The organism is Ensifer sp. (genome assembly GCF_031989085.1).
Taxonomy (GTDB): Bacteria; Pseudomonadota; Alphaproteobacteria; order Rhizobiales; family Rhizobiaceae; genus Ensifer.
Genome location: NZ_DALZXU010000005.1, coordinates 1 through 112,936, shown reverse-complemented (window position 1 = coordinate 112,936; position 112,936 = coordinate 1). Strand labels below are relative to the sequence as shown.

Here is a 112,936-nt window from a genome sequence, read left to right as displayed (position 1 = left end):
CGCGTCAGGTCGCAACCGACATCATGATCATCGAAGACGAACCGCTGATCGCGATCGATATCGAGAACATGGTCGAGAGCCTCGGTCACCGCGTCACCGGCATTGCCCGCACCCGCGACGAGGCAATCGCGCTTTACAAGAAGACGCGCCCGAGCATGGTGCTTGCAGATATCCAGCTTGCCGACGGCAGCTCCGGCATCGACGCGGTCAACGAGATCCTCCAGACCAGCGCCATCCCGGTGATTTTCATCACCGCATTCCCCGAGAGACTGTTGACCGGCGAACGCCCCGAACCGACCTTCCTGGTCACCAAGCCCTTCAACCCCGATATGGTCAAGGCGCTGATCAGCCAGGCGCTGTTCTTCAACGAATCGACGAAGGCCGCGGCCTGATCAACTCCACAGTCTTTCCTCGCCGGCGGCCTCGGTCGCCGGCTTTCGTTTGTCTGCCTGGTGGTTGCGTCAACAGACAGCCTTGGCAATCGCGTGCCTGAAAACAAAACAGCCAGTGCCGAGGGAAGGCACTGGCTGACATTGTGCAACTCACCGGGGGAGTGTGAGTTGTAAAACCGGCGGATTACCTCCGGCGCCACATTGGGGGCGATGCGCGCCACCGTCGGTCTGCAGGTAAAATGCACGGCAAAGGCAAAGGTTCCCTGGCGTTTCGCGTGGTCGTCGATTTTTTATTGGAGTGCGTCGAGCTCATCGCGATGACGATAGAGCGCCAGGAAACGGCGATAGTCGCGATCGTAGATATCGCGCATGGCCGTGTTCGGCAGCCGCTCCCGCCCGCCGGACGCCATGGCATGGCCCGCCGTTGCGATATCCGCATAAACCTCGCCGGCAACCGCTGCCGCCATGGCCGTGCCGAGAAGAACGGCATCGGGCGCATCCGGCGCCACGACCCGGCATCCGGTGACGTCGCAGTAAAGCTCCATCAACAGTGCATTGCGCACATGGCCGCCGGTCACGTGCAGCGTGTCGAGTTCATAGCCGACCTCCCGCATCGTCTCGAGGATATGGCGAATGCCGAGCGCGATAGCGACGCAGGTCCGCCAGTAGAGCCGGCACAACGCGTCGAACGAGGAATCGAATGGCAGACCGCTGATCACGCCAAGCCCATGCGGGTCGGCGAGCGGCGAACGGTTGCCATGAAAGTCGGGCAGCACGTGCAGTCGCCCGGCGAACTCCGTGCCGTGCAAGGCGCGCAGTTCCTGCACGCGGTCAATGATGCGACCATGGGTTTCTGTCGACGGCTCCAGCCCGCCGCCGTGGATGCGCACGATATGGTCGAGCAGCGCGCCGGTTGCCGACTGGCCCGCCTCGATCAGCCAGGCGCCGGGCAGCACCGCCTCGAAATACGGCCCCCACATGCCGAAGCCGGGCTTCATCTGCCTTGAGAAGGCGACGATGCAGCTCGAGGTCCCGGCGATCAGCGCCAGCTGCCGCTCGAGCTTCTCCGGCTCTCCGGCAAAACCACCGAGCACGCCGAGCGCGCCGGCATAGGCATCGATCAGCCCGGGCGCCACCTGGCAATCGGTATCAAGACCGAGCTCTGCTGCGGCCTGTTGCGACAGGCTGCCAACCGAGCTTCCGAGCTGTAGCGTTTCCTCCGGCAACCCGCCCCGCGTCAGCAGATCGTCAAGGCCGATCTGCGCGAGATAATCCGCCTGCCAGCCGCGCTTTTCATGCGCGAGAAAGTTCCACTTCGCCGTCAGCGTGCAGCGCGACCGCGCCGCACTGCCGGTCGCCTTCCAGGAAAGATAGTCGGCCAGATCGAAGAAGTACCCTGCCTTCTCCCACTGCGCCGGCAGGTTCCGCTTCAGCCACATCAGCTTGGGCATCTCCATCTCCGGCGACATGACGCGACCGGAGAAATCAAGAACCGGGTGCTCGGTTGCCGTGCAGAAATCGGCTTCCTTCAGCGCCCGGTGATCGAGCCAGACGATCGTGTCCCAGCGCGCCTCGCCCTTGCGATTGACGGAAAGCGGCGCGCCATCCCGGTCGCGCACGACGAGCGAGCACGTCGCGTCAAAGCCGATGGCGGCAATATCCCGTGCGGCGACGCCCGCCTTTTGCCTGGCTGCCTTCACCGAGCCGCAGACGGCTTTCCAGATATCGTCCGAGTCGTGCTCGGCATGATTCTCCTCCGGCCTGTTCATGGCGATCGGCAGGTCGGCGCGCGCCAAAAGCCGGCCGGTCCGGTCGAAGATACCGGCGCGGGCGCTGCCGGTGCCGACATCGACCGCAACGACGAATTCACGCATCAATGGAGGTCCCCGTCCCTGTTAATGGCGGACAAACTGTAGCAATTCGCCCATGTCGTCAAACAGCACGTCCGGGCCGAGGTCGGCCAGCGTCTGGCGATGCCGGTCGTTGCGCGCATGTCCGCCACCGGCGAAAGCGAACGCCCGCATGCCGGCGGCATGCGCCGCCTCGATGCCGGCTGGACTGTCCTCGACGACGATGCAGTCTTCGGGCGCAACGCCCATCTCCCGGCAGGCCAGCAGGAACAGGTCGGGCGCCGGCTTGCCATGCTTGACCATCGTTGCGGAGAAGATGTTAGGCTCGAAGAGGTCGATCAGCCCGGTCACGGTCAAGGACAGCCGGATACGTTCGGGCTGGCTGGAGGACGCGACGCAGCAGGCGATACCGAGCGCTTCGACAGCCCGACGGATGCCGGCGATCGGCTGCAACTCCGTGCGAAAGCGCTGGTAGAGCCGCGTGCGCATATCCTCGAGAAAGGCGTCGTCGGTCGCAAGACCGTACTCGTCATGAAGAATGGCAGACATGCTTTTCAGGCTGCGACCGAGGAACCGTTCGGTCGCCTCTTCGGTCGTCATCGACACGCCCGCGGCGGAGAGTACGTCGACCAGGACTTCGAGCGAGATCGGTTCGCTGTCGACCAGCACACCGTCGCAATCGAAGATCACCAGCCTGGACGCGCCGTCCGCCATGATACCCTACTCCCCAAGCTTGCCATCCAGATAAAGCTGGAGCGTAGCGCGCGTACCCTTTTCCCAAAGGGTTTTCAATGCTCGGGCAAAACGCCTGGCGAAAAGCTCGGATCGCGCGACCTCGCCGAAGATATCCGCCAGCGCCAGGAAAGCCATCGGGTCGTCCTTGGCCGCACGGGCAGCCACCTGCAGCCGGTCGGCGTTCTGGTCGTTGAAGACGATCGCCTTGCCGCTATCGGACGTGCCGGCGAAGTAGCGGCACCAGAGCGCCGAGACCAGCGCCAGACCGACGACGTCTTCACCGCGCGCCAGCCGGTCTGCGGTCGACGGCAGGATGAATTTCGGCTGTCGGTTGGAGCCGTCCTGCGCCAGCCGCGGGATCGTGTCGCCGATCTTCGGATTGGCAAAACGCGTCTCGATCAGTTTGTAGTAATCGCCGAGGTCGGTGTTCGGCACCGGCGGAATGACTGGAATGATCTCGTCGTGTTCGAGCTTGGCGAGGAAGGCGCGGATCAGCGGCTCCTCCATCGCCTCGTGCACGAAATGGATGTCGAGCAGCGCGGCGGGATAGGCGATTGCCGCGTGGCCGCCATTGAGGATGCGGATCTTCATGTGCTCGTAGGGCGCGACATCGGGCACGAACTGCACACCCACCTTTTCGAGCGCCGGGCGACCTTGAGGAAAATGATCCTCCAGCACCCATTGCTTGAACTCTTCGCAGAATACCGGCCAGGCGTCCTCGATCTCGTAGTCGGTTGCGACGATGCCGATTTCGCGCGCACCGGTCGCCGGCGTGATGCGGTCGACCATGCCGTTCGGGAAGGCGACGTTGGCGTCGATCCAGTCGGCAAAGGCGGTATCGAACAATCGCGCAAGGCCAGAGACGGCTGCGTGCGTCACCTCGCCATTGCCTGGAATGTTGTCGCAGGACATGACCGTGAAGGGCGGGACCTTCCTGTCGCGACGGGCCTTCAGACCGGCGACGATGAGGCCGAAGACCGTCTTCGGCGCGGCCGGGTCCTGCGCATCGGCGACAATATCGGGGTGGGTCGGATTGAACACGCCGGAAGCCGGATCGATGAAGTAGCCGCCCTCGGTGATCGTCAACGAAACGATGCGGATTGCCGGATCGGCGAGCCTGTCGACGATGCTCTTGATATCGCCGGGCTTCAGATAGTCGATCATCACGCCTGTCACATGCGCGCCGGTGCGGTTGTTATCCTGCTCGACCACCGTCGTCAGGAAATCCTGCGCCGCAAGCTTTGCCCGCATCTGTTCGTCGGAGGGCAGGACACCCGCCCCGACGATCGCCCAGTCGTGATCGTGGCCGGCGTTGAAGAGATCGTCGAGATAGACGGCCTGATGGGCCCTGTGAAAATTGCCGACACCAAAATGCACGATGCCGGCCTTGAGATCGGCACGATCGTAGCGCGGCACGCCGGCCTTGGCCTTGACCGCGTCGAGCGCGGCAAGAGAGAGTTTGGTCGTCATGATCCCGTTCCTTTTGAAGGCGCCGTCTGAAGAGACGGGCCTCAGCTCATCCAGTTGCCGCCATCGACGTTGTAGGTCTGCGAAACGACGTAATCGCTCTCGGCCGAGGCAAGGAAAATCGCCATGCCGGTCAAGTCCTCGGCCGTTCCCATGCGCCCATAGGGCACTTCCGCTCCCACGAGCCGTTTCTTCTCGCCGCGCGGCCGGTTTTCATATTTGGCAAACAGCGCATCGACGCCGTCCCAGTGCTCGCCGTCGACCACGCCGGGCGCTATCGCGTTTACGTTGATGCGATGCTTGATCAGGTCGAGCCCGGCCGACTGGGTGAGGCTGATGACCGCCGCCTTGGTGGCGCAGTAGACGGCGACCAGCGCCTCGCCACGGCGGCCGGCCTGGCTTGCCATGTTGATGATCTTGCCGCCCCTGCCCTGGGTGATCATCTGCTTTGCAGCCGCCTGCATCGTGAACAGTGCGCCCGCGACATTGATCGAAAACAGCCGGTCATAGCTTTGCCGCGTGATCTCGACGATCGGCGCGAGGTCGAAGAGCGCTGCATTGTTGACGAGGATGTCGAGACCCCCCGCCTCCCTGACAACCGCCTCGATCGCCGCGTCGATCGAGGCCTGTTGCGTCACGTCCATTTCGACCGCGTAGGCATGCGGTCCGATTTGCAAAGCCGTTTCCTGCGCCCGCGCCAGATTGATGTCGGCAATTGCTACTTTGGCGCCTTCGCGCACATAGGCTTCGGCAAAGGCGCGACCGATACCGCGCGCCGATCCGGTGATCAGCGCGCTTTTTCCCTCCAGACGTTTCATCGAACTGCCAATCCCTTGTCGTCGAACCTGTGAACACGCTGGGCGTCGGGCGTCAGGAACACCCGGTCGCCATGGGTAACCGGGAAATCGCCGCTGACACGCGCGGTGACCGTCCCGATCGTGTCGACGTTGACGTGCAGGAAGGTGTCAGAGCCGAGGTGCTCGGCGACCCCGACCGTGCCAGCCCAGGTGCCGTTTTCCTTGGAAAGCACCAGATGCTCCGGCCGGATGCCCATGGTGTGCGCCTGGTAGGCTGCGGCCGGCTGACCGGAAACGAAGTTCATGCGCGGCGAGCCGATGAAGCCGGCAACGAAGAGATTGTCAGGCTTGTGATAGAGGTCGAGCGGCGAGCCGACCTGCTCGATGCGGCCACGATTGAGCACGACGATCTTGTCGGCCATGGTCATCGCCTCCACCTGGTCGTGGGTGACGTAGACCATCGTCGTCTTCAGATCCTGGTGCAGCTGGCTGATTTCCAGCCGCATGTTGACGCGCAACGCCGCATCGAGGTTCGACAGGGGCTCGTCGAACAGGAACGCCTTCGGCTGGCGCACGATGGCGCGGCCGATGGCAACACGCTGGCGCTGGCCGCCGGAGAGCTGACGCGGCTTGCGATCGAGATAGTCGGTGAGGTTCAAAACGCGGGCGGCGTCCGAGACCTTCCGGTCGATGACGGCCTTGTCCTCGTTGGCCATCTTCAGCGGAAAGGCGATGTTCGAGCGCACGCTCATATGCGGATAGAGCGCATAGGACTGGAACACCATCGACAGGCCGCGCTGGGCCGGCGGCAATTCCGTGGCGTTCTTGCCGTCGATGGCAATCTCGCCGCCGCTGACATCCTCGAGGCCGGCAATCAGCCTCAGAAGCGTCGATTTCCCGCAGCCCGACGGGCCGACGAAGACGACGAATTCGCCATCGTTGATGTTGAGGTCGATCGACGGGATGACGGCATGGGCGCCGAAGACCTTCGAGACGTTTCTGAGCGTTATGTTTCCCATTGTCGTTCCCTTATTTGACCGCGCCGAAGGTGAGGCCGCGCACGAGCTGTTTCTGCGAGAACCAGCCGAGTATGAGGATGGGGGCGATTGCCATGGTCGAGGCCGCCGAAAGCTTGGCGTAGAACAGGCCTTCGGGGCTGGAATAGGAGGCGATGAAGGCTGTCAGCGGCGCCGCCTTGGCGGCACTGAGGTTCAGCGTCCAGAATGCCTCGTTCCAGGCAAGGATGATGTTGAGCAGAAGCGTCGAGGCGATGCCGGGGATCGCCATCGGGGTCAGCACATAGATGATTTCCTTGGACAGCGACGCGCCGTCCATGCGCGCCGCTTCCAGGATCTCGCCGGGGATCTCCTTGAAGTAGGTGTAGAGCATCCAGATGATGATCGGCAGGTTGATCAGCGTCAGCACGATGACGAGGCCGGTGCGCGTATCGAGCAGCCCGGTGTTGCGGAACAGGAGATACATCGGCACCAGCACGCCCACCGACGGCATCATCTTCGTGGAGAGCATCCACATCAGCACGTCCTTGGTGCGCTTGGTCGGCGAGAACGCCATCGCCCAGGCGGACGGAATGGCGATGATCAGGCCGATCAGCGTCGAGCCGAAGGAGACGACGACCGAGTTCATGAAGTGCAGGAAGTAGTTCGAGCGGCTCTGCACCTCGTGATAGTTTTCCGTTGTCCAGTCGAAGAAGAACAGCGACGGCGGCGAGGCGATCGCCTCGGCTTCGGTCTTGAAGCTCGTCAGGAACGTCCACAGGATCGGGAAGAAGATCAGTATGCCGATCGTCCAGGCGACGACGGTAACGACGATCTTTCTTCGGGTGGAGACATTGCGTGCCATGGTCTCAAGCCTCCAGCGTCTTGCCGATCATGCGCATCAGGAAGAATGCGACGATGTTGGCGAGGATGACGGCGATGATGCCGCCGGCGGATGCGCCGCCCACGTCGAACTGCAGCAGGGCCTGCGCATAGACGAGGAAGGTCAGGTTAGTGCTCTGCGTGCCGGGGCCGCCATTGGTCGTCACCAGGATCTCCGCAAAGACCGAGAGCAGGAAGATCGTCTGGATCAGGATGACCACAGTGATGGCGCGGGAGAGATGCGGCAGCACCAGGTAGATGAAGCGGCTCCAGGCGCTCGCGCCGTCCATCTGGGCGGCTTCCTTCTGCTCCTCGTCGAGCGATTGCAGCGCCGTCAACAGGATCAGTGTCGCAAAGGGCAGCCACTGCCAGGCAACGATGATGATCACCGACATCAGCGGCGCATTGGCGAGAAAGTCGAAGGGCTGCAGCCCGAAAAGCTTGGCCACCCAGGCAAACAGCCCGTTCACCGGGTTCATGAACATGTTCTTCCAGACGAGTGCGGCGACCGTCGGCATGATCAGGAACGGCGCGATCACCAGGATGCGCACGATCCCCTGCCCGAACATCGGCTGATCCAGCAGCAGCGCCAGCGCGATGCCGCCGACGACGGTGATGAACAGCACGCCGAGCACGATCGCAAGCGTGTTGAACAGCGCCTGGAAGAAGGCGGGATCGGTGAGGAAGTAGCTGTAGTTGGAGAAGCCCGCGAACTCCTCCATTCCCGGCATCAGCAGATTGTAGCGCAGGAACGAGAAGTAGATCGTCATGGCCAAGGGAACGATCATCCAGGCCAGAAGCAGAAGCACCGAGGGCGCGATCATCAGACGCGCGGCGGAGCGGGTGTGCAAGGTCGCCATGGCGTCCCCCCAAATGACGGAATTCAACGCTGTTTCGAGATCGGGTCGGGCCGGCGCACGTCACTGCGCGGGCCCTTACCTCAGGGAGATTACCGGGGCGCCAGCCATTTGCGGCCGGCACCCCGGGCCCTTGGGAGCCTTACTTGATGTAACCGGCCTTGGTCATTTCGCGCTCGGTCAGCTTCTGGGCACTGGCCAGCGCATCGTCGACGCTCATCTGGCCGGCAAGTGCTGCCGAGAACTGTTGGCCTACCGCCGTGCCGAGACCCTGGAATTCAGGGATCGCCACGAACTGCACGCCGACATAGGGCACCGGCTTGACCGACGGGTTTTTCGGGTCGGCGGCATTGATCGAGTCAAGCGTCATCTTCGCGAACGGCGCCGCCTTCTGGTATTCGGGGTTGGCGTAGAGCGAGGTGCGCGTGCCCGGAGGAACGTTGGCCCAGCCTTCCTTGTCCGCCACCAGCTTCAGATAGTCCTTGCCGGTTGCCCAGGCGATGAACTTCTCGGCCGCCGCCACCTTCTGCGAACCGGCGGGGATGGCGAGGTTCCAGGCCCAGAGCCAGTTGCCGCGCTTGCCGAGACCGGTGTCGGGCGCAAGTGCAAAACCGACCTTGTCGGCGACCGTCGATTCCTTCGGATTGGTCACGAACGAGGCTGCAACCGTCGCGTCGATCCACATGCCGCACTTGCCGGTCTGGAACAGCGACAGGTTTTCGTTGAAGCCGTTCGAGGAGGCCCCGGGCGGTCCGGCGTCGTTCATCAGCTTGACGTAGAAGTCGAGCGCGTTCTTCCATTCCGGCTGGTCGAACTGCGGCTTCCAGTTCTCGTCGAACCAGCGGGCGCCGAAGGCGTTGGCGGTGGCGGTCAGGAAGGCCATGTTCTCGCCCCACCCGGCCTTGCCGCGCAGGCAGATGCCGTAGACTTCGGCGTTCTTGTCGGTGATCTTTCGCGCCGCGTCGGCGATGAAGTCCCAGGTCGGCGCGTCGGGCATGGTCAGCCCCGCCTTCTCGAACAGGTCCTTGCGGTACATCACCATCGAGCTTTCGCCGTAGAAGGGCGCTGCATAGAGCTTGTCATCAATGGTCAGGCCGGAGCGGATCGCCGGCAAGAGGTCGTCGACGTCGTAGCCGGCGCCGAGATTGTCGAGCGGCAGCAGCCAGCCCTGCTTGGCCCAGATCGGCACTTCATAGGTGCCGATGGTCATGATGTCGTACTGCCCGCCCTTGGTGGCGATATCCGTCGTCACGCGCTGGCGCAGCACGTTTTCCTCGAGCGTCACCCACTCGAGCGTAATGTCCGGGTTCTTGGACGTGAAATCATCCGTCAACTTCTGCATCCGGATCATGTCGCCGTTGTTCACGGTCGCAATGGTCAGCGTTTCTGCTTGGGCCAGACCTGACAATGCGACTGCCGAGCATGTGCCCAGCAGGAAAGTTCTCAAATTCATCGACTTCCTCCCAGAAGAAATGAGCATTTGCCTCGCTCATGGGCAATTACTCACTTCTTGCGGAAAAATGTCAATCCGCTTTCGTTGCTGCGCTGCAACGGAAACGGTACGGAACTGTTTTGATTGCGGATTTTTTATCAGCAGGCGTTCATATGAACGCGCAAAGGCCGGCGCATGGCCGGCCTTTGCGATGTGCATTCATTGCGATCAGGCGTTGAGCAGATAGGCGGCAGTCGCCTCATCGGTGATGATGCCGTTGATCACCCGGCCCTTGAGCGCAGCCCTGAGCGCCTCATGTTTGCGCCGCCCCTTGGCAATCCCGATCACCGACGTGGTGTCGCGCGACGGCAGGGGCACCGAGGCGACGCGATCGTTGAAACTGCCGGCAAGCAGCGCGCCGTCATGGTCGAACATCCAGCCGCAGATTTCGCCTGCCGCACCCGATCTGGTGAGTTGCCCCATTTCGTCCTGCGACAGAAACCCATCCTGGCAGAGCGGCGCGTCCGCGCCGAGCTCGCCGACGCCGACGAAGGCGACATTGGCTTCGGCTCCGAGTTTCAGCGCCACCTGGACGAGGCTCTGGCTGTGCAGCACCGCGCGCTCTTCCGGCGAGGCGGCAAGCACCGGCAGCGGCATCGGGAAATGCCGCGCCTTGACCGCATCGGCCATGCTGAAGATGACGTTGTAATAGGCGGCCGAGCCGTCGAGGCCGATATTGCCGGTCAGCGATACGATCCGGTGCTGCGGACATTCCATCGCCGGCAGCTGGTCGATCGCCGCCTTCAGCGTGCGGCCCGTGCCAATCGCCAGCACCTGGGGCTCGGGCAATTTGAGCCAGCGCTCGATTTCGGCAGCACCGGCCTCGGCGATGCCGACCGTTGTCGAACTCGACCCTGGGTCGCTCGGAACCACGTCCACATGTTTCAGTTCGTACTTGTCTCGAAGTCTTTCGGCTGCCTCCAGGCACGCGGCGATCGGATGATCGAGCCTGACCTTGATCAGGCGCTCGGCCATGGCGAGCGATACCAGCCGCTGGGCCGATTGCCGCGAGATGCCCATGACCGTGGCGATCTCATCCTGCGTGCGCCCGGCGACATAGTAGAGCCAGCCCGCGCGGGCAGCGTCATCAAGCCTGTTGTTCGCCTCGGCCCTGCGCGCCATGCCACTTCTCCGTTCCCCGGTGATTTCAGTATTTTCCGGTCGAATCAGCCCGAAAACACGGCAATCGCCTCCCCTGGAGCCAGATCGGGATGTCGGCGGAAAACCGCACATGCCCTTCCTCGTCCCGCTGCAATTTGCTGCCACTATTTGCCCTGCCCTGTCAAACTCCGGTCAAGAACAAGCACTTGGCAACGGCGCCGCAAAGCCCCGGTTCACAAGGCTTTCCGGTCTTTTCGGCGTCAAATTTTTACCGTTTGATAAAAAAATAAAGCGTGTTACCGTTCCATCATCCTGAGAAAACATTGGGAGCCAAGAATGGGAACGACGCAATCTGGGATCCTCGGCGGCCGCCTGCCGCTCGCGGACTACGAAACCAATTTCTCCGACCTTCATCCAGCGCTCGACAGGCACGAGGCGTTGGTCGCCTCCGACCGCTGTTACTTCTGTCACGACGCGCCGTGCATGACCGCCTGTCCCACCTCCATCGATATCCCGCTGTTCATTCGGCAGATATCGACGGGCAATCCGATCGGCTCGGCCAAGACGATCTTCGACCAGAACATTCTGGGCGGCATGTGCGCCCGCGTCTGTCCCACCGAAACGCTCTGCGAGCAGGCCTGTGTGCGCAACACGGCCGAGGAGCGTCCGGTCGAAATCGGCCGCCTGCAGCGCTACGCGACCGACATTGCGATGAAGGAGAACAAGCAGTTCTACACACGCGCAGCCTCATCCGGCCAAAGGGTTGCCGTTGTCGGCGCCGGCCCGGCCGGGCTTGCCTGCGCCCATCGCCTTGCGGTCAAGGGTCACGAGGTCGTCATCTATGACGCCCGGGAAAAATCCGGCGGCCTCAACGAATATGGCATCGCCGCCTATAAGTCCGTCGACGATTTCGCCCAGAGCGAGGTCGACTACGTGCTGTCGATCGGCGGCATCGAGGTGCGCAACGGCCAGGCGCTCGGCCGCGATTTCTCGCTTTCCGATCTCGCCGAACAATATGACGCCGTCTTCCTCGGCCTCGGTCTTGCCGGCGTCAACGCGCTGCGCATCGAGGGCGAAAACGCCGAAGGCGTCGACGACGCCGTCGACTTCATCTCAGCCCTTCGCCAGTCGAAGACCAAGGCCGACATCGCCGTCGGTCGCCGGGTCGTCGTACTCGGCGGCGGCATGACCGCCATCGACGCCGCCGTCCAGGCCAAGCTGCTGGGCGCGGAGGAAGTGACGATCTGCTACCGTCGCGGCAAGGAGCACATGAACGCATCGGAGTTCGAGCAGGATCTGGCCGCCTCCAAGGGCGTCACCATCCGCCACTGGCTGCAGCCCAAGCGCATTGCGCTGAAGGATGACAAGGTCGCTGGCATCGAGCTCGAATACACCACGCTCGTCGATGGAAAGCTGACCACGACAGGTGAAACGGGTATCATTGCCGCCGACCAGATCTTCAAGGCGATCGGCCAGACCTTCGAGGCATCGGGCCTCGGCTCGCTGGCGTTCGAAGGGGGCCGCATCGTCGTCGATGCCGAAGGCAAGACGTCGCTCCCGAATGTCTGGGCCGGTGGCGACTGCGTCGTCGGTGGCGAGGACCTGACGGTATCTGCCGTCGCCAATGGGCGCGATGCCGCCGAAGCGATCAACCGGGCTTTCGCCGCGGCCATGCCGCGCGCGAGCGCCGTTGCATAACGGATCGGGAGGATTGAACAATGGCTGATCTACGCAACAATTTTGTCGGCATCAAATCCCCGAATCCGTTCTGGCTGGCCTCTGCGCCACCGACGGACAAGGCCTATAACGTCGAGCGCGCCTTCAAGGCGGGCTGGGGCGGCGTCGTCTGGAAGACGCTCGGCGAGGAAGGTCCGCCGGTCGTCAACGTCAACGGCCCGCGCTACGGCGCGATCTGGGGCGCCGACCGACGGCTGCTCGGCCTCAACAACATCGAGCTCATCACCGACCGCGACCTCTATGTGAACCTGCGGGAAATGAAGCAGGTCAAGATGAACTGGCCGGACCGGGCGCTGATCGCCTCGATCATGGTGCCCTGCGAGGAGGAAGCCTGGAAGGCGATCCTGCCGCTGGTGGAAGAGACCAATGCCGACGGCATCGAACTCAACTTCGGCTGTCCGCACGGCATGTCCGAGCGCGGCATGGGTGCCGCGGTCGGGCAGGTGCCGGAATATATCGAGATGGTCGTTCGCTGGTGCAAGCAATACACGCGCATGCCCGTCATCACCAAGCTGACGCCCAACATCACCGACGTGCGCAAGCCGGCGCGCGCCGCCAAGGCCGGCGGCACCGATGCCGTGTCGCTGATCAACACGATCAATTCGATCGTATCGGTTGATCTCGACAACTTCGCCCCCAACCCGACGGTCGGCGGCAAGGGCACCCATGGCGGCTATTGCGGCCCGGCGGTCAAGCCGATCGCGCTCAACATGGTCGCCGAGATCGCCCGCGATCCCGAAACCTACGGCCTGCCGATCTCCGGCATCGGCGGCGTCACCACCTGGCGCGACGCGGCCGAGTTCCTGGTGCTCGGCGCCGGCAACGTGCAGGTCTGCACCGCGGCCATGACCTACGGCTTCAAGATCGTCCAGGAAATGATCTCGGGCCTCTCCGACTGGATGGATGCAAAGGGTCACCGCAACCTCGATGACATCACCGGCCGCGCCGTGCCGAACGTCACCGACTGGCAGTACCTCAACCTCAACTACATCGCCAAGGCCAAGATCGATCAGGATTCCTGCATCAAATGCGGCCGCTGTCACATCGCCTGCGAGGACACTTCGCATCAGGCGATCACCCAGTTCGTCAATGGCGTGCGCCATTTCGAGGTGATGGAAGACGAATGCGTCGGTTGCAATCTCTGCGTCAACGTCTGTCCTGTCGAAAACTGCATCACCATGGAAGAGCTGCCGGCAGGCGTGATGGATCAGCGCACCGGCAAGCCGGTCGATCCGAACTATGCCAACTGGACGACGCATCCGAACAACCCGATGGCCCGTCAGGCCGCGGAATAAGGAAACGGATCACACGATCCGCAGCCAGTTTGCGCAAACAACTTTGGCTCTCAGGAGCGCCGCCGGGTTTTCGATCCGGCGGCGGCTTTGTTCAATGCCCCTTAGACCTCGATGACCACCTTGCCGAAGGCGCCGCGATCGAGATGGGCCAGCGCCGCGCTGAGCTCCCCGAACGGGTAACGCGCATCGACCACGGGCTTCAGGCCGGTCCGGTCGACGGCCGCCACCAGATCCTCCAGTGCCCGGCGATGACCGACGCCAATGCCCTGAATGACCGGCGACTTCAAAAGCACCGGCGTCACCGGTGCCGAAATCTCCGCCCCCTCGAAAACGCCGATCACCGAGATCCGCCCCTGCACCGCCACCGCCTGCAAGGACCGACCGAGATTGGCGCCACCGGCAAGCTCGAGAATATGGTCGGCACCGCGGTCACCGGTAATCTCGAGCACACGCTCCACCCAGTCTTCGTTGGCGCGGTCGATACCGTGGTCGGCACCAAGTTCCAGCGCGCGATCGAGCTTGTCCCGGTTCGACGACGTGACAATGACTTCGGCGCCATGCGCCTTGGCGATCTGCAGTCCGAACAGCGAGACACCACCCGTCCCCTGCACCACGACGCGGTCGCCGGCCTTCGGCCGCCCCTTCTCCACAAGGGCGTACCAGGCGGTCACGCCGGCGCACGGCAAGGTGCAGGCCTCCCCGTCGTCGACGCTCTCAGGCGCCTGCACGAACCAGCCTTCCGGGAACGCGACATATTCCGAGGCGACGCCGGGGTTGAGACCGCCGAGCGCATAAGACGTCGGGTGACGCGCCGTGCCCGGCTTTTGCCCGTCGATCCAGGTGGGATCGAAGACGGAGATCACGCGATCCCCAGGCTGAAAGCGCGACACGCCACTGCCAACTGCTTCGACCACGCCGGCCATGTCGGATCCCGGCACGAAGGGGAAGGCGATCGGCATGCCCATACCGTTTTCGAGCACCAGCTTGTCGCGGAAATTGAGCGATATGGCGGTGGTGCGCACCAGCACGTCGCCCGGCCCCGCCTCCGGGATGGCCCGTTCCGTGAGCTTGAGGTTCTGAGCCCCAAGCGCATCGATCGTCCACTGTTTCATCAGTCCTGCCATGGTCTTGCCTTTCACCGTATCGAGTTGATGCACAAACCATAGCGTTGAATTTATCTCTCCAGTTGCGATATGATTTCGCCATATTGGTTCCCTGAAGGATACAAATATGAACGACCTGAACGGCGTCTCGGTGTTCGTGGAGGCAGCGGATGCGGGTGGATTTTCGGCAGCTGCGGAGCGCCTCAACCTGTCGCGCTCGGCGGTCGGCAAGACCGTAGCAAAGCTGGAACAAAGACTGGGCGTTCGCCTGTTTCACCGCACCACCCGTACCCAGAGCCTGACCGAAGAAGGCCTGCTGTTCTATGAGAACTGCCTGAGGGCGCTCAGCGAAATCCGGGCCGGCGAGGCCCTGCTGGAATCAGGCAAGCGCGAGATACAGGGGCGCCTGCGGCTGTCGATGCCTGTGCATTTCGGCCGGCTATGCGTCATGCCGTTGTTGTCGGAATTGCTCGGCCAGCATCCACGCCTGGAGTTCGATCTCAACTTCAGCGATCGCAATGTCGACCTGGTCGAGGATGGTTTCGATCTCGCCATCCGAACCGGCCCGCTTCGGGGCGACCCGGACCTCATGACGCGCAAGATCGCCGACCAGCGCATGACCGTCTGCGCTTCACCGGCCTACATCGCGGCGAATGGAGAGCCGAGGACCATCGACGACCTCTTGGCACGCCAGGCCATTCTCTATCGGCGCAGCGGTCAACCGCTCGCCTGGACGTTCCCGGTCAAATCGGGCCAGACCCGGACCGTGACGCCGCCGGCGCGGTTGCGGCTCGACGATCTGACGTCGATCGCCGACGCGGCGGCCGACGGTTTCGGCATCGCCTGGCTGCCCTGCTGGCTGGTGAACGAGCGCATCGCCTCCGGTTCGCTCGTGCGCGTGCTTTCCGAAGCGCCGGCGCTGTCCTACGGCACCTATGTCGTCTGGCCGAAGACCCAGTACATGCCGTCGAAATTGCGGTTGCTCATCGACACGCTTGCGGCGCGTCTGCCAGCCATGATGGAATGAGCGTGGTTGCCAGCGCGGCCACCGATGGAATGAACCCCCTCCGGCAGGTAAACCCGCCCGGATAGCGCCGGCGACCGATGACGCGCAAGACACGAAAACGAAACAGATTGTGTAGAAATGGTAAGTTGTCGGCGTATGCGATCTGGATAATAAAGGGGAAATAACCGAAGCCGGTGTTTCGCCGGCAGAGCTGGGCTCGCTATTTGACGATCATTTCCGCCAATAGACGCAAGCGCATACACCTCGTTTCCGGGGCAGTGCTTGGTACGTTCATCCTTGCCCATTTTCTCAATCATTCGCTCGGCCTGATTTCCATCGACGCGATGGAAGCTGGCCGCAAGGTATTCAGCGCCGTCTGGCACAGCGTGCCCGGCACGATCCTGCTCTATGGCGCGCTGCTCGCCCATTTCATCATGGCGCTCGACAGCATCTACCGCCGCCAGACCCTGCGCATGCCGATGCGCGAAGCGCTGAAGATCGTCTTCGGCCTCAGCCTGCCGTTCCTCCTGATCGGTCACGTGACCGCGACGCGGGTCGAGCCGCTCTTGACCGGCGTGGAAGCCGATTATCCCGGCATGCTGCGCGCACTCTGGTCGAGCTGGACCAATACCACCCGCCAGTCGCTCGCCCTGCTGCTCGCCTGGAGCCACGGCTGCCTCGGCGCCTGGTTCTGGATGCGCGGACGGACCTGGTTTCCGCGCTACGAAATCCTGCTCTATACCATCGCGATCCTCGTGCCGATCTTCGCGCTTCTCGGCTTCTTCAACGGAGCCCGCTCGCTGGAGCGAGACTATGAAGAGCATGGCGGTTATGGCGACAGGGCCGAAATCAGACCGGTCTACGACGTCGACCTGCTCGAACAGATAAGGCTCGGTCTCTATCTTGGCTTTGCAGGCCTGATCGGCGGCACTTTTCTCTTGCGGGTCGTGCCCAAGGGCGGGCGCATTCGCGTGCGTTATCCAGATGGCAGGATCGCCACCGTCAATCTCGGCTTCAGCGTGCTGGAGGCGAGCCGCGCCGCCGGCATTCCGCACGTCTCGGTCTGCGGCGGTCGTGGGCGCTGCTCCACCTGCCGCGTGCGCGTGATCCAGGGCCTCGAAGGAAATCCAGGCCCCGAGGACGCCGAGCGCACGACCCTGACGCGGATCGGCGCACCCGACAACGTCCGCCTGGCCTGCCAGTTCCGCCCGGTTCACAACGTCACCGTCGTGCCCATCCTCGATACCGACAGCATCGGCATCAAGAAGCAACTGGTGCGTCAGGATGGCGAAGGCCGCGAACGGCGCATCGCCGTACTCTTCTGCGACCTGCGCGGCTTTACCAGCATCGCGGAGCACAAGCTGCCGTTCGACACCGTCTTTCTACTCAACCGCTATTTCGAGATGGTCGGCGAGGCCGTCGAGGACTCCGGCGGCGTCATCGACAAGTTCATCGGCGACGGGGCGCTGGCGATCTTCGGGCTGAAGAGCTCCTTCACCGAGGCCTGCCAGCAATCGCTGGCGGCCGCCGTTCGCATCTCCAGGGGTATCGATGCCCTCAACCAGACCTTCGAAGGCGAACTCGACGAGCCGCTCCGGATCGCGATCGGCATGCATGCGGGGCCTGCCATCATCGGCGAGATCGGCTACGGCCAGGCAACGTCGCTGACCGCCGTCGGCGACACCATCAACACGGCAAGCCGGCTGGAAGGCCTTGCCAAGGAGCATGACGCCCAACTTGCCGTCTCCGCTGAACTCGTCAACCGCGCAGGCGTCGTCATGGACGCCCACAAGCGACTCGACATCAGCCTTCGCGGACGCCAGGCAACACTTGAAACCTGGATCGTCGGAAATGCCGGCGATCTTGAGAAGGCCTTGCAACCGTCACCGGCTCCGGCTTAGGTGCGCATGCGCGCGCGCCATCTGCATCGGATCCGGAAACCAGCATGAAACAGGACGTCTCGCCGAAAACGGCGCACCAGAGCCACGCCAAGGGCGTCGAAAAGCTCAAGGCGCATCTGGCGATGCTGACCTTTTCGGCGCTGATTGCCGGCTCCTTCTCCTTCGGCGGCCTGGCGGCCCAGCACATGGGCGCCGGTCCGCTGACGCTCTGGCGCTATCTCCTCACAGTCCTGGTGCTGGGCGCGCTCACCTTCGGTTATGCGCGGGTGCCGTTTCAGATCCCCAGGCAATTGTGGCGCTTCCTCATCCTCGGCGGGCTGATCGCCGTCTACATGCTGACGATGTTCAAGGCGCTGGAGTTCACCGATCCGGTATCGACCGGCGCCGTGTTCACGCTGATGCCGCTGCTCAGTGCCGGCTTTGCCTTCCTGCTGCTCGGTCAGCACACGCGGCCGGGCGTGCTTGCGGGCCTGATCATCGCCGCACTCGGCGCAGTCTGGGTAATCTTTCGCGCCGATGTCCAGGCAATCCTCGCCTTCGACATCGGCCAGGGCGAACTCATCTTTTTCGTCGGCGTCATCTGCCACGCGATCTATGTGCCGCTGATCCGCAAGTTCGACCGCAAGGAAAACCCTTTTGCCTTCGGGTTCTGGGTCGCCGCCTGCACCGTGCCGTGGCTGCTCGTGCCCGGCGCCGTCGGCCTTGCCACCACCGATTTTTCCAGCCTGCCGGCCATCGTCTGGATCGCCGTCGTTTACCTCGCGGTCGTGACGACCGCGATCACCTTCCTCCTGCTGCAGTTTGCCTCGATGCGGCTGCCATCGTCGAAGGTGCTGGGCTACGGCTATCTGACGCCGAGCTTCATCATTCTGCTTGAGGGCATTCTCGGCCATGGCTGGGTCAGCCTGCCGGTTCTCGCCGGCGCGCTCACGACGGCCTGCGGGTTGGCGCTGATGGCGCTACTGCCGGATTGAAAGCCGGCGTCTAGGATGCCGGCTGCTCGCTCACCTGCAGGCCGTCGACGAACAGACGCTCCAGGAAGCGAGCCGCATCCTCGAACCGTCCGTCGCCGGAATTGCCCTGCCCCAGCACCGCACGCACCTGCACGTCAAAGTCGGCATAATGCTGCGTCGTCGACCAGATCGCAAAGATCAGATGGTAGGGATCGCACTTGGCGATCTTGCCGGCCTTGGCCCAGGCACGGATGACCTCCGCCTTCTCGTCGACCAGTTCCTTCAGGGGTCCCTTGAGTTCGTCCTCGATATGCGGCGCGCCCTGCAACACTTCGTTGGCGAACAGTCGGCTTTCGCGCGGGAAATCGCGCGCCATCTCCAGTTTGCGCCTGATATAGCTGCGGATCTCCGAGACCGGGTTCCCCTCGGCGTCGAAGGCGCGCAGCGGATCGAGCCAGGTGTCGAGCACGCGGTCGATCAGCGCCCGGTGCATCGTTTCCTTGGTGCGGAAATAATAAAGTAGGTTCGGCTTCGACATGCCGGCGACATCGGCGATCTGGTCGACGGTCGCACCGCGAAAGCCGTGCGCCGAGAAAACCTCCAGCGCCGCCTCCAAAATGCGCTCTTCCTTCTCCCCCTGGATGCGTGTTCGCCTCTGGGTTCTGGCCGCTCTCGGAAGTACCATTTCGCCCCCTGCCGGTGCCCCGCACGCTGATCCGCTAAGGCCGTCTCTGCCCAAATTTCGGCGCCGCCATCTTTTCGGGCAACAACTTCGTTTTTTTGTTTTTCCGGCTTGAGTGCCGCAACGGAAGTTGTAATGTTTACCAACCGGTCAAATTATCAGCCAGTTCGCCAGCAAAGGCAACGACTGATCGAAGGGCACCAGAAAAAACCAAGCCTGGATTTGACCAAGGGAACATGAGGGGTATGCACCGCCTGAGGTGCCGCCTCAAAAGAATGAGGAGACCGCCGTGGCAGCACCTGGCGAGAACATGCGCGTCAATGCCGACCGCCTGTGGGATACGTTAATGGACATGGCCAAGATCGGCCCGGGTATCGCTGGCGGCAACAACCGCCAGACGCTGACGGACGAGGATGGCGAAGGCCGCAAGCTCTTCCAGTCCTGGTGCGATGAAGCGGGGCTCACCATGGGCGTCGACACCATGGGCAACATGTTCTTCACCCGCCCCGGTACCGACCCGGATGCGCTTCCCGTTTATGTCGGCTCCCACCTCGACACGCAGCCGACCGGCGGCAAGTTCGACGGCGTGCTCGGCGTCCTCGCTGGCCTCGAGGTCGTTCGCTCCATGAACGATCTCGGCATCAGGACCAAGCACCCGATCGTCGTCACCAACTGGACCAACGAGGAAGGCGCACGCTTTGCGCCTGCCATGCTCGCCTCCGGCGTCTTTGCCGGCGTGCACAGCCAGGACTTTGCCTATGGCCGCAAGGACCCCGAAGGCAAGACCTTCGGCGATGAACTGAAGCGCATCGGCTGGGTCGGCGACGAAGAGGTCGGCGCCCGCAAGATGCACGCCTATTTCGAGTACCACATCGAACAGGGGCCGATCCTCGAGGCGGAAAACAAGGACATCGGCGTCGTCACCCACTGTCAGGGCCTATGGTGGCTGGAATTCACGCTGACCGGGCGTGAGGCGCATACCGGCTCGACGCCGATGAACATGCGCGTCAATGCCGGCCTTGCCATGTCGCGCATCATAGAAATGGTTCAGGGCGTGGCGATGGAAAACCAGCCGGGCGCCGTCGGCGGCGTCGGCCAGGTGGTGTTCTCGCCCAATTCACGCAACGTGCTGCCGGGCAAGGTCGTCTTCACCGTCGACATCCGCTCGCCCGACAAGGCCAAGCTTGACCGGATGCGCGCCAAAATAGAGGCAGAGGCGCCGAAGATTGCCGATGCGCTCGGTGTTGGCTGTTCCGTCGAGGCCATCGGCCATTTCGAGCCGGTGACCTTCGATCCGAAGCTCGTCACCGCCGTGCGCAATGCCGCCGAAAGGCTGGGATACAGCCACATGAATTTGATCTCCGGCGCCGGACACGACGCCTGCTGGGCTGCCAAGGTCGCGCCGGCAACGATGATCATGTGCCCCTGCGTCGGTGGCCTCAGCCACAACGAGGCGGAGGATATCTCCAGGGAGTGGGCAGGCGCCGGTGCCGACGTCCTCTTCCACGCCGTCGTCGAAACGGCCGAAATCGTCGAATGAGTTTGCGGGCGGGACGAAAGTTCCGCCCTTTTTCGTGGCGGCCGCATGGCCACCGGAAGCACAATTGCGAGGATGAAAATCAATGAGCACTGTCATCAAGGGTGGAACCATCGTCACGGCCGACCTGACCTACAAGGCGGATGTGAAGATCGAAGGCGGCAGGATCGTCGAGATCGGGCCGAACCTTCAGGGCGACGAGACGCTCGACGCCGACGGCTGTTTCGTCATGCCCGGCGGCATCGACCCGCACACCCACCTCGAAATGCCGTTCATGGGCACCTATTCCTCGGATGATTTCGAAAGCGGCACACGGGCGGCGCTTGCCGGCGGCACCACCATGGTCGTGGATTTCGCCCTGCCCTCGCCCAACCAGTCGCTGCTCGAAGCGCTCACCATGTGGGACAACAAGTCGACCCGCGCCAACTGCGACTATTCCTTCCACATGGCGATCACCTGGTGGGGCGAAAAGGTCTTCAACGAGATGGAGACCATCGTCAAGGACAGGGGCATCAACACCTTCAAGCATTTCATGGCCTACAAGGGCGCCCTGATGGTGGATGACGACGAGATGTTCTCGTCCTTCCAGCGCTGCGCGGCACTTGGCGCGCTGCCACTCGTGCATGCGGAAAACGGCGACGTCGTCGCGCAATTGCAGGCAAAGCTGCTGGCCGAAGGCAACAACGGCCCGGAAGCGCACGCCTATTCGCGCCCCGCCGAAGTCGAAGGCGAGGCAACCAACCGCGCCATCATGATTGCCGACATGGCCGGCAGCCCCGTCTATATCGTTCACACCTCCTGCGAACAGGCGCATGAAGCGATCCGCCGAGCCCGTTCGAAGGGCATGCGGGTCTTCGGCGAGCCGCTGATCCAGCACCTGACGCTCGACGAGACCGAGTATTTCAACAAGGACTGGGACCATGCCGCCCGCCGCGTGATGTCGCCGCCGTTCCGCAACAAGCTGCATCAGGATAGTCTCTGGGCCGGCCTTGCTTCCGGTTCGCTGCAGGTGGTGGCGACCGACCACTGCGCCTTTACCTCCGAACAGAAGCGCTTTGGCGTCGGTGACTTCACCAAGATCCCCAACGGCACCGGCGGACTTGAAGACCGCATGCCGATGCTTTGGACCCACGGCGTCAACACCGGCCGCATCACAATGAACGAATTCGTGGCCGTCACCTCCACCAACATCGCCAAGATCCTCAACATCTACCCGAAGAAGGGTGCAGTGCTCGTCGGCGCCGATGCCGATCTCGTGGTCTGGGATCCCAAGCGCTCAAAGACGATCTCGGCCAAGAGCCAGCAGTCGGCGATCGACTACAACGTCTTCGAGGGCAAGGAGGTCAAGGGCCTGCCGCGCTACACGCTGACCCGCGGCGTCGTCGCCATCGAGGAAAGCACGATCAAGACGCGCGAGGGCCACGGCGAGTTCGTGCGCCGCGATCCGTTCCCGGCCGTCAGCGCGGCACTCACCACCTGGAAGGAAGTCACCGCGCCCCGTGCCGTCCAGCGCAGCGGCATCCCGGCGACCGGGGTGTGAGATTGGTGTATCGCGGCCTGCATGTCTTCACACCACTCTGTCCCACCGGACATGTTCCGCCGAACCGGCGGAACGCTTCGGTGCGGCGGCAGTCCGCGTCAGGCCGGCACGAGAACATCGAGCTCGGGCAAAAGCACGACGCTTTCCTGCTCGTTCGGATCCGTGCGGGCGATGACCGCCGAACAGGGCGCGTCCGAGAGGTTGGCCGGCAGATGCGGCACGCCGGCCGGAATGTAGAACATTTCGCCGGCCCGGACGACGACATGCTCCTCGAGCCTGTCGCCGAACCAGGTGTGCGCTTCTCCCGACAGCACATAGATCGCCGTCTCGTGGCTCTCATGCAGATGCGCCTTCGCACGCCCGCCGGGCGGGATCGTCAACAGGTGCATGCAGATGCCGGTCGCCCCGACGGTCTCCGCCGCGATGCCCTCGAAATAGCTGAGCCCCTGCTTTCCGGCATATCCGCTGCCGGGGCGAACCACGCGACAGCCAGGATTGGATGATCGAGACATGACTGTTCTCCAGAATTCCCTGAAAAACCAGCAGCAAACGGCTCCGCTTCCAAATCCGCGATTGCATGTTGCCGGTCCGGATAGCAGTCTGACACAGCCAAGCCAGAATGAGTATTCGCCGATGACGTCCAATACCGCATCCGTGGTTTCGGCCCGGGACCTCTGCCTGACCTTCGAGACCGCCGATGGCCCGGTCAACGCCCTGACAGGCGTCAATCTCGACGTGGCCAAGGGGGATTTCGTCTCCTTCATCGGCCCCTCCGGCTGCGGCAAGACCACGTTCCTGCGCGTGATCGCCGACCTCGAAAAGGCAACCGCCGGCATCATCACCGTCAACGGCATGACGCCCGAGGAAGCGCGAAAGCAGCGCGCCTACGGCTACGTGTTTCAGGCGGCCGCCCTTTATCCCTGGCGGACCATCGAAAACAACATCGCCCTGCCGCTGGAAATCATGGGCTACTCCAAGGCGGAGAGACAAGCACGCATCGACCGCACGCTCGATCTGGTCAACCTCACGGGCTTCGGCAAAAAATATCCCTGGCAGCTTTCGGGCGGGATGCAGCAACGCGCCTCGATCGCCCGCGCGCTCGCCTTCGATGCCGATCTCCTCTTGATGGACGAGCCATTCGGCGCGCTCGACGAGATCGTTCGCGACCACCTGAACGAGCAGCTTCTGAAACTCTGGGCCCGCACGAACAAAACCATCTGTTTCGTGACACACTCGATCCCCGAGGCCGTCTATCTCTCCACCAAGATCGTGGTGATGAGCCCCCGCCCCGGCCGCGTCACCGACGTGATCGAATCGCCCCTGCCGCGCGAGCGTCCGCTCGGCATCCGCGAAACGCCAGAGTTTCTCGAGATCGCCCATCGCGTCCGCGAGGGCCTGCGCGCGGGTCACAGCTATGAGGAATAGCGCGGCGCCTTCGACGATCTGCCGTGCTGCAACGCGAGGCGACATGAGCGCCTGCGCCGACATACTCAACCGATGGATCGATGCGACGCCCTGGATGCCGCGCATCCACGATCATGCCGACGTCGAGCGATATTATGTCGAGACAGTCTTTCCGGAGCGCACCGTGATCGTCGCCGAGCGGGACAACCGGGTCGCCGGCTTCATGGCGCTCTCCGGCGATCACTTCGTCACGGCGCTGTACATCGATACGCCTAATCGCGGCACGGGCGTCGGCAGCGACCTCATCGAGACGGCCAAGGCGCTGTCGCCGCAGGAATTGAACCTCTGGACCTTCGAGGCAAACGATAGGGCCCAGCGCTTTTACGAGAACCAAGGTTTCTCCGCCTTTCGCCGGACCGATGGCGACAACGAAGAAAGCCTGCCCGACATACTCTACCATTGGCGTGGAGCGGAGGGCCGGCGATGAACCTTGCCTATGTGCTCTGGCTGCTGCTGGCTACCACCATCTTTCTCGGCGGTGCGACGGCCTCGCGCGCCTACGTCTCCAACAGCCATGTCGGCGTGCTGATCCTGGCGCTGGGGCTCTACATGGTCGGCAACATCATCATGGTGAAGCTGATGCGCGACGGCGGCCTTGGCCTTGCGATCTCGTTGTCGGCCATCGTGCAACTGGTCCTCGTCAACATCATCGCCTTTGCCGTCTTCGGCGAAAGGCTGAGCCTCACCCAGGCGGCCGGCGTCATGCTCGGCATTGCCGCCATGGGCCTGATGCTGCTGCCCACAAGCGGAAAGGCGTGACGATGCGCGAGGAAAGCTTCCTTCGAGACAAACTCCTGCCCGTCGGCACCGTCGTCGCGCTGCTGATCGTCATCTGGTACGTCGCAGCCGTATTCCTGAATGCGCCGTTCGAGCGCGACACCGCTGCCCGTGCCGGCACCGAGATCGGTTTCTCTGAGATCGTCCACAACACCATGGCGCAGGAGCGGCCCGTGCTGCCGGCGCCGCATCAGGTGATCGCCGAGATCTGGGACACGACCTTCAACAAGCCGATCACCTCGAAACGCAGCCTGGTCTACCACGCCTGGATCACGCTTTCGGCCACGCTTCTCGGCTTCGGCATCGGCGCCGTGCTCGGCATTCTCCTTGCCATCGGCATCGTGCACAACCGCGCGATGGACCGGTCGCTGATGCCCTGGGTGATCGCCAGCCAGACGATCCCGATCCTTGCCGTGGCGCCGATGATCATCGTCGTCCTCAATGCCATCGGCATTTCGGGCCTGCTGCCCAAAGCGCTGATCTCGACCTATCTGTCGTTCTTCCCGGTCGTCGTCGGCATGGTCAAGGGCCTGCGCAGCCCGGAAGTGATCCAGCTCGACCTTATGCACACCTACAACGCCTCCAAGGCGCAGACCTTCTGGAAGCTGCGCTGGCCGTCGTCGATGCCCTATCTCTTCACGTCGCTGAAGGTTGCGGTCGCCATCTCGCTCGTGGGTGCCATCGTCGGTGAACTGCCGACCGGGGCCGTCGCCGGTCTCGGCGCCCGGTTGCTTGCCGGCTCCTACTACGGCCAGACGGTGCAGATCTGGTCGGCCCTGTTCATGGCGGCAGCGCTTGCCGCCGTCCTCGTCATGATCGTCGGCTTTGCGCACACCGCCGTCCTGAAGCGCATGGGGGCCAAGCCATGAACCTTCCGATCCTGATGGCCGCCATCGTCTTCTGGCTTGCGGCCTGGGCCTTCAACGAATGGCTGGTACGCCAGCGTTTCGAAAGCGACGCCGCCAACAGCGCGGCGCGCTTCGCAGTGCCGCTCCTCTTCGGCATCACCCTCCTGGTGCTTTGGGAGGGCATCGTGCGTGGCTTCTCAGTGCCCTCGGTCCTGCTGCCGGCACCCTCGATGATCTGGCAGCGCCTGATCAGTTCGGTGCCGACGCTCATGGCCGACTTCCGCCAGACCTTCCTGAAGGCGGTGCTGACGGGCTATGCGCTCGGTTGCGGCCTCGGTTTCGTCGTCGCCATTCTAATCGACCGCTCGCCCTTCCTGCAAAAAGGACTGCTGCCGCTCGGCAATTTCGTCTCTGCGCTACCGGTCATCGGCGTCGCGCCGATCATGGTCATGTGGTTCGGGTTCGATTGGCAGTCCAAGGTCGCCGTCGTCGTCATCATGACCTTCTTCCCGATGCTGGTGAACACCATCGCTGGGCTGGCGGCGTCCAGCCACATGGAGCGCGACCTGATGCAGACCTATGCCGCGTCCTGGTGGCAGACGCTGATCAAGCTGCGCCTGCCCGCTGCCTGGCCGTTCATCTTCAACGCGCTGAAAATCAACTCCACCCTGGCGCTGATCGGTGCCATCGTCGCCGAATTCTTCGGGACACCCATTGTCGGCATGGGGTTCCGGATCTCCACGGAAGTGGGCCGCATGAACGTCGACATGGTCTGGGCCGAAATCGCCGTCGCGGCGGTGGCAGGTTCGGCTTTTTATGGGGTGGTGGCGCTCATCGAGCGCGCCGTCACCTTCTGGCATCCCTCCATCCGCGGAGGGCGCGCCTGAAAACGACGCAGTGATCCAAAGAAAATGAAGCAAAAACAAGAGGGAACTGACATGAACAAGAGACTTGCATCGCTTCTCGCCGCAGGCGTCTTTTCGCTTACAGCGTTCCACGCCCAAGCCGCCGACAAGGTGACACTGCAGCTGAAATGGGTCACGCAGGCCCAGTTCGCCGGCTACTACGTCGCCAAGGACAAGGGCTTCTACGATGAAGAAGGCCTCGACGTCGACATCAAGCCGGGCGGCCCGGATATCGCTCCGGCCCAGGTGATTGCCGGCGGCGGCGCCGACGTGGTCGTCGACTGGATGCCGTCAGCCCTTGCCACGCGCGAAAAGGGCGTGCCGCTCGTCAACATCGCCCAGCCGTTCAAAAAGTCGGGCATGATGCTGACCTGCCTCAAGGAAAGCGGTGTCACCAGCCCGGACAAGTTCAAGGGCCATACGCTCGGCGTCTGGTTCTTCGGCAACGAGTATCCGTTCCTGTCCTGGATGTCGCATCTGAAGATCCCGACCGACGGCGGGCCGGAAGGCGTGACGGTTCTGAAGCAGGGCTTCAACGTCGATCCGCTGATCCAGAAGCAGGCGGCTTGCATCTCGACCATGACCTACAACGAATATTGGCAGGTCATCGACGCGGGCATCAAGCCGGACGATCTCGTCACCTTCCAGTACGAGGACCAGGGCGTGGCGACGCTCGAAGACGGTCTCTACGTACTCGAAGACAAGCTCAAGGACCCGGCCTTCAAGGAGAAGATGGTCAAGTTCGTGCGCGCCTCGATGAAGGGCTGGAAATACGCCGAGCAGAACCCGGATGAAGCGGCCGACATCGTTCTCGAAAACGACTCGACCGGCGCCCAGACCGAAAAGCACCAGAAGCGCATGATGGGCGAAGTCGCCAAGCTGACCGCCGGCTCGAACGGCGCGCTCGACGAAGCCGACTACAAGCGCACCGTGCAGTCGCTGCTTTCGGGCGGGTCCGATCCGGTCATTTCCAAGGAGCCGGCCGGTGCATGGACGCACGAGATCACTGACGCCGCGCTGAAGTAAAACGAAATAAAACGAAACAAACGACAGAAGAGGGTCGTGCGACAGTTGTCGCGCGGCCCTCTTCCGTTTCAAAGGGGGCTGTTCAAGGCCCGCCAGGGTTGCCGCGAATTTCCGGGCGTGGGGGTGGCAATTCGGCGGTAACGGGGCGTTGATGCGCCCGGAATGTCAAGATCGTGTCGAGATTGCAACCAAGACTGCAGAACGACAGAAATATTGAGGAACCATCACTTCACCGCACTTGTAAGCATCTGATGTGAAGATTACATAGGCGCGGATGTTTGTTGGAGGCAAGCACACGGGAGGAGTTCATTTTTCCGATCTGTTTGCCTGCGGGAGCCTCTCCCGTCCGGCCCGCGCTCACGGTCTGATACCGTGTCTGCGGCGCAGGAAAATACCATGGCCGTGCGCCCATGCCTTGCTTCGCCTGGTCCGCGGCAGCAAGCGTCGGCGAGACTGAAAATCGCTTGATTGCATAGGGATCCGGCCCAAAAAGCCGAGATCCAACTTTATGTCGTTTCCGTTGCCAGGATTGTAAAGCCGATGGCTCACAAAGTATTACCTCTTCTCAGCGTTTGCGCTGCGATGATCATTGCTCCCATTTCCAGTGCATTCGCCGAGGAAGCAGCCAAGGCCCAGCCGGCGCAGAACCTGCCCTCGATCATCGTCACCGAGGCGGTCGATCAGCAGATCACCGACCGGGTCGTTGCAACCGGGACGATACAGGCGGTGGAGCAGGTCTATGTGGCGCCGCTGGTCGAGGGACTGTCGATCCGATCGCTCAATGTCGACATCGGCGACAAGGTTGAGGAAGGCAGCGTTCTCGTGGTCCTCAACGACGACGCGTTGCGGCTCGAAAAGAGCCAGCTCGAAGCCTCGCTTGCCAAGGCTGAGGCCGGGCTCGCGCAGCTCAACGCCCAGCTTGTTGAAGCGAAATCCAACTCCGACGAAGCCACGCGCGTCAGCGATCGCAACGCCGAGCTTGCCAAGAACGGCACCGTGTCGACGGCCGAAGCCGATCGCGTCCGCGCGCTTGCGGCGGCCACCCGCGCCCGTGTCCGCTCCGCCGAGCAGGCCGTCGCCGTCTCCAACGCCGATATCAAGGTGGCTCAAGCCCAGATCGACGACATCGACCTTCGGCTCATGCGAACCGAAGTCAAGGCACCGGTGGCCGGCGTGATCTCGGCCAAGAATGCCAAGATCGGCGCGATCGCCAACGGCAGCGGCGAACCGTTGTTCGCGATGATCCGCGATGGCGCCATTGAGATGAAGGCCGACGTCGCCGAAGCCGACATTATCAAGCTTGCTATTGGCCAGCCGGCAACGATCACCCTTGCCGGCGGAAACACCAGGGTCGAGGGCACTATCCGCCTGATCGCACCGACGGTCGATCCCGTTTCACGCCTTGGCACCGTGTTCATCAGCCTCAAGGACACCGCCAAGGCGCGGTCCGGCATGTATGCCAGCGCCATCATCACCGCCGAAGAGAAGAAGGCTATCGTTCTGCCGCAAACGGCGGTGACCATCGAGGATGGCAAGACCATCGTGCGCAAGGTCGATGGCGGCGTGGTGAACATCATCCCGGTGACGACCGGCATCTCCGATGGCAAGTTCGTCGAGGTGGTCGAAGGATTGAAGGCGGGTGAACAGGTCGTGGCCAGGGCCGGCGCCTATGTGCGCGACGGTGACCACATCAATCCCGTCAAATCCGCCCAGCCAGCGACCAACTGACAGGAACCGTGACCATGAATTTCTCAGCCTGGTCCATCCGCAATCCGATCGCTCCGATCCTCGCCTTCTTCGTGCTTCTGGTGCTCGGCTATCAGTCGTTCAACAGCCTGCCGATCACCCGCTTCCCCAACATCGACGTGCCGATCGTCTCGATCAGCGTGGCGCAGAGCGGTGCCTCGCCGGCCGAACTCGAAACCCAGGTCACCAAGGAAATCGAGGACGCGGTCGCCAGCGTCACCGGCGTCGACCATATTCAGTCGACGATCAACGACGGTACATCGACGACCGCCGTGATCTTCCGCATGGAAGTGCCGACGACGCAAGCCGTCCAGGACGTCAAGGACGCCATCGACCGTATCCGCGGCGACCTGCCGACCTCGATCGAGGAGCCGATCGTCTCCAAGGTCGACGTCGAGGGCCAGGCTATCCAGACCTTCTCCGTCTCGGCGCCGGGCATGTCGCTGGAAGAACTCTCCTGGTTCGTCGACGACGTCATCAAGCGCGAAATTCAGGGCAAGAGCGGCATCGGCCGCGTCGACCGCTACGGCGGCGCCGACCGCGAGGTTCGCGTCGAGCTCAATGAGGACAAGCTGAACTCGCTCGGCATCACCGCCGCCGACGTCAACGGCCAGCTTCGCCGCATGAACATGGATCTGGGCTCCGGTCGCGGTCAGGTGGGTGGCAGCGAGCAGGCGATCCGCACGCTCGGCGATGCCCGCAACGTCGACCAGCTCGCCAACACCATGATCTCGGTACCGAGCGGTCGCTTCGTTCGTCTTTCCGAACTCGGCACCGTCACCGACACCTATGAGGAGCCCCGCTCCTTCTCGCGCTTCAACGGCAATCCCGGCGTGACCTTCGCGGTTTTCCGCGCCAAGGGCGCAAGCGAGGTGAGCGTCGCCGAAACCGTTGCCAAGTCGCTGGAAAAGGTCCGCGCCACGAACCCCGACGTCACCATCGAGATGGTCGACGATTCCGTCTACTTCACCTACGGAAACTATGAAGCCGCCCTGCACACGCTGATGGAAGGCGCATTGCTCGCCGTCATCGTCGTCATGCTGTTCCTGCGCAACTGGCGCGCGACGCTGATTTGCGCCGTCGCCCTGCCGCTCTCAGCGATCCCGACCTTCTGGGTCATGGAGATACTCGGCTTCTCGCTCAATCTCGTCAGCTTCCTGGCGCTGACGCTGGCAACGGGCATTCTCGTCGACGACGCGATCGTCGAGATCGAGAACATCGAGCGGCATATCCATATGGGCAAATCGCCCTACAAGGCGGCGATCGAGGCGGCGGACGAAATCGGCCTGGCCGTGATTGCCACCACGTTCACCATCATCGCGGTGTTCATACCGGTGTCGTTCATGCCGGGCATCGTCGGGCAGTACTTCATCCAGTTCGGCCTGACCGTTGCCGTGTCGGTGTTCTTCTCGCTGCTCGTCGCGCGCCTGATCACGCCCGTCATGGCCGCCTATCTGATGCGCCCGTCGAAACTCGATGGCCACCACGCCGAAGACGGCGCTCTGATGCGTCGCTACACGCGTCTGGTTCAAGCGACGACGAAGCGCTGGTACATGCGTTACCTGACGGTGCTCGTCGCGATCGGCGTCACCGTCGCCTCCGTGGCTGCGCTGTTCATGTTCGTGCCTGGTGGCTTCCTGCCCCCTGATGACACGTCACGCGTCAGCCTGTCGGTCGAACTTGCGCCGGACGCCATGCTCGAGGACACGGACCGCACGACTGCGCAGATCTACGACAGGGTCAAGGACCTCGAAGGCGTGGAGAGCGTCTTCGTGCTCGGTGGCGCCTCGCCCAAGGGCGACCTGGAATTGCGCCGTGCCACGGTTACGGTGCTGCTCGAAAAGCGCGATCACTCGCTGGTCAACAAGGTCGTCAACGATGTGCTCGGCCGCCTGCCCGTCATTGGTCAGTACCTGCCGAAGCTTGAGCCGGAAGGCCGCATCATTCCCCAGGCACAGATCGAGAAGGAGATATTCGCCCGCGTCCGCGACTTGCCGGACGTGCGGGTCATCAAGCTCAACGACCGCGGCGAGCGAGAACTGTCGTTCAATCTGCTGTCCAACAACGAGAAGGACCTGGACAAGGCCGTCGCTGTTCTCGAAGGCAAGCTGCGCAGCGATCCGCTGCTCGCCAATGTCAGCCCCGACGGCGCCCTGCCCCGTCCGGAACTGCAGATCCGTCCGCGCGACGAGCAGATGTCGCGCCTCGGCATCACCACCGCCCAGATTTCGGAAGTCATCCGGGTCGCCACCATCGGCGACATCGACGCGGCCCTGACAAAAATCGCGCTCGATGGCCGGCTCATCCCGATCCGTGTCCAGGTCAACCGCGATTTCCGCACGGATATCGCTGCCATCCGCAGCCTGAAGATCCAGACGGCGTCGGGTTCGACGGTGCCGTTGTCCAGCGTTGCCGACATCAACTACTCCGAGGGCCCGAGTTCGATCAAACGCTACGATCGCAACCGCGTCGTCGCACTTGGCGCGGATCTTCCGATCGGCGTCGCGCTCAACACGGCCTCGGCACGCTTCGAGCAGATTGCCGCCGAAGCGAAGATGCCGAGCACCGTGCAACTGCTCAAGAGCGGCGATGCCGAAGTCGAGGAGGAGATGCAGGTCAGCTTCGTCAACGCCATGCTGCTTGGCCTGATGCTGGTGCTCGTGGTGTTGATCCTGCTGTTCAAGGATGTGATCCAGCCCTTCACCATCCTGTTCTCGCTGCCGCTTGCCATGGGCGGTGTCGCGGCCGGCCTGATCCTGACGCAGAACTCGCTGTCGATGCCGGTTCTGATCGGCATCCTGATGCTGATGGGCATCGTCACGAAGAACGCGATCCTGCTGGTCGATTTCGGCATCGAGATGATGCACCACGGCATGGACCGCACGCAGGCGATGATCGAGGCAGGCCGCAAGCGCGCCCGTCCGATCATCATGACCTCGATCGCCATGTCGGCGGGCATGCTGCCCTCCGCGCTTGGCGTCGGCGAAGGCGGCTCGTTCCGTGCACCGATGGCGATCGCCGTCATTGGCGGCATCATCGTCTCGACGATCCTCAGCCTCGTCGTCGTGCCTTCCTTCTTCCTGATCATGGATGACCTGTCGCGCCTGCTCGCCTGGGCCTTCGGCCGCTTCGTCGGCAAGAAGGATGACGAAAACCTGCCGCTCGACCGCGAAGCCCTGACCGAACGGGTCAACGACCAGAGCAAGTCGATCGAAGGACTGGAAGAGCGCCTCAAGACGATCGAAGACGGTCAGCCGAAAGCCAAGTCCACGGGCAAGGTGATCAACCACCCGGCACTTGCTGCCGAATAGCCTGGACAAATCGCCCGACAACAAGGCCCGCGCTGATAGGCGCGGGCTTTTTTGTGCCGGCTATTTGATCGAGGTCAATTCGCGTTTCAAAAGCACGGCTACCCTGACGCGACTTTGATTTAGGGCCGGTGCGATGAAGACCTTGCGATTGAACTCGAGTGACAGAGCGGTGCTTTTGGGCTCCCGCTTCTTCGAGAAGCTGTCAGCGGCGGCTTCCAATGCCGTTCTCGAAGGCGCGGTGGTTACCAACCACGAGGAGCACGATGTCCTGTTTCACCAGGACGAAACGGTCGACAGCGTCTTCTGCGTTCTGTCCGGTCTGGTGCGTCTCTATCGCCTCGGCAAGGATGGCCGCGAGGCCGACATCGCCGTTTTCCCCAAAGGCGAGCTTTTCGGCGAAAGCGCCATGTTCCTCGGTAACCGTGCGACCGCAAGCGCCCGGGCAATCGGATCCTCGACAATCGCGCGCCTCGACAGCCGCAACTTGCGTAGCCTTGCCGAAACGCATCCCGATATTGCCCAGGCACTGATGGAATTGCTCTGCAGGCACGGCCAGATGGCCGAGGACTGCCTGGCGGAAGACCGTCTGCTGACGGCGCCGCAGCGTGTCGCCAACTACATTCTCGGCCATTGCCCGGACGGGTCGACGACGTTTTCGTTCCGGCTGCCGTTCCAGAAGAATGTACTGGCGGGCAAGCTCGGGCTCGCGCCAGAAGCGCTCTCGCGCGCCTTCTCGGCGCTGCGCCGCTCCGGCGTCACCGTCAAGGGACGCATGATCGAGATCCACGATCGCAACGCTCTCGAGCGTTTCTAGGCCTTTCCGGCTGAAACGGCATCGGGGAAGCGCACCATCTCCCCCTCTTCCGTTCTACGCATCTCCCGACGGACAGCCGCTTCCAACGTCTGCTGGCGTTCGCCTGCGAGACACGCTGAGCGTCACGACCGCTTCAGATCCGGCAAAACGGAGCGCCCGGCATTGCTCAAAGGCCGCCATGCAGCGTCAGGAAGTCGACGATCCGGCTGACACCCTCACCGCGTTTCATGTCGGTAAAAACGAAAGGCTTTTCCGCCCGCATCCGGGTGGCGTCGCGGTTCATCACCTCGAGATCAGCGCCGACATAGGGGGCGAGATCCTGCTTGTTGATGACAAGCAGGTCGGACTTGGTGATCCCGGGCCCGCCCTTGCGCGGGATTTCCTCACCCTGGCAGACGGAGATGACATAGATCGTCAGATCGGCGAGGTCGGGAGAGAAGGTGGCCGCCAGATTGTCGCCACCGGATTCGATGAACACGACATCAAGATCGGGAAAGCGACGGTTGAGGTCGGCGATCGCCTGCAGGTTGATCGTCGCGTCTTCGCGGATAGCGGTGTGCGGACAACCGCCAGTCTCGACGCCGACGATGCGATCGGAAGGCAATGCCTGCATGCGCACCAGCGCCTCGGCGTCTTCCTTGGTGTAGATATCGTTGGTGACGACGGCGACAGAGTACTTCTCCCGCATCGCCTTGCAGAGCTTGTCCGTCAGCGCCGTCTTTCCGGAGCCGACGGGGCCGCCGATGCCGATGCGCAGTGGACCATTCTTCGATGTCATGTACGTTCCTTTCGAAGGCGATGCTCAGTGTCCGAGACGGTCCAAACCTGTGGCGCCAATCCTATGCGCAAAGACCTTATTTCGCTTAGACTTTCACATTTCTCGCGCCGTGCTGCACAGCGCTTCTCCTCGGAAAAGCCCTAGGAGCGGAAGAGCCGGGAATGCAGGGTTTCGTGTCTCAAAGACGAGATATCGGCCGTGATCGCGGCCGAACCAAGATCGTCCAGCGAGGCAGCACACGCCTTTTCCGCGATCGCCGCGATTGTCGGCTCCAGTGACGCGATCACGCCGACGCCATCGCGCTGGCCGGTCACGCCGCAGCGGATGGCGACCGAGACCGCGTTCGAAATCGAGGCATGCAGATAGGCGGCAATCGCCGGCTCAAGCCCGGTTGCATGGGCACCGGCAATCGCGCCAACTGCGACAGGATAGGCGACGCCATCACCCAGCCTCTCCATCACCGGATGCGGCCAATGCCGCGCAGCAGCCAGAAAGGCATCGCCCTGCAGCATGGTTTCCATATGTCGCTCGCGGCTGGTCGCCATCGCCACGGCCAGTTCGATCACGCAATGGAGCCGGGCCGGTTCCTCGAACGCCCGATAGGCTTCGCCAAGCAGCACCGCATCGTTCCACCCGGATCCATGGCAAAGCATTGTCTCAAGCCACGACCGCAGGCTCCCGGCGTCAGACACATGGCCATCGTGAACGGCCTGCTCCAACCCGTTCGAGTAGGAGAAGGCACCGACCGGAAAGGCCGGTGACAGCCAGGCCACGAGGCGGAGCAGCGCCTGCGTGTCGACCCGTTCAGCCATGGTGATGATGGTTGTGACCGTGGTCGTGCCCACCGGCCGCGTGATAGGCGCCACGCACCGGATGAAACGGCTCGGAAACCTCGGTGACAACAGCCCCCAGCCCTTCGAGCATCGCCCGGATGACCGGATCGCGGGCAATCAGGATGCGGCCCGTCTCGATCTGCGCCGGCAGGTGGCGGTTGCCCAGATGCCAGGCGAGTTCGATGAGGTGCAGCGGATCGCGCGGGCGGATCGCGTAGAGCGCTTCGGGCGCCGCAAGAACCTGGATATAGCCGCCGCCATCGAGCACCAGCAGATCGCCATCCGCCAGCATCACCGCTTCCTTCAGATCCAGCATGACGACATCGTCGTTTTCGAGGTGCAGCAGCTTGCGGCGCAGATGCCGCGCATCATGGGAAAGCGTCACGCTGTGCAGCGGCGCCTTGTCCCTGTCGCCAGGCGAAAGCACCTCGGTGGAGCGATAGGGCATCTCAGAGCACCTCGACCTTTTCCGGATGCACGAGTTCGATACGCGCCTCGATGAGCAGATCAGCCATCGCGGCCTGAAAAGCCTTCAGATGCGGTTCGGCGAAATGCGCATCGACGGCCGCCCTGTCCTTCCAGGTTTCGACGAACACCAGCGTGTCCGGGTCGGCCGGCTTTTGGTAGAGTTCGTAGCTGATGCAGCCCGCCTCGCGCCGTGTGGCCTCGATCAGCGGTGCAGCCAGCGGCAGGACGTCCACCCCCTTGCCCTTGTGTGCGGTCAGATAAGCGATAATGTAAACCATTGAACCCTCGACATCTTTTTCATCTTGCAATGTAGCAAGAAAAAACCCCGGCGCCAGCACCGGGGTTTCGAAAATCCATCCGTTCGCAGAGCCGATCAGGCTGCGAGCTTCTGCGACTTCAGCGTCTCGAGGATGTTCTGCGGCGAGGAAACGCCATAGGGATCGCTGTCGCAATTGTCGGAGTAGCCTTCTTCCTCGAACCACTGCACGACGACGCCGTTATCGACGACGGCGGCGTAGCGCCAGGAGCGCATGCCGAAACCAAGGTTGTCCTTGGCAACGAGCATGCCCATCTTGCGGGTGAATTCGCCCGAGCCGTCGGGGATCAGCTTGACGTTTTCGAGGTTCTGGGACTTGCCCCAGGCGTTCATCACGAACGCGTCGTTGACCGAGATGCAGTAGATTTCGTCAACGCCTTCAGCGTTGAACTCGGCCGTCAGCTTCTCGAAATCGGGCAGCTGGAACGTCGAGCAGGTGGGCGTGAAAGCGCCCGGCAGCGAAAACAGCACGACGCGCTTTCCGGCGAAGTAATCGTCGGAAGAAACATCCTGCCAACGGAACGGGTTGGAGCCGCCGACGGCTTCATCGCGAATGCGGGTGCGGAACGTTACGGACGGTACTTTTCTGCCGAGCATGGTCATCTCCTTCGGTGCGGGCACTCGATTGCGAGCGGCCTTTGGAGAACAGTCGCAGTCGAGGAAAATTTCAGCCCGCTTCCTACCGGAGATTCCGCTGCGGCGCACGGCGAAAGGCTGCATTTCACAGCCCTGCATGGCAGGCATGCGACGGGCGCATGCCTCTTCCAGCCCATCTCGAGCACGGCAATGCGTCAGTTGTGCAGCCGCAACGACAGGCCGAGGGTCGATGGCACAGGATTCCAGAGCCCCGTCTGCAATCCCGCTTCGCGCAGCGCCCGCGCGGTCCAGGTGTTGCAGCCAAACAGTGCGTTGAACGTTCCCTCTGCCTCGAAGAAGCGGTCGGCGTAACCATAGGAAAAGCCTTCGACCGGTACGACGGCGCCGTCTTTCCTGGCAAAACTTTGCGAGATGAACGTCATCAGCCTTTCGAACGCGGCGCGGTCCAGGTCCACGCTTGCGACCGACGGCTGGGGCTCAACGATCGCCCCGGCGATATCCACGTGCATCACCGAGCGGTCGACCGTCAGCGCCCTGAAGACCGGCATCGGCTTCAGGTCGGACCATGTCGGCGTTTCCAGATAAAACGACCGGCCGCCCCAGCCGAAGATCAGCCATCTCGCCTCCGGATGATCGAGCGGTACGCCCGCCTCGCCGGTGAAACCAAACCGCGCGCGCGTCTCGTCATTCAGCGGAATGGCGATATCGGTGTGGATCGGGCTCGAGAGAATCAGGATGCGTTCGCCGACTGCGGTCGTTGCTGCTGCTGTCGCCGTCGTCGGTAGCAGCGGCCGCGGCACGACCGTTCCAAGCACGACAGCCAAGATCAGCCCGAGTAGGCCGAACGCGATCCATTTGAGCGCTCGCCCGATACCGCTTTTTCGCGACAAGACCGCCTGCCACTCAGAACAGGAAATAGCGCTGCGCCATCGGCAGCACCGTTGCCGGCTCGCAGGTGAGCAACTCGCCGTCGGCACGCACCTCGTATGTCTCCGGATCGACCTCGATATGCGGCGTCAGGTTGTTGTGGATCATCGACGCCTTGCCGATGCCGCCGCGGGTGTTTTTGACCGCGACCAGTTGCTTGGCAACGCCGAGCCGACCGGTAAGCCCGGCATCGAGCGAGGCCTGCGAGACGAAGGTAACGGAGGAATTGGTGCGGCTCTTGCCATAGGCGCCGAACATCGGCCGGTAATGCACCGGCTGCGGCGTGGGGATCGAGGCATTGGGGTCGCCCATCGGGGCGGCCGCGATCGTGCCGCCGATCAGCACCAGGTCGGGCTTCACCCCGAAGAAGGCCGGGTTCCAGAGCACGATATCGGCACGCTTGCCGACCTCGAGCGAACCGAGCTCATGGCTGAGGCCATGGGCGATCGCCGGGTTGATGGTGTATTTGGCAATGTAGCGCTTGACCCTGACATTGTCGTTGTCGCCGGTCTCTTGCGGCAGCGGCCCACGCTGGCGCTTCATCTTGTCGGCGGTCTGCCAGGTGCGGATCGCCACCTCGCCGACACGGCCCATCGCCTGGCTGTCGGACGAGATAATCGAGAAGGCGCCGATATCGTGCAGGATGTCTTCGGCGGCGATCGTTTCCTTGCGGATCCGGCTTTCGGCAAAGGCGATGTCCTCGGGGATCGACGGCGACAGGTGATGGCAGACCATCAGCATGTCCAAATGCTCGGCGAGCGTGTTCTTCGTGTAGGGCCGTGTCGGATTGGTCGAGGACGGGATGACGTTCGGCTGGCCGCAGATCTTGATGATATCGGGCGCATGGCCGCCGCCCGCGCCTTCCGTATGGTAGGCATGGATGGTGCGGCCCCGGATCGCCGCGATCGTATCCTCGACGAAGCCGCTCTCGTTCAGCGTGTCGGTATGGACCATCACCTGAACGTCGTATTCGTCGGCAACGCCGAGGCAGCAGTCGATAGCTGCCGGTGTCGAGCCCCAGTCCTCGTGCAGCTTCAGCGACGTCGCGCCTGCAAGCACCATCTCGACCAGGGCGCCGGGAAGCGAAGCATTGCCCTTGCCGGCAAAGGCAAGGTTCATCGGAAAGGCGTCCGCCGCCTCGATCATGCGGGCAAGATGCCACGGGCCCGGCGTGCAGGTGGTGGCAAGCGTGCCATGCGCGGGTCCCGTGCCGCCGCCGAGCATGCAGGTCAGCCCGCTCATCAGCGCTTCCTCGATCTGCTGCGGGCAGATGAAGTGGATGTGGCTGTCCATGCCGCCTGCCGTGACGATCTTGCCCTCGCCGGCGATCACCTCGGTTCCAGGCCCGACGATGATCGTCACGCCGGGCTGCATGTCGGGATTTCCGGCCTTGCCGATCGCCGCGATGCGCCCGTCCTTCAAGCCGATGTCGGCCTTGACGATGCCCCAGTGGTCGACGATCAGCGCATTGGTGATGACGGTATCGACAGCACCGGCCGCCCGCGTCACCTGGCTCTGGCCCATGCCGTCGCGGATGACCTTGCCGCCGCCGAACTTCACTTCCTCGCCATAGGTGGTGAAGTCCTTCTCCACTTCGATGAACAGCTCGGTGTCGGCGAGCCGGACCTTGTCGCCGACCGTCGGGCCGAACATGTTGGCATAGGCGGCGCGCGACATCTTGTAGGGCATGGGTTCAGGCTCCTTGGGACAAGTCTGAAAAAGATGAGGGAAGACGACGAAGACGGCCCTCGGCCACAAGGGCCTCGACGTAGCGACGCTCGGCACCGAAGGGATGCAGCCCCCAGCCGGCATGACCGAAGCCGGCGAGAACGATATCGTCACCAGGCATGGCAAAGTCGGAAAGCACGTCGGCGATCAGCACCATTCCGCTCGACGGAACGACGTATGGCGTGGGCGCGTACCGTGCCAGGTCCCGATCCAGCTGTTCATGCACGGTCACCGGAATGACGCGATGTTTGCGACCCGTCGCAGCGGTGAAGCTGACGAAACCGGCTGTGTAGTCGTCGCAGAAATCGTCGAGGTCCGGGTGCGTTTCGGCCAGGGCTGCCCGCATTCCGGTGAATTTCTCGGCCGCGCGCACGCTCCAGATTTCGCGGGATTGCCGGACAGCGGCGCTGTTCTTCCAGCGTCCGCCGCCGAGCATGGCAAGTGCGGGCCGGCCGGTATTGCAAACGGCAATGATATCGGTCTTCGTCCCGCCCGCGCCGACGGAGCGGCAATCGTTGAAACGAATGACGACATGGGCAGCATCAATCGTTGCGGCGGGGCCCGTCGGCACCTCCCCGTTTCCGACAATCACGATGGTGCGGCCCTCCATCGCGCTAGTTCTCCGACGGCTCGAGCAGCACCTTCAGCTCCTCGGTGCGCGCCCTGGTCAACTCGGCCAGGCACACGGAGACGAGCATCGGCTCCAGAGATCCGCCACGCGCCGCGAAACCGGCAAGCTCGCACTGCCCATCGCGATAGCCGATCCAGGCGCGTTGGGCTTTTTTCAACGCCTCCTCGGCCCCGACATAGTCCGCGCTCATGTCGGCGAGCTCCTCGTCCTTGGCGCGCATCGCGGTAACGGTCTGCTTGTAGACGACATTGAGTTCGGTATCGGCCGCCCCATAGTCTTCGTTGGCGCAGATGTTCATGTCCGCCTGCGTTGTCGCATTGGCGCAGTCGACATCCTCCTCCTGCGCAAAGGCCGGCATGGCGGCGAGCAGCAAGGCGCTCGCGATCAGCATTGTTCGCATTGTCATCCCTAAAGCTTTCCCATGACCTTCTGGCGGAAGCCGAATACCTCGCGCTTTCCCGAAAGCGGGATCAGCGTCACCTGCCGTTTCTGTCCCGGCTCGAAGCGCACGGCCGTGCCGGCGGGAATGTCGAGGCGTTTGCCGTGGGCGGCGCTGCGGTCGAAGTCGAGCCCGGCATTGGTTTCGGCAAAATGATAGTGGCTTCCGACCTGCACCGGCCGGTCACCGGTGTTGGAAACCTCGATCGTCACCGTCTCGTGGCCGTGGTTGAGTTCGATGTCGCCGCTCGCGGCGATGATTTCCCCTGGGATCATGTCTCGCTCGCCCCCCTCTCAGGCCGCGTTGGCATCGGTGCAGCCCCGAGGCTTCAAGACCCGCTCGGTCGACGCAGGATATTTTGCAAGCAGCGCGACAGGGCGCACGGGGCGTGGCGTAAACTGACCGGCGCAATTTGGGCAGGCGCCGCCAAGCACGCCCTCGACACAGTCGACGCAGAAGGTGCACTCGAAGGTGCAGATCATCGCCTCGCGGCTTTCGGGTGGCAGGTCCTTGTCGCAGCATTCGCAGTTCGGGCGCAGTGCCAGCATGTGCTTGCCTCCTCAGCGGATCGGTTCATGGACGGTGACGAGCTTGGTGCCGTCAGGGAACGTCGCCTCGACCTGGATATCGTGGATCATCTCCGCGATCCCTTCCATCACCTGTGCGCGGGTGATCACATGGGCGCCCGCCTCCATCAATTCGGCGACCGACCGGCCGTCACGCGCACCTTCGACGACGAAGTCGGTAATCAGCGCGATCGCTTCGGGATGGTTGAGCTTGACGCCGCGCTCCAGGCGGCGACGGGCAACCATCGCGGCCATGGAAATCAACAGCTTGTCCTTTTCGCGCGGGGTCAGGTTCATGCGTCGCCACCGGTTTCATTGTGCATTAGAGAACCCAGACTTTCGGCACTGTCTTTTGCTTGCGCAAGTGCGAAATGACCGGGATGAGGATTTTTCTGAGCGCGAACCCGTCGGCCGCCGCAAAGCGTCCAATAAGCTTGTCGCGACCGCCGAGTTTGATGTGGCTGACACCTGCTCCCGCTTGCGCCTCGACGAGCGCGCGCAACCGCGGCAGCAACATCTCGCTATCAGGGCCGGTGTAGAACAGCGTCGCAAACGCCACGCTGCCGGCAAGAACGGCGGTCCGGGCAACAAGCGCGGCGATGTCATCGGCAAATGTCAGGTTTTCAGCATGCAGCAGCCTGCTATCGACGCGAATGCGCCAGCGGTCGCGAAAGAGGCCAGCCTGCATCGCTTCACCCATGGCCTTGCGACCGAGGAGCACGGCCTCGACGGCCAGAAATGTCGCGTCACCATCGAGCTCGACGTCGAGCGCGCGTGTCAGCGAGGCGCGGTCGAACAGGATCGTTTCCTGCGGCAGCCAGTCCACCCGCGCCCCTGCTGCAACCTTGATGCGTGTCGTGACCTCGACCGTGCCGGCACTCGCCTTGTAGATCTTCTCGCAGGCCTGCGTGCTGACGGCCAGTTCGGTTGCCGGGCCGGCTTCGATCTCCCAGGCCATGCGATCGCCGCCGGTCAGCCCCCCCGACGAATTGATCAGCACCGCTTCCATCGAATTGTCGAAAGTGCTGGGCAGCCGGATCTTGGCGCAGCCTTCCTGGTAGAGCGCATCGATACGCGTGCGACCGGCGGCCACTTTCGCGACCAGCCGCCCCTTTCCGAACGCCCGCTGCGGGGCGATGATGGCCGCATTGCTCATGTTCATCGGCTGCCATCGTCGGCATCTCGCGACGCCAAGTCAAGTTATTGTTTTGCAAAGAAAATCGGCAAGATGATCGCTTTATGAGCAGCAGGTGCCCATCAAACAGCCAGCCTGTCAGGCGACCCTATCCGGCGGCTCACGCCCGTCGAAGAAGGCGGTGATATTGTCGACCACCTTCATGCCCATGGCGACCCGCGTTTCCTCCGTCGCGCTGCCAAGATGCGGTAGCAGAACGACGTTTTCGAGCACCCGCAAGCCTTCCGGAACGTTCGGTTCCGCCTCGAAGACGTCGAGACCGGCGCCCCTGATTACGCCATTCTTCAGCGCATCGGTCAAAGCTGGCTCGTCGACCACATCGCCACGCGCCGTGTTGACGAGGTACGCACCCGGTTTCATCCTAGCCAGCCGCTCTGCGTTGATCAGATGCCGGTTCTCGCCACCACCGGGGCAATGCAGCGACACGAAGTCGGCGATCTCCAGCACCTCGTCGACCGTATCGAGCTGGCGGGCGCCATAACGTGCCGCTTCCGCCGCATCGACGCGCGAGCGGTTGTAGAACACCACCTCCATGTCGAAACCGAAGTGACAGCGTTTTGCCATCGCCTTGCCGATGCGGCCAAAACCGATGATCCCAAGCGTCTTGCCGGTCACTTTGCTCCCGATCATGTGCGTCGGTCGCCAGCCGGTCCATTCGCCGGCCCTGACCTGACGCTCGCCCTCGCCCGCACGCCGCGCGACCGCCAGAAGCAGCGTCATGGCGATATCGGCGGTGCAATCGGTCAGGACGCCGGGCGTGTTGGTGACGGCAATGCCGGCGGCCTTGGCGGCGGCAACGTCGATATGATTGTAACCCACACCATAGTTGCCGAGGATCCTTGCCGTCACGCCGCCACCGTCGAAAAGCTGCGACGGCAGGCGGTCGGAAACGGTCGGCAACACCGCATCGTATTCGCGCAAGGACCGCGCCAGTTGTTCGGCGGACATCGGCGCATCGGTCTCGTTCAACGCGACATCGAACCGCTCGGCCAGCACGCGCTCCACCGCTTGCGGCCAACGGCGGGTGACGAGAATACGCGGCTTGGAACTCATGGGGAAACCTCTGCAGATAGAATCGTAGCAGCGATTGTGCACGAAATGGCAGCCGGCGACAGCCCGCTTGCCCGGCCGAGGAGACTCTGTGACGTCCTGGCGGCGGCCATCAAGGCCCAGCCCGCCTGGACGCATAGGCTCCCGAAACAAAAAAGCCCGGCGATCGCTCGCCGGGCCTTTGAAGTTCTGACGTGGTTCAGCGAACCTCGAAGCGAGTTTTACTCGTTTTCGAAGTAGCTGTACTTGCCGTCTTCACCCTTCTTCCAGGTGTACATGACGTAGTCCGGGCGGGTGATGTCGCCCTTTTCGTCATAGCCGAGTTCGCCGATGGCGGTCTTGAACGGACCCTTGCCCTTGATCGCTTCAGCAACGGCCTGCGGGTCGGTGGTGCCGCCAGCCTTGGCAGCTTCAGCGACAACCTGCAGAGCAGCGTAGGCGTAAAGCGTGTAGGCTTCCGGTTCGAAGCCGGCAGCGCGGAACTTCTCGACGAGTTCCTTGGCAGCCGGGTTCTTGCGCGGATCCGGAGCGAACGTCATCAGCGTGCCGTCAACGGCGTCGCCTGCGATCGAGGCCAGTTCGTTCGAAACGATACCGTCGCCCGACATCAGGGTAGCCTTCAGGCCCTGGTCCTTCATCTGACGCATGATCAGGCCGGCTTCGGTGTGCAGACCGCCGTAGTAGACGATCGAGACGCCGGCTTCCTTCATCTTGGCGATGAGGGCCGAGAAGTCCTTGTCACCGGTGTTGATGCCTTCGTAGAGGGCTTCGTTGAGACCGGCTTCGTTCATCGCCTTCTTGGTTTCATCGGCAAGGCCCTGACCATAGGGGGTCTTGTCGTGAATGACGGCGATCTTGGCATCCTTGTGGTTGGCAGCAAGGAAGGCACCGGCAACAGCGCCCTGCTGGTCGTCACGACCGCAAGTACGGAAGGTGTTCCAGAGGCCGCGCTCGGTGAACTGTGGATTGGTGGAAGCCGGCGTGACCTGAAGAATGCCGTTTTCGGCATAGACTTCCGAAGCCGGGATCGACACGCCCGAGTTGAAGTGGCCGACGACGAACTTCACGCCATCAGCAACGAACTTGTTGGCGACGGATACGCCCTGCTTGGCGTCAGAGACGTCGTCGCCGAGCACAACCTTGATCTGTTCCCCGTTGATACCACCGGCAGCATTGATGTCGGCAGCAGCCTGTTCGGCGCCTTTCTGCAGCTGTGCACCGAAGGCAGCGTTCGGGCCGGTCAGCGGGCCAGCAACACCAACGAGAATATCAGCCCATGCGGTGCCGCTGAAAGCGACCATTGCCGACAGGGCAACGGCCGACAGAAGAGACTTTTTCATTCTTGTTACTCCCAATTATCCGAGCGGGTCTCGTTACCAACCTGCGCAATGCCCACCGTAATTTGCGCCGGTGTTTCTTTCGCACCGGCCGCGGCGGCCGACGCGCGCTGTTCCCTTTATTTGGCTTTCCACGAGAATGGCGAAGCCTTCTCATAGAGCCAATAGTAGTTATTGGTCATTTGCTTGGTCCGGTAGTACCGGAAACCTGCGGTAGCAAACAACAAAAGCACGATCGTGTCCACGATATAGTAATGCAGACTGAACATCGTGCCTTCGAAGAGGGCATGGTGCACAAAGCGGATGCCAACCCCCAGCAACGCCACGTAGAGAAAGAGGCGCGGTAGCTCCTCCCAGCCCTCAGCGACGCTCTTTCCCGTTCTCCAGGCGGTCCAGCCGCCCAGAACACAGGTGATGAAAAGAAACTGCCAGACCGACACTTCTTCGTAGAGAATACCCTGCATGTCACAAACTCCAGATGCGGCGCATCAGTGGCGGCCGCCTTCGAGATAGGCCGCGCGGACTTCCGGATTGGCGAGCAGTTCCTTGCCCGAGCCGCTCATCGTCACGCGGCCGTTGACCATGACGTAACCGCGGTCGGAAAGCTTCAAGGCGCCGAATGCGTTCTGCTCGACGAGGAACACGGTCAGCCCCTCCTCCTTGTTCAGCTTCTTGATGGCTTCGAAGATGCCCTTGACGATCAGCGGTGCGAGGCCGAGAGACGGTTCGTCCAGCAGCAGCAGCTTCGGACGCGCCATCAGCGCGCGACCGATCGACAGCATCTGCTGCTCGCCGCCCGAAAGCGTACCGCCACGCTGCGCCTGCCGCTCTTTCAGCCGCGGGAACATCCTGAACACCTTCTCCACGTCCTCGTCGAAGTGTTTGAGGTTGTCGAGGCTCGCGCCCATCTGCAGGTTTTCGAACACGGTCATGCGCGGGAAGATGCGACGGCCTTCCGGCGACTGCGCGATGCGCAGCCGGGCAATCTCGTGCGTCGGCATGCGGGTAATGTCCTGGCCCTCGAAGATGACAGAGCCGGTGCGGGCCTGCGGGCTGCCGCAGATCGTCATCATCAGGGTCGACTTGCCGGCGCCGTTGGCGCCGATCAGGCAGACGATTTCACCACGATGCACTTCCACATCGACGCCACTCAGCGCCCGGATATTCCCGTAGTAGGTCTCGACGGCTTTGACTTGAAGAAGGGGCGCGCTCATGGCTTGGAGCCCCCCTTCCCGCCTTCGATTTCCTCGATCTCTTCAATCACCTCGTCAACCTCTTCGTCCTCGACACCCAGATAGGCCGCAATGACCCGCGGATCGTTCTTCACGAAATCCGGGTTGCCGTCGGAAATCTTCTGGCCGTATTCCAGAACGACCACGTGGTCGGAAATCTCCATCACCACTGACATGTCGTGCTCGATCAACAGGATCGAGGTGCCCGTCTCGCCACGGATACCCTGCAGCAGCTCGTTGAGCGCCAGCGATTCACGCGGGTTCAGACCGGCCGCCGGCTCGTCGAGGCACAGAAGCTCGGGCCCCGTGCACATGGCGCGGGCAATCTCGAGCCGGCGCTGGGCGCCATAGGGCAGATCGCCGGCCGGATCGTCGGCGCGGTCGACGAGCGACGCCTTCTCCAGCCAGTGGCGGGCAAGCTCGATCGATTCCTTCGAGGCCTGCTTGTAGGCAGGAAAGCCGAGCAGCCCGAGGAATGTATAGCCGGACGCCTGCATCAGCTTGTTGTGCTGGGCGACGAGCAGGTTCTCAAGAACGGTCAGACCGGAGAACATCCGGATGTTCTGGAAGGTGCGCGCGACCTTGGCCTGCTTGGTGATCTCGAAATCCGGCAGGCGTTCCAGCAGATATTCCTTACCGGACTTCTGCTTCATGGTGATCATGCCCATCGTCGGCTTGTAGAAGCCGGTGATGCAGTTGAACACCGTGGTCTTGCCGGCCCCGTTGGGACCGATCAGCGCGGTGATGTCGCCGCGATAGGCCTCGAAGGAGAAGTCGTTGATGGCCATCAGACCACCGAAGCGCATCGACAGGTGTTCAACCGAGAGAATGGGGTCTTTTTTCATTGTCGTTGTCTCAAGGGCCATCAGCCATGCCCCTCCTTGGTGAAGCTGCCGGAGATCGCCTTGCGTTCGCGCAGGAACGCTGTCGGTTCACGCGAGCCGACGAAACCACGCGGTTTCCAGACCATGACCACGACCATCGCCAGACCGAAGATCAGCATGCGGTAGAGTTCGGGCGTAAAGTCCGGTCCGAAGACCGCCTTGAGGAATGACAGTTCGCGCAGGATTTCCGTGCCGCCGATCATCACGGCCGCCGCGATGGCGATGCCGGTGAGCGATCCCATGCCGCCGAGAACCACGATCGCCAGGATGACTGCGGATTCGAGGAAGACGAAGGATTCAGGCGAAACGAAGCCCTGGCGCACGGCGAAGAAGGCGCCGGCGAAACCGCCGAACATCGCACCCGTCGCAAACGCCGTCAGCTTGGTCGTTACCGTGTTGATGCCGAGCGACCGGCAGGCGATCTCGTCCTCGCGCAATGCCTCCCAGGCGCGACCGATCGGCATGCGACGCAGGCGGATGGTGACGTAGGCGGTCAGAAGGGCGAGCGCCAGGATCAAGTAGAACAGGAAGATCTTGTAGTAGGCCGACGACATCGACAGGCCCATCATCGCCGCAAAGCCATCCTTGGACGCATCGAACTTGATGCCGAACAGCGTTGCCTTGGCGATACCGGACACGCCGAACGTTCCCTTGGTCACCTCGGTCCAGTTTATCAGCACAAGCCGGATGATTTCACCGAAGGCCAATGTAACGATCGCGAGATAGTCCCCCCGCAGCCTCAGAACCGGGAAACCGAGGATCATGCCCCAGAAGGCAGCAAGAATGCCGGCAACCGGCAGCAGGATCCAGAAGGACAGCCCGAAGTAGCTGGACAGCAGCGCGTAGGAATAGGCACCGACCGCATAGAAGGCGACATAGCCAAGGTCGAGCAGGCCCGCGAGCCCGACGACGATGTTGAGGCCCCAGGCGAGCATCACGTAGATCAGGATCTGAACACCGAAGTTATCGACCCATTTCAGCGAGCCTTGTACGCCGACGAGGGCGAGGATCACGGGCGGATAGAGGATAAGTGCTACGATGGCGATCTTGGAGAAGTGACGCTTGAAGAAGGTCTCTTCCTTGACGACATCCTCCTGCGCCGCCTTGGCTGCCTTGCGGCGCGCCATGGCCGGCTGGACATAGGCGACCATCAGGAACCGACCGACGGCGGCGACGATCACAAAGATCGCAAGCAGGCCCCAGCGTTGCGTCAGGATCAACTCGTTGCGGATGTTCTGGTCGGACTTCAGGCCGACGAACAGCACGAAGAGGCCGAGAGAGATCAGGCCCGCGAAGACAGCCTCGCGCAGGGCCCGCGCCGTCAGGTCACTGCCGGCGCTTGCAGATGTAGAAGCAATGTTTGCCATTGATTTATACCTTCTCGACTTCCGGTCGTCCGAGTATGCCAGACGGCTTGAAGATCAGGACGATTGCGAGAATGGAGAACGTCGCAACATCCTTGTAGTCGATGGTGAAATAAGCGGACCAGAGGGACTCGATGAGGCCGATCAACAGGCCGCCAAGAACAGCACCCGGCAGAGAGCCGATGCCGCCAAGAACAGCTGCAGTAAAGGCCTTGACGCCCGGAACAAATCCGTCGGTAAAGACGACCACACCATAATACATCAGGTACATGGTGCCGGCGACGGCGGCGAGTGCCGCGCCCATGATGAAGGTCACCGAGATGGTGCGATCGACGTCGACGCCCAGCAGTGCCGCCATCTTGCGGTCCTGTTCGGTCGCACGCTGCGCCCGACCAAGCGGCGTCTTGTTGACGATGTACCAGAACACGGACAACAGAACCGCCGTGACGACGATGATGATGATCTGCTTCAGCGAAATGGTGATGCCGAACACCTCGTAAACCGAGGAAACCAGCGGCGGGATCGGCTTGTTGCGCGGACCCTGCGTGACCTGGATGAAGTTCGACAGCGCGATCGACATGCCGATGGCGGTGATCAGCGGGGCGAGCCGGAACGAACCGCGCAGCGGCCGGTAGGCCACCCGCTCGATGGTCCAGTTCCACAGCGCCGCCGTCAGCATGCCGACGACCATCATCAGCAACAGGGCAAGTACAACCGGAACGCCGGCCATGAATGTCGTGAGAAGTAGAAAGACAATCAATGCGGCGAAACCGCCGAGCATGAAAATATCGCCGTGGGCGAAGTTGATCATGCCAATGATGCCGTAGACCATGGTATAACCAATTGCGATCATACCATAAATAGACCCAAGAGTCAGCCCGTTGACGAGCTGCTGGACGAAATACTCCATCAATCTTCCCCTGGACCAGATCCATAAGGTCCGGTCTCTTGTTTTTTTGAGCTCATTGTTGAGCGTTCTGTTTGATCGATTCCATACCTCTTTCAAACGAAAAGAAAAGCTAAAAAACGTGGGAGCGGCAAAATCTTCGCCGATAAAATCGATTTGGCGCTTTTGAAGTCATAAAAAACAAAAAAAATGCACGTCTTGCCTGCGCAATAGTCGACTTTAGTCTAAAATGGCGTGTGATCCCGCCTGGGCATGAATCGCCAAACAACAAGACCAGCGCGCCGAATCCGTCGCCGTCAGGCACGCATTCGCTCGCCGTTGGCGTCAAACAGCGGGTAGGATTGTAACCGCGCCGGCAGGATTTCGCCAAGCAACTCGATCGACCAGCCCGTCTCGCGATCGGCGATCTCCTTCGGCACGTAGCCGAGCGCCACCGACACGCCGCTCGCGTGAGCGTAACCGCCCGAGGTCACCCAGCCGCGCACGGCGCCTTCGAAATAGATCGGTTCGTCGCCGATAACGTCGGCATCGCGTGCCTCAAGCACGAAAGTGCGCAGGCGAAGCTGCCCGCCCCCGGCCTTCTCGGCGATTGCCGCCGCCTTTCCGATGAAGTCCGCCGGTTTGCCCAGCGCCACGAACCGGCCAAGACCCGCCTCCAGCGGCCCATAGAGCGGCCGATATTCGCGCGACCAGCTGCCGAAGGATTTTTCGAGCCGCAGCGCATTGAGGGCCCGAAGGCCGAACAGCCGGATGCCGAAGGCAGCGCCCTTGTCCAGGATCAGCTCGAACAGATAGCGCTGATATTCCGGCCTCATCCAGATCTCGTAGCCGAGATCGCCCGTGTAGCTGACGCGTCCGACGAGGGCGGGCGCCATGCCGAGATCCATGCGGCGAACATCCATGAAGGCAAAGGCCGGATCGCCGACATCGAGATGGGTCAGCGTTGCCAGCAGGTCGCGCGCCTTCGGCCCGGCGATCGACAGGCCGACCAGCTCCAGCTTCAGCGCACGGACGCTGACCGAACCGTCATCGGGCAGGTGCGCCTCGAACCAGCGCATGTGGTAATCCTCGGCGATGCCGGAGCCGATGAGGAGGAAGTCCTGCTCGCCGAGCCTGGCAAGCGTGAAGTCGCCGATCAGTTTGCCGTCGTCCTTCAGCATCGGCGCCAAGGCCATGCGACCGATTGCCGGAATGCGGCACGTGAGCATCCGGTCGAGCCAGGCCTCGGCCCCTGCCCCCCTGATCTCGTACTTGGCAAAGCCGGATGTCTCCATTAGCCCGACAGCGGTGCGCACCGCTCGGGCCTCCTCGCCGACGGTGTCGAAGTCGGTCGAGCGGCGCCAGGAGAAATGATCCTCCACGCCCGCAGGCGCAAACCAGAGCGGCGTTTCCAGACCGTAGGACGCGCCGAACACGGCCCCTTCCGCCTTCAGCCGGTCGTAGATCGGCGTCGTCAGCAAGGGCCGGCCGGCCGGCAGTTCCTCGTTGGGATAGCGGATCGAGAAGCGCCGCGAGTAGTTCTCGCGCACCTTGGCATTCGTATAGGCAAGCGTGGCGTAGTCGCCGTAGCGCGCCAGATCCATGGCGAAAACGTCGAAGCCCGGATCGCCCTCGATGATCCAGTTGGCAAGCGCCAGCCCGACGCCGCCGCCCTGGCTGAAGCCGGCCATGACGGCGCAGGCAGACCAGAAATTGCGCAAGCCCCTGACCGGCCCGACCAGCGGGTTGCCATCCGGCGAGAAGGTGAAGGGCCCATTGATGACCTTCTTGATGCCGGCCCTGTTGAAGGCCGGGAAATGCCGGAAGCCGACTTCAAGCTCGGGCGAAATACGGTCGATGTCCTCGGCCAGCAGCTCATGGCCGAAATCCCAGGGCGTCGTCACCGGCGACCATGGTCGGCACGCCTTCTCATAGGTGCCCATCAGCATGCCCTGACGTTCCTGGCGCAGGTAGATCTCGCCGTCGAAATCGACGCAGTGCATCAGCTCCTTGCCGCGCGTCTGGTTGAATTCGATGACTTCGGGCATATCCTCGGTGATGAGATACATGTGCTCCATCGCGAGCACCGGCAGCTCCAGCCCGACCATCCGGCCGACCTCGCGCGCCCAGAGACCCGCGGCATTGACCACATGCTCGGCGATGATCTCGCCCTGGTTGGTGATCACGCGCCAGGACCCGTCCTCGCGCTGCACCAGGTCCTCGACCTTTGTGTGGAGATAGATCTCGGCGCCATTCTTCTTGGCCGACTTCGCATAGGCATGAGTCGTGCCATAGGGATCGAGATGCCCCTCGACCGGGTCGAACACCGCGCCGACGAACTGGTCGGGATCAAGCAGCGGCATCAGGTCATGGGCTTCCTTCGGCGTCAAAAGCTCGGCGTCGAGGCCCATGTAGCGCCCCTTGGCGAGGATCGACTTCATCCAGTCGAAGCGCTCCTTGGTCGCCGCCAGCATCATGCCCGAGGTCATGTGCAGGCCGATGTCCTGGCCGGAATAGTCCTGGATCTCCTTGTAGAGCTCGACCGTATACTTCTGCAGCTTGGCGACGTTGGGGTCGCCGTTGATCGTGTGCATGCCGCCGGCCGCATGCCAGGTCGAGCCGGAGGTCAGTTCCGATCGCTCGAGAAGCACCACGTCGGTCCAGCCGAACTTCGTCAGGTGATAGAGGATCGAGCAACCGACAACGCCGCCACCGATCACGACGACTCTGGCATGGCTTTTCATGCGCACACTCCGCTTCCCGCGCGTCCGGGCGAGGCGCGGCTCGATTTCCAGGGAAAGGCATCAGGCACGGCTGCCGTCCGCAACGCCCGGTTCCGGCTCAAGAACGGCGATTGGCGAACGGGTAAAAGCCTAGTCAGAAAGCCGGCGTCGATAAAGACGTGCCTGCGAAGGACGCTTGTCCGTTTCCGCCATTCACTGGCGGATCGGCGACCCAAAAGCGGCATGCGATGCCGCTTTTGATTTCACTCGGAAAAAGCCGAGGAAATGTCGAACTGGCGGCCCATTGTCATCAGGTCATCGAACAGCGATTCGGCGAAGCTGCGCGCGACGATCAGTTCAAAGACATCCGCGCCGCTTGCCATCAGATTGACGGCGATATGGCCGCACAGGACGTTGGTGCTGCCGCCGGGGGCAAAGGCCGCAGGATGGAGGTCAACGCCGATGCCCTTGGCAAGGATCGGCCGCGCGGACGGCCCGGAAAGGCGAAGGAGCACACGCCCGTCGCTCTGGTCGACGACGTGCGCCTGTGTCCCGCAGAGCATGTCGAGACGCCGCATGAGGCCGACAGGCGTATCGACGTGCGACACCACCAGCCACTCGCCGGGACCGCAATAGCGCAGCGACAGATCGGGCGTCGACGAGAGCGCCCGCTCCACCGCCGCATCGAGACCGGCATAGGCGAGCACGGTCGCGATCGCCTGCCAATGGCTGACCTCGAGGTGATCCGCATTGGCGGGCTTCGGCGTGCCGCGCAGCTTCTGGTCGAGCGCGTGGCGGTTGTTGTAGTCGCGAACCATCGCCGCCTCCTCAGGCTTTCAGCTTCGTGTTTTCGGAACCGACGAACACCGGGTCGCAAACCTCGGCGGTCACCTCGTGATCGCGCAGCCTGTCCCAGACGACGATCTTCTCGCCATAGCGCTCACGCCCGGATTTGAGGAAGGCGAGCGCGATATGCTGTCCCAGCACCGGCGAATAACCGGCGGAACTGACCCAGCCCTGATCGTTGAGCGTCGACGGCTTCATGCCTTCCTTCAGCAGGTGGGCGCCGGCGCGCATGTCTTTTTCCTTGTCCTTGTCGACCGGCTTCAGCCCGACAAGCTGCATGCGATCGGCCGCGGTCAGGCCATAGCGCGCCGACAGGTGCTTGCCGATGAAGTCTGGCTTCTGCGCCGAGAACATGCGCCCGAGCCCGGCATCGTCGGGCGTTACGCGGCCGTCGAATTCGGCATGGGTGAGCAGGCCCTTTTCCAGTCTGAGCACGTTCAGCGCCTCGACGCCGTACGCGCAGATGTCGTGTGCCCTGCCCGCCTCCATGATCTGGTCTGCCACCGCCTCGCCGTAACCGGCGGGAACGGCAAGCTCGAAGGCAAGCTCACCCGAAAAGGAGATGCGGAATAACCGGGCATTGATGCCGCCGCGAAGCGCCGTCGCCCGCGCCGACAGAAACGGGAACGCGGTTTCCGAAATGTCTTCGTCGAGCAACTGCTGCAGCACGTCCCGCGCCTTCGGGCCGGCAATCGCCATCTGCGCCCATTGATCGCTTACAGAGCAGAACCGCACCTTGAGATCGGGCCACAGCGCCTGCGCGCAATACTCCATGTGGGACATGACGGCACCGGCCATGGCTGTGGTGGTCGTCACGAAGAAGTGGTCGTCGGCCAAACGGCTGACCGTGCCGTCGTCGAAGACGAAACCGTCCTCGCGCAGCATCAGGCCGTAACGGGCCTTGCCGACGGGCAACTTGAGCATAGGATTGCAGTAGAGCCGATTGAGAAACTCGGCCGCGTCCACGCCGAAAACCTCGATCTTGCCGAGCGTCGAGACATCGCAGATCCCGACATTGGCACGGACGTTGAGGACCTCGCGGTCGACACTTTCGCGCCAGGTCTTTTCGCCACCGCGCGGGAACCAGGCCGAGCGGAACCAGAGGCCGGAATCAACGAAGGTCGCGCCATTCTTCTTCGCCCATTCGTGCAGCGGCGATTTGCGCGTCGGCGTCGCATGGGTATCGCGAGACGTGCCCGCCAGGGCGCCGAACGAGACGGGCGTATAGAACGGCCGGAAGGTGGTGGTGCCGACTTCGGCCGGACTCACCCCGCGCATGCCGGCGAGAATGCCGACCGCATTGATGTTGGACAGCTTGCCCTGGTCGGTCGCCATGCCGCTGGTGGTATAGCGCTTGGCATGCTCCACATGGCCGAAGCCCTCGCGCAGCGCCAGGCCGAGATCCTTGGCATGCACGTCGTTCTGGAAATCCACGAAGGCCTTGGACTTGGCCCCCGGCACATACCAGAGGGCTGCAAACGAAGGCTCGACCTCGGCGTCGATCACCGGCAAAGGCGCCTCAGCCGCGTGGAAACCAAGCTCTTCGGCAATCGCCGCAGCCTTGCCGGCACCATCGCGCAGGCAGCCTGAAAGCGTGTAGACGCCATTGGCCGCGCCGATGACCCGAAGGCCGCCTCCGACATCGGGAGGCGCGAACGCCTTCAGATCCTCCGACCAGACCGGCCGGCCGCCGCGCTGGCAGGCAAGGTGAATGACCGGGCTCCAGCCGCCGGACATGCCGAGTGCGTCGCAGGCAATCAGCTCCTCGTACCCCGAGCGTTCGACGACGATGCCTGACAGGCGCTTGCTGCCTTTTGTATCGATGATCGAACCGGAGCGGATGACGCGCACGCCATCGGGCGCCGCATCAACGGCGTCAGGCCGGCTGTCGACGATGGTCGAAACCGAGATGCCCCTGGCCGCAAGCCCGCGTGCCGTGCGATAGCCGCTGCTGCCGCTGGTGAAGATCGCCACCGACTTGCCGGCCGAAACGCCATAGCGCTCGGCATAGGTGCCGATCGCGCCGGCCATCATCACGCCGGGTCGGTCGTTGCCACCGAATACCAGCGGCCGCTCTTCCGCGCCGGTCGCGAGCAGCGCGCGCTTGGCGGCAATGCGCCAGACGCGCTCGGTCGGCAATTTGGCTGAGGGTTCCGCCACGTGTTTCTGGACCCGCTCGACCGCGCCGAAAACGTTGTCGTCGTACCAGCCGAAGACGGTTGTACGCGACAGCAGCGTGACGTTGTCGAGCGAGCGCAGCTCGGCTGCGACCCGATCGGCAAAGGCCGATGCCGGCGAACCGTCGATCGTTTCCGTTTCCGACAGCAGCGATCCGCCAAGACGAAAATCCTCGTCCGCCAGGATCACCCGAAGACCGGCGCGGCCGGCCGTCAAGGCCGCCATCAAGCCGGCGGGACCGCCACCGACGACGAGCAGGTCGCAGAAGGCCCAGGATTTTTCGTAGCTTTCCGGATCACGTTCGAGCACCGCCCGCCCGAGACCTGCCGCCCGCCGGATCACCGGCTCATAGAGCTTTTCCCAGAGCTGGCGCGGCCACATGAATGTCTTGTAGTAGAAGCCCGCCCCGAGAAACGGCGAGAGCAGCCCGTTGACGGCACCGACATCGAAGCCGAGCGAGGGCCAGCGGTTCTGGCTCTTGGCGGTCAGGCCGGAATAGAGTTCGGCCACCGTCGCCTTGGTGTTCGGATCGCTGCGGGCGCCCGAGCCGAGCGTCACGAGCGCGTTCGGCTCCGACGGCCCGGCGCTGACGATGCCCCGCGGCCGGTGGTACTTGAAGCTGCGGCCGACCAGCAGTTGGTCATTGGCAAGAAGCGCGGAGGCAAGCGTATCGCCGGCAAGGCCACGCAGCGGACGACCGTCGAAGGTGAAGCTTAAGACCTTGCTGCGATCGACGAGGCCACCGGAGGAAAGGCGATAGGCACTCATCGCTCTGCCCCCCGCACTGCTGCGGCAGCGTCGACGACGGAATAAACCTCATGCGTGACGGTGTCGCGCTCGACGACGAGAAAGCGGCGGCAACCGGCGACATGATGCCAATGCTCGACCGTGCGGCCACGCGGATTGGCGCGGACGTAGACATAGTCGTGCCAGGCTTCATCCGAGGCGGAAGGGGCCGGGCGAACGAGCGAGGCATCGCCACGGATTGTGAATTCTTCCTTCGGGCGGACCCCGCAGTGGGGACAGGTAATCAGGCTTGCCATTGTCTTCCGTATCCTGGAGCCTCAACGCGGCTCGCTCAATTCCCGGACTGCCGGATGGTCGCCACCCGACAGACGCCGCTCTAATGAAGGTTCGGCTGAGGGCCGGCACCGGCCTCGTCGACCGCATAGCCGCGCGCGAAACGATCGAGCCTGAGGGCGCGTGCCACCGGGTGGGTATCGTTCCTGGCGATCAGATGCGCGAAACAGTAGCCGGACGCGGGTGTCGCCTTGAAGCCGCCATAGCACCAGCCGCAGTTGAGGTAGAGATTATCGATCGAGGTGCGGTCGATGATCGGCGAGCCGTCCATGCTCATGTCCATGACGCCACCCCAGGCGCGCAGCACCCGGACGCGCGACAGGCCGGGGATCATCGATACCCCCTCCTCCATCACATGTTCGGCCGTCGCCAGATTGCCGCGTTGGGCATAGGAAGAATAGCCGTCGATCTCCGCGCCGAAGACCAGCCCGCCCTTGTCCGACTGCGAGATGTAGAAATGGCCGCCGCCATAGACGATGACGTGATCGATGCAGGGCTTCAGCCCCTCGGTCACGAAGGCCTGCAGCACATGGCTTTCAAGCGGCAGCTTCAGGTCCGCCATTTCGCCGACCCGCGAGGAGTTGCCGGCGGCCGCCAGCGCCAGCTTGCCGCAGCCGATGAACCCCCTCGATGTCTCCACCCCGGTGACGACGCCGTTTTCGCGGCGGATGCCGGTCACTTCGCAATGCTCGATGATGTCGACGCCGTGCTGGTCGGCGCCGCGGGCATAACCCCAGGCAACGGCATCGTGGCGCGCAGTTCCCGCGCGCCGCTGCAGCAGCCCGCCGAGGATCGGATAGCGCGCGTGGTCATAATTGAGAAAGGGGATCATCTTCTTCAGCTGTTCGCGCTCGATCAGCTCGGCCGACACCCCTTCCATCCACATCGCATTGCCGCGCCTGACATAGGCGTCGCGCTGGCCGTCGCTGTGGTAGAGCATGATCACGCCGCGCTGCGACAGCATGACGTTGTAGTTCAGGTCCTGCTCGAGCCCCTCCCAGAGCTTCATCGAAAATTCGTAGAACGGCTCATTGCCGGGCAGCATGTAATTGGAGCGCACGATCGTGGTGTTGCGGCCCACGTTGCCCGAGCCGAGATAGCCCTTCTCGAGCACCGCGACGTTCTTCACGCCGAATTCCTTGGCAAGGTAATAGGCGGTCGCAAGACCGTGGCCACCCCCGCCGACAATGATCACGTCATAGTGGGATTTCGGCTGCGGCTGTCGCCATTGCGGTTTCCAGTTCAGGTTTCCGGAAAGGGCGTTCCTGACGATCGAGAATGCGGAATAACGCATGAAGGCATCCAGTTCAGTTGCGCCGGCACATTTGCACAGCCGGCGCGAGGAGCAAAGATGCTAGCCTCTCGCAGGTGCAAAAAACAAATCGGCCATTTGCCGCAAGGCACCGAAACTTGACGCGCGGGCGGCGGCAACGCCACATTTCGCCCGAACCCTTGAAAACGATGGGCAACTTCGCCGTCGAGTGTGCTATGGCGCGACAAATGCCTGAAAGACGATAAACAATGCTCGACATCCTGCAGAAATCCGCGATCGCCGCCGGCCGCGCCATCCTCGACATCTACCATGCCGGTCCGGAGGTGATCTACAAGCCCGACTGTTCGCCGGTGACGGATGCCGACGAGTGCGCGGAACGCATTATCCTGGCCGATCTCGCCGCCGCCTTCCCGGATATTCCTGTCGTTGCCGAGGAATCGGTCGCCGCCGGCTCAATCCCGGAAATCGCCGGCAAGTCGTTCTTCCTCGTCGACCCGCTCGACGGCACCAAGGAATTCATCGGCCGCCACAACGACTTCACCGTCAATATCGCGCTGATCGAAGACGGCGCGCCTGTCGCCGGCGTCGTCTACGCACCGGCTCTCGGCATCCTCTATGCCGCGAGCGGCGGCAAGGCGCTTAAATCGGTCGTATCCGAAACCTTTGCCGTCGAGCCGGAGACCGTGATCGGCTGTCGCAGCCGCGGCGACCGGCTGGTGGCGCTGGCGAGCCGCTCGCACAACAGCGCCGAGACCGTCGCCTATCTCGCCGAGCACGGGATCACCGATTATGAGGCCGTCGGCTCGTCGCTGAAATTCTGCCTGCTGGCGGAAGGGCTTGCCGACGTCTATCCGCGCTTCAGCCGGACGATGGAGTGGGACACAGCTGCCGGCGACGCCATCCTGCGGGCGGCCGGCGGCGAGACGCTGACGATGGAAGGCACGCCGCTCACCTATGGCAAGCGCAACCAGAAGACCGACAGCGATTTCGCCAATCCCTGGTTCGTCTCGCGCGGCAAGGTCTGAGGTCGCCGGAGCAGGCTAGACCGGCACCGCCTCGTCATCGCTTCGCGTCGCCTCGCCTTCAGCACCGGCATTCTCGCTCGGCGGCCTGATCCGGAACCAGGCGAGATAGAGCGCCGGCAGGAACAGCAGCGTCAGCACCGTTCCGACGATGATGCCGCCCATCATCGCATAGGCCATCGGCCCCCAGAAAATTTCCCGCGCGATCGGGATCAGCCCGAGGCTTGCGGCCGCCGCCGTCAGCATGATCGGTCGCATGCGATGCTCGGTCGCCTCGCGCACCGCATCCCAGGCGGCAATCCCCTCCTTGCGCAGATCCTCGATCTGCACGACGAGGATGACCGAGTTGCGGATGAGAATGCCGATCAGCGCCAGCACGCCGAGGATCGCGACGAAGCCGAGCGGCGCGCCGCTCGGCAGCAGCGCCGCCACCACCCCGATCAGCGCCAGGGGCGCCACGGCAAAGACCAGGAACAGCCGCGAGAAGCTCTGCAGCTGGATCATCAGGATGGTCGCCATGGCAAACAGCATCAGCGGCACCACGGCGACGATCGGCGCCTGGCTCTTGGCGCTTTCCTCGATCGTACCGCCGATCTCGACCCTGTAACCGTCCGGAAGGCCGGCGCCAAACGCCGCCACGTCCTTTTCCAGCTGCGCCGACACCGTCGAGGGCTGCGCCGTGCCGTTGATGGCCGCCTTGACCGTGATCGTCGACAGCCGCGAACGGCGCCAGACCACCGGCTGTTCCATTTCGTAGCGGAAGTTGGCGACGGCGGCCAGGGGCACGGAATTGCCGCTGGCGCCGGGAAGCTGCAGATCGCGCAACGTCTCGATCGACTGCCGTTCGGATTCGCGCGCCCGGCCGACGACGTCGATCAGGTAGATGTCGTCGCGCACTTGCGTGACGGTCGTGCCACCGACGATACCGTTGAGCGCCGTTGCGATATCCTGCGAGGTGACGCCGAGCTGGCGCGCCTTGTCCTGCAGCACGTCGACCTTGATCATGCGGGCCGGCTCGTTCCAGTCGTAGACGATCTCGCCAAGCTGCGGGTTACGGCCAAGCACCGTGCTCAGATCGAGCGCATGTTTGCGCACCTCATCGATATCGGGCCCGCTGACCCTGTACTGGATCGGCCGCCCGACCGGCGGGCCGATGTCGAGCAGCTTCACATAGGCATCCGTGCCCGGGAATGTTTGCTTGAGATAGGCCTGCAGGTCGGCGCGCACCTTGTCGCGCACGTCGAGCCCCTTGGTGACGATGATCATCTGGCCGAAGGAGGGATGCGGCGGCTGCACGTCGAAGGACAGGACGAAGCGCACCGCGCCCTCGCCGACATAGCTCGACCAGCGCAGCACGTCCGGGTTGCCGGCGAGCTTCTCCTTCTCGAACTTCGCCATCTGCTGATTGGTCTCCTCGATCGAGGCGTTCTGCGGCAGCGACCAGTCCACGATGATCTCGGGCCGGTCCGAGGACGGGAAGAACTGCTGTTGCACGAAGCCCATGCCGAAGACCGAGAGACAGAAGACCGCGGCCGTGGCCATGATCGTCGTCCAGCGCCAATGCATGCAGAGGTCGAGCAATTTCGAAAACAGCCGCCCGACCCGGCCCTTTTCGCCGGCATGCTGCTTCATCGTCTTCGGCAGGATCGTGACGCCGAGCAGCGGCGCGAAAATCACCGCGACGATCCATGAGACCAACAGCGAAATGGCGATGACAACGAACAGCGTGAAGGTGAATTCGCCGGCCGCACTGTTGTTGAGGCCGATCGGAATGAAGCCGGCGACGGTGACGAGCGTACCGGTCAGCATCGGAAAGGCAGTCGAGGTGTAGACATAGGTCGCCGCCTTGCGCAACGAATCGCCCACCTCCAGCCGCGCCACCATCATTTCCACCGCGATCATCGCGTCGTCGACGAGGAGGCCGAGCGCGATGATCAGCGCACCCAGCGAAACGCGCTGCAACGAGATGCCCCAATAGGACATGAAGACGAAGGTGATCGCCAGTGTCAGCGGAATGGAAAGGGCCACGACCAGTCCGGCGCGCATGCCAAGGCTGACGAAGCTGACAGCAAGCACGATGATCACCGCCTCGAACAGCGCCTGGGTGAAGCCGGAGACGGCCTCCTCGACCACAAGCGGCTGGTCGGACACCAGATGAACGTCGACGCCGACGGGCAGCCGCTGCTCCAGGCGCTCGATCTTTTCCTCCACCGCCTTGCCGAAATCGAGCAGGTTCGAACCCTGCTTCATGCCGATCGCCAGGCCGATCGCCGGCTTGCCCTCGAAACGGAACAGCGAAGATGGCGGATCGACATAGCCGCGGCTGATCGTGGCGATATCGCTTAGGCGGAAGAAGCGGTCGTTGACCTGCAGGTTGACCGAACGGATGCTGTCTTCCGATGAAAACTGGCCGCCGACGCGGATGCTGACGCGCTCGCCTTCCGTCTGGATGACGCCGGACGGTGAGACCGCGTTCTGCGCCTGCAGCGTCTCGATCACCTGCTGCTGGTTGATGCCCAGCGCCGCAAGCTGGCGCGGTGAGAACTCGAGATAGATCACTTCATCCTGCGCGCCGATCAGGTCGACCTTGCCGATGTTGGGCACCGTCAGGATATCGCGCCGCGCATCCTCGACATAATCGCGCAGTTGCCGTGGAGTCAGGCCGTCGCCGGTAAAGGCATAAATGTTGCCGAAGACGTCGCCGAAACGATCGTTGAAGGCGGGGCCGACGACACCGGACGGGAATTCCCCGCGAATGTCGTTGATCATGTTGCGAACCGTCACCCAGGTCGCCGCCACGTTGCGCGCCTTCGTCTCCTGTTTCAAGTTGACGAAGACCAGCGTCTGGCCCGGCGTCGTCATGCTCTTGGTGTAGTCGAGCGATTCCAGCTCCTCGAGCTTGCGCTCGATGCGCTCGGTCACCTGCAGCGTCGTCTCCTCGACGGAGGCGCCGGGCCAGGCGGCAGAGATCGTCATCGTCTTGATGGTGAAGGACGGATCTTCTTCGCGGCCGAGTTCGATGTAGGAAGTGATGCCGAGCAGGACGAAGACGATCATGAAGTACCAGACCATGGAGGCGTGATCGAGCGCCCAGTCGGAAAGGTTGAACTTCTTCATGAACGCGCTCCGTCGGAAATCTTCACCTTCTGGCCTTCCTCGAGGCTGTGTACGCCGGCCGTCGCAATGCGCTCTCCGGGTTTCAGCCCCGCGGTGACCGCCCTCAGACCACCGGCATCGGCACCGACCTCGATTTCGCGCGCAGTGACATCGCCGCCTTTTTCATTGACGATCCAGACGAACGTCTTGCCGTCGCGCTCGAACACCGCGGTCGAAGGCACGAGCATGAGTTCATGCTCGGCCCCCTGCCTTGTGGCGGTGATCGTCGTTCCGAGCCTGAAGCCAACAGGCGGATTATCGAGCGCGATCTTCACCCGCCGCGTCCGGGTGACCGGGTCCGCCGCCGGCGCGACCTCGCGCACCGTGCCATTGACCTTGAGATTTGGGTTGATCTGCAATGAAACCGAAAACGGGGTGCCGATCGGAAACAGCGCTATGCCGTCGGGCACGTCGACGACCGCATCGCGTTCGCCGGGCCTGGCAACCGTCACGACCATCTCTCCTGCCGACACCACCTGCCCGACCTCGGCCCCGGTCGCCGTCACGATGCCGTCGAAATTGGATTTCAGCTTCGTGTAGGAGAGTTGCTCTTCCGACTTCGACAACCCCGCCGTGGCGCGGATGAGCGATGCCTGGGCCGCCTCGCGGGCTTGTTGGGCACTGTCGACCGTGGCCTGGGATTCCGTATCAGTCTTCAGAAGGGCGGTGAGGCGCTCCTCGGCGGCGGCCGCATTGGCAAGGGTCGCCTCGGCGCTTGCCTGGTCCGCCCTAGCCGATCGCAACGCCAGTTCGAAGGCGGTCGGATCGAGCGCCGCGAGCTCGGCGCCCGCAACCACTGCGTCGCCCACCGTCACATCCCGCGCGACCAGCCGGCCGATCACGCGGAAACCAAGCTCCGTCTGCACCTTCGGCTGCACCGTTCCGGCAAAGCTCGCAGCCGCATCGACCCGTTCACTGACCACCATCGACAGAACGGGGCGAACGACATCGGTCGGCTCTTCCTCTTCCTTCTGGCATCCCGCCAGCAACAGGGCGGCAACCGGCACGATCAGGCGCGGAAATCTCGACCAGCTCATTTTGCCTGCTCCTCCGTCACCGCATGCACCGCCAGGCCCGGACGCAGAAACTTGGCTCCCTCCGCCACGACCTTCTCCCCGACTGAGAGCCCGGAGGCGACCAGCACCCGACCGCTCTCGTAGGATTTCACCTCGACCGGCTTGAGACTGACGGTGTTGTCCTTGGGATCGACGATCCAGACCGCCGGCTTGCCGTCGGCGGCGGTCAGCGCCGTCCAAGGCAGCGCGATGACCTGGGCCGGCTCGAAACGCGCGACGCCCGTCACCGAAGAACCGAGCGTCATGCGCTCCGGCGTCTCCTGCATGGAAAGCTTCACCCGCACCGTGCCGGCCTTGGCGTCGATGGTCGGTGAAATTTCGCTGACGCGGGCGGTCGCCGTGACCGAGGGGTCGCTGACCAGCGCCAGCGTCACGTCCTCGCTTGCCGGCCGCATGAACAACAGGCCCTCGTGCACGTTGAAGATGGCGTCGCGCGGTCCGTCCTTGGCAACGGAAAACATCGTCTGCGCCGCCTGTACCACCTGCCCAACCTCCGCATGGCGGACGGTAACGATGCCGGCGGCGCTCGAGCGCAACTCGGTATAGGAAAGGGCGGTTCTGGCGCTTTCCAGTTCCGCATTGGCGGCGTCGACGGCGCTGGCCGCGGTGCGCGCGGCGGTCTCGGCCTGATCGAGGTCACGCCGCGTCGTAAAGCCTTGGCTCATCAGCGTTTTCTGCCGGGTCAATGTCGCCTGCGCCTGCCGCAGCTGTGCTTCGGCCGCCTTCACCGCCGCCTCGGACGCCTGAACGTCGGCTTCCTGCTCGCGCGGATCGAGCTTTGCCAGAAGCGCGCCTTCCTCGACATGGGCACCGACATCGGCAAACCATTGCGTCACCTGGCCGCTGACGCGAAAGGCAAGGTTCGCCTGCACATGCGCGACGATTTCGCCGGTCAGTGTGACGGTCTGCTGGTAGTCGCTGAGCTGCGCCTCGACGATCCGCACGGTCGTCTCTGGCTTGGCGGCTTCCGCCTCCTGCTTCTGGCACGAAGCCAGCGCGAGCGTGGAGGCAAGCATCAGCCCCCAAGCACAGTGCCGCAGCCTGCATGTGAATGGCTTCATGGGCGTCACCCGGCTCCAGCATTGATCGGGGACGTTTGCCTCACCCCCGCAATCGACAAGATGCACCTCGCTTGTCGCGAGGATGTAAGCAAAGTCGCATACTTGGCCGGTGTCTGGAAGTCCTGCGCATGTAAAGGGCACTGCGACCGATGGTGGCAGTGCCGCTCAACACACGCGAAGAATGGATGGCGGCCTCGGGGCTACGCCCGATCCCGCCGGATGGCGGTCGCGATCAGGTTGCCGATCGAGCTCTCGTTGAATGGCTTGTCGATCCTCGGCACCCCGCGCAGGTGCGCGGGGAAGATTTCGGCGTCGCCGTAGCCGCTGGTAAAGCCGAAGCACATGCCGCGCGCCAGAATGGCATCGGCGACGGCAAAGCTTGTCTCATCCTCGAGATTGACGTCGAGCATGATGAAATCGAAAGTCTTGTGGGCGATCAGCTTCAGCGCCTGATCGGCATTGGTCGCGATCTGGACATCGCCGATACCCATCGATTTCAGGATTTCTTCGGCATCCATCGCGATGATGAAATTGTCTTCCAGAACGAGCACAGTTCTGATCGACGGTGGAATCTCGATCGTCGTCATTCGGTCCACCTTTCGCGAGAACCATGCGCCGGCCGCTATGGCGATCGGCGCAATCAACCTTGATCTATAAGCTCCGCGGCCTCCCCCGGCATTTAAAAAAGACATGTCGGGCACGCCTTGTGACCTACCGAATCCTCCACGGCCGACGAAAGGAACAAGCCGCCGTCCGGCACGTTGAGTGGGAAGCGGCACAATCACGGGCCGCGTCTCGACACCCCGCATGAACTTGCGAAACGGATTGGAGAAAAATCATGGCACAGGCAGCCTCCGTGCTGAAACCGAAGGTCAAGGACGAGGAATTCGACATCGGGCTGAAGAAGGCCTATCGCCAGCAGATGGCGGCCGCGCTCTCCGACATTCTCGCCGACACGTACAAGCTCGTCATCAAGAGCCACATCTATCACTGGAACGTCGTGGGCCCGCTGTTCAAGCCGCTGCATGAACTGACCGAAGAGCACTACAACACGCTGTTCAAGGCGACCGACATCATCGCCGAGCGCATCCGTGCACTCGGACACCTGGCGCCGGCAAAGCTCGGCGAAGCCAACCAGTTCGCGCCCACCAGCGCGTCCGTCAACCATACGACGGCGGCTGAGATGGTCGCAGATCTGATCGCCGACCACGAGGCTGCCGTGCGGCGCATGCGCGAAGCCGGGGTAAAGGCTGACGAAAACAACGACCTCGTGACGACGGACATGCTGACCGATCGCCTCACCTTCCACGAGAAGGCGCTATGGATGCTGAGAGCGGTCGTCGCCGCCTGACGTCGATCCCTTCGCACGTATCGTCGAACCCCGCCATTCGGCGGGGTTTTCCGTATCCGGCACCCGCCGGACGAAGCATCAGATCAGCGGTCGTTTCGTCTCGCTGAACCCCTCCCAGCCGGCGATCGCCAGCAGGCCGTCGATATCGCGAACATTGCAGCCCTTGTCCGCCCAGCGGATCATGCCGCGCTCGGCCAGCTTCTTCAGGGTCTTGTTTGTATGGACGATCGACAGCCCGAGCGTATCGGCCACATGCTGCTGGGTGATCGGGATCGCGACGCGGCTGCCGTTGAAGAGATCGAGCGCCTCGGCGCGCTGGTAGAGGAAGGCGATGAGATAGGCGGCCCGCTCCAGTGCCGACCGGCGGCCGATGCTCAACAGGTTTTCGTCGAGGATGCGCTCTTCGCGTGCGGCGATCCAGGTGAGGTCATAGGCCAGATCGGGATAACTCTCATAAAGCCGATTGAGCTTGCCGCGCTCGAAGACGCAGAGCGTAACGGGCGAAAGCGCCTCGATCGAGTGCTGCATTTCGCCCATCAGGCTGCCCTGCAGCCCGACGAGGTCGCCGGGCATGATGTAGTTGAGGATCTGCCGGCGCCCGTCGTCGAGCATCTTGTAGCGAAACCCCCAGCCGGTCAGCACGGTGAAGAGATGGGCGCTGTGCGAGCCTTCCACCAGGATCGTCGCCCCGCTATCGACCGCCAGCTCGCCGGTCTTGAACTCCGACACGAAAGCCAGCTCTTCCGAGGCAAATTCCCGGAAATGATCGAGCTTGCGCAGGGGACAGCTTTCACAAGGGGTACGCTTGTCATTACGGTGTGCCGTTGCTGCCATCAATCCATCCGATACATGTCGCGGCGGCCCATCGCTGCCACCCTGGTTCTGATCGGAACTAGTGTGGCAGCTCGGAGCGGCAAGGTTTGCGGCGCCAAAAACGGATAGATTTCAGGCGCTTCATTACTTTGCGATTATCCTGCGACGATGGACAGCCGTCCTGCCGCGCCCTATCTCTTGCGACAGACCCTGCCCGCTGGAGCTTCCGACATGCCTCATCCCGCCTTTGCCCCCGACCATCTTGCCGTCGTCACCGGTGCCGCCTCCGGCATCGGACTTGCAAGCGCCCGGCATTTCGCGCGCCTTGGCATGCGCGTTGTGCTCGCCGATCTCGAAGGCGAGCGCCTGACACAGGCTGCAGCCGAGGTCGCGGAGCTTTCGCCGCATGGCACGAAGTACATCGCAGCCGTTCCGACCGACGTCTCTCGCCTCGAAAGCATCGAGGCGCTGCAGCACGCCGCGCGCGAGCGCTTCGGCCCCGTGCATGTGCTGATGAACAATGCCGGTATCCAGCCGGGCAGCGCCATGTTCGGCCCGCAGGCAAATTGGGAGGCGGTGCTCGCCGTCAACCTCTGGGGCGTCATCAACGGTTCGCGCGTGTTTGCGCCGCACATGACCGCCCATGGCGAGCCGGGCGTGATCATCAATACCGGCTCGAAACAGGGCATCACCACGCCACCGGGCGACCCGGCCTACAATGTGTCGAAGGCCGGCGTGAAAGCCTTCACCGAGGCGCTGGAGCACGACCTGCGCAACATTGCCGGCGGACAGGTCCACGCCCATCTGCTGATCCCGGGCTTTGTCTATACGTCGCTGACGGCAAACGGCCGCACGGAAAAGCCGGCAGGCGCCTGGACATCGGATGAAACCGTCGACTTCATGATGGATAGCCTTGCGCGTGGCGACTTCTATATCCTCTGCCCGGACAACGACGTGGCGAGATCGACCGACGAGCGGCGCATCCTGTGGGCAGCCGGCGACATCGTCGAGAACCGGCCGCCGCTGTCGCGCTGGCATCCTGATTATGCCGATGCCTTCAAGGCCTTCCTCGCCAAAGACCGGAGCTGACTTTGCGCCACATTGAACACTGCGTTCTCCGCCGGGGTTCTGGCGCGGATGCCCGGCATGTGGTTTGTGGGCGCATCATATCGGGAGACACAACATGACGAGCGGCATCCACCACATCACGCTGATTGCCCGCAAGGTGCAGGCCAATGTCGATTTCTATGTCGGCTTCCTCGGCCTGCGGCTCGTCAAGCGGACCGGCGGCTATGAGGACGCGACGCAGCTCCATCTTTTCTACGGCGATGCCGAGGGGTCTCCAGGGTCGCTGGTCACGTTCCTGATGTGGGAGGACGGCGCTCCCGGCCGCGTCGGCCATGGCCAGCCGAGCGAAATCGCCTTTGCGATTGCGCCTGAGAGCATCGGCTTCTGGCTGACGAGGGCGCTGCAGTACAACATCAAGATCTCCGGCCCGGCCCAGGAATTTGGCGAACCGGTGCTGCGGCTGAAGGACCCCGATGGCATCATCGTCAAACTCGTGGGAACCGACGCGGTTGCGGCAGCCTCGCCTTGGAGCACACGCGACATTCCCGAAGCGGACGCGATCAGGCGGCTGCGCGGCGCGACGATCCTGACGGAGCAGCCGGCCGAATCCGCCCGCTTTCTCGCCGCGCATTTCGGCTACAGCGAAACCGGCGCCACCGACACAATCCGCCGCTTCACCTCGCAGTCCGGCGACATCATAGACGTGCGCGACGCCACCGGCTTCTGGACCGCAGCGCCCGGCACCGGCACGATCGATCACATCGCCTTTCGCGCCCCCGACAAGGATACCGTGCTGAAGCTGCGCGACGACCTGAAGCGCGACGATGCCACGGTCAACGCCCATGATCGCAAGTACTTCTATTCGCTCTACGCCCGCGAACCCGGCGGCTCGCTTTACGAATTTGCCACCGACGCGCCCGGCTTCACTCTCGACGAGCCGAAGGAAACGCTCGGCACGCAGTTGTTCATCCCGCCGCATTTTGCCGATCGCACGGCGGAAACACTAGTCAGCCTGCCGCAGTTTGCGCTGCCCGGCGAGCCCAGGCTGACGGAACGCGACCTGCCCTTCGTTCACCGCTTCTACCATCCCGAGACGCTTGACGACCGGACCCTCGTTCTTCTGCACGGCAGCGGCGGCAACGAGACGCAGTTGCTGCACCTCGGCCATCAGGTCGACAACCAGGCGACGTTGCTCGGCGTTCGCGGCCGCTCGACGGAAGAAGGCTCGCCGCGCTGGTTCCGGCGCTACTCCTCCACGACCTTCGACCAGAAGGACGCGCGCGCCGAAGCCGACGCCTTCGCCGCCTTTCTCGAGGGCGCCCGCGACGGCTACGGAATCGATCTCGCAAAGGCGGTGTTCATCGGCTATTCCAATGGCGCCAACCTGCTGGTCGCGCTGATGACACTGCATCCGGGCCTGATCCGCAACGTGGTGCTGATGCGCTCGATGCTCGTGCTCGACGAAACGCCGACCCCGGACCTTGCAGGCACGAACATCCTGCTTTTGACCGGCAAGAACGACGGCTACGGCCAGTTTGCCCCGCGACTGAAAGACGAGCTTGCGAAAACCGGCGCAAACCTCACGGCGCTCGATCTCGACATGGGCCACGAGATCGGCGCCCCCGATATCGCCGCCATCCAGCAGTGGCAGGAAGAAACGGGCGTCTGAGGGACCTAGGGCGCACCGACTAGGCGTGACCCGGGGTCATCGACCAGGGGTGATTGCGGCATTTTAAGGCAACCCTCCCCTCAATCATGCTCGGGCTCGACCCGAGCATCCACATGCTGGCGTTTCACGCGAAGACCGGTTAGGCGCGCAACTGTTATGGATCCTCGGGTCAAGCCCGAGGATGACAAACGTTGGTTTTTCGCGAGAGCATTTCTTGCAGAAAGTCCGAAGTGGCTCGCGCTACGACGGGCGTTAAAAGCAGGAGATGGGCCGTTGTCGTTGCCGCACCTAAAGCCGCCCATCACTGCAGCTCCTAACGACCGCTCTCAGTCCCGGCAAAATCCGCAAAAGCCTTGACGAAGACGCGCAGGCGATCTGCCGCTTCGGCATCCGCGAGCCGCCCGTCCTGATCGAACAGGGTCTCCGCGCGCGGCAACATCAGCCGCTTGCCCGACCAGAGTTCAGCGCCGAGCGTGCGCATGACCGGAAGCCAGGCGTTCTGGCTGAGAATGGTACCGAAATTGCCGGGCGACGTGCCGGCGAGCGCAAAATGCCTTCCGCGAAACACCTTGGCGATATCGGCCGATGGCCGGCTCAGCCAGTCGATCGCGTTCTTGAAGACCCCGGGCATCGAATTGTTATATTCGGGCGTGAACAGGATCACGCCGTCGGCGGCCATGATCTTCCGTTTCAGGGCAGTGACCGCTTCAGGGATGCCGTCGCTGGCTTCGACATCCCCGTCATAGAGTGGAATGCCGTGCAGCGTCGCGGTTTCGAATTCGACGCCCTCGTGCGCGCCGGCGGCCGCCGCCTTCATCAGGCCGGTGTTGAACGACGCCTTCCTGAGGCTTCCTGAAATGCCGAGGATTTTCACCATGATCTGACCCTTTGTTGCGCCTTGCGGCCATCATGGGTCGGTGCCGGCGGAAAGCCAATGGGATCAGTGGGATAAAGACGAAAAAGCCGGGGACGAGCCCCGGCTTTTGTTGCTGTCTGTTACTCGAGCGGCTTCAGCCGTGCCTCGATCTGGGCCCGTTTCGGTTCCAGGAACGGCGGCAGCGACAGGCTTTCGCCCAGCGTCTCCATCGGCTCGTCGACGGCAAAGCCCGGCCCGTCCGTGGCGATCTCGAACAGCACGCCATTCGGCTCGCGGAAGTAAAGCGAACGGAAATAGTAGCGTTCGACCTCGCCGCTCGAAGGCAGGCGGAAGCCCTGCAGGCGCTCCGTCCACGCTGTCAGCGCTTCGGTATCCGGCGCCCGGAAGGCGACGTGATGCACTGCGCCGGCACCCTGGCGGGCAATCGGCAGGCCCGGCTGAACCGCGACATGCAGTTCGGCCGCCGGGCCACCTTCGCCCATCGAGAACACATGCACCTGGCCTTCGCCATCCGGCGAGGGATAGCGTCTCGCCTCGGTCATGTTCATCACCTTGGTCAGCACCAGCTCGGTGTTGGTGATGTCAGGCACGCTGATCGTGATCGGACCGAGGCCCTTGATCTGGTGCTCCGACGGAACCGGGCTCTTTTCCCAGGGGTGCGAGGGCGAAAGTCCACCATCGTCGATCAGCCGGAAACGCTGGCCTTCGCCGTCCTCGAAATCGAGCGAAACGCGGCCATCGATTTCGCCGACATCACTGGCGGTCACCTTCATCTCGTCGAGACGGCCCTTCCACCAGCGAACGCTGTCGGCGCTGCCGACCCGCAAGCCCGTGCGCGAAATGCTGTGCGTGCCGCGGCCTTCGCGGCCGACCGGCCAGTCGAAGAAGGTCAGATCGGTGCCGGGCGTGGCTTTGCCGTCGGCGTAAAACAGGTGATAGGCGGTGGTGTCATCCTGGTTTACGGTCTTCTTGACAAGCCGCAGCCCGAGAACCTTGGTGTAGAAACGCAGGTTCTCCGGCGCGTTCGCGGTGATCGCCGTCAGATGATGAATACCCGTTAGTTGCAAGCTCATGATTGCCTCCATGTGGCTTTTCCGTTGAGCACAATATGGGTTGGCATAGCGCAATCAAAAGAAGACAATGAAGAACGGATTGTTCTTGCCAGGTGAACGATCTCAGGCGCGATTGAGATCGCCGAGATAGGTATTTTCCAGCCGCGAGACCGCGAAGCTCGCCGGATCGATATCGGCGAACATCAGCGTTTCATGGGCCGCGTCGGCCTTTGCCAGCACCTGTCCGTCCGGTGAGGCGATGCGCGACAGTCCGGCAAAGGAAAACAGCGGGTCGGAACCGCAATGGTTGATATAGGCGACGAAGACCTGGTTCTCGAAGGCCCGTGTCTGGATCATGTGATCGGCGATGAAGGTGCCCGACCATCCCGCCGGCAGCGCCGTCGGCACCAGCACCGCTTCAGCGCCGGCCAGTGCCAGTCGGCGGACATTCTCCGGAAACTCGACGTCGTAACAGATCAGCATGCCGCAGGTGACGCCGCGATGGACGAAGAGGTTCGTCGTCGGCGTCTCGGGCGCAAAATGTGACCGTTCGTAATCTCCGTAAAGATGCGATTTGCGGTAGACGGTCGGCTTCTCGTCGCCATCGACATGGACGGCGCTGTTATAGACGACGTCACCGTCCCGCTCGGCAAAACCGGCGATCAGCGCAATGCCGCTCTCCCGCGATATCTCCATCAGGCGCCGGACGATGGGCCCATCGACCGGTTCGGCGAGAGCGCGGATCGCATCCCCTGCCCCATAACCGGTGAGCCCGAGCTCCGGCGTGATCAGCAGCGTCGCGCCATTCGACGCCGCTTCCTTTGCCGCCCGCGCGAGGCGGTCGAGATTGGCGGCGACGTCGCCGCAGATGGACTGCATCTGGAGGGCTGCGAGCTTCATCATTTTCCATCCGATGACATGGCGCCAAGCAGCTTCGGCAGGTCGCCGAAACGGGCAACGAGACCGAAAATCACGGCGGCCGTGGTGACGAACAGCACGGTCACCGACGCCATGGTCGGCGTGTAGCCGTAACGCAGCGCGTTGAAGATCTTGATCGGCAGCGTCTCCATAGTGAAACCGACGGTCATGTAGGCGACGATGTACTCGTTGAGCGACAGCACGAAGGCAAAGGCATAGCCCGAGACGATGTAGGGCAGGATCAGCGGCAGGACGACCGTGCGAAAGATGGTGCGCTCATCGGCACCCATAGTGGATGCCGCCTCGACCAGCGAGCGGTCGATCGAGGTAAAGCCGAGCGACAAGGTCACCAGCGGCAGGGTCACGAAAAAGATCGCGTGGCTGACGACCGCGGTCCAGGGCTGGCCGTAGAAGCCGACCGTCGCCCAGAAGGTGAGCATGCCGAGCGCGGTGATGACGGGCGGCAGCGTGAAGGGCGCGACGCCGAGCACCTGGAAGATATTGGCCCAGGGCGCGATCCGCCGCCAGAGGAACCAGGCAAGCGGCAGCGCGATCGTAACCGCGAGTGCCGCCGACAGCAGCGCCAGCGTGACGGAGGCAAACAGCGCGTTGCGCCATTCCGGATTGAAAAAGATCTCGCCGTACCAGGAGAGCGAAAAGCCCTGCGGCGGGAAGGCAAGCGTCTGCTTGGCGTTGACCGACACACCGGCGACGACAATGATCGGCAGCGCCAGGAACAGCCCGATCAGGAAGAAATAGGCCTTGCGGAAGATCGATGTCATGCCGCTTCTCCCTTGCGTCCGGCAATCACGGTGAGCGCGACCAGCCCAAGCGTGACCAAGACGAGGAACACCGCCATCGCCGCGGCAAACGGCATGTTTGACTGGTAGATCGCCTGGTCGGTGATCAGCACCGACAGCGTCCAGTGCTGCGGCCGACCGAGCAATTGCGGCAAGAGGTAGGAGCCGAGCGCGAAGATGAAGACCATGATCAGCGTGGCGGTAATGGTGTTTCTGAGCGCCGGCACGACGACGGTGAAGAAAGCCTTGAGCGGCGACGCGCCAAGTGTGCGGGCAGCCTCCGTCAGCGTCGGGTCGAGCCTGACCAGCGCGGGAAAAAGCACCAGCACCGTATAGGGAAACGCCTGGTAGACCATGCCGGTCAGGACCGCGCCGAAGCTCGGCGTCAGCGCCTTGGCTTGCGCCATGATCCCGAGCGCGACGAGGATGTTGGTGATCCCCGCGGTGCGCGAAAACAGCGTCGACCAGGCAAAGCCGATGATGACCTCCGACAGCGACAGGATCGAGAGGAGCGCCACGAGCCAAACCACCTGGACCTTTCGGCTCATGCGCGTCAGCATGTAGGTGAAGGGCAGCGCCAGCACGACGCAACAGATCGCCACGGTCACCGCGAGAAACAGCGAAAAGCCGAGCACGCCGCCGAAGAAGGCGGAGAGGAACCGGGCATAATTGTCGAAGACGAAGGCCGGCGTATAGAAGCCGCCCTGCAGGCGCTGGAAGAAACTGACGGCGATCATCGTGCCGAAGGGCACGACGAAGAAGATCGTCAGCATCGCTGCGGGAAAGAAAAGCGGGGCGTAATCGCCGAGTTTTTGGGGCGGTTCGCGTCTCATTTCTTCAGGACCACGCAAACATCGGGCGTAAGCGCGATACCGACCTCCTGGCCGACGGTGACATCGGGCCGGGCGCGCGGCGTCGAGACCGCGACGATCTGGCGGCCGGCGATATCGACGAAGGTTTCGATCGTGCCGCCGAGATCGCGCACAAAGGTGACCTTGCCGGAAAGCGCGCCGGCGCCCGGTGCCGTCAGGTGCACATCCTCGGGGCGAACCGACAGCGTTCCCTTGGAAGCGCCTGCCGGCAAGGCGAGACCGGCAATCGGCTGTCCCAGGACTTCGACGCGGCCGGCGCTGTCGGCCTGCACTTCGAGAAGATTGGTCTGGCCGATGAAGTCGGCAACGAAGCTGTCGGCCGGGCGACGATAGATCTCGATCGGCGATGCGGCCTGGCGGATTTCGCCGCCGTTCATGACGACGACAGTGTCGGCCATGGTCATCGCTTCGCGCTGGTCGTGGGTGACGACGATGGTGGTGATCCCCAGCTTCTGCTGGAGCTGGCGCAACTCCACCTGCATGGCCTCGCGCAGTTTGGCGTCGAGCGCCGAAAGCGGCTCATCGAGCAGGAAGAGCTTGGGCGAAATCGCCAATGCCCGGGCAATCGCCACGCGCTGGCGTTGGCCGCCGGAAAGTTTGGCCACCGGCCTGTCGGCATAGCCAGTGAGATGGATCATCGACAGCAGCTCGTCGACCCGCTTCTTCTGGTCTTCCTTTGCCGCACCGCGGATGCGCAAGGGATAGGCGATGTTCTCGCCGACGGTCAGATGCGGAAACAGCGCCAGCGACTGGAACACCATGCCGAGATTGCGCTTGTGCGTCGGCACATGGGTGATGTCGTCGCCATCGAGCTTGATGGCGCCACCGGTCGGCAGGTCAAGGCCGGCGATCATGCGCAGAAGCGTGGTCTTGCCGCAGCCGGAGGGCCCGAGCATGCAGACGAACGTCCCATGCGGTACGTTGAGCTCGACATTGTTGACGGCTCTGAAGGACCCGAATTCCTTGACGACGTTTTGAAGGGCAAGTCCGGACATTGTCTCTCCGCGGAAATACCCCCTCCTCATCATGGGAGGGGCAAGGGCGGGGAGTAGCCCGTAGGTCCTCCCCGTCAGTCAGCATGGGCCATCCCCGCCGAGGCGAGGAGGTTGGTCGTCGCAATCAGCCGACGATCAGCTCGGTCCACTTCTGGTTCAGCCAATCGGACTTCGACTGGTAGAGGTCGTAACGCGGCACGATCGGTTCGATGTCGGACGAAACGGCTGCGAATTCCTTGTCGGTCAGGTCGGTGACCTCGCGCTTGACGGTCGGTGACGTGCCGACCTTGCGCGACAGGGTCGCCTGGATCGAAGGCTGGCACATGTAGTCGATGAAGACATGCGCTTCCTCGGACTTCTGCGACGCGCGCGACAGCGCCCAGCAACCGGAATCCTGGATGCCGCCTTCCTTCGGGAAGGTCGAGCGCACCGGATTGCCGTCGGCAGCCGCAAGGCCGGTGACGTCGTGGTAGTACTGACCCATCGGGATTTCGCCCGACTTCAGCGACTGCTCGAACTGCGCCTCGTCGCGGTACCAGAGCCGGACGTTCGGCTTCACTTCGGCGAGCTTGTCGAAGACCTTGAGGATGCCCTCTTCGGTGTCGAGCGCATTGGTGCCGCCGAAGAAGGTCTTGGCGGTCACTTCGAGCAGGAACGAGTTGGAAACCAGCGCCAGCAGGCCGAGCTTGTCGGCATTCGCCGGATCCCAGAACGCAGCCCAGGAGGTCGGCGCTTCCTTGTAGACGTCGGTGTTGGTGACCAGCGTGATGTACCAGGAGACGGCACCGATGCCGGCAACCCGGCCATCCGGGTACTTGTTGACGAAGCGGTCGAGCAGGTTCGAGCCGTTCTTGATCTTCGCCATGTCGATCGGCGTCCACAGCTCGGTCGACTGGCCCTTCAGCATCGCAACCTGCGACATCATCGAAACGTCGGCTGGCGCCTGGCCGGCGCGAGCTGCCTGTTCGAGCTGGACGAGCCAGGCTTCGCCGGTCGGCTCGGCGATCGATTCGACCGCGATGCCCGTCGCCTTGGTGAATTCCGGGAAGATGTTCTTGTCGAACGACGTCTTGAAGTAGCCGCCGTAGACGCCGACCTTCAGCGACTTGTCCTGGGCGCGCAGTACCGAGGGCATCGCCAGCATCGAGGCGCCGGCAAGACCCGCGCCGAGCAGCGTGCGGCGCTTGATGGAAGTGGTGATCATCATCTGTCTCCTTTGTTTCGGCGGTGATCCGCCTTGTTCCCTGTTCTCGTTGATTTCTTGCACATTTTCGGCCTCAGTGCGCGGGTATTTTGCGCTCCAGCATGCGTGCATATTGTGTCAGCGGATAACACAGCACGAAGAAGATCACCGCAACCAGCCCATAGACCGTGAAAGGTTCGAAGGTTGCATTATTGATCGCATTGGCGGTCCTGAGAAGCTCTTCGAAGCCGATGATCGACGTCAGCGCCGTGCTCTTGATGAGCTGGACGAGAAAGCCGACGGCCGGCGGCCGGGTAATCGCAAAGGCCTGCGGCAGGATCACCAGCCGCAGTTCCTGCAGACGGTGCAGCCCGAGGCTGGCGCCGGCGTCCCACTGGCCGAGCGGCAATGCCTCGACGCCGCCGCGCCAGATCTCGGCGAGATAAGCACTGGCGTAAAAGGTCAGCCCCAGCGCCGCTGCCGTCCACGGCTCGATGCGAAAGCCGAGCATCGGCAGGCCGAAGAACATCAGGAACAGCTGCATCAGCAAGGGCGTGCCCTGAAACAAGGCGATGTAGCCCGAACCGAAGCGACGCAGCCATTTTTGTTTCGAGATGCGGGCAAACAGGATCATCAGGCCGACGGCAGCACCACCGGCAAAGGCGACGGCCGAAAGGAGCACCGTCCAGCGGGTGGCAAAGATCAGATTGCGAACGATATCCCAGAGGGTGAATTCGATCATGACACGCCTGCTCCCAGAACACGCCGGCCGCCGGCGACGAACAGACGGCGGATCGCCATCGACAGAGCGAGATAAATCAGCGTGACGACGAAATAGGTCTCGAAGGAGCGGAACGTGCGCGCCTGCAGGAGATCGGCCTCATGGGCAAGCTCGCGCACCGCGATCTGCGAGACGACGGCCGATTCCAGCATCATGATGATCACCTGGCTGATCAGCGCCGGAAAGATCACCTTCAGCGCCTGCGGCAGGATGATCTTGACGAACACCTGCCTTGGCCTGAGGCCGAGCGCATAGGCCGCCTCGCCCTGGCCTTTCGGCACGGCGTCGAGGCCGGCACCGACGATCTCGGTGGTGTAGGCCGCCATGTTGAGCGTCATCGCCAGGATCGCGGCAACGACCGGATCGAGCCGGATGCCGATGCTCGGCAGGCCGAAGAAGATGAAGAACAGCTGCACCAGAAACGGTGTGTTGCGGATCACCTCGACATAGACGGCGACCGCCTTGCGCAGCACGCCGTAGCGGCTGCGGCGGGCGGCGGCGAAGAGAATGCTGATCAGGATGCCGAACACCGTGGTGCAGGCGATCAGGAAGAGCGTCATCAAGGCGCCATGAGCGATCGCGCCCGCGGCATCCCGAAGCCACCCGAAATCGAGGCTGTAACCCATCGTCGCAACCTTTCCCCGAAAACCCCACGGAGACGCCAAGTCCCCGTGGGCGTCAAGAGCGGATTAGTCCTTGAGGTTTTCGGGGTTGAGCGGCGTCTTCAGCCATGCCTCGGAGCTGGCGTTCAGCTTGCCGTCGGCCAGCATCTTGGCAACGGCGTCGTTGACCGCCGTCTTCAGCGCTTCCTCGTTCTTGTTGAGGCCGATATGCGACGGCGAGGTCAGGAGCTGGAACTTCTGCTCCGGCTTCAGCGCCTCCTGGCGGGCCAGTACCTGCGCGCCGACGTCGTTGCCGACGACCATCAGCTGGGTCTGGCCGGAGATGAAGGCCTGGATCACGGCATTGTAGTTGTCGAAGCGCTGGATCGCGGCAGACGACGGTGCCGCCTCGGTCAGCGAGGTGTCTTCCAGCGTGCCGCGGTTGACGGCGATGGTCTTGTCGGCAAGGTCGTCCTTGCCGGCAACCTTGAGGTCGGCCGGGCCGATGACGGCGATGTAGTAAGGCGCGTAGGCGGCGGCGAAGTCGATCACTTCGGCGCGCTCCTTGGAGAAGCCGACGCTCATAAGGATATCGACGCGCTTGTCGTTGAGGTAGGGAATGCGATTCTGGCCGGTGACGCTGACAAGGTTCAGCTTGACGCCGAGGCCGTCGGCGATCTGCTGGGCGACGTCGACGTCATAACCCTTGATGCTCATGTCGGCGCTGGCCGAGGAGAAGGGCGGGAAATCCGAGAAGATGCCGACCTTGATCTCGCCGGCCGATTTGATGTCGGCAAGCGCGTCGGCACGCGCGATACCGGTTGCAGCACCGAGCATCAGTGCGGCGGCCAAGGCTGCTTTCATTGTCATTTGAAGTGTCATTGTCGTTCCCCTGTCTGGAAGCATTGTTGATTGTAGGCATTTTCTGGTCGGCTGCCGCTTCCAGTCCGGCAGCCGACAATCTTTCTTTCAGGCCGTCAGGCGGACTTGCCGGTCACGGCCGGGCTGAACACCATCAGGCTGAGGATCTCGAACAGGACCTGGGCGCCCGCATGCGCTGTGTTGGTCGTCGCATCATATTGCGGCGCCACCTCGACGACATCGCCGCCGACGAGGTTGACACCCTTGAAGCCGCGGATCAATTCCAGCACTTCGCGGGTGGTAAGGCCCCCGACTTCAGGCGTGCCGGTTCCCGGCGCAAAGCTCGGGTCGAGGCTGTCGATATCGAAGGAGAGATAGGTCGGGCCGTCGCCAACGATCTTCTTCGCTTTCTCGATGATCGCGGGAATGCCGAGACCGGTCACTTCCTCCGCATGGATCACGGTCATGCCGGACTCGTAGGAGAACTCCCAGAGATATTCGGCAGAACCGCGAATGCCGATCTGCACGACGCGGGTCGGATCGAGCACGCCGTCGAGCACCGCGTTGCGGAACGGGCCACCATGGTGGAACTTGGTCAGGTCATAGGCGCCGCCGGTGTCGCAGTGCGCATCGATATGGATCATGCCGACAGGCTTGTTCTTGCCAACGGCCTTCAGGATCGGATGGGTGATCGAATGGTCGCCGCCGACGGACAACGGAATGACGCCGGCATCGACGATCTGGTTGATGCGCTTTTCGATGTCGTCATGGCTGAGCTCCAGCCGGTAGCGGCTCTGGAACGGCACGTCGCCGATGTCGGCGACCCGCAGCTCGTGAACCGGCGCGCAGCCGAGCACATGGTTGTAAGGACCGATGCGCTCGATCGAACGCAGTGCCCGCGGCCCGAAGCGCGAACCCGGGCGGTTGGTGACGCCGAGATCCATGGGAATGCCGACGATGGCGACCTGCAGATTGCCGAAATCGGGCTCGTCGGCATCGATTGCCATGTGCGGCGCGGTCAGGAAGGTCGGGATGCCGGAATAGGGCGCAAGCCGGGTGCCGCTCTTGGTGAAGATCTTGTCGGCGACGCGGCGGAAGGTCGGGTCAAACAGTTCGCCGCCATGGCTCTCGCCGTATTTCGCCTTGAGTTCGCCAAGCTTCTTATCGTCCCAGGCCATCGCTTCAATCCTCCGTCACGCCAGCCGGGGAATGCGCACTCAGGCGCCGCAGATCAGTATCTGCGGATGGGCCGGTTCTCTCCGGCACTATCAGGTTCCCCGGGCTTTTTGCCCTTGTTGAACAGCATTAGGTGACAAATCCGCTGGAAAATCAATTGACATTGTTATAGCGTTTTGTGTGAGAAAAATTCACATCACTTGTGTCTGCCGGAACCCATCGATTTGTCCAGCCGCCTGCCACCTCTGAACCCCTTGCGCGCCTTCGAAGCGACGGCGCGCCGTGGCTCGGTGTCGGCCGCAGCCCGCGAGCTGAATGTCACGCATGGCGCCATCAGCCATCAGATCCGCGCGCTGGAACTGTCGATCAACGCCACGCTGTTCGAGCGCGGCGGCAAGCGGTTGAAACTGACGCCGCAGGGCGCGCTGCTCTTGCCGGCCGTCACCCACGCCTTTGCCGAGATCGCGGCAGCGACCGCCGCCATGACGCGGCCGACCACCAGCGGCGAGCTGCGCATCACCTGCGTGCCCGCCCTCCTCTCGTTCTGGCTGATCCCGCGCCTGCATCTGTTCACCGAACAGTTTCCCGATGTGCGCCTGACGCTGATCGCCTCCAATGACGCCGCCTATCTCGACGCGTCCGATGTCGACGTCTGCCTGATCTATGGCGACGGCAACTGGCCGGGATGCTGGTCGAAGCTCTGGAGCCGGCTCGCCCTCTTCCCGGTCGTCAGCCCGACATTGCTCAACATGCGGCCTTTGCGCTCGGTGCGCGATCTGCGCGACCACGTGATGCTGCATGGCGACGACGGGCGCGAATGGAATACCTGGCTGGCGGCCGCCGACGCCAGCGACCTGCAGCGCGGCCGCCAGCACTTCATGAGCGATGCCCGGCTTTCGACCGAAGCTGCCCTTCACAATCAGGGCGTCGCCCTTGGCGACACCATTACCGCCGGCAGCCTGATTGCTCGCGGCGAACTGATCGCGCCCTTCGACCTGACTGTTCCAGCCAACGACGCCTTTTACGTCGCCTGTCGCAACGAGGTTCTGGCCGCGCCGATCGTACGCATCTTCATCGACTGGATGTTCTCGGCGCTCGAAAACGACCCGATGCCGGAACTGCAAACGTCGGCGCGCACGATTATTCGCAGCCGGGCCTCGAAATCCGAGCCGACAGATCGTAAATCGGTGCAGGACGGCTTTCAGCCGGTTTCGGCTCCGGCCCGCGGCCGACGGCTGGAGCGCCCCCAGAAACGCAAGAACAAAGCCTGAGCCATAGGAACTCCGCCATGCCGCATTTCAATCCGCTCGTCGAAAAGCTCTCGCCGCCACCAGTACCTTCGGTACTCGCCTGGGCGAAAAGCTATGATGGCTCGCGCGGGCCGCTGATCGACCTGTCGCAGGCAGTGCCCGGCTATCCGGCTCATCCCGACATGCTGGCCTGGCTCGGCGAGGCCGCGGCATCGACCGCATACACGGGCTATGGCGCGATCGAGGGTGAAGCGGTGCTGCGCGAGGCCTATGCCGCGCATGTGGCAAGCCTCTATGGCGCTGCGGTCACGTCCGACAACATCCACATCACGTCCGGCTGCAACCAGGCCTTCATCTGCACGGCGATGGCGATTGCATCTGCCGGCGACACGATCCTGATGACCAACCCCTACTATTTCAACCAGGAAACGACGCTTTCCATGCTCGGCATCAATGTCGAGCTGGTGCCCTGCGATGCCGGTCACGGCTTCCTGCCGGAAGTGGACGCAATCGCTGCTGCGCTGCGGCCGGGCATCCGGGCGCTTGCGCTGGTGTCGCCGAACAATCCGACCGGCGCGATCTATCCGCAGGAGCTTCTGGCGCGCATTCACGAGGTCTGCCGCGCCAACGGCACCTGGCTGATCCTCGACGAAACCTACCGCGACTTCCTGCCCGACGCAGGTGCTGCACCCCACGGCCTTCTGCAGGTGGAAGGATGGCAGGACAGCGTCGTTGGCCTCTACAGCTTTTCAAAATCCTTCTGCATCCCCGGCCACCGGCTCGGCGCGATCACGGCGGGACCGGCACTCATCGACCAGGTCACCAAGATCATGGACAATCTGCAGATCTGCGCGCCGCGCTCCGCGCAGGCCGCGGTCGCCAAGGCTATTCCCGCGCTTGCCGATTGGCGCCTTGGCAATCGCACAGAAATCGCCGCGCGCGCCGATGCGCTGCGCGATGTCATGAGCCGGCTGCCGCAATGGAAGCTGCAGGCGATCGGCGCCTACTTCGCCTATATCCGCCACCCGTTCCCGGACATTGATTCACAGTTCGTTGCCGAGAAACTGGCGAAACTCGCCGGCGTCGTCTGCCTGCCGGGCGACTACTTTGGCGAGGGCCAGGAAAACTACCTGCGCTTCGCCTTTGCCAACGCCGATGCAGACACGATCCGGAAGCTCGAAGAGCGGCTTTCCGGCTTCAATCTGCCCGGTCTCTGACCGGGTCTAACCGCGGCGGGCGATCAGGATGCCGACGAGTACGATCGCCCCGCCGATTGCCTGCATCAACCCGACCGGCTCGGACAGCAGGATCCAGGCGAGGATGGCTGCGACCACCGGCTGCAACAGCAGCGTCAGCGAGGAAAACGCCGGCGGCAGATAGGCGAGCGCATAGGTGATCGCCACCTGCCCGCCCGCATGGCTGACGAAGGCGAGGCCGAACAGCATAGACCAGCCGAACAGCGTCGGCGGCAACAGGGTCGGCTCGGACAGAAGCACGATCGGCAGCATGCAGATCGCCGCCGAGGCCGTGCTCCAGATCATGATCCTGATGGTGCTAAAGAGACTGCGCAGCCGGCCGATCGCCAGGATATAGCCGGCATAGAACATCGCCGCGATGACGGCGACGCCGTCGCCGAGCAGATTGCCGTCACCAAGCGCCATCGGCCCGCCCTTCAGCGTGATAACGCCGACGACCGCCGTTACCAGCCCTATGGCAAAGACGGCACTGATGCGGGCACGGAACAACAGCCAGCTCGCGAGCGTCACGAACACAGGCGCGAGGTTGGCAAGCAGCGTGGCATTGGCAACCGACGTCTTGGTCAGTGCATAGTGCCATGCGGCAAGGTCGATCGCCAGGAACACGCCGGGCAGCACCAGAAGCGCATATTCCGAGAGCTTCTCCGGCCGCCTGTCCGACGCGGGCGTGCCGCGAAACCAGGACCAGGCGAGAAGCGGGATCAGCGCCAGGGCCACGCGCCAGAAGGCCGTCGCCATCGGCCCGACCTCGGATAGCCGCACGAAGATCGGCGAGCCGCCGATCGCAGCCCCGCCGATCAGAAGGGCGGCCATGGCAAGCCGGTTATGGGACGAGGCGGTGGCGGGTGCTGGGGTCACGGCAATGTCGCTATTCTGCTGGCGGGCGATCATCGCGCCCTCGACAAGGCAGCTAGCAGAAGACCGGAGCTGGCGACAGTCGCTATAAATCGCCCGCCAGAACGAGGTCGGCCGCCGATGAGAACCACCGACGGCCGCAAGCTTGTTTCATCGCGCCACGCCGGCGCGATGTTTGGTGCCGTCAGGCAGCGTCGGGAATGTGCACGGTCTTGACCTCGAGGAAATCCTCAAGCCCGAACATGCCGCCTTCGCGCCCGTTGCCCGATTGCTTGTAGCCGCCGAACGGGCTGCCATAGCGGTGCGGCCCGCCATTGATGTGAACCATGCCGGCGCGCAGGCGCGACGCCACCCGTTCGGCCCGCTTCGGATCGCCGGTCTGCACATAGGCGGCAAGGCCATAATTGGTGTCGTTGGCAATCGCGATCGCTTCCTCCTCGCTGTCGAAGGGAATGATCGCCAGAACCGGTCCGAAAACCTCTTCGCGGGCAATGCGCATGGTGTTGTCGACGTCGGCAAAGATCGTCGGCTTGACGAAGTAGCCGGTTTCGAAGCCAGCGGGCTTGCCGGCACCGCCGACGACAAGGCGCGCGCCCTCCGCGATACCCGCCTCGATCAGCGCCTGGACCCGACCGAACTGGACGTCGCTGACGAGCGGACCGATATGGCTGCCTTCCCTGGTCGGATCGCCGACCTCGGCCTCGCGGCCGACGCGACCGGCGATCTCGACCACCTTGTCGTAGACGCTGCGCTCGACCAGCATGCGCGTCGGCGCATCGCAGGACTGGCCGGAGTTGTTGAAGCATTCGAGCACGCTGCCGGTCACCCGGTCTTCGAGGTCGGCATCGGCAAAGACGATGTTCGGCGATTTGCCGCCGAGTTCGAGCGTTACCCGCTTGACGGTTTCGGCCGCATCCTTGCTGACGGCGATGCCGGCGCGGGTCGAGCCGGTAAACGACATCATGTCGATGTCGCGGTGCTTCGACAGGGCGGCACCGGCATGGATGCCGTCGCCGTTGACGAGGTTGAAGGCGCCGGCCGGAAAGCCGGCCTCGTCGATCATCTCGGCATAGAGCATGGCGTTGAGCGGCGTAAACTCGCTCGGCTTCAAGACGCAGGTGGATCCGGTCGCAAGCGCCGGCACGACCTTGAGCGCGATCTGGTTGATCGGCCAGTTCCAGGGGGTGATCAGGCCGCAGACGCCGATCGGCTCGCGCAGGATCACGTCACCGTTCGGCAGGGTGTCGCGCATCTTCAGCCGCTTCAGCGCATCGATGAAGCCCTGCAGATGGCCGACGCCGACATCGGCCTGCTGCTCGCGCGTCATCGTCTTGGGCGCGCCGAGTTCCATGGTGATGGTCGCGACCATTTCGTCGTAGCGACGTTTATAGATCGACAACAGCTTTTCAAGCAGCGCCAGGCGCTCCTCGACGCTGGTGCGGCTGTAAGTGGCAAACGCCTTCTTCGCGGCCGCAACCGCGCGGTCGATGTCCGCCGCCGTGCCCATCGAGATCACAGCGATCGGCTTCTCGGTCGCCGGGTTCAAGACCTCGAGATCGGCAGGCGTGATCGGGTCGACCCATTGGCCGTCGATATAGAACTTCCTCTTGTCGAGCATGCGCTCCTCCTTCCCGTCAGATTGTCTTTTCCTTGTCCGCAAGCCAGTCCATGATGAGCGTGCGATAACGCTCGCCGGAAAAGCTCGGGAAATGTCCGCCATGGACGATACGCGCCGGCAGGCGCAGCAATCGTTCCATTGACGCCAGATAGTCGTCGGCATTGGCGTGGTAGGTGTCCTCGATCAGCGGCCCGTCATAGAGAATGTCGCCGGAAAAGAGCACGCCGGTCTTCTCCTCGAAAAGCGCGATGCCGCCGGGCGAATGGCCTGGTGTGTGGATCACCTCGAACACCCGGTCGCCGAGATCGATATGATCGCCATCTTCGAGCAGCCGCGTTGCCGGCGCCGCCTTCACCGCATAGGTCGAGGAGAGATAGGGCTCCGGCGGCAGCGCATCGAAGATTTCGTCGGCGACATAGGGATCGGCCAGCGTATTCACGCGCGTCGGATGTGCCAGCAGATCGGCTTCCGCCGCATGCACGCAGCGGCACTCGAATTCGTGGTGGCAGCCGATATGATCGAAATGGGTGTGGCTGGCGACTGCCGTCAGGGCGCGTTCGGTGACCAGTGGCACCCATTCGCGCAGCGAGACCACGCCCATGCCGCTATCGACCAGCATGTCGCTGTCGCGACCGCGCACATGCCAGATGTTGCAGCGATAGAACTCCCGGATGAAGGGTTCGCAGATGGAGGTGACATCGTCGTCGAGACGCGTCACCTGGTACCAGTCTTTCGGAGCAATTCGCCGCATCTTGCTAAAGGGTTCCGCTTGCCGCCGGCAAGGCTACGACGTCGGCCGCCCGCACCGCAAGGGGGACAATCTCGCCATCGCGCACCTCGGCCGATTGCGGCAGATGCGCCACCAGCGCATCGCCGTCGCTGGCGCAAGGCTGCAGGTGGCAGCGGTAGTGCGTGCCGAAGAAGGCGCTGCCGGCAACCTTGGCATCGCCGAGAACGAACATCGGTTCGCCGGATTTATCCGCGCCGCGAAAATGTTCAGGCCGGATGGTCAGCGTGATCGCGTCGCCGGCCTTGGGCGCGGCAGCGGTGAAATTGGCGGCGGGAAGCGCCAGGCTGCCGAGCGAGGTCTCGACCTCGGCGCACGCTGCGTCCGCGGTCTTCACGCGGCCGGGGACGAAATTGACCTCCCCCATGAAGCCCGCCGAAAACAGCGAACGCGGCCGCATGTAGATCTGCGACGGCGGGCCGAAATCCTCGATCCGCCCCTGGTTCATGACGACGATCCGGTCGGCGATCGCCATCGCCTCCTCCTGGTCGTGGGTGACATGCACGAAGGTTGTGCCGACCCGCTTCTGGATCGCCTTCAGCTCGTCCTGCATCTGGCGGCGAAGCTTCAAGTCGAGCGCGCCGAGTGGTTCGTCGAGCAGCAGCACTTCTGGGTCGACGGCAAGCGCGCGCGCCAGCGCCACGCGCTGGCGCTGGCCACCGGAAAGTTCGTGGGGCCGCTTGCCGGCCGACGCCTTGAGGCCGACGAGGTCAAGGAAGCCGAGTGCCTTTTCGTCGCGCTCGGCCTTGCCCAGGCCGCGCATCCGGAGCCCGAAGCCGACATTGTCGGAGAGCCGCATATGCGGAAACAGGGCATAGTCCTGAAACATCGTCGTCGTCGGGCGCTTGGACGGCGTCACGAACGTCATGTCGTTTTCGCCGATCACGACGCGTCCCGAGCTTGGCGACAGGAATCCGCCGAGGATCGAAAGCAGCGTGGTCTTGCCGCAGCCCGAGGGGCCGAGCAGCACGATGAACTCCCCTGCCCGGATATCGAGCGAAACGCTATCCAGCGCCGTGAAGTGGCCGAAGGTCTTGCTGACGTTTTCGATCGAAACGGGAGCGGTCATTGTTTCTTCGTCCTTCCGAACAGGGAAAACTCGAGGATCAGCAGCAGCGCCACCGAGGCGAGGAAGACCAGCGAGCCGATGGCATTGGTCTTGGGGTTGAGGCCGGAACGCAGCATGCTCCAGATCTCGACGGGCAAGGTCACGTCGAAGCGAGACAGCAGGAAGGCGATGATGAACTCGTCCCAGCTGAAGGTCACCGACAGGAAGAAGGCCGCAAGGATCGAGGGCATCAGCATCGGTGCCGTCACCAGCGCCATCACCTTGAAATCGCTGGCGCCGAGATCGCGCGCAGCCCGTTCGATGTTGATCTGATGATCGCCCATCGAGGCATAGATGATCGCAAAGCAGAGCGGCAGATTGATCACCACATGGCCGATGCCGACCGTCAGGAGAGACAGCGGCATGTGCAGCGCGTTGAGCAGCGAAAGCAGCCCGAGCGCGATGATCAGATAGCTGACCGTCATCGGCGCAATCAGCAGGCCCCTTTGCAGGGCCGAGCCGGGCAGCTTGTAGCGCGCCAGCGAATAGGCAGCGAGAAATCCGAGAACGCAGGAGACCACGGAGGAAGAGATCGCGACGAGCATCGAATTGCCGAGTGCTGCCATCAGCTTGCGGTCGGCAAAGACGGCCTCGTACCATTGCGTGGAGAAGCCGTTGAAGGGCGGCACCGGCAGGCGCCCGTCCTGGAAGGAAAACAACACCAGCACGGCGACCGGCAGGAAGATGAAGGCATAGACGAGAGCAAGGTAGGCCCAGGACAGACCACTGACGAAAACTCTGCGCAGCATCACGCCCTCTCGATCTTCAGCCAGCGGGCGCAAGCCACGTAGGCGATGGTGACAGCCAGCATGAGAATGATCGACAGCGCCGCCGCCATCGGGAAATCGGCGCGCCGGCCGAGCTGCAGCATGATGATCTGAGGCAGCACCAGCTCGTTGTTGCCGCCGAGGATCTGCGGCGTCACGTAGTCGCCGATGCACAGAACGAAGGTAAGGAACGCGCCGGTCATGATGCCCGGCAAGGTCAGCGGCAAGATCACGTGCCAGAAGGTCTGGAAGGCGTTGGCGCCGAGGTCGGCGGCCGCGCGGCGATAATTCGGCGAGAGCTGGATCAGGTTGGAATAGATGGTCAGCGTCAGGAGCATGACGAAGAAATGCACGAAGCCGATGACCGTTGCGGTGCGCGTGCTGGCAATCTCCAGCGGTTCGGCGATCAGGCCGACGCCCGTCAGCATCTGGTTGATGACGCCATTCTTCGACAGCACCAGCAGCCAGGAGTAGGAGCGCACGACATAGGAAGTCCAGAACGGCAGGATCGCGAGGATCAGCGCCATGCGCTGGAACCGCTTCGGCACGCGCTCGGCGATGATCCAGGCGAGCGGATAGGCCAGGAGCACCGAAAGCACCGTGACGATAACGGTGATTTCGAGTGAATTGACCAGCCCCTGCAACAGGGCGTTCTCGGAGAAGAAGCGCACGTAGTTGTCAAGGTTCCAGACACGGACGATCTCGCGCCCTTCGCGCTTCCACAGGCTCATCGCCGCCATGAACAGGAAGGGGACGACAAAGAAGGCGAGCGTCCACAGCAGCGCCGGTGCAGCAAAGCCCCAGGCCTTTCGGCGGTCGGCATCTTCAAGGGTGGTCGCAGTCATGAAAGCTCCAGATATATGCGCCGCTAGAAGGTGCTGGACGCAGTCCACCGTCCCACGGGCAGGTGGGGCGGCGGTCAGGCTGAAGGTTCGGCGACCGCTGCAAGCGCTCGCCGCGCGTCGGGTTTACTGTTGCAGCATTTCCGTCCAGGCGTCCTGGAACTGCTGGTCGAGTTCGGTCGACGGGATCGGGTAGAGCTGCGTCTTCTTCAGGTATTCGGCCTGTTCGTTGAAGCGCAGCGCCGCCTTCTGCTGGTCGCTCAAATGCTCGCCCGCCTTCATGTTTGCCGGCATCGCCCAATAGCAGGAGGATGTGGCGAGCCGTGCCTGGCCCTCGGGGCTGACGATATACTGCACGAATTTGAGCGCCAGATCCTGCTTGGCGGAATCCTTCATAACGCCGATCGACTGCGCCCAGCGCACGGCGCCCTGCGCCGGGATGGTCCAGTCGAGGTTCGGCTTGTCGGCCGACAGCACGGCCGTGATCCACTCGCCGCCGCCGACCAGAATATCGACTTCGCCCGTTGCAAGCGCCGTCTGCGAGGAGACGACGTCGCTGACCTGCTTCGACATCGCGCGCATATCCGCCAGCTTCTCCTTCAGCGCCGGCATGTCGGCCTCTGAAAGCTCTGCGGTCTTCTTGCCAAGGCTAAGGCCGGCAAGCCCGATCATCGGCAGGTAGTAGTCATAGAGCGCGATGCGCCCCTTGTATTTGTCCGAAAAGACCACCGAGAGGTCCTGCATGTCCTTCGGATCGACCTTGGACTTGTCGTAGGAAACGGTGTTGTAGCCGAACTTTTCCGTGACGGCATAGGTCTTGCCGTCCTTCGTGTTGTTGGCCTCCATCCGCACTTCGGGGAAGATGTCGGCGGTCGGAAGCGCATCGGCCGGCATTTCGGCGAGCAGGTCGAGATCGATGGCGCGGTGAACATCGACGCCGTCGATGACGAGCACGTCCCAATCGCCGGGGCGCGACTGGTCGAGGATGGAAAGCGCGGCGCCCGTTCCCTCATAGACCTTTAGATTGACCTTGACGTCGTTGGCCTTTTCGAACGGCTCGACGAGCGCCGGATCCGTGTGATCGCACCAGACGAGTGCGTTCAGTTCCTCGGTGGCGAAAGCCGGCGCCGGAACGGAGACGAGCGAGGCGGCGACGATCGCGCCCGCGGCGACCGAGGAGAAAAACCGGCGCAGGTTCGCGCCGTCATGAAATGACTGCATCATGCTGTTGCCCTCTTGTTTGACGCTCATTCCGGCGTCTTCAAAAAAAGATTGAATGAATTCATTTTTTAAGTCAATCTCAAATTTGAGGACATTCAGAATTAGAGGAAATGCACATGACGGGGCTGCGCGCACGGCAGAAAGCCGACCGGAACAGACGCATCCTGGACGCTGCGGCACTCCTGTTTCGCGAAGTCGGCTATGACAGCGCCCGTATCGAGGACATCGCTGAGCGTGCCGAAGTGTCGGTCGGAACCTTCTACAATTACTATGAAAACAAGGGCGACATCCTGGTCGCCACGGTGTCGATGGAGGTCGAGGAAGTGCTCGCCGCCGGGCGCACCATCGTCGACAATCCGCCCTCCTCCGTCGAAGGGGCGCTGCAGGCGCTGATCGGTCAATATTACGATCACTCGCTCGTCTATCTCTCCAAGGAGATGTGGCGCACGGCCATGGCGATCTCGATCCAGCAGCCGGAAAGCCCTTTCAGCAAGCGCTATACCGAGCTCGATCGACGGCTTTGCGACCAGGTCTCGACGCTCATCCAAAAGCTGCAGATCAAGGGCCTCGTCGCGCCCGGCATCGACGTTCGCGCCGTCGGCGAAATGCTGTTCAACAATCTCAACCTGATGTTCATCGAATTCGCAAAGGACGAGGCGATGCCGCTCGGTGAACTCAAGGCGCGCGTCACCCGGCAAAACCGGCCGATCGCGACGCTGATCGCCACCCCCTGATCCAGGCCGACCACGATCCAACCCAACCAAGAAGAGAGACACGATGCAGGATTTCGAACTGCAGGTGCTTGCCGCCGCCGACCGCCTCGTTGAAGCCTTTGCCCGACACGACGCGGACGCCTATTTCTCGGCTTTTGCGCCCAATGCCACGTTCATTTTCCACAATCTCGACCGCCCCTTGCGCAGCCGGGCGGAATACGAGGCGGAATGGGCGTTGTGGGAGACCCGCGACGGCTTCCGCGTCCGCGGCTGCCAGTCCAGCGACCGACACGTGCAGGTGATGGGCAACGTCGCCGTCTTCACCCACGGCGTTCGCACCGATCTTGAAATCGGCGGCGAACCCCTGACGTCGGAAGAGCGAGAAACGATCGTTTTCGAGCGGGATGGGACGGGCGCCTGGCTGGCGGTTCACGAACATCTGTCGCGTGTCGGCTAAGCGTTTCCGGGGAAATCGCGATGCCGTGCTCCGTCAGGATGTCGGTGAAAACAGAGAGATGGAATGTGTCCGCGCTCCGCCAGGGCCGGAAGCGCTATAGCCGCCGCGATCGTTCAGAGCGCGCCGACAACAACTGCAGAGATGAAACAGAACGCAGCGACGAAGGCGATCGCATGCGGAAACAGACTGATCGGCGAGCGGCGCGGTGCGGCCGGCGCATAAAACGCATATCGGGACTGGATCGTCGGTTTCGCAGCGTTCATCGCGTCTCTCCGTCGTTCAGGTCGGGAACAGGACCGTTAATAGTCATGTTCTCCGATATTCTCGATTGGGTTTATAGATATTATTTTCTCCGTTCTACCCCGAAAGTGAAAAATCGTCCGCGAGTATCCCCCTCAGTGCCGATCGCGGTCGCGTTCCTGCACATGCCGGGACCAGCTCTCGCTGAACCATGGCGTCAGCAGCGACACGTTTGCCTCGCGATGGGAGCGGGTGAGACCGACGTCGGATTCAACGCAGGTCCACACCGTAAACGCCGTCAGTTCGTGTTTTCCGAAGGTCTGGATCAGCGGAATGTCGGCGGCGTCGCGGCCACGGGCAACAGCGATGCGCCCTGCCCTGCGCACATTGTTCTTGGCGTCGAACGTATACCAGCGGTCACCGAGGAAGACCTCGAACCAGGCATTGAAATCCATCGGCGCCACCCGCTCCCCGGTCTCGAGGTCGGCCATGTAGCCGTTGACGTAGCGCGCCGGCATGTTCATGCAGCGGCAGAGCGCGATGGCGAGATGCGCATAGTCGCGGCTGACGCCGAGCCGATCCTCATGCGCCTCTAGCGCCGTTCGCATCGCCTGGGCATAGCCGTAACTGAACACAAGGCGTTCGTGCACGTAATCGCAGATGGCCTGCACGCGCGCAAAGCCGGGCTCAGTCTCCCCGAAAAGCCTCCAGGCCAGCGCGCCCAGCCGATCGGTCTCGCAATAGCGGCTAGCGGCAAGATAAGGCAAAGTGTTCGGCGGAAGGCGCTCGACAGGCACGGCCTGCGCCAGGGGATCGGAGAGGTCGGGCCGACCGTCGTCTTCAATGACGGCGTCGTAGCTCAGCTTGAAATCACCCTCCGGTGCGATCAGGCGCAGGCAGGTGTTCTTGTGCGGGTCTACGACCTCTTCCATCCTGACGATCGGCACCGTGACAGGCCCGCGCTCGCGTTTGATGTCGGCGCGCCGTTCGGCGACGACGGAAAGATAGGTCATCATCGGCGTCGGGTTTGGGCAGCGTATGCCGATCTCATAGCCAAAGCGTATGAACATCTCCAACCTCCCTCGTTCGACAGGAATGTTTCGCGGATCCTTTTGTTCCCTCGATCGAGGGCAACACAGGTGCCGCGGGCACACACGAACAGACACCGGAATAGAGATCCGCAGCAGCGATGATCAGGCTAATTCTACCCTCGAACCAAGCAGGCAACAATCGCTTTCACACGCGCCTGTGGGCGCGGAGTGCTGCGCCACGCCGTTGCGTCAGGAAAGTGCGACAAAGCCCCATGACATCTGGCGAAACTCGCCTATATTGGCGCGAAAGCGGCAGAAATGCCGACAAATCAAATATTTGGAACTGTCGATGACCGCCCCTTTGTTCCCGAAGGCCGACACCAGACCGCCCGGAAAACTTGGCTTCAGCAAGACGTATTCCCTCTTCCAGGCTTTCGACTGGGCCGATACGACACTCGGACCGGTCGCCACCTGGCCGGCGGCGCTGACGATGACCATCAGGATGATGCTCGCCTCGCCGGTTGCAATGGCCGTCCTCATCGGTCGCGACGGCGTGATGATCTACAACGACGCCTATATCGAGATCGCCGGCAAGCGCCACCCCGACTGTTTTGGCCGCTCCGTTTTTGCGACATGGCCCGAGGTCGCCGCGTTCAACCGGCAGATCATCGCCGACGTCTTTTCCGGAAAGACCGCGTCCTTCGAGGACGCGCCATTGACGCTCTATCGCAACGGCGCAGCCGAGGACGTGTGGCTCGACCTCGACTACAGCCCTGTTGTCGACGACGACGGTAGCACGATCGCGGTCCTTGCCATTCTCGCGGAAACGACCAAGCGGGTGAAAGCGGAAAAATCCCTTCGCGACAATCAGGAACGCCTGTCGCTGGCGCTTAGCGCCTCCGGTGTCGTCGGCATCTGGGACTGGCACGTGCAGGAAGACCGGGTCTACGCCGACGAACGCTTTTCCGATCTCTTTCACGTGCCGCGCGAAACCGCCCGCCACGGTGCGCCGATCTCCGCCTATCTCGCGTCTATCCACGCGGACGATGTTGCCGGCCTTGAAGCCGCGATGAAGCGGGCGATCGAAACGGGAGAAAGCTTCACGTCGGAGTATCGCATCGTCCAGCCGGAAGGTGGCGTGCGCTGGGTGCTTGCTGAAGGGCGGCCGGCACGCGACGAGACCGGTGCCTGCATCCGCTTTCCCGGCGTCGCCGTCGATATTACCGAGCACCGGCAGGCAGTCGAGGCCCACGCCCGCTCCGAGGCTGCCTTTCGAACGCTCGCGAACGCCATGCCGCAAATGGTCTGGTCGACCCGTCCTGACGGCTATCACGACTATTACAATGCCCGCTGGTACGAGTTTACCGGTGTGCCGGAAAATTCGACCGATGGCGAAGGCTGGAACGGCATGTTCCACGAAGAAGATCAGGCGCGGGCCTGGGCAAGCTGGCGCCACTCGCTCGAAACCGGGGATCCCTACCAAATCGAGTATCGCCTGCGCCACCGCAGCGGTGTCTATCGCTGGGTCCTCGGCCGCGCCCTTGCGATCCGGGACGATCGCGGGCGGATAACCCGCTGGTATGGCACCTGCACCGACATCCACGACGCCAAGATGGCCGCAGCAGAGCGGGAGGTCGTCGCCCACGAACTCAGCCATCGTATCAAGAACATCTTCTCGGTGCTCAGCAGCATCATCAGCCTTTCCGCGCGTTCCAATCCGGATGCCCAACCCTTTGCGCTGGAACTGCGCAAACGGATCGAAGCGATGGGTCGGGCCCATGACTTCGTGAGACCACACAGTCAGGCGTCGCGTCCGGTGCCGGTGGAACAGTCGATCTTCGGGTTGATCCAGGAATTGCTCGTTCCCTATGGCAACGCCGAGGACCGCATCAGCGTGAGTGGCGAAGACATCCAGCTCGGCGACAGCGCCGCCACGCCGTTGGCGCTTCTGTTGCATGAACTGGCGACCAATGCTGCAAAGTACGGAGCGCTTTCCGGCGATACCGGTAGGCTCGCCATCAGCGGCCGGCAGCAGGAGGCCGATTACATTCTGGAATGGCGCGAGCACGACGGGACAGGCGTGGTCGACCAACCCGATCAGGAAGGTTTCGGCTCGCGGCTGATGAAGATCAGCGTCGAGGGGCAGCTCGGCGGCAAGCTGGTCAGGCGCTGGGAGAAGGATGGAGTTCACGTCACCGTGACAATGCCGCGCGCGGCGGTGACGCGAACCAACCGGCTTTCCGGACAACGGGATTGAAACCCCGTCGGGCCGGCAGCGACGTCGCTGCCGAACCGTGCCGGATCACCGGTGCCGGCACAAACCAGGGCTCAGGCGAAAAGCTTCAGGCGCTCCGGCGGCTGGGCGTCGAGCGTGCGCCTGCGCGCCACTGCATAGCTGACGGCCTGCTTCATCTCATGGTCGGCAACGGGCTTGCTGATGACGCCGACCGTGCCGGGCACGCCGTCGCCAAGCTGGGCGGGATTGGCTGTCATGTAGAGGACGGTGATACCGTGTTCGGCGGCAAGCATGCGTCCGATATCCTTGCCGGTCGGCCCGTCCCTCAAATTGAGATCGACCAGAGCCACCTCCGCCATCGGAGCCAGGCTGATCGCGGTTGCCTGATCGGCGGCGATCCCCACCGGGCTATGCCCGAGTTCCGAGACCACGTATTCGATTTCGGTCGCAACGAGAAACTCGTCTTCGACAATCAGTACTCTGCAAGCCATGTCAATTTTCCAACGCTTCACTTTGCGGCATAAACGGAACCGTCTCCCAAGGTTCCGGTTATATGCCTGTTGAACTTCAAGCGGTACAACGCGCCATTGTCCAGCCGGGTTCCCGCTGTTTTCAATCGCGACGCGCCGTCCTGCACAAAAGGGAAGCCCGAGCGATGCACGCATGCGTCCAGGCGGCAGGTAACGATCCCTACCGCCATCTTGTTCCGGCCAAATGAAAAAATTCTGAACCCGGCGCTACAGGCCGACGGCATCCTTGAAGGAATACCACCAGGAGCCGATCGTCGAATACTGAGCGCGGAACATCCGCCCGCCCGGGAACGGATACCAGGGCAGCTTCTCGAACACATCGAAGCGCGTCGCGTCACCGTCGATCGCCTCGGCAAGCGTGCGGCCGAACAGATGCGATCCGGTGACACCGTGGCCGCTATAGCCATGGGCGAAATAGGTGTTCGTCCCGATGCGGCCCATCTGCGGCACGCGGGTAAACGACAGGGCGAAGTTGCCGCTCCAGGCATAGTCGATCTTGACGCCCTTGAGCTTCGGAAAGACCTTTTCAAGATTGGGCTTGAGCTTGGCCACCACGTCGGCGGGGTCGGTGCCGCCATAGACGGTGCCGCCGCCGAAGATCATGCGCTTGTCGGCTGACAGCCGGAAATAATCGAGAATGTAGCGCACATCCTCGACGCACATGTCGCTCGGGATGAGCGAATGGGCGAGCGCCTCGCCGAGCGGCGCGGTGGTGATCATCTGGGTCGAGACCGGCATGACGCGCGAGACAAGCTTCGGCACTGCATCGCCAAGATAGGCGTTGCCGCAAAGGACGACGATCCTCGCCGACACTTCGCCGTCGGCGGTATAGACCGTCGGCCGGACCGCTTCGTGATCGACGCGCGTCACCGGTGATTGTTCGTAGATCGTGCCGCCAAGGCTTTCGAGCGCGCGCGCCTCGCCGAGCACCAGATTGAGCGGATGCATGTGGCCGCCTGTTGTGTCCAGCATGCCGCCGCAATAGGCGTCCGACTTGACGAACTTGCCGAGCGCGTCGCGGTCGAGAAGCTGATGGTCGTCCATGCCGTACTTGCGCCAGAGCGCCTGCTTGGCTTCCAGCTCCTTCATGTGTGCGGGCGTGTAGGCGGCATAGATGTTGCCGGGCTTCAGATCGCAGTCGATCTGATACTGGCTGACGAGCCGCCGGATGATCTTGCCACCCTCCTGCACGAGCCCGCCGACGAAGCGTGCCGCATCTTCGCCGTAGCGGCGCTGGATGGTCGCAAGGCTGGCATTCAGGCCGTTGACCACCTGGCCGCCATTGCGCCCCGATGCGCCCCAGCCGACCTGCGCGCCCTCGACGACGACGACCTTATAGCCTTTCTCGGCCAGGTGGATCGCTGTCGACAGGCCGGAATAGCCGGCGCCGACGACGCAGACATCGGTCTCGACGCGACCTTTCAGCGAGACCGGCGTGCGGATGATGTTGCGGGAGGCGGCGTAGTAACTGGTGGGATAGCTGCCGTCGCCGGCATAGGATTTTTGGCTTTTCATCATCATACGATTTCCAGATAGGCGCTGAATTCATAGTCCGTGACCTGCTCGGCAAACCCGGCGATCTCCTGCCGCTTGCAGGCGATCAGCATCGAGCGCAGCACGGGATCGAAGATCTCGGCGGCAATCGACCCAGCCTCGAAGGCATCGACCGCCTGCCCCCAATCGGCAGGAATTTTGGGCAGTTTCTCCGCCGCATAGGCCCGGCCCGACACCGGCGCCGAAGGTTTCCACTTGTTGCGGATACCAACCAGTGCCGCGCCGAGGATCGCGGCGATGACCAGATAGGGATTGGCATCGGCACCGGCGACCCGATGCTCGATGCGCCGCGCCGCCGGGCTTCCGCCTGGGATGCGGATCGCCGAGGTGCGGTTCTCGTAGCCCCAGCATACCGCCGTCGGCGCATGTGTATCGGGCCGCAGGCGGCGATAGGAATTGAAATGCGGCGCGAACAGCAGCGTCGTTTCCGACATTCCGCGCAGCAAGCCAGCGACCGCATTCTTCAGGACAGCCGATCCCTCGTCACTGCCGTCGTTGAAGACATTGTTGCCCTCCGCGTCGAGCAGGCTGAAGTGAATGTGCATGCCATTGCCGGAGCGGGTGCCATAGGGCTTGGCCATGAAGGTCGCCGCCAGGCCGTGCTTGCGGGCAACCCCCTTGACGATGCGCTTGAAGAAGATCGCATCGTCGGCCGCCTTCAGGGGATCGTCCGTGTGCAGCAGGTTGATCTCGAACTGGCCGATGCCGTTCTCGGCGATCGCCGCGTCCGCCGGCACGTTCTGCCGCGCGCATTCCTTGTAGACGTCGGAGAAGAACTCGCCGAAATCGTCGAGCTCGTCGATCGACAGGATCGCGTCGGAATCGAGCCTTTTGCCGGTATAGGGCGAGATCGGCGGCACCGCGCTGTCGGGCTCCGGGTCGATCAGGTAGAATTCCATTTCGGTCGCGACCACCGGCCGCAAGCCCAGCTCCTCGTATTCGCGAACGATGGCCGCCAGAGCCTGGCGCGGATCGGCGAGAAACGGCTTGCCGTCCTCGAGCTGCAGCCAGAGCGGCACCAGCGCACTCGGCCGCGAGGTCCAGTTGACCGGCAGCGCACCGCGCCCGGTGACACCGCAGATACCGTCGCGGTCACCGCTCGCAAACACCTGCTCGCTGTTGATGATGTCCTCGCCCCAGACATCGACGCCGACGATCGACAGCGGCATGCGGATGCCGCCGCCAAGCACTTTGGCGGCCTGCTCCACCGGCACGCGCTTGCCGCGCATGATGCCGTTGAGGTCGCAGACCACCGCCTGGATGCTTTCGATCGGGCCGTTCTGCTCCAGCCAGGCCTTGAAGGCGCTCGGGTCTTCCGCGTCGAGGGACATATCGCAAATCTCATTTTGTGATCACATTTTTGCAAAATTGACATAATCCAGGAGTTGGAGTCAACCTCAGCCGATGGTATCAGCCCGCAACCATCGCCGCGTCGCCGAAGGAGCCTGCCGATTTGAAGACCACAACTCTGCCGCTGTTCGACCGACCGGAAGGCATGACCACCCATGACTACGCCTTTGCCAGGCTCCGCCAGGCCATCATGGTCGGCAGCTTTCGCCCCGGCACCTCGGTGACGATCCGTGGCCTCGCTGAAGCGCTCGAAAGCAGCCCGACACCGGTGCGCGAGGCGCTGCGGCAGCTGACCTCCATCGGCGCGCTGCAATTCCTCGAGAACCGCCGCATCGTCGTGCCGCGGATCACGCCGGCCCGGTTCGAGGAGCTGATCTCGTTGCGCATCGCGCTCGAAAGCCACGCCGCCCGCCGTGCTGTCGCTCACCTCTCCGAGCGGCAGATCGAACGGATCGCTGCAATCGACGACAGCATCGAGGACGAAATCAACCGGGGCGACCAGGTCGCGGCGCTGATCGCCAACCAGGCCTTCCATCGCACGATCTACACCGCCAATCCCGATCAGATCGTCATGCCGCTGATCGAAAGCGTCTGGCTACAGCTGGGACCGATCCTCGGCATCGCCATGGAGCATGTCAGCGAACTCTACGTCGTCGACCGTCATCGCGAGGCGATCGAAGCCCTGCGTCGCCGCGACGAAGATGCGGTCGCAGACGCCATCGCCGCAGACATTCGCGAGGGCATCGGCGGCTTCGACCAGCAGGCCGTCGCCCACCTTCTGAAGTTGGCTGCCTGACTTTCGAACCTTGCGACTGCCGCGAAATTTTAGTGACACTAAAATTTCCGTTGACAAGGTGCCGATCCCGCAGCAAGTTCCAGAAAACGCAGGCGCAAAGCCCTGAAATCCCTGAGGATATCGGAGCATGCCGGCGTGCGTCCGCGCAGGAGGTCACGTCCCCACGCGGCGATGTGGGACGGGGGATTTCAAGGGTGCATTCGCAGTCTCAGCCAGATGATCCGACATTGGCCCTGCCCCCGCTCGGCGACCGGCTGCGCGAGCGGCGCAAGGCGTTGAAACTGACCCTCAAGGAGGTCGCCGACCGGGCGGATTTCTCCGTCGGCTTCATCTCCCAGATCGAGCGCGGCATCACCGTACCCTCGCTGACGTCGCTGGTCGCGGTCTGTCGGGTGCTCAAGGTCGAGGTCGGCACGTTCCTCAACTCGCCGCGGATGGCCTCGCCCTTTACCCGTCACGACCAGCGCCGCGCCTATGCGCTGGCCGGCTCTCCTGACAGCAATGTCGCCTATGAGCGTCTTTCGGCCTCGTTTCCAGGCAGCATTCTGCGCGGAACCGTGGTGCATACGCCGCCCGGACACCGCAGCGAGGCGATGACCCACGAGGGCGAAGAAATGTTCTTCATCCTTCAGGGTGCGCTGACGATCGAGATCGATGGCGAACAGACGGTGCTGGAAACGGGCGATTCCGCCCATTTTCTTTCGGGCCTCACCCATCTCACCTGGAACCACACCGCCGAACCGACCGTGATCCTTCACACCTGCACGATGGACGTGTTTGGCGACGCGCAATCGACAGAAACGCCAGAAGGCGCTTTCGCGGTGACCCGCGCCGAAGATCGCCGCAATGCCGCGGCAAGTCCAGGCAAAGGCGCCGGATAGGCCCGCCGCGGGCCGCAGCGCAATCCCGTCGGCGATTGCGCCCTTCAGAATGCCACCTTTCGCCCGGCCGCCTTGGCCCGGCGACCGCCGCGCGTCGTTCGACGCCCGAACACGAGACCGGCGCGCGGCCCCAAACTTCACTCAACTCAACCCAGCCAGAACCAGAACTGGAAAGACCATGACAGAACAGACCAAAGCACGCTTCGCCGCCCTGCGCACCAAAATGAACGAAACCGGCAGCGGGCTGGTCGCGCTCGCCCCGGGATCGCACATGGATTGGCTGATCGGCTATCACCCGCACCCGGACGAGCGCCCCTGCCTGCTGCTCATCGGCCCGGAAAAAGAGGCCTTCCTGATGCCGGCGCTCAACGCTGAAGGAACCCGCGAGCACACCGACATTGCATTCCACAACTGGGCCGATGATACCGGCCCGGCCGACGCCCTGACGGCCGCGCTTGCCGATATCGGCGCTGCGGCACCCGGCGGCGTGGTGATCGACGAGACGATGCGCGCCGATTTCGCGCTGCTGCTGATCGATGCGCTGCCCGCAGACACGGCCCGCGCGTTCACGCAGGAAACGCTCGGCGCGCTGCGCATGCGCAAGGACAAAAGCGAATACGATCTCCTGAAGATGAATGCCGGAATTGCCGACCGCGCCATGCAGGCCGCCTTCGCCAAGATCCGCCCGGGCATGACCGAAAAGGAACTGGCAGCGGAAATCCGCGCGCACTTCGCCTCCGAAGGCGCGGCACCGGCCTTCTGGATCGTCGGTGCCAGCGGCAACGGCGCCTTCCCGCACCACTCCGCCAGCGAGCGCGTGATTGCCGAAGGCGATGCCGTGGTCATCGACATCGGCGGCCGCAAGCAGGGCTTCCCGAGCGACATCACCCGCATGGCAATCGTCGGCCGCGCGCCGGAAGGTTACGGCCAGATCCACACGATCGTCGAGCGCGCCGTCCAGGCGGCGCTGAAGGCCGCCCGCCCTGGCGTTCTTGCCAAGGAAGTCGACGATGCCGCCCGCAAGGTGATCGCAGATGCCGGCTATGGCGAGTACTTCGTCCACCGCACCGGTCACGGCATGGGCATCGACGGCCACGAGCCGCCCTATATCACCGCCACGTCGGAAACGGTGCTGGAAGAAGGCATGGTGTTCTCGATCGAGCCCGGCATCTACCTGCCGGGCCGCTTCGGCATCCGGCTCGAGGATATCGTCATCCTGCGCGCCGATGGCCCGGAAGTCCTGTCGTCGCTGTCGCGCGACGTTCACGTCGCACAGATCTGAGACGACATTGGTGGCGCCTTCGGGCGCCACTTTTCTGTCCGCGTCCCACCAGCCTTGGCTGGATGACGCAGCTCTGTTACCGGGTCGGCTGCTTGCGACCCGTCTGCGGGCGATTGCCGTTCGCATCCTTGCCGCGACGCGGCACATAGGCCGGCTCGCGCTGTTCGGCCGGCGGCCAGATCCAGTAGTGACCATAGGGCTTGCGCTGGATGCCCTCGTAATACTCGCCCTTTCTGGTGCGCATCTGCGCTTCCGCATCGCCCGCGGCAGCCACCAAAGCAAAGAACACGCCGGCTATGGCGACGGCGAACACATATCCTGATTTCAGCATCTTCTGGCTCCTTGCCTCCTGTCTACGCCTGCTCGCGGCACGGTCAACCGCCAAAGACTTTATAAGTTCCCGCTTGACCACCTTCTTGGCCTTGGTCATATTGATCAGATGTCAGACCAATTTGGCGCCGAGGGGGAAGCTGAATGACTGAACAGGCCAGAGCCGCGCTTCTGCCATTGCCGCCCGCCGACCGGGCGCAGCAGGTCATCGCCGCGCTCGCCAATTACGTCCAGCAATCAGGTTTGAAACCCGGCGATCGCCTGCCGGCGGAGCGCGAGCTGATGACGGCGCTCGCCGTCGGCCGCTCGACCGTGCGCGAGGTCATTCGCCATTTCCAGGCGCTCGGCGTCGTCGAGGCGCGCAAGGGCAGCGGCACATATCTGCTCAGAGCGATTTCGGCCGGCACCGTGCATATGCCGTTGACGCTCGACGCTGGGCATCTTCGCGACGTGCTGTTGATGACGCTCGAGGTTCGTCGCGGCATCGAGGTCGAGGCCAACATGGTCGCCGCGCGCCGTCGCACCGATAAGGACCTCGAGACCATCGAGACAAAACTCGATGAGATGGAGCGTGTGCACATCGCCAAGGGCACCTCCGGCCCTGAGGACCTCGCCTTTCACCTGGCGATCTACGACGCCACCCACAATCCGCTGTTTCGACAGCTGCTCGAACAGATGCGCGAGGCATTCGAGCGCTTCTGGGATCATCCCTTCGATCGGACGGATTTCGCTCGCCGTTCCTTTCCCTTCCACCGCACCCTCTTCAACGCGATCGCGGCACAGGATCCTGACACCGCGCGCGAAGAAACGCTGAAAATCCTCGCGATCGTCGAGGAAGACATCAAGGAAATGTCCAAATGAACAACGGCCTCGATCCGTTCGACCACGCCTCCCTGATCGTCGCGCATGACGAAGGCAACGCCTTCGATGCCGTCGTGCCGCCGATCGTCCAGACCTCGCTGTTCACCTTCAAGGACTATGACGACATGGTCGCGTCCTACAAGGGCGAACGCGTGCGGCCGATCTACACCCGCGGCCTCAACCCGACGGTGCGCATGTTCGAGGAGATGCTGGCCAAGCTCGAAGGGGCAGAGGACGCCATCGGCTTTGCCAGCGGCATGTCGGCGATCTCGTCGACCGTGCTCTCCTTCGTCGAACCCGGTGACCGGATCGTCGCGGTCAACCATGTCTACCCCGACGCCTTTCGACTTTTCGGCACACATCTGAAGCGCATGAAGGTCGAGGTGACCTATGTCGACGGTCGCGACGAGGAAGCGGTCGCCAAGGCGCTTCCGGGCGCCAAGCTGTTCTACATGGAAAGCCCGACAAGCTGGGTGATGGACACCCACGACGTCGCTTCCCTTGCCCGCCTCGCCAAGGACCAGGGCATCATCACCGCCATCGACAACAGCTGGGCGAGCCCGATCTTCCAGCAGCCGATTTCACTCGGCGTCGATCTCGTCATCCATTCGGCCTCAAAGTATCTCGGCGGCCACTCGGACGTGGTCGCCGGCGTCGTCGCCGGTTCGAAGGAGCTGATCGGCCGTATCCGCTCGGAAGCCTATCCCTATCTCGGTGGCAAGCTGTCGCCCTTCGACGCCTGGCTCCTGATCCGCGGCCTGCGCACGCTCCCGATCCGCATGAGGGCGCACGAGCACTCGGCGCTGACGGTGGCGCAGCGCCTGCAGGCGCATCCGCTGGTCGAGACCGTTTGCCACCCCGGGCTCGGCAACACCTTGCCACCGGGCCTTTCTGGCACGTCGGGCCTCTTCTCCTTCATCTTCCGCGAAGGCGTCGATGTCAGGCGCTTTGCCGATCACCTCGAGCTGTTCAAGCTCGGCGTCTCCTGGGGCGGCCACGAAAGCCTGATCGTGCCGGGCGAAGTCGTGCTGTCGCAGAAAGCCCAGCCCAATTCCGCGGCCGCCTTCGGCATCTCGCCGCGGTCAGTACGGCTCCATGTCGGCCTGGAGGGAACGGAGGCCCTCTGGAGCGATCTTGAAGCGGCGATCACAGCCGCTTCGTCAGGCTGACAGGAGCGGGATACGCGTCCCGCTCATCACATGTGACTAAACCATCAAAAGACAAAGGGAACAAAAATGAGGAAACTGATTACCGCCACTCTGCTTGCCACCCTGATGGCAGGAAGCGCACTGGCCGATACCAAGCTGAAGCTCGTCGAGGTCATCACCAGCCCCGAGCGCACAGAGACGCTGAAGTCGATCGTCGCCAAGTTCGAAGCGGCGAACCCCGGCACGACCGTCGAGATCATCTCGCTGCCCTGGGGCGAAGCCTTCCAGAAGTTCGCCACCATGGTTTCGGCCGGCGAACTGCCCGACGTGATGGAAATGCCCGACACCTGGCTGTCGCTCTATGCCAACAACGGCATGCTCGAGAGCCTCGAGCCCTACCTTGCCAAGTGGGAGCACACGCCGGGCCTCACCGAGCGCACGCTGGAGCTCGGCCGCGACATCAAGAACACCGCCTATATGCTGCCCTACGGCTTCTACCTGCGCGCCATGTTCTACAACAAGAAGCTCCTGTCGGAAGCCGGCGTCAGCGAGCCGCCGAAGACGATGGACGATTTCGTCAAGGCATCGGAAGCCGTCTCCAAGCTTCCGGGCAAATCCGGCTACTGCCTGCGCGGCGGTCCGGGCGGTCTCAACGGCTGGGTGATGTTCGGCGCCACCATGGCCGGCAGCAACAAGTTCTTCAACGAGGACGGCACCTCGACCATGAACAGCGAAGGCTGGGTCAAGGGCCTGACCTGGGTGATCGACCTCTACAAGAAGGGCCTGGCACCAAAGGACAGCGTCAACTGGGGCTTCAACGAAATCGTCGCCGGTTTCTATAGCGGCACGTGCGCCTTCCTCGACCAGGACCCGGATGCGCTGATCGCCATTGCCGAGCGGATGAAGTCGGAAGACTTCGGCGTCACCACCATGCCGAAGGGCCCGAGCGGCAAGGCGTTCACCACCATCGGCTTTGCCGGCTGGTCGATGCTGTCGGCAAGCCAGAACAAGGATCTCTCCTGGAAGCTGATCGAGACGCTCGAAGGACCTGAGGGCAACATCGAGTGGAACAAGCGCACCGGCGCGCTGCCGGTCCATAAGGCGGCCGAGAAGGATCCCTTCTATGCGAGCCCCCAGTTCAAGGGCTGGTTCGACGAGCTTGCCGACAAGGACGTAGTGCTGACGGTCATGCCGACCTACCTCGAGGAATTCGCCTTCTTCAAGGATTCGCTGGCGATCAAGACCACGCAGGAAGCCCTGCTTGGCGACATCACGCCGGAGGAACTCGCCAACCAGTGGGCCGACTACCTCACCAAGGCGCAGCAGAAGCACCTCGCCAAGAAGTGAGCCTTCGACCGGCGGCGTCTTCTCGGCGCCGCCGGTCACTCGATGTCTTGAACACGATGTCTTGAACACAAGGGCACGCCATAAAAAACCGGCGGCCGCACAGGGGAAATTTCGATCGATGGCCTATGTCGCCCGCCAAGACGGCCTGCCCGCAAGCAGGACGCCGCTGATGAAGCGCATCGCCGATGGGGCAGCGCCCTATCTCTACAGCGCGCCGGCGATCATCCTGATCGTCGCCGTCATGCTCGTGCCGCTGGCGCTCGGCGTGTCCTACGCCTTCCGCGATATCCAGCTGCTCAATCCGTTCTCCGGCGCCTTCATCGGCCTTGATCATTTCCGGGCGCTGTCGCAGGACCAGGCCTTCTACCGGGCGCTACGCAACACGCTGTGGTGGACCGGCGCCTCGGTCTTCCTGCAGTTTTTCCTCGGGCTCATTCTCGCGCTCCTGCTCGACAAGCCGTTCTATGGCCGCGGGCTTGCCCAGGCGCTCGTCTTCCTGCCCTGGGCGGTGCCGAGCTTTCTCGCCGGCCTCAACTGGTCCTGGCTGTTCAATCCGGTCGTCGGACCCTTGCCGCACTGGTTCTACGCGCTCGGGCTCATGAGCGAGCCCTCCAACATTCTCTCCGATCCGCAGCTGGCGATGTGGGGGCCGATCATCGCCAATGTCTGGTGGGGCATCCCCTTCTTCGCCATCACCTTGCTGGCCGCCCTTCAGGCGATCCCGCGCGATCTCTATGAGGCCGCCAGCATCGACGGCGCCGGCCCGGTGCAGCGCTTCCTGTCGATCACGCTGCCCTTCCTCGCACCGACCATCGCCATCACCATTCTGCTTCGCACCGTCTGGATTTCGAACTTCGCCGATCTGATCATCGTCATGACCAATGGCGGGCCGGCTGATCGCACCCAGATCGTTGCCAGCTACATCTTCACCCAGGCCTTCAAGCGGCTGGACTTCGGCTACGCCTCGGCGATCGCGCTGGTGCTGCTGGCACTGCTGCTCGCCTATTCCATGCTGATCGTCATCCTGCGGCAATGGCTGCTGAGCAAGGATTGAGACAATGCGCGCCAAACCCATCCTCCTGATCACAGCGCACCGGCTGGCGATCCTCGCCTATATCGCCTTCGCGCTCTTCCCGCTCTACTGGCTCCTGAAAGTGGCGGTGACGCCGAACGATCTGCTCTATTCCGAAGGCATCCGCCTCTGGCCCTCGCGCGCCACGCTCGATCATTTCGATTTCGTGCTGCGCCACAGCGCCTTTCCGACCTTCTTCAAGAACAGCCTGATCGTCTCCGGCTCCACCGCCGTCATCGTCACTCTGCTGGCCTCGCTCTCCGGCTACGCGCTGTCACGCTTCAATTTCCGCGGCAAATACTGGCTCGTGGCGCTGATGCTGCTGACGCAGATGTTCCCGCTCGTCATGCTGGTCGCGCCGATCTTCAAGATCCTGTCGCCAATGGGCCTGACCAACAGCCTGACGGGCCTCGTCATCGTCTACACCGCGTTCAACGTGCCCTTTGCCACCTTCCTGATGCAGTCCTTCTTCGACGGCATTCCCAAGGATCTCGAAGAGGCGGCGATGATCGACGGAGCGACCCAGTTCGTCGCCTTCCGCCAGATCATCCTGCCGCTGACACTTCCCGGCATCGCCGCCACGCTCGGTTTCGTCTTCACCGCCGCCTGGAGCGAGCTTCTGTTCTCGCTGATGCTGATTTCGGGCAACGACCAGGCGACATTCCCGGTCGGACTTTTGTCCTTCGTGTCGAAATTCTCGGTCGACTTCGGCCAGATGATGGCCGCCGGCGTGCTGGCGCTGATCCCGGCCTGCCTCTTCTTCCTGCTCATTCAACGCTATCTCGTCCAGGGCCTGACGGCCGGCGCGGTCAAAGGCTGAGGATACATCATGGCTTCCATCGATATCGCCAATATCCGTAAATCCTACGGCATCCACCCGGTGCTGCACGACGTCGACCTGAAGATCGGCGACGGCGAATTCGTCGTGCTGGTCGGCCCTTCCGGTTGCGGCAAGTCCACGCTGCTGCGCATGATCGCAGGCCTTGAAAGCGTGACTTCGGGCGAAATCCGCATCGCCGGAAAACGCGTCAACGAGCTTGCTCCGAAGGACCGCGACATCGCCATGGTGTTCCAGTCCTATGCGCTCTACCCGCATATGTCGGTCGCCAAGAACATGAGCTACAGTCTGCGCCTCAGGAAGACAGCCAAGGAGAAGATCGCAAGCGTCGTCTCCGGTGCCGCCTCCAAGCTCGGGCTCGATCCGCTGCTCGAGCGCCGGCCGCGCGCGCTTTCCGGCGGTCAGCGCCAGCGTGTCGCCATGGGCCGCGCCATCGTGCGCGAACCCAAGGCCTTCCTCTTCGACGAGCCGCTGTCAAACCTCGACGCGCGCCTGCGCGAGCAGATGCGTGCCGAAATCAAGAAGCTGCACAAGGATCTCGGCGCCACCTCGATCTACGTCACGCACGACCAGATCGAGGCGATGACGCTCGCCGACCGGATCGTCGCCATGAACGGCGGCTTCGTCCAGCAGGTCGGAAGCCCGCTCGATCTCTACGATCGCCCGGCCAACCTCTTCGTTGCCGGCTTCATCGGTTCGCCCGGCATGAACTTCTTCGAAGGCACCTATCATAATGGCACGGCACCGCGCTTCGAGACGGCGGGCGGCGTCACCATTCCGGCTGAGATGCATGCCGAGCTTTCCGACGGCGCCCGCGCCACGCTCGGCATCCGGCCCGAACATGTCGAGATCGGCGTTGCGGCACCGGATGCGCTGAAGGCTACGGTCGACCTCGTCGAGCCGACCGGCTTCGGCATCATCCTGCATCTGTCCTTCGGCAAGGCCATCTTCAAGGCCTTCACCAACGACCGCGCTTTCCTCAAGGCGTCGGGCGAAATCCCCGTGCGCCTGCCGCCGGAACGCCTGCACTTCTTTGACGCTGACGGCAACCGCGTTTGACGACCACAGTGCCCGCGCCTGACAGCGCGGGCTCTATCGCCCAAGACCGGAGATTGACATCTTCCGGGCGAGGCGTACCGTCATGCCGTCGCAAGTATCAACCGTCCGTGGCGCCCAATTGAGAGAAGCAAGTACCGCCAAAACGATGAATTGACGATAGCCTTCCTTGCCCCGCGCCCGGCGATATTGAGGAAGTGTCATGCGAAATTTTGTTGTTGCCCTTGCCTTTTCGACAACGCTGCTCTGTCCCATCGCCGCCCTTGCGCAAGAGGGCGATGCGACGGCCGGTGCGACCGTCTTCAAGAAATGCGCGATCTGTCATATCGTCGACAGCGATACCAACAAGGTCGGCCCGTCACTCAACCACGTGCTCGGCCGCACCGCCGGCACCCATCCCGACTTCAAGTATTCGACGGCGATGATCGACGCCGGCAAGGGTGGGCTCGTCTGGGACGAGACGACCTTGCGCGACTATCTCCACAATCCGAAGGCGAAGGTGAAAGGCACCAAGATGGTCTTTCCGGGCCTCAAGGATGACGGCGACATCTCCAACCTGCTCGCCTATCTCAAGCAATATTCGCAATAGATGCAACGGTTGAGGCCGGCGACAGGCGCTCAACCGAACGGTCAATTGCGAGTATTTCCCGTTCGTGCAATACTTGCATTTGGAAACTCTACGGATTGCGTATTCATGCCCACAGCCGCAAGCGGCGAGGAGGGACAAGAAATGGCCGTGGTGGTTATTCTGGTTTTGCTGGCCGCCGGATCGGTGTTGTTCCATTTGTTGAGCCCGTGGTGGTGGACGCCGATCGCGTCCAACTGGAACTACATAGACAATACACTCATCATCACCTTCTGGATCACCGGCGTCGTTTTCGTCGCCGTGGTGCTGTTCATGGCCTATTGCGTCTTGCGTTTTCGGCACCGCCCGGGAAACCGGGCGGCCTATGAACCGGAAAACAAGAAGCTTGAAGGCTGGCTGGCGGCCGGAACAACGCTCGGCGTCGCCGCCATGCTGACACCGGGCCTGTTCGTCTGGCACCAGTTCGTCACCGTGCCCGATGGCGCCGGCGAGGTCGAGGTTGTCGGGCAGCAATGGTTGTGGAGCTTCCGCCTGCCCGGCGCCGACGGCAAGCTCGGCACCTCGGAGACGCGCGACATCTCGCCGGAAAATTCGCTCGGTCTCAACCGCAACGACGCAGCCGCCCTCGACGACATCGTCATCGAAGGCGGCGAGCTGCATCTGGAGATCGGCAAGCCGGTCAAGATGCTGTTGCGCTCGGTCGACGTGCTGCACGATTTCTATGTGCCCGAGTTCCGCGCCAAGATGGACATGGTGCCGGGCATGGTCACCTATTTCTGGCTGACCCCGACGCGCACCGGCACCTTCGAGGTTCTTTGCGCCGAACTGTGCGGCGTCGGCCACCCGCAGATGCGCGGCACCGTCGTTGTCGACAGCCCGGAGGACTACCAGACCTGGCTCGCGAGCCAGCAGACGTTTTCGCAGCTGATGGCGCAAGCGCAGACAAAGGAAACGGCACAGGCAGAAAATGCCGCCCCGGCGCGGTAGGAGGCGCCCCGACGGCCATTGTTGGGAGAGTTTAGATGGTCGATATCCGGTCAGGCACCGATGGGGCGCTCGAACACGCCGAAGTGGAGGATGTCGAGCTCTACCATCCCCATAGCTGGTGGACGCGCTACGTCTTCAGCCAGGATGCCAAGATCATCGCCGTGCAATATGCCTCGACCGCCATCGCCATCGGCATGGTGGCGCTCGTTCTGTCCTGGCTGATGCGCCTGCAGCTTGGCTTTCCGGGCCAGTTCGCCTTCATCGACGCGGAGCGCTATTACCAGTTCATCACCATGCACGGGATGATCATGGTGATCTATCTGCTGACGGCCCTGTTCCTCGGCGGCTTCGGCAACTACCTGATCCCGCTGATGCTCGGCGCACGCGACATGGTGTTTCCCTACGCCAACATGCTGAGTTACTGGCTCTATCTTCTCGCCGTGCTCGTGCTGGCCTCGAGCTTTTTCGCGCCGGGTGGGCCGACCGGCGCCGGCTGGACACTCTACCCGCCGCAGGCCGTTCTCTCCGGCACGCCCGGCGGCAAGGACTGGGGCATCCTTCTGATGCTCTCCTCGCTCATCCTGTTCATCATCGGCTTCACCATGGGCGGGCTCAACTATGTGGTCACCGTGCTGCAGGGCCGCGCGCGCGGCATGACGCTGATGCGCATGCCGCTGACGATCTGGGGCATCTTCACGGCGACGGTCATGGCGCTGCTTGCCTTTCCCGCCCTCTTCGTCGCCTGCGTCATGATGATGTTCGACCGTGTTCTTGGGACCAGCTTCTTCATGCCGGCGATCGTCGAGATGGGCGAACAGCTGCAACATGGCGGCGGCAGCCCGATCCTGTTCCAGCACCTCTTCTGGTTTTTCGGTCATCCCGAAGTCTATATCGTCGCCCTGCCCGCCTTCGGCATTGTCTCCGATCTCATCAGCACCCATGCCCGCAAGAACATCTTCGGCTACCGCATGATGGTCTGGGCGATCGTCGTCATCGGCGCGCTCTCCTTCGTCGTCTGGGCGCACCACATGTATGTCAGCGGCATGAACCCGTATTTCGGCTTCTTCTTCGCCACGACGACGCTCATCATCGCCGTGCCGACCGCACTGAAAGTCTACAACTGGGTGCTGACATTGTGGCGGGGCGATATCCACCTCAACCTGCCGATGCTGTTTGCGCTCGGCTTCATCGTCACCTTCGTCAATGGCGGGCTGACCGGCCTCTTCCTCGGCAATGTCGTCGTCGACGTGCCGCTCTCCGACACCATGTTCGTCGTTGCCCATTTCCACATGGTCATGGGTGTCGCTCCCATCCTCGTCATCTTCGGCGCCATTTATCACTGGTATCCGAAAGTCACCGGACGCATGCTCAACGAGGCGATGGGTCAGCTTCACTTCTGGGTCACGTTCGTCGGCGCCTACCTCATCTTCTTCCCGATGCACTATCTCGGCCTGATCGGCGTTCCCCGGCGCTACTACGAAATGGGTGACACCGCTTTCGTCCCGGCCTCGGCCCACACGCTCAACGAGTTCATCACCATCGTCGCCCTCATCGTCGGGGCGGCTCAGATCGTCTTCCTCTTCAACCTCGTCTGGAGCATTCGTCACGGTCGTCAGGCCGGCGGCAATCCCTGGCGGGCAACCACGCTCGAATGGCAGACGCCCGAGACGCCACCACGCCACGGCAATTGGGGCAAGGATCTGCCGGTGGTCTATCGTTGGGCCTATGACTACAGCGTGCCGGGCGCACCTGAGGATTTCATCCCGCAGAACCAGCCCGGCCCCGACCACCTGACGCGGGAGACGGCGACATGACCGTCACGCTGATCTTCCTTGCGGTCATTGCCGCGATCGCCGGCTGGTGGCTTTCGCAGCAGCGCATGCTGTCGAAACCCTGGCTGGAAGTCGGCCATCACCACGACCCGCGGCCACATGGCCGCCATCCGATCGAACCGGCCAGACTTGGGCTTGGCGTATTCCTTGCCGTCGTCGGCGCGCTGTTCACGCTGTTCATCAGCGCCTATTTCATGCGCATGGCATCGACCGACTGGTGGTCGACGCCGATGCCGAAGCTCCTCTGGCTCAACACGGCCGTGCTTGCAGCCGGAAGCCTGACGCTCCATGCAGCCAGGCTATCGGCCGAACGCCACCGCGACGATGCCGCTCGCACGTCGCTTATCGCCGCACTCGCCCTTGGCCTCGCCTTCCTCGCCGGCCAGGTCTTCGCCTGGCGTGAACTCACGGACGCCGGCTACCGCCTGGCCGACAATCCGGCCAACAGCTTCTTCTACATGATTACCGCCATGCACGGCCTGCACATCGTCGGCGGCCTGATCGCCCTTGTCCGTACCCTGCTTGCGACCCGCAAGGGGCCGATCGACGCCAAGGGCACGCTGTCGATCACGCTCTGCGCCACCTACTGGCACTTCATGCTCGCCGTCTGGATCGTGCTGTTTGCGCTGTTTTCCGGCTGGGCCAACGACTTCATCGACCTCTGCCGGCAAATCTTGACCTAGGAGCTGCCCATGTCCGCGCCGACACATTCTCCCGTCACAGAGCCCCTGCCCCGGCCGTCGGGGCTTGCCGGCTTTGCCGCCGACTGGGCGTCGGATCAACGCACCTTCAAGAACGTCTCCTGGGGAAAGGCCATGATGTGGATCTTTCTCTTGAGCGACACCTTCGTCTTCGGCTGCTTCCTCGTCGCATACATGTCGGCGCGCATGTCGACTGCCGTGCCCTGGCCAAACCCGAGCGAGGTTTTCGCGCTGCACATCGGCGGCTCCGACGTGCCGCTGATCCTGATCGCGATCATGACCTTCGTCCTGATCTCATCGAGCGGCACCATGGCGATGGCGGTCAACTATGGCTATCGCCGCGACCGGCGCAAGACGGCGGCGCTGATGCTGCTGACCGCGCTTTTCGGCGCCACCTTCGTCGGCATGCAGGCGTTCGAATGGACCAAGCTGATCTCAGAGGGCGTGCGCCCCTGGGGCAACCCCTGGGGCGCGCCACAGTTCGGCTCCACCTTCTTCATGATCACCGGCTTCCACGGCACGCATGTGACGATCGGCGTCATCTTCCTTTTGATCATCGCGCGAAAAGTCTGGCGCGGCGACTTCGAAACCGGCAAGCGCGGCTTCTTTACCAGCCGCAAGGGACAGTACGAGATCGTCGAAATCACCGGCCTTTACTGGCACTTCGTCGACCTCGTCTGGGTCTTCATCTTCGCATTCTTCTATCTCTGGTGAGGAACCGCCATGACTGAAGCACCGGCACATATCGCAGCGAAAGAGCACCAGCAGCATCCGATCGGCCTCTATCTGCTGGTCTGGGGTTTGCTGTTCGTGCTCAGCGCTTTCTCCTACATGGTCGATTATGTCGGCCTGCAGGGATATCTCAGATGGTCGCTGATCCTGCTGTTCATGATGCTGAAGGCCGGGCTCATCGTCGCCGTCTTCATGCACATGGCCTGGGAGCGGCTGGCGTTGATCTATGCCATCCTGCTGCCGCCGCTTCTGGTTTTGGTCTTCGTCGCGCTGATGGTCTCGGAATCGCACTATGTGCTCTTCAGCCGCCTCACCTTCTTTGGCGCGGCCCCCTGAGCGGGACGGCGCCGGTCATACCACAGCGGCAAAAGTGCGGAGCGGTTATCCGGCGGGAAGCGCCTAAAGGCAGGGAGCGTTTCTGTGTTGCCGTCTGGATTAGGATGTTCCTAGAGCAGCAGCAGCTTCTTGAGCACCGAGAACACTTCCTTGTAGGGCAGAATGGTGGCACCGGCAGCGGCGATGGGCAGCAGTGCCGCGGCTGCCACCGGCACGACGGCCGAGCGGCTCAGCAGCATCGCCGACAGCTTGCGTGTCGTTTCGAACTGCTTTGACGGGTCGGCGATATCATCTGCCTGCTGCGCCTCGTCCGCACTTGCGGCGGCAACATTGGTCCCCAGGATCTTGCGCTCGTTCAGGCGTTGATAGCGAGTGGCCTGCGTGCCCAGCATCAGCAGGCTTTTTTCCTTTAACTCCGCGAGTGGCTTGGAGAAGGCCGATAGCGGATAGGCAAACAGGGCCAGCACGATCACCAGCCACCCGCTTGCAATGATGCTGAAGGTCGTGGTGGTCAGGCTTTCCTGCAGCAGATGTTTGGCGACGGCTGCGCCGATTGCGGCACTGACGCCGAAAATGAAGAGAACATAGGCATTCGGATAGCTTGCTAGGAAACCCAGCCCGCCGTTGCCATCGGGATGGGTTGCCACCAGCCGCAGGTCCAGCCGCGCGATCCGGCGCAGGAGCTGTGCCCAGACCAGATGTCGCCAAAGCCCGCGCAGCAGCAGAAAGAAGAACATCGGCTGGCTGACGAACACCATCCACCACGCGGTCGCGGTCAGGCGGTTTCCCTCGGGCGAAACCACGACGGCCCAGGACGATTCCGTTGCGGCATGCGTGTTCAAAAAAGCCATCGCCGCTGCGGCAACCGCGAGGATGAGGCAGACTGCCTCCGCAACGCGCGAATCGCGTCGCACCAGTGCGGTGGTCACCGCATCGGCGAATGCCCCGACCGAACCGGGGGCAATCAGCGGCGCCTTCAGGAACTGACCGAGCTTGACGTGCAAGCCCCGCTCGACCTGTTGCTCGGCCAGCACGAATGCCCCGATGCCGAAGACGAAACGACCCCAGACGCCAAGATCGCCAAGATATGAGCCGGGCGTATCCGGGGCCAGGAAGCTGCGCGGCATGCCCAGCAGCAGCGGCACGAACCAGGCAAGCGCGACAAACAGCAACGCGCGTCGGCCGGATTTCAGCGACTTTTCGTGAAGCAGTCCCAACCGTCGCTGCAGCTCGAAGAACGGCCCGCCATGGGCTGCGAGATAGTCCCTGGCAGCGGTTTCACCACGTCGCGGCGCGGCCGCCGCTTTGCCCGTTTCGGCTTGCACCCCGTTCTCTAAGGTCAATGGCGATCAATCCTCGGTAATGGTCCAGTTGTCATTGGGATTGAACTGCTTGATGTCGCGCGCCATCGCATCCGTTCCCGCGCCGAGATCGGCCTGGTAGACAATACCGTTACGGTTGACGACGAAGGTATGGATACCCGTTTCGCCATATTTCACCGGCCAGGCGACCAGCCCGAAGCCGGCGATCATGTTGCCGTTGATGACATAGTCATAGGCGCCGCCGGCGATGTTTCCGCCCTGGCGCGTCAGGATCTTGAAGCGATAGCCGTAATAGCCCTCGTTCGCCTTGGCCTTGTCGAGCTGGGCCTGCGACAGGTCACCCGCGGGGCTGTCGCCATCGCCCTGTTCGGCGGGCCAATACAGGCCGTCGGTCTTGCCCGCGCTCGAAATCAGCTTCTGAGCGTATTCGAGCACGCCATCGCCATCGTGGTCTTCCTCGGCATACTCCTCCTGCGCATCCACATACGAGCGCACCGTGCTGATCGCCTCGAGTTCGTTCTCGCCGACGCGCCGGTTGATGATCTCCTCGATGCCTGCGTAGGTGTCGAAGGCCCATTTGCCACCGTCGTCCTTGGTGATCGGGAACGGCAGCGGCCAGAGTTCGTCGCCGATTTCGATGACCTTGCGGCCATCCTCGTCGGTCAGCACCACCTTCTTGGCAGCGCCCGCCTTGATCTTCTCGAAGGTATCGTTGACCCCCTCGCTCTTTTTCAGCTTTTCCGCATCAAGGCCGAGCAAGGCGGCCAGTTTGCCGAGATCAGCCGCGCCGAGCGTGTCCTTGAACGCCGCCAACGCCTTCTCGGGGTCGTCGAATGTCGGCGGTTCCGTTGTCGAGATGTAATCTGCAAGTCCGGCCGGCGGATCCTCCGCGGCAATGGCGCTTCCGGCGAGCGCGGCAAGGCTGATGAGGATGAGCCCGAAAGCCGGGCGGAATTTCATGCGCTGACGATCCATGGTCATTGCCCTCTAGCTCCCGTTTCTCGCGCCTTAACGACGGCGTCCGCCGCCACCGCCACGACCGCCACCACCATGCCGACCGCCACCGCCGCCACGCGACATGGCGCGACCGCCGCCGCCACCACCCTGGCCGATGGAGCGATGCGGCGCGCCGCCACC

General features: G+C 63.0%; 110 protein-coding genes (1 of these 110 cut by a window edge). 42 read left to right on the top strand and 68 right to left on the bottom strand.

Annotation, left to right across the window (positions count from 1 at the left end; all coding sequences use genetic code 11):
- Positions 1-392, top strand: partial view of a response regulator gene (locus RTP54_RS21070; RefSeq protein WP_112810633.1) — the 3' end only. The gene continues 403 nt to the left of window position 1, outside the view; only the last 392 of its 795 coding nucleotides appear in the window; its start codon lies beyond the left edge, outside the window; it ends in the stop codon at positions 390-392.
- Between the two features lie 290 nt (positions 393-682).
- Here RTP54_RS21070 and RTP54_RS21065 read toward each other — a convergent pair whose 3' ends face one another.
- The 9 genes from RTP54_RS21065 to RTP54_RS21025 all read right to left on the bottom strand — a co-directional run bounded on the left by RTP54_RS21065 (position 683) and on the right by RTP54_RS21025 (position 10,589).
- Positions 683-2,266 (bottom strand): FGGY-family carbohydrate kinase, encoded by a 1,584-nt coding sequence (locus RTP54_RS21065; protein WP_112810632.1) that lies wholly within the window; start codon positions 2,264-2,266, stop codon positions 683-685.
- 21 nt (positions 2,267-2,287) lie between these two features.
- Entirely contained in the window at positions 2,288-2,956 is a 669-nt protein-coding gene (locus RTP54_RS21060; RefSeq protein WP_112833700.1) for an HAD family hydrolase, read from the bottom strand.
- A 6-nt stretch (positions 2,957-2,962) separates the two neighbouring features.
- Positions 2,963-4,447, bottom strand: coding sequence for a mannitol dehydrogenase family protein (locus tag RTP54_RS21055; RefSeq protein ID WP_312365655.1), 1,485 nt, complete (start codon positions 4,445-4,447; stop codon positions 2,963-2,965).
- A gap of 41 nt (positions 4,448-4,488) precedes the next feature.
- A complete protein-coding gene (locus RTP54_RS21050; protein WP_312365653.1) occupies positions 4,489-5,262 on the bottom strand; it encodes an L-iditol 2-dehydrogenase in 774 nt (257 codons plus the stop codon).
- Complete coding sequence (locus RTP54_RS21045) at positions 5,259-6,260, bottom strand: ABC transporter ATP-binding protein (protein ID WP_112810628.1); 1,002 nt, start codon at positions 6,258-6,260, stop codon at positions 5,259-5,261. The genes RTP54_RS21050 and RTP54_RS21045 overlap by 4 nt, the downstream gene beginning before the upstream one ends.
- 10 nt (positions 6,261-6,270) lie before the next feature.
- Positions 6,271-7,101, bottom strand: a complete 831-nt coding sequence (locus RTP54_RS21040) for a carbohydrate ABC transporter permease (RefSeq protein WP_112810627.1) — start codon at positions 7,099-7,101, stop codon at positions 6,271-6,273.
- A gap of 4 nt (positions 7,102-7,105) precedes the next feature.
- The gene (locus RTP54_RS21035) at positions 7,106-7,978 is read right to left on the bottom strand and encodes a carbohydrate ABC transporter permease (RefSeq protein ID WP_112810626.1); all 873 of its coding nucleotides are present in this window, start codon (positions 7,976-7,978) and stop codon (positions 7,106-7,108) included.
- Between the two features lie 139 nt (positions 7,979-8,117).
- The gene (locus RTP54_RS21030) at positions 8,118-9,428 is read right to left on the bottom strand and encodes an ABC transporter substrate-binding protein (protein WP_112810625.1); all 1,311 of its coding nucleotides are present in this window, start codon (positions 9,426-9,428) and stop codon (positions 8,118-8,120) included.
- Positions 9,429-9,635: 207 nt separating this feature from the next.
- The gene (locus RTP54_RS21025) at positions 9,636-10,589 is read right to left on the bottom strand and encodes a sugar-binding transcriptional regulator (protein ID WP_112817615.1); all 954 of its coding nucleotides are present in this window, start codon (positions 10,587-10,589) and stop codon (positions 9,636-9,638) included.
- Positions 10,590-10,698: 109 nt separating this feature from the next.
- Between RTP54_RS21025 and RTP54_RS21020 the strand changes: the two genes are divergently transcribed.
- From RTP54_RS21020 to preA, 3 genes are read left to right on the top strand one after another with little or no spacing between them, the layout of a single operon-like run.
- Positions 10,699-10,884 (top strand): hypothetical protein, encoded by a 186-nt coding sequence (locus tag RTP54_RS21020; protein WP_162704383.1) that lies wholly within the window; start codon positions 10,699-10,701, stop codon positions 10,882-10,884.
- 20 nt (positions 10,885-10,904) lie between these two features.
- Complete coding sequence (locus RTP54_RS21015; protein ID WP_112810623.1) at positions 10,905-12,266, top strand: NAD(P)-dependent oxidoreductase; 1,362 nt, start codon at positions 10,905-10,907, stop codon at positions 12,264-12,266.
- Positions 12,267-12,286: 20 nt separating this feature from the next.
- Positions 12,287-13,600 carry an NAD-dependent dihydropyrimidine dehydrogenase subunit PreA gene (preA, locus tag RTP54_RS21010; protein ID WP_112810622.1) on the top strand — a complete coding sequence of 438 codons (1,314 nt, stop codon included), beginning with the start codon at positions 12,287-12,289 and terminating at the stop codon, positions 13,598-13,600.
- A gap of 101 nt (positions 13,601-13,701) precedes the next feature.
- Here preA and RTP54_RS21005 read toward each other — a convergent pair whose 3' ends face one another.
- Complete coding sequence (locus RTP54_RS21005; protein WP_312365649.1) at positions 13,702-14,724, bottom strand: NAD(P)-dependent alcohol dehydrogenase; 1,023 nt, start codon at positions 14,722-14,724, stop codon at positions 13,702-13,704.
- 106 nt (positions 14,725-14,830) lie between these two features.
- On the opposite strand from RTP54_RS21005, the gene RTP54_RS21000 reads away from it, so the two are divergent.
- The 3 genes from RTP54_RS21000 to RTP54_RS20990 all read left to right on the top strand — a co-directional run bounded on the left by RTP54_RS21000 (position 14,831) and on the right by RTP54_RS20990 (position 18,584).
- Positions 14,831-15,730, top strand: a complete 900-nt coding sequence (locus RTP54_RS21000; protein WP_312365647.1) for a LysR family transcriptional regulator — start codon at positions 14,831-14,833, stop codon at positions 15,728-15,730.
- A 203-nt stretch (positions 15,731-15,933) separates the two neighbouring features.
- Entirely contained in the window at positions 15,934-17,610 is a 1,677-nt protein-coding gene (locus RTP54_RS20995; RefSeq protein ID WP_312365645.1) for an adenylate/guanylate cyclase domain-containing protein, read from the top strand.
- 44 nt (positions 17,611-17,654) lie between these two features.
- Positions 17,655-18,584 (top strand): DMT family transporter, encoded by a 930-nt coding sequence (locus tag RTP54_RS20990; protein ID WP_312365643.1) that lies wholly within the window; start codon positions 17,655-17,657, stop codon positions 18,582-18,584.
- Positions 18,585-18,594: 10 nt separating this feature from the next.
- Here RTP54_RS20990 and RTP54_RS20985 read toward each other — a convergent pair whose 3' ends face one another.
- Positions 18,595-19,248: a TetR family transcriptional regulator C-terminal domain-containing protein gene (locus RTP54_RS20985; RefSeq protein ID WP_112810620.1), complete on the bottom strand. Its 654-nt coding sequence runs from the start codon at positions 19,246-19,248 to the stop codon at positions 18,595-18,597.
- A 307-nt stretch (positions 19,249-19,555) separates the two neighbouring features.
- Between RTP54_RS20985 and RTP54_RS20980 the strand changes: the two genes are divergently transcribed.
- Positions 19,556-20,785, top strand: coding sequence for a Zn-dependent hydrolase (locus tag RTP54_RS20980; protein ID WP_162703597.1), 1,230 nt, complete (start codon positions 19,556-19,558; stop codon positions 20,783-20,785).
- An 82-nt stretch (positions 20,786-20,867) separates the two neighbouring features.
- Complete coding sequence (gene hydA, locus RTP54_RS20975; RefSeq protein ID WP_312365642.1) at positions 20,868-22,322, top strand: dihydropyrimidinase; 1,455 nt, start codon at positions 20,868-20,870, stop codon at positions 22,320-22,322.
- A 98-nt stretch (positions 22,323-22,420) separates the two neighbouring features.
- On the opposite strand, the gene RTP54_RS20970 is transcribed toward hydA, so the two are convergent.
- Positions 22,421-22,834 carry a cupin domain-containing protein gene (locus tag RTP54_RS20970; RefSeq protein WP_312365640.1) on the bottom strand — a complete coding sequence of 138 codons (414 nt, stop codon included), beginning with the start codon at positions 22,832-22,834 and terminating at the stop codon, positions 22,421-22,423.
- A gap of 121 nt (positions 22,835-22,955) precedes the next feature.
- Between RTP54_RS20970 and RTP54_RS20965 the strand changes: the two genes are divergently transcribed.
- The 9 genes from RTP54_RS20965 to RTP54_RS20925 all read left to right on the top strand — a co-directional run bounded on the left by RTP54_RS20965 (position 22,956) and on the right by RTP54_RS20925 (position 33,213).
- Positions 22,956-23,747: an ABC transporter ATP-binding protein gene (locus RTP54_RS20965; protein ID WP_112810617.1), complete on the top strand. Its 792-nt coding sequence runs from the start codon at positions 22,956-22,958 to the stop codon at positions 23,745-23,747.
- 43 nt (positions 23,748-23,790) lie between these two features.
- Positions 23,791-24,213 carry a GNAT family N-acetyltransferase gene (locus RTP54_RS20960; protein WP_312365636.1) on the top strand — a complete coding sequence of 141 codons (423 nt, stop codon included), beginning with the start codon at positions 23,791-23,793 and terminating at the stop codon, positions 24,211-24,213.
- Positions 24,210-24,545, top strand: coding sequence for a hypothetical protein (locus tag RTP54_RS20955; protein WP_112810615.1), 336 nt, complete (start codon positions 24,210-24,212; stop codon positions 24,543-24,545). The genes RTP54_RS20960 and RTP54_RS20955 overlap by 4 nt, the downstream gene beginning before the upstream one ends.
- Positions 24,546-24,547: 2 nt before the next feature.
- A complete protein-coding gene (locus tag RTP54_RS20950) occupies positions 24,548-25,432 on the top strand; it encodes an ABC transporter permease (RefSeq protein WP_112810614.1) in 885 nt (294 codons plus the stop codon).
- Positions 25,429-26,298, top strand: coding sequence for an ABC transporter permease (locus RTP54_RS20945; RefSeq protein WP_112810613.1), 870 nt, complete (start codon positions 25,429-25,431; stop codon positions 26,296-26,298). The genes RTP54_RS20950 and RTP54_RS20945 overlap by 4 nt, the downstream gene beginning before the upstream one ends.
- 51 nt (positions 26,299-26,349) lie before the next feature.
- Positions 26,350-27,342, top strand: coding sequence for an ABC transporter substrate-binding protein (locus tag RTP54_RS20940; RefSeq protein ID WP_312365633.1), 993 nt, complete (start codon positions 26,350-26,352; stop codon positions 27,340-27,342).
- Between the two features lie 540 nt (positions 27,343-27,882).
- Positions 27,883-29,070 carry an efflux RND transporter periplasmic adaptor subunit gene (locus RTP54_RS20935; RefSeq protein ID WP_112810611.1) on the top strand — a complete coding sequence of 396 codons (1,188 nt, stop codon included), beginning with the start codon at positions 27,883-27,885 and terminating at the stop codon, positions 29,068-29,070.
- 14 nt (positions 29,071-29,084) lie between these two features.
- Entirely contained in the window at positions 29,085-32,399 is a 3,315-nt protein-coding gene (locus tag RTP54_RS20930; RefSeq protein ID WP_112810610.1) for an efflux RND transporter permease subunit, read from the top strand.
- Positions 32,400-32,532: 133 nt separating this feature from the next.
- Complete coding sequence (locus RTP54_RS20925) at positions 32,533-33,213, top strand: Crp/Fnr family transcriptional regulator (protein ID WP_112817611.1); 681 nt, start codon at positions 32,533-32,535, stop codon at positions 33,211-33,213.
- Positions 33,214-33,379: 166 nt separating this feature from the next.
- Here the strand turns inward: RTP54_RS20925 and ureG are convergent, their stop codons facing one another.
- From ureG to RTP54_RS20800, 25 genes are all read right to left on the bottom strand, one after another.
- Positions 33,380-33,991, bottom strand: a complete 612-nt coding sequence (gene ureG / locus RTP54_RS20920; RefSeq protein ID WP_312365628.1) for an urease accessory protein UreG — start codon at positions 33,989-33,991, stop codon at positions 33,380-33,382.
- Positions 33,992-34,131: 140 nt separating this feature from the next.
- A complete protein-coding gene (locus RTP54_RS20915) occupies positions 34,132-34,803 on the bottom strand; it encodes an urease accessory protein UreF (protein ID WP_312365626.1) in 672 nt (223 codons plus the stop codon).
- Positions 34,796-35,272, bottom strand: coding sequence for an urease accessory protein UreE (ureE, locus tag RTP54_RS20910; RefSeq protein WP_112810607.1), 477 nt, complete (start codon positions 35,270-35,272; stop codon positions 34,796-34,798). Before ureE ends, RTP54_RS20915 begins: the two co-directional genes overlap by 8 nt.
- 1 nt (position 35,273) lies before the next feature.
- Positions 35,274-35,570 carry a putative quinol monooxygenase gene (locus RTP54_RS20905; RefSeq protein ID WP_312365804.1) on the bottom strand — a complete coding sequence of 99 codons (297 nt, stop codon included), beginning with the start codon at positions 35,568-35,570 and terminating at the stop codon, positions 35,274-35,276.
- Positions 35,571-35,665: 95 nt separating this feature from the next.
- Positions 35,666-36,205, bottom strand: coding sequence for a peroxiredoxin (locus RTP54_RS20900; RefSeq protein WP_112810605.1), 540 nt, complete (start codon positions 36,203-36,205; stop codon positions 35,666-35,668).
- A gap of 194 nt (positions 36,206-36,399) precedes the next feature.
- On the bottom strand, positions 36,400-37,077 hold the full coding sequence (locus tag RTP54_RS20895) for a TIGR02117 family protein (RefSeq protein WP_312365803.1): 678 nt from the start codon (positions 37,075-37,077) through the stop codon (positions 36,400-36,402).
- Between the two features lie 31 nt (positions 37,078-37,108).
- Complete coding sequence (gene ureC, locus RTP54_RS20890; protein ID WP_312365624.1) at positions 37,109-38,821, bottom strand: urease subunit alpha; 1,713 nt, start codon at positions 38,819-38,821, stop codon at positions 37,109-37,111.
- A 4-nt stretch (positions 38,822-38,825) separates the two neighbouring features.
- Entirely contained in the window at positions 38,826-39,470 is a 645-nt protein-coding gene (locus tag RTP54_RS20885; protein WP_312365622.1) for a Urease operon accessory protein, read from the bottom strand.
- 4 nt (positions 39,471-39,474) lie between these two features.
- On the bottom strand, positions 39,475-39,891 hold the full coding sequence (locus RTP54_RS20880) for a lysozyme inhibitor LprI family protein (protein ID WP_312365802.1): 417 nt from the start codon (positions 39,889-39,891) through the stop codon (positions 39,475-39,477).
- Between the two features lie 8 nt (positions 39,892-39,899).
- Complete coding sequence (locus RTP54_RS20875) at positions 39,900-40,205, bottom strand: urease subunit beta (protein ID WP_112833686.1); 306 nt, start codon at positions 40,203-40,205, stop codon at positions 39,900-39,902.
- Positions 40,206-40,223: 18 nt separating this feature from the next.
- Positions 40,224-40,478 carry a DUF1272 domain-containing protein gene (locus RTP54_RS20870; RefSeq protein ID WP_312365619.1) on the bottom strand — a complete coding sequence of 85 codons (255 nt, stop codon included), beginning with the start codon at positions 40,476-40,478 and terminating at the stop codon, positions 40,224-40,226.
- 12 nt (positions 40,479-40,490) lie between these two features.
- Positions 40,491-40,793 carry an urease subunit gamma gene (locus RTP54_RS20865; protein WP_025428139.1) on the bottom strand — a complete coding sequence of 101 codons (303 nt, stop codon included), beginning with the start codon at positions 40,791-40,793 and terminating at the stop codon, positions 40,491-40,493.
- A gap of 25 nt (positions 40,794-40,818) precedes the next feature.
- Entirely contained in the window at positions 40,819-41,652 is an 834-nt protein-coding gene (locus tag RTP54_RS20860) for an urease accessory protein UreD (protein ID WP_312365801.1), read from the bottom strand.
- A gap of 117 nt (positions 41,653-41,769) precedes the next feature.
- Entirely contained in the window at positions 41,770-42,744 is a 975-nt protein-coding gene (locus RTP54_RS20855; protein ID WP_312365604.1) for a D-glycerate dehydrogenase, read from the bottom strand.
- A 218-nt stretch (positions 42,745-42,962) separates the two neighbouring features.
- Complete coding sequence (locus RTP54_RS20850; protein WP_112810599.1) at positions 42,963-44,081, bottom strand: branched-chain amino acid ABC transporter substrate-binding protein; 1,119 nt, start codon at positions 44,079-44,081, stop codon at positions 42,963-42,965.
- 116 nt (positions 44,082-44,197) lie between these two features.
- Positions 44,198-44,542: a DUF6867 family protein gene (locus tag RTP54_RS20845; protein ID WP_112810598.1), complete on the bottom strand. Its 345-nt coding sequence runs from the start codon at positions 44,540-44,542 to the stop codon at positions 44,198-44,200.
- 24 nt (positions 44,543-44,566) lie between these two features.
- Complete coding sequence (locus RTP54_RS20840) at positions 44,567-45,292, bottom strand: ABC transporter ATP-binding protein (protein ID WP_112810597.1); 726 nt, start codon at positions 45,290-45,292, stop codon at positions 44,567-44,569.
- Entirely contained in the window at positions 45,289-46,176 is an 888-nt protein-coding gene (locus RTP54_RS20835; RefSeq protein WP_112810596.1) for an ABC transporter ATP-binding protein, read from the bottom strand. The genes RTP54_RS20840 and RTP54_RS20835 overlap by 4 nt, the downstream gene beginning before the upstream one ends.
- On the bottom strand, positions 46,176-47,561 hold the full coding sequence (gene livM, locus RTP54_RS20830) for a high-affinity branched-chain amino acid ABC transporter permease LivM (RefSeq protein WP_112810595.1): 1,386 nt from the start codon (positions 47,559-47,561) through the stop codon (positions 46,176-46,178). Before livM ends, RTP54_RS20835 begins: the two co-directional genes overlap by 1 nt.
- Before the next feature lie 4 nt (positions 47,562-47,565).
- Complete coding sequence (locus RTP54_RS20825) at positions 47,566-48,468, bottom strand: branched-chain amino acid ABC transporter permease (RefSeq protein ID WP_112810594.1); 903 nt, start codon at positions 48,466-48,468, stop codon at positions 47,566-47,568.
- Positions 48,469-48,761: 293 nt separating this feature from the next.
- Positions 48,762-51,188: an FAD-dependent oxidoreductase gene (locus RTP54_RS20820; RefSeq protein ID WP_312365598.1), complete on the bottom strand. Its 2,427-nt coding sequence runs from the start codon at positions 51,186-51,188 to the stop codon at positions 48,762-48,764.
- A 242-nt stretch (positions 51,189-51,430) separates the two neighbouring features.
- Positions 51,431-51,985 carry a sarcosine oxidase subunit gamma family protein gene (locus RTP54_RS20815; RefSeq protein WP_312365596.1) on the bottom strand — a complete coding sequence of 185 codons (555 nt, stop codon included), beginning with the start codon at positions 51,983-51,985 and terminating at the stop codon, positions 51,431-51,433.
- Between the two features lie 10 nt (positions 51,986-51,995).
- Positions 51,996-54,959, bottom strand: a complete 2,964-nt coding sequence (locus RTP54_RS20810) for a sarcosine oxidase subunit alpha family protein (protein ID WP_312365595.1) — start codon at positions 54,957-54,959, stop codon at positions 51,996-51,998.
- Entirely contained in the window at positions 54,956-55,234 is a 279-nt protein-coding gene (locus RTP54_RS20805) for a sarcosine oxidase subunit delta (protein WP_112810590.1), read from the bottom strand. Before RTP54_RS20805 ends, RTP54_RS20810 begins: the two co-directional genes overlap by 4 nt.
- A gap of 80 nt (positions 55,235-55,314) precedes the next feature.
- Complete coding sequence (locus tag RTP54_RS20800; protein ID WP_312365593.1) at positions 55,315-56,565, bottom strand: sarcosine oxidase subunit beta family protein; 1,251 nt, start codon at positions 56,563-56,565, stop codon at positions 55,315-55,317.
- Positions 56,566-56,792: 227 nt separating this feature from the next.
- On the opposite strand from RTP54_RS20800, the gene cysQ reads away from it, so the two are divergent.
- A complete protein-coding gene (gene cysQ, locus RTP54_RS20795) occupies positions 56,793-57,569 on the top strand; it encodes a 3'(2'),5'-bisphosphate nucleotidase CysQ (RefSeq protein WP_312365591.1) in 777 nt (258 codons plus the stop codon).
- 15 nt (positions 57,570-57,584) lie between these two features.
- Here the strand turns inward: cysQ and RTP54_RS20790 are convergent, their stop codons facing one another.
- From RTP54_RS20790 to RTP54_RS20775, 4 genes are all read right to left on the bottom strand, one after another.
- Positions 57,585-60,683, bottom strand: coding sequence for an efflux RND transporter permease subunit (locus RTP54_RS20790; RefSeq protein ID WP_312365589.1), 3,099 nt, complete (start codon positions 60,681-60,683; stop codon positions 57,585-57,587).
- A complete protein-coding gene (locus RTP54_RS20785) occupies positions 60,680-61,759 on the bottom strand; it encodes an efflux RND transporter periplasmic adaptor subunit (RefSeq protein WP_312365587.1) in 1,080 nt (359 codons plus the stop codon). Before RTP54_RS20785 ends, RTP54_RS20790 begins: the two co-directional genes overlap by 4 nt.
- A complete protein-coding gene (locus RTP54_RS20780; protein ID WP_312365585.1) occupies positions 61,756-62,814 on the bottom strand; it encodes an efflux RND transporter periplasmic adaptor subunit in 1,059 nt (352 codons plus the stop codon). Before RTP54_RS20780 ends, RTP54_RS20785 begins: the two co-directional genes overlap by 4 nt.
- Positions 62,815-63,059: 245 nt before the next feature.
- Positions 63,060-63,446 carry a response regulator gene (locus tag RTP54_RS20775; RefSeq protein ID WP_112810687.1) on the bottom strand — a complete coding sequence of 129 codons (387 nt, stop codon included), beginning with the start codon at positions 63,444-63,446 and terminating at the stop codon, positions 63,060-63,062.
- Positions 63,447-63,697: 251 nt separating this feature from the next.
- Between RTP54_RS20775 and RTP54_RS20770 the strand changes: the two genes are divergently transcribed.
- A complete protein-coding gene (locus RTP54_RS20770; protein ID WP_112810584.1) occupies positions 63,698-64,210 on the top strand; it encodes a Dps family protein in 513 nt (170 codons plus the stop codon).
- 78 nt (positions 64,211-64,288) lie between these two features.
- Here the strand turns inward: RTP54_RS20770 and RTP54_RS20765 are convergent, their stop codons facing one another.
- Complete coding sequence (locus RTP54_RS20765) at positions 64,289-65,044, bottom strand: Crp/Fnr family transcriptional regulator (RefSeq protein ID WP_112810583.1); 756 nt, start codon at positions 65,042-65,044, stop codon at positions 64,289-64,291.
- A gap of 210 nt (positions 65,045-65,254) precedes the next feature.
- Between RTP54_RS20765 and RTP54_RS20760 the strand changes: the two genes are divergently transcribed.
- A complete protein-coding gene (locus tag RTP54_RS20760; RefSeq protein ID WP_312365579.1) occupies positions 65,255-66,112 on the top strand; it encodes an SDR family NAD(P)-dependent oxidoreductase in 858 nt (285 codons plus the stop codon).
- Positions 66,113-66,206: 94 nt separating this feature from the next.
- A complete protein-coding gene (locus RTP54_RS20755; protein ID WP_312365577.1) occupies positions 66,207-67,760 on the top strand; it encodes a VOC family protein in 1,554 nt (517 codons plus the stop codon).
- 313 nt (positions 67,761-68,073) lie between these two features.
- Here RTP54_RS20755 and RTP54_RS20750 read toward each other — a convergent pair whose 3' ends face one another.
- The 11 genes from RTP54_RS20750 to speB form a co-directional block, all read right to left on the bottom strand.
- Positions 68,074-68,637: an NADPH-dependent FMN reductase gene (locus RTP54_RS20750; RefSeq protein ID WP_312365575.1), complete on the bottom strand. Its 564-nt coding sequence runs from the start codon at positions 68,635-68,637 to the stop codon at positions 68,074-68,076.
- A gap of 119 nt (positions 68,638-68,756) precedes the next feature.
- Positions 68,757-69,710: a ring-cleaving dioxygenase gene (locus tag RTP54_RS20745; protein ID WP_312365573.1), complete on the bottom strand. Its 954-nt coding sequence runs from the start codon at positions 69,708-69,710 to the stop codon at positions 68,757-68,759.
- 102 nt (positions 69,711-69,812) lie between these two features.
- Positions 69,813-70,592, bottom strand: coding sequence for a carbon-nitrogen hydrolase family protein (locus RTP54_RS20740; RefSeq protein ID WP_312365571.1), 780 nt, complete (start codon positions 70,590-70,592; stop codon positions 69,813-69,815).
- Entirely contained in the window at positions 70,589-71,389 is an 801-nt protein-coding gene (locus tag RTP54_RS20735; RefSeq protein ID WP_112810579.1) for an ABC transporter permease, read from the bottom strand. The genes RTP54_RS20740 and RTP54_RS20735 overlap by 4 nt, the downstream gene beginning before the upstream one ends.
- Entirely contained in the window at positions 71,386-72,240 is an 855-nt protein-coding gene (locus RTP54_RS20730) for an ABC transporter permease (protein WP_112810578.1), read from the bottom strand. Before RTP54_RS20730 ends, RTP54_RS20735 begins: the two co-directional genes overlap by 4 nt.
- Positions 72,237-73,274: an ABC transporter ATP-binding protein gene (locus RTP54_RS20725; protein ID WP_112817589.1), complete on the bottom strand. Its 1,038-nt coding sequence runs from the start codon at positions 73,272-73,274 to the stop codon at positions 72,237-72,239. Before RTP54_RS20725 ends, RTP54_RS20730 begins: the two co-directional genes overlap by 4 nt.
- Positions 73,275-73,398: 124 nt before the next feature.
- On the bottom strand, positions 73,399-74,478 hold the full coding sequence (locus RTP54_RS20720) for an ABC transporter substrate-binding protein (RefSeq protein ID WP_312365568.1): 1,080 nt from the start codon (positions 74,476-74,478) through the stop codon (positions 73,399-73,401).
- A 73-nt stretch (positions 74,479-74,551) separates the two neighbouring features.
- Entirely contained in the window at positions 74,552-75,199 is a 648-nt protein-coding gene (locus RTP54_RS20715) for an amino acid ABC transporter permease (RefSeq protein WP_112817588.1), read from the bottom strand.
- Positions 75,196-75,864 carry an amino acid ABC transporter permease gene (locus RTP54_RS20710; protein ID WP_112817587.1) on the bottom strand — a complete coding sequence of 223 codons (669 nt, stop codon included), beginning with the start codon at positions 75,862-75,864 and terminating at the stop codon, positions 75,196-75,198. Before RTP54_RS20710 ends, RTP54_RS20715 begins: the two co-directional genes overlap by 4 nt.
- A gap of 63 nt (positions 75,865-75,927) precedes the next feature.
- Entirely contained in the window at positions 75,928-76,722 is a 795-nt protein-coding gene (locus RTP54_RS20705) for a transporter substrate-binding domain-containing protein (RefSeq protein ID WP_312365564.1), read from the bottom strand.
- Between the two features lie 95 nt (positions 76,723-76,817).
- The gene (gene speB / locus RTP54_RS20700) at positions 76,818-77,879 is read right to left on the bottom strand and encodes an agmatinase (RefSeq protein ID WP_112817586.1); all 1,062 of its coding nucleotides are present in this window, start codon (positions 77,877-77,879) and stop codon (positions 76,818-76,820) included.
- Between the two features lie 222 nt (positions 77,880-78,101).
- Between speB and RTP54_RS20695 the strand changes: the two genes are divergently transcribed.
- Positions 78,102-79,148 (top strand): LysR substrate-binding domain-containing protein, encoded by a 1,047-nt coding sequence (locus RTP54_RS20695; protein WP_112817643.1) that lies wholly within the window; start codon positions 78,102-78,104, stop codon positions 79,146-79,148.
- Between the two features lie 17 nt (positions 79,149-79,165).
- Positions 79,166-80,344, top strand: coding sequence for an aminotransferase (locus RTP54_RS20690; protein WP_312365560.1), 1,179 nt, complete (start codon positions 79,166-79,168; stop codon positions 80,342-80,344).
- Positions 80,345-80,350: 6 nt separating this feature from the next.
- Here the strand turns inward: RTP54_RS20690 and RTP54_RS20685 are convergent, their stop codons facing one another.
- The 7 genes from RTP54_RS20685 to RTP54_RS20655 all read right to left on the bottom strand — a co-directional run bounded on the left by RTP54_RS20685 (position 80,351) and on the right by RTP54_RS20655 (position 87,581).
- Positions 80,351-81,274, bottom strand: a complete 924-nt coding sequence (locus RTP54_RS20685; protein ID WP_409517176.1) for a DMT family transporter — start codon at positions 81,272-81,274, stop codon at positions 80,351-80,353.
- A gap of 148 nt (positions 81,275-81,422) precedes the next feature.
- Positions 81,423-82,856 carry an aldehyde dehydrogenase family protein gene (locus RTP54_RS20680; protein ID WP_312365558.1) on the bottom strand — a complete coding sequence of 478 codons (1,434 nt, stop codon included), beginning with the start codon at positions 82,854-82,856 and terminating at the stop codon, positions 81,423-81,425.
- Positions 82,857-82,872: 16 nt separating this feature from the next.
- Positions 82,873-83,607 (bottom strand): MBL fold metallo-hydrolase, encoded by a 735-nt coding sequence (locus RTP54_RS20675; protein WP_312365556.1) that lies wholly within the window; start codon positions 83,605-83,607, stop codon positions 82,873-82,875.
- Between the two features lie 4 nt (positions 83,608-83,611).
- Entirely contained in the window at positions 83,612-84,712 is a 1,101-nt protein-coding gene (locus tag RTP54_RS20670; RefSeq protein ID WP_312365554.1) for an ABC transporter ATP-binding protein, read from the bottom strand.
- Complete coding sequence (locus RTP54_RS20665; protein WP_312365552.1) at positions 84,709-85,500, bottom strand: ABC transporter permease; 792 nt, start codon at positions 85,498-85,500, stop codon at positions 84,709-84,711. Before RTP54_RS20665 ends, RTP54_RS20670 begins: the two co-directional genes overlap by 4 nt.
- Positions 85,500-86,363, bottom strand: coding sequence for an ABC transporter permease (locus tag RTP54_RS20660; protein WP_112810567.1), 864 nt, complete (start codon positions 86,361-86,363; stop codon positions 85,500-85,502). Before RTP54_RS20660 ends, RTP54_RS20665 begins: the two co-directional genes overlap by 1 nt.
- A gap of 123 nt (positions 86,364-86,486) precedes the next feature.
- On the bottom strand, positions 86,487-87,581 hold the full coding sequence (locus RTP54_RS20655; RefSeq protein WP_409517181.1) for a PotD/PotF family extracellular solute-binding protein: 1,095 nt from the start codon (positions 87,579-87,581) through the stop codon (positions 86,487-86,489).
- A 116-nt stretch (positions 87,582-87,697) separates the two neighbouring features.
- Here RTP54_RS20655 and RTP54_RS20650 point away from each other — a divergent pair, with 116 nt between their 5' ends.
- Together RTP54_RS20650 and RTP54_RS20645 are read left to right on the top strand one after the other, a co-directional pair.
- Positions 87,698-88,315 carry a TetR/AcrR family transcriptional regulator gene (locus tag RTP54_RS20650; RefSeq protein ID WP_112810566.1) on the top strand — a complete coding sequence of 206 codons (618 nt, stop codon included), beginning with the start codon at positions 87,698-87,700 and terminating at the stop codon, positions 88,313-88,315.
- A gap of 43 nt (positions 88,316-88,358) precedes the next feature.
- Entirely contained in the window at positions 88,359-88,751 is a 393-nt protein-coding gene (locus RTP54_RS20645; RefSeq protein WP_312365548.1) for a nuclear transport factor 2 family protein, read from the top strand.
- Between the two features lie 113 nt (positions 88,752-88,864).
- Here RTP54_RS20645 and RTP54_RS20640 read toward each other — a convergent pair whose 3' ends face one another.
- Complete coding sequence (locus RTP54_RS20640; protein ID WP_312365546.1) at positions 88,865-89,014, bottom strand: hypothetical protein; 150 nt, start codon at positions 89,012-89,014, stop codon at positions 88,865-88,867.
- A 132-nt stretch (positions 89,015-89,146) separates the two neighbouring features.
- On the bottom strand, positions 89,147-90,061 hold the full coding sequence (locus RTP54_RS20635; RefSeq protein WP_312365544.1) for a transglutaminase family protein: 915 nt from the start codon (positions 90,059-90,061) through the stop codon (positions 89,147-89,149).
- Between the two features lie 310 nt (positions 90,062-90,371).
- Here RTP54_RS20635 and RTP54_RS20630 point away from each other — a divergent pair, with 310 nt between their 5' ends.
- Entirely contained in the window at positions 90,372-92,279 is a 1,908-nt protein-coding gene (locus RTP54_RS20630; protein WP_312365543.1) for a PAS domain-containing protein, read from the top strand.
- A gap of 71 nt (positions 92,280-92,350) precedes the next feature.
- Here the strand turns inward: RTP54_RS20630 and RTP54_RS20625 are convergent, their stop codons facing one another.
- The 3 genes from RTP54_RS20625 to RTP54_RS20615 all read right to left on the bottom strand — a co-directional run bounded on the left by RTP54_RS20625 (position 92,351) and on the right by RTP54_RS20615 (position 95,673).
- A complete protein-coding gene (locus RTP54_RS20625) occupies positions 92,351-92,770 on the bottom strand; it encodes a response regulator (RefSeq protein WP_312365799.1) in 420 nt (139 codons plus the stop codon).
- Positions 92,771-92,995: 225 nt separating this feature from the next.
- The gene (locus tag RTP54_RS20620; RefSeq protein ID WP_312365541.1) at positions 92,996-94,309 is read right to left on the bottom strand and encodes an FAD-binding oxidoreductase; all 1,314 of its coding nucleotides are present in this window, start codon (positions 94,307-94,309) and stop codon (positions 92,996-92,998) included.
- Entirely contained in the window at positions 94,306-95,673 is a 1,368-nt protein-coding gene (locus tag RTP54_RS20615; RefSeq protein WP_112817575.1) for a glutamine synthetase family protein, read from the bottom strand. Before RTP54_RS20615 ends, RTP54_RS20620 begins: the two co-directional genes overlap by 4 nt.
- 122 nt (positions 95,674-95,795) lie before the next feature.
- Between RTP54_RS20615 and RTP54_RS20610 the strand changes: the two genes are divergently transcribed.
- The 3 genes from RTP54_RS20610 (at position 95,796) to RTP54_RS20600 (ending at position 98,651) form a co-directional block, all read left to right on the top strand.
- Positions 95,796-96,488 carry a GntR family transcriptional regulator gene (locus RTP54_RS20610; RefSeq protein ID WP_112810560.1) on the top strand — a complete coding sequence of 231 codons (693 nt, stop codon included), beginning with the start codon at positions 95,796-95,798 and terminating at the stop codon, positions 96,486-96,488.
- A gap of 227 nt (positions 96,489-96,715) precedes the next feature.
- A complete protein-coding gene (locus RTP54_RS20605; RefSeq protein WP_312365540.1) occupies positions 96,716-97,369 on the top strand; it encodes an XRE family transcriptional regulator in 654 nt (217 codons plus the stop codon).
- Positions 97,370-97,547: 178 nt separating this feature from the next.
- Positions 97,548-98,651 carry an aminopeptidase P family protein gene (locus tag RTP54_RS20600; protein ID WP_312365539.1) on the top strand — a complete coding sequence of 368 codons (1,104 nt, stop codon included), beginning with the start codon at positions 97,548-97,550 and terminating at the stop codon, positions 98,649-98,651.
- A 76-nt stretch (positions 98,652-98,727) separates the two neighbouring features.
- Here RTP54_RS20600 and RTP54_RS20595 read toward each other — a convergent pair whose 3' ends face one another.
- The gene (locus RTP54_RS20595) at positions 98,728-98,982 is read right to left on the bottom strand and encodes a hypothetical protein (protein WP_112810557.1); all 255 of its coding nucleotides are present in this window, start codon (positions 98,980-98,982) and stop codon (positions 98,728-98,730) included.
- A 143-nt stretch (positions 98,983-99,125) separates the two neighbouring features.
- Here RTP54_RS20595 and RTP54_RS20590 point away from each other — a divergent pair, with 143 nt between their 5' ends.
- The 12 genes from RTP54_RS20590 (at position 99,126) to RTP54_RS20535 (ending at position 110,477) form a co-directional block, all read left to right on the top strand.
- Positions 99,126-99,842 (top strand): FadR/GntR family transcriptional regulator, encoded by a 717-nt coding sequence (locus RTP54_RS20590; protein ID WP_112810556.1) that lies wholly within the window; start codon positions 99,126-99,128, stop codon positions 99,840-99,842.
- Positions 99,839-101,011, top strand: coding sequence for a PLP-dependent transferase (locus tag RTP54_RS20585; RefSeq protein ID WP_312365533.1), 1,173 nt, complete (start codon positions 99,839-99,841; stop codon positions 101,009-101,011). The genes RTP54_RS20590 and RTP54_RS20585 overlap by 4 nt, the downstream gene beginning before the upstream one ends.
- 66 nt (positions 101,012-101,077) lie before the next feature.
- Positions 101,078-102,337 (top strand): ABC transporter substrate-binding protein, encoded by a 1,260-nt coding sequence (locus RTP54_RS20580; RefSeq protein WP_112817572.1) that lies wholly within the window; start codon positions 101,078-101,080, stop codon positions 102,335-102,337.
- Between the two features lie 118 nt (positions 102,338-102,455).
- Positions 102,456-103,391: a carbohydrate ABC transporter permease gene (locus tag RTP54_RS20575; protein ID WP_112810553.1), complete on the top strand. Its 936-nt coding sequence runs from the start codon at positions 102,456-102,458 to the stop codon at positions 103,389-103,391.
- Between the two features lie 4 nt (positions 103,392-103,395).
- A complete protein-coding gene (locus RTP54_RS20570; RefSeq protein ID WP_112817570.1) occupies positions 103,396-104,229 on the top strand; it encodes a carbohydrate ABC transporter permease in 834 nt (277 codons plus the stop codon).
- Between the two features lie 9 nt (positions 104,230-104,238).
- Entirely contained in the window at positions 104,239-105,306 is a 1,068-nt protein-coding gene (locus tag RTP54_RS20565) for an ABC transporter ATP-binding protein (RefSeq protein ID WP_112810551.1), read from the top strand.
- 199 nt (positions 105,307-105,505) lie between these two features.
- A complete protein-coding gene (locus RTP54_RS20560; RefSeq protein ID WP_312365528.1) occupies positions 105,506-105,892 on the top strand; it encodes a cytochrome c family protein in 387 nt (128 codons plus the stop codon).
- Between the two features lie 141 nt (positions 105,893-106,033).
- On the top strand, positions 106,034-106,876 hold the full coding sequence (locus RTP54_RS20555) for a cytochrome c oxidase subunit II (protein ID WP_112817639.1): 843 nt from the start codon (positions 106,034-106,036) through the stop codon (positions 106,874-106,876).
- Positions 106,877-106,911: 35 nt separating this feature from the next.
- Entirely contained in the window at positions 106,912-108,690 is a 1,779-nt protein-coding gene (gene ctaD, locus RTP54_RS20550) for a cytochrome c oxidase subunit I (protein ID WP_112810549.1), read from the top strand.
- Complete coding sequence (locus tag RTP54_RS20545) at positions 108,687-109,391, top strand: cytochrome c oxidase subunit 3 (RefSeq protein ID WP_312365526.1); 705 nt, start codon at positions 108,687-108,689, stop codon at positions 109,389-109,391. The genes ctaD and RTP54_RS20545 overlap by 4 nt, the downstream gene beginning before the upstream one ends.
- A 9-nt stretch (positions 109,392-109,400) precedes the next feature.
- On the top strand, positions 109,401-110,123 hold the full coding sequence (locus tag RTP54_RS20540; RefSeq protein ID WP_112810547.1) for a heme-copper oxidase subunit III family protein: 723 nt from the start codon (positions 109,401-109,403) through the stop codon (positions 110,121-110,123).
- 9 nt (positions 110,124-110,132) lie between these two features.
- Positions 110,133-110,477: a cytochrome C oxidase subunit IV family protein gene (locus RTP54_RS20535; RefSeq protein WP_112810546.1), complete on the top strand. Its 345-nt coding sequence runs from the start codon at positions 110,133-110,135 to the stop codon at positions 110,475-110,477.
- 110 nt (positions 110,478-110,587) lie between these two features.
- Here the strand turns inward: RTP54_RS20535 and RTP54_RS20530 are convergent, their stop codons facing one another.
- Together RTP54_RS20530 and RTP54_RS20525 are read right to left on the bottom strand one after the other, a co-directional pair.
- Positions 110,588-111,802 carry a hypothetical protein gene (locus RTP54_RS20530; protein ID WP_112817568.1) on the bottom strand — a complete coding sequence of 405 codons (1,215 nt, stop codon included), beginning with the start codon at positions 111,800-111,802 and terminating at the stop codon, positions 110,588-110,590.
- Between the two features lie 24 nt (positions 111,803-111,826).
- Positions 111,827-112,780 (bottom strand): DUF2950 family protein, encoded by a 954-nt coding sequence (locus tag RTP54_RS20525; RefSeq protein ID WP_312365520.1) that lies wholly within the window; start codon positions 112,778-112,780, stop codon positions 111,827-111,829.
- Positions 112,781-112,936: the final 156 nt, after the last annotated feature.

Excerpts from the sequence above, each read along its gene's own strand:
- RTP54_RS21065 (WP_112810632.1), bottom strand. The coding sequence starts at position 2,266 with ATGCGTGAATTCGTCGTTGCGGTCGATGTCGGCACCGGCAGCGCCCGC.
- RTP54_RS21060 (WP_112833700.1), bottom strand. The coding sequence starts at position 2,956 with ATGGCGGACGGCGCGTCCAGGCTGGTGATCTTCGATTGCGACGGTGTG.
- RTP54_RS21055 (WP_312365655.1), bottom strand. The coding sequence starts at position 4,447 with ATGACGACCAAACTCTCTCTTGCCGCGCTCGACGCGGTCAAGGCCAAG.
- RTP54_RS21050 (WP_312365653.1), bottom strand. The coding sequence starts at position 5,262 with ATGAAACGTCTGGAGGGAAAAAGCGCGCTGATCACCGGATCGGCGCGC.
- RTP54_RS21045 (WP_112810628.1), bottom strand. The coding sequence starts at position 6,260 with ATGGGAAACATAACGCTCAGAAACGTCTCGAAGGTCTTCGGCGCCCAT.
- RTP54_RS21040 (WP_112810627.1), bottom strand. The coding sequence starts at position 7,101 with ATGGCACGCAATGTCTCCACCCGAAGAAAGATCGTCGTTACCGTCGTC.
- RTP54_RS21035 (WP_112810626.1), bottom strand. The coding sequence starts at position 7,978 with ATGGCGACCTTGCACACCCGCTCCGCCGCGCGTCTGATGATCGCGCCC.
- RTP54_RS21030 (WP_112810625.1), bottom strand. The coding sequence starts at position 9,428 with ATGAATTTGAGAACTTTCCTGCTGGGCACATGCTCGGCAGTCGCATTG.
- RTP54_RS21025 (WP_112817615.1), bottom strand. The coding sequence starts at position 10,589 with ATGGCGCGCAGGGCCGAGGCGAACAACAGGCTTGATGACGCTGCCCGC.
- RTP54_RS21020 (WP_162704383.1), top strand. The coding sequence starts at position 10,699 with ATGCCCTTCCTCGTCCCGCTGCAATTTGCTGCCACTATTTGCCCTGCC.
- RTP54_RS21015 (WP_112810623.1), top strand. The coding sequence starts at position 10,905 with ATGGGAACGACGCAATCTGGGATCCTCGGCGGCCGCCTGCCGCTCGCG.
- preA (WP_112810622.1), top strand. The coding sequence starts at position 12,287 with ATGGCTGATCTACGCAACAATTTTGTCGGCATCAAATCCCCGAATCCG.
- RTP54_RS21005 (WP_312365649.1), bottom strand. The coding sequence starts at position 14,724 with ATGGCAGGACTGATGAAACAGTGGACGATCGATGCGCTTGGGGCTCAG.
- RTP54_RS21000 (WP_312365647.1), top strand. The coding sequence starts at position 14,831 with ATGAACGACCTGAACGGCGTCTCGGTGTTCGTGGAGGCAGCGGATGCG.
- RTP54_RS20990 (WP_312365643.1), top strand. The coding sequence starts at position 17,655 with ATGAAACAGGACGTCTCGCCGAAAACGGCGCACCAGAGCCACGCCAAG.
- RTP54_RS20985 (WP_112810620.1), bottom strand. The coding sequence starts at position 19,248 with ATGGTACTTCCGAGAGCGGCCAGAACCCAGAGGCGAACACGCATCCAG.
- RTP54_RS20980 (WP_162703597.1), top strand. The coding sequence starts at position 19,556 with ATGCGCGTCAATGCCGACCGCCTGTGGGATACGTTAATGGACATGGCC.
- hydA (WP_312365642.1), top strand. The coding sequence starts at position 20,868 with ATGAGCACTGTCATCAAGGGTGGAACCATCGTCACGGCCGACCTGACC.
- RTP54_RS20970 (WP_312365640.1), bottom strand. The coding sequence starts at position 22,834 with ATGTCTCGATCATCCAATCCTGGCTGTCGCGTGGTTCGCCCCGGCAGC.
- RTP54_RS20965 (WP_112810617.1), top strand. The coding sequence starts at position 22,956 with ATGACGTCCAATACCGCATCCGTGGTTTCGGCCCGGGACCTCTGCCTG.
- RTP54_RS20960 (WP_312365636.1), top strand. The coding sequence starts at position 23,791 with ATGAGCGCCTGCGCCGACATACTCAACCGATGGATCGATGCGACGCCC.
- RTP54_RS20955 (WP_112810615.1), top strand. The coding sequence starts at position 24,210 with ATGAACCTTGCCTATGTGCTCTGGCTGCTGCTGGCTACCACCATCTTT.
- RTP54_RS20950 (WP_112810614.1), top strand. The coding sequence starts at position 24,548 with ATGCGCGAGGAAAGCTTCCTTCGAGACAAACTCCTGCCCGTCGGCACC.
- RTP54_RS20945 (WP_112810613.1), top strand. The coding sequence starts at position 25,429 with ATGAACCTTCCGATCCTGATGGCCGCCATCGTCTTCTGGCTTGCGGCC.
- RTP54_RS20940 (WP_312365633.1), top strand. The coding sequence starts at position 26,350 with ATGAACAAGAGACTTGCATCGCTTCTCGCCGCAGGCGTCTTTTCGCTT.
- RTP54_RS20935 (WP_112810611.1), top strand. The coding sequence starts at position 27,883 with ATGGCTCACAAAGTATTACCTCTTCTCAGCGTTTGCGCTGCGATGATC.
- RTP54_RS20930 (WP_112810610.1), top strand. The coding sequence starts at position 29,085 with ATGAATTTCTCAGCCTGGTCCATCCGCAATCCGATCGCTCCGATCCTC.
- RTP54_RS20925 (WP_112817611.1), top strand. The coding sequence starts at position 32,533 with ATGAAGACCTTGCGATTGAACTCGAGTGACAGAGCGGTGCTTTTGGGC.
- ureG (WP_312365628.1), bottom strand. The coding sequence starts at position 33,991 with ATGACATCGAAGAATGGTCCACTGCGCATCGGCATCGGCGGCCCCGTC.
- RTP54_RS20915 (WP_312365626.1), bottom strand. The coding sequence starts at position 34,803 with ATGGCTGAACGGGTCGACACGCAGGCGCTGCTCCGCCTCGTGGCCTGG.
- ureE (WP_112810607.1), bottom strand. The coding sequence starts at position 35,272 with ATGCCCTATCGCTCCACCGAGGTGCTTTCGCCTGGCGACAGGGACAAG.
- RTP54_RS20905 (WP_312365804.1), bottom strand. The coding sequence starts at position 35,570 with ATGGTTTACATTATCGCTTATCTGACCGCACACAAGGGCAAGGGGGTG.
- RTP54_RS20900 (WP_112810605.1), bottom strand. The coding sequence starts at position 36,205 with ATGCTCGGCAGAAAAGTACCGTCCGTAACGTTCCGCACCCGCATTCGC.
- ureC (WP_312365624.1), bottom strand. The coding sequence starts at position 38,821 with ATGCCCTACAAGATGTCGCGCGCCGCCTATGCCAACATGTTCGGCCCG.
- RTP54_RS20885 (WP_312365622.1), bottom strand. The coding sequence starts at position 39,470 with ATGGAGGGCCGCACCATCGTGATTGTCGGAAACGGGGAGGTGCCGACG.
- RTP54_RS20880 (WP_312365802.1), bottom strand. The coding sequence starts at position 39,891 with ATGCGAACAATGCTGATCGCGAGCGCCTTGCTGCTCGCCGCCATGCCG.
- RTP54_RS20875 (WP_112833686.1), bottom strand. The coding sequence starts at position 40,205 with ATGATCCCAGGGGAAATCATCGCCGCGAGCGGCGACATCGAACTCAAC.
- RTP54_RS20870 (WP_312365619.1), bottom strand. The coding sequence starts at position 40,478 with ATGCTGGCACTGCGCCCGAACTGCGAATGCTGCGACAAGGACCTGCCA.
- RTP54_RS20865 (WP_025428139.1), bottom strand. The coding sequence starts at position 40,793 with ATGAACCTGACCCCGCGCGAAAAGGACAAGCTGTTGATTTCCATGGCC.
- RTP54_RS20860 (WP_312365801.1), bottom strand. The coding sequence starts at position 41,652 with ATGAGCAATGCGGCCATCATCGCCCCGCAGCGGGCGTTCGGAAAGGGG.
- RTP54_RS20855 (WP_312365604.1), bottom strand. The coding sequence starts at position 42,744 with ATGAGTTCCAAGCCGCGTATTCTCGTCACCCGCCGTTGGCCGCAAGCG.
- RTP54_RS20850 (WP_112810599.1), bottom strand. The coding sequence starts at position 44,081 with ATGAAAAAGTCTCTTCTGTCGGCCGTTGCCCTGTCGGCAATGGTCGCT.
- RTP54_RS20845 (WP_112810598.1), bottom strand. The coding sequence starts at position 44,542 with ATGCAGGGTATTCTCTACGAAGAAGTGTCGGTCTGGCAGTTTCTTTTC.
- RTP54_RS20840 (WP_112810597.1), bottom strand. The coding sequence starts at position 45,292 with ATGAGCGCGCCCCTTCTTCAAGTCAAAGCCGTCGAGACCTACTACGGG.
- RTP54_RS20835 (WP_112810596.1), bottom strand. The coding sequence starts at position 46,176 with ATGGCCCTTGAGACAACGACAATGAAAAAAGACCCCATTCTCTCGGTT.
- livM (WP_112810595.1), bottom strand. The coding sequence starts at position 47,561 with ATGGCAAACATTGCTTCTACATCTGCAAGCGCCGGCAGTGACCTGACG.
- RTP54_RS20825 (WP_112810594.1), bottom strand. The coding sequence starts at position 48,468 with ATGGAGTATTTCGTCCAGCAGCTCGTCAACGGGCTGACTCTTGGGTCT.
- RTP54_RS20820 (WP_312365598.1), bottom strand. The coding sequence starts at position 51,188 with ATGAAAAGCCATGCCAGAGTCGTCGTGATCGGTGGCGGCGTTGTCGGT.
- RTP54_RS20815 (WP_312365596.1), bottom strand. The coding sequence starts at position 51,985 with ATGGTTCGCGACTACAACAACCGCCACGCGCTCGACCAGAAGCTGCGC.
- RTP54_RS20810 (WP_312365595.1), bottom strand. The coding sequence starts at position 54,959 with ATGAGTGCCTATCGCCTTTCCTCCGGTGGCCTCGTCGATCGCAGCAAG.
- RTP54_RS20805 (WP_112810590.1), bottom strand. The coding sequence starts at position 55,234 with ATGGCAAGCCTGATTACCTGTCCCCACTGCGGGGTCCGCCCGAAGGAA.
- RTP54_RS20800 (WP_312365593.1), bottom strand. The coding sequence starts at position 56,565 with ATGCGTTATTCCGCATTCTCGATCGTCAGGAACGCCCTTTCCGGAAAC.
- cysQ (WP_312365591.1), top strand. The coding sequence starts at position 56,793 with ATGCTCGACATCCTGCAGAAATCCGCGATCGCCGCCGGCCGCGCCATC.
- RTP54_RS20790 (WP_312365589.1), bottom strand. The coding sequence starts at position 60,683 with ATGAAGAAGTTCAACCTTTCCGACTGGGCGCTCGATCACGCCTCCATG.
- RTP54_RS20785 (WP_312365587.1), bottom strand. The coding sequence starts at position 61,759 with ATGAGCTGGTCGAGATTTCCGCGCCTGATCGTGCCGGTTGCCGCCCTG.
- RTP54_RS20780 (WP_312365585.1), bottom strand. The coding sequence starts at position 62,814 with ATGCTTGCCTCCACGCTCGCGCTGGCTTCGTGCCAGAAGCAGGAGGCG.
- RTP54_RS20775 (WP_112810687.1), bottom strand. The coding sequence starts at position 63,446 with ATGACGACGATCGAGATTCCACCGTCGATCAGAACTGTGCTCGTTCTG.
- RTP54_RS20770 (WP_112810584.1), top strand. The coding sequence starts at position 63,698 with ATGGCACAGGCAGCCTCCGTGCTGAAACCGAAGGTCAAGGACGAGGAA.
- RTP54_RS20765 (WP_112810583.1), bottom strand. The coding sequence starts at position 65,044 with ATGGCAGCAACGGCACACCGTAATGACAAGCGTACCCCTTGTGAAAGC.
- RTP54_RS20760 (WP_312365579.1), top strand. The coding sequence starts at position 65,255 with ATGCCTCATCCCGCCTTTGCCCCCGACCATCTTGCCGTCGTCACCGGT.
- RTP54_RS20755 (WP_312365577.1), top strand. The coding sequence starts at position 66,207 with ATGACGAGCGGCATCCACCACATCACGCTGATTGCCCGCAAGGTGCAG.
- RTP54_RS20750 (WP_312365575.1), bottom strand. The coding sequence starts at position 68,637 with ATGGTGAAAATCCTCGGCATTTCAGGAAGCCTCAGGAAGGCGTCGTTC.
- RTP54_RS20745 (WP_312365573.1), bottom strand. The coding sequence starts at position 69,710 with ATGAGCTTGCAACTAACGGGTATTCATCATCTGACGGCGATCACCGCG.
- RTP54_RS20740 (WP_312365571.1), bottom strand. The coding sequence starts at position 70,592 with ATGATGAAGCTCGCAGCCCTCCAGATGCAGTCCATCTGCGGCGACGTC.
- RTP54_RS20735 (WP_112810579.1), bottom strand. The coding sequence starts at position 71,389 with ATGACATCGATCTTCCGCAAGGCCTATTTCTTCCTGATCGGGCTGTTC.
- RTP54_RS20730 (WP_112810578.1), bottom strand. The coding sequence starts at position 72,240 with ATGAGACGCGAACCGCCCCAAAAACTCGGCGATTACGCCCCGCTTTTC.
- RTP54_RS20725 (WP_112817589.1), bottom strand. The coding sequence starts at position 73,274 with ATGTCCGGACTTGCCCTTCAAAACGTCGTCAAGGAATTCGGGTCCTTC.
- RTP54_RS20720 (WP_312365568.1), bottom strand. The coding sequence starts at position 74,478 with ATGATCACCACTTCCATCAAGCGCCGCACGCTGCTCGGCGCGGGTCTT.
- RTP54_RS20715 (WP_112817588.1), bottom strand. The coding sequence starts at position 75,199 with ATGATCGAATTCACCCTCTGGGATATCGTTCGCAATCTGATCTTTGCC.
- RTP54_RS20710 (WP_112817587.1), bottom strand. The coding sequence starts at position 75,864 with ATGGGTTACAGCCTCGATTTCGGGTGGCTTCGGGATGCCGCGGGCGCG.
- RTP54_RS20705 (WP_312365564.1), bottom strand. The coding sequence starts at position 76,722 with ATGACACTTCAAATGACAATGAAAGCAGCCTTGGCCGCCGCACTGATG.
- speB (WP_112817586.1), bottom strand. The coding sequence starts at position 77,879 with ATGGCCTGGGACGATAAGAAGCTTGGCGAACTCAAGGCGAAATACGGC.
- RTP54_RS20690 (WP_312365560.1), top strand. The coding sequence starts at position 79,166 with ATGCCGCATTTCAATCCGCTCGTCGAAAAGCTCTCGCCGCCACCAGTA.
- RTP54_RS20685 (WP_409517176.1), bottom strand. The coding sequence starts at position 81,274 with ATGATCGCCCGCCAGCAGAATAGCGACATTGCCGTGACCCCAGCACCC.
- RTP54_RS20680 (WP_312365558.1), bottom strand. The coding sequence starts at position 82,856 with ATGCTCGACAAGAGGAAGTTCTATATCGACGGCCAATGGGTCGACCCG.
- RTP54_RS20675 (WP_312365556.1), bottom strand. The coding sequence starts at position 83,607 with ATGCGGCGAATTGCTCCGAAAGACTGGTACCAGGTGACGCGTCTCGAC.
- RTP54_RS20670 (WP_312365554.1), bottom strand. The coding sequence starts at position 84,712 with ATGACCGCTCCCGTTTCGATCGAAAACGTCAGCAAGACCTTCGGCCAC.
- RTP54_RS20665 (WP_312365552.1), bottom strand. The coding sequence starts at position 85,500 with ATGCTGCGCAGAGTTTTCGTCAGTGGTCTGTCCTGGGCCTACCTTGCT.
- RTP54_RS20660 (WP_112810567.1), bottom strand. The coding sequence starts at position 86,363 with ATGACTGCGACCACCCTTGAAGATGCCGACCGCCGAAAGGCCTGGGGC.
- RTP54_RS20655 (WP_409517181.1), bottom strand. The coding sequence starts at position 87,581 with ATGCAGTCATTTCATGACGGCGCGAACCTGCGCCGGTTTTTCTCCTCG.
- RTP54_RS20650 (WP_112810566.1), top strand. The coding sequence starts at position 87,698 with ATGACGGGGCTGCGCGCACGGCAGAAAGCCGACCGGAACAGACGCATC.
- RTP54_RS20645 (WP_312365548.1), top strand. The coding sequence starts at position 88,359 with ATGCAGGATTTCGAACTGCAGGTGCTTGCCGCCGCCGACCGCCTCGTT.
- RTP54_RS20640 (WP_312365546.1), bottom strand. The coding sequence starts at position 89,014 with ATGAACGCTGCGAAACCGACGATCCAGTCCCGATATGCGTTTTATGCG.
- RTP54_RS20635 (WP_312365544.1), bottom strand. The coding sequence starts at position 90,061 with ATGTTCATACGCTTTGGCTATGAGATCGGCATACGCTGCCCAAACCCG.
- RTP54_RS20630 (WP_312365543.1), top strand. The coding sequence starts at position 90,372 with ATGACCGCCCCTTTGTTCCCGAAGGCCGACACCAGACCGCCCGGAAAA.
- RTP54_RS20620 (WP_312365541.1), bottom strand. The coding sequence starts at position 94,309 with ATGATGATGAAAAGCCAAAAATCCTATGCCGGCGACGGCAGCTATCCC.
- RTP54_RS20615 (WP_112817575.1), bottom strand. The coding sequence starts at position 95,673 with ATGTCCCTCGACGCGGAAGACCCGAGCGCCTTCAAGGCCTGGCTGGAG.
- RTP54_RS20600 (WP_312365539.1), top strand. The coding sequence starts at position 97,548 with ATGACAGAACAGACCAAAGCACGCTTCGCCGCCCTGCGCACCAAAATG.
- RTP54_RS20595 (WP_112810557.1), bottom strand. The coding sequence starts at position 98,982 with ATGCTGAAATCAGGATATGTGTTCGCCGTCGCCATAGCCGGCGTGTTC.
- RTP54_RS20590 (WP_112810556.1), top strand. The coding sequence starts at position 99,126 with ATGACTGAACAGGCCAGAGCCGCGCTTCTGCCATTGCCGCCCGCCGAC.
- RTP54_RS20585 (WP_312365533.1), top strand. The coding sequence starts at position 99,839 with ATGAACAACGGCCTCGATCCGTTCGACCACGCCTCCCTGATCGTCGCG.
- RTP54_RS20580 (WP_112817572.1), top strand. The coding sequence starts at position 101,078 with ATGAGGAAACTGATTACCGCCACTCTGCTTGCCACCCTGATGGCAGGA.
- RTP54_RS20575 (WP_112810553.1), top strand. The coding sequence starts at position 102,456 with ATGGCCTATGTCGCCCGCCAAGACGGCCTGCCCGCAAGCAGGACGCCG.
- RTP54_RS20570 (WP_112817570.1), top strand. The coding sequence starts at position 103,396 with ATGCGCGCCAAACCCATCCTCCTGATCACAGCGCACCGGCTGGCGATC.
- RTP54_RS20565 (WP_112810551.1), top strand. The coding sequence starts at position 104,239 with ATGGCTTCCATCGATATCGCCAATATCCGTAAATCCTACGGCATCCAC.
- RTP54_RS20560 (WP_312365528.1), top strand. The coding sequence starts at position 105,506 with ATGCGAAATTTTGTTGTTGCCCTTGCCTTTTCGACAACGCTGCTCTGT.
- RTP54_RS20555 (WP_112817639.1), top strand. The coding sequence starts at position 106,034 with ATGGCCGTGGTGGTTATTCTGGTTTTGCTGGCCGCCGGATCGGTGTTG.
- ctaD (WP_112810549.1), top strand. The coding sequence starts at position 106,912 with ATGGTCGATATCCGGTCAGGCACCGATGGGGCGCTCGAACACGCCGAA.
- RTP54_RS20545 (WP_312365526.1), top strand. The coding sequence starts at position 108,687 with ATGACCGTCACGCTGATCTTCCTTGCGGTCATTGCCGCGATCGCCGGC.
- RTP54_RS20540 (WP_112810547.1), top strand. The coding sequence starts at position 109,401 with ATGTCCGCGCCGACACATTCTCCCGTCACAGAGCCCCTGCCCCGGCCG.
- RTP54_RS20535 (WP_112810546.1), top strand. The coding sequence starts at position 110,133 with ATGACTGAAGCACCGGCACATATCGCAGCGAAAGAGCACCAGCAGCAT.
- RTP54_RS20525 (WP_312365520.1), bottom strand. The coding sequence starts at position 112,780 with ATGACCATGGATCGTCAGCGCATGAAATTCCGCCCGGCTTTCGGGCTC.